Annotated in this window: 98 protein-coding genes, 3 tRNA genes and 1 other RNA gene (2 of these 102 cut by a window edge); 50 read left to right on the top strand and 52 right to left on the bottom strand. The window is 69.6% G+C overall.

Going from position 1 to position 115,343, the window contains the following annotated elements; translation table 11 throughout:
- Both FB384_RS03320 and FB384_RS03315 read left to right on the top strand, forming a co-directional pair.
- Positions 1 to 1,859, top strand: the 3' portion of a protein-coding gene (locus FB384_RS03320; protein ID WP_323985109.1) for an acetyl-CoA carboxylase family protein. Its footprint begins 1,372 nt before the window's first position; the window shows 1,859 of its 3,231 coding nt (coding positions 1,373-3,231); the start codon falls outside the window, past its left edge; the stop codon is at positions 1,857 to 1,859.
- Positions 1,860 to 1,898: 39 nt separating this feature from the next.
- Positions 1,899 to 3,680, top strand: a complete 1,782-nt coding sequence (locus FB384_RS03315; protein ID WP_183779037.1) for an AMP-binding protein — start codon at positions 1,899 to 1,901, stop codon at positions 3,678 to 3,680.
- A 140-nt stretch (positions 3,681 to 3,820) separates the two neighbouring features.
- Here FB384_RS03315 and glnA read toward each other — a convergent pair whose 3' ends face one another.
- The gene (gene glnA, locus FB384_RS03310) at positions 3,821 to 5,245 is read right to left on the bottom strand and encodes a type I glutamate--ammonia ligase (protein ID WP_183779035.1); all 1,425 of its coding nucleotides are present in this window, start codon (positions 5,243 to 5,245) and stop codon (positions 3,821 to 3,823) included.
- 182 nt (positions 5,246 to 5,427) lie between these two features.
- On the opposite strand from glnA, the gene FB384_RS03305 reads away from it, so the two are divergent.
- A complete protein-coding gene (locus FB384_RS03305) occupies positions 5,428 to 5,904 on the top strand; it encodes an RDD family protein (protein ID WP_183779033.1) in 477 nt (158 codons plus the stop codon).
- 176 nt (positions 5,905 to 6,080) lie between these two features.
- Here FB384_RS03305 and FB384_RS03300 read toward each other — a convergent pair whose 3' ends face one another.
- A complete protein-coding gene (locus FB384_RS03300; protein WP_183779031.1) occupies positions 6,081 to 6,809 on the bottom strand; it encodes a DUF4191 domain-containing protein in 729 nt (242 codons plus the stop codon).
- Between the two features lie 57 nt (positions 6,810 to 6,866).
- On the opposite strand from FB384_RS03300, the gene FB384_RS03295 reads away from it, so the two are divergent.
- From FB384_RS03295 to FB384_RS03275, 5 genes are all read left to right on the top strand, one after another.
- Positions 6,867 to 8,957, top strand: a complete 2,091-nt coding sequence (locus tag FB384_RS03295) for an ATP-dependent DNA helicase UvrD2 (protein WP_183779029.1) — start codon at positions 6,867 to 6,869, stop codon at positions 8,955 to 8,957.
- Positions 8,958 to 9,152: 195 nt separating this feature from the next.
- Positions 9,153 to 9,491, top strand: a complete 339-nt coding sequence (locus tag FB384_RS03290) for a hypothetical protein (RefSeq protein WP_183779027.1) — start codon at positions 9,153 to 9,155, stop codon at positions 9,489 to 9,491.
- Between the two features lie 114 nt (positions 9,492 to 9,605).
- Positions 9,606 to 9,965, top strand: a complete 360-nt coding sequence (locus FB384_RS03285) for a WhiB family transcriptional regulator (RefSeq protein WP_183779025.1) — start codon at positions 9,606 to 9,608, stop codon at positions 9,963 to 9,965.
- Between the two features lie 324 nt (positions 9,966 to 10,289).
- Positions 10,290 to 11,162: a class I SAM-dependent methyltransferase gene (locus FB384_RS03280; RefSeq protein ID WP_183779023.1), complete on the top strand. Its 873-nt coding sequence runs from the start codon at positions 10,290 to 10,292 to the stop codon at positions 11,160 to 11,162.
- A complete protein-coding gene (locus tag FB384_RS03275; protein ID WP_183785747.1) occupies positions 11,159 to 11,356 on the top strand; it encodes a hypothetical protein in 198 nt (65 codons plus the stop codon). Before FB384_RS03280 ends, FB384_RS03275 begins: the two co-directional genes overlap by 4 nt.
- Positions 11,357 to 11,360: 4 nt before the next feature.
- On the opposite strand, the gene FB384_RS03270 is transcribed toward FB384_RS03275, so the two are convergent.
- From FB384_RS03270 to FB384_RS03260, 3 genes are all read right to left on the bottom strand, one after another.
- Positions 11,361 to 12,287 carry a hypothetical protein gene (locus FB384_RS03270; RefSeq protein WP_183779021.1) on the bottom strand — a complete coding sequence of 309 codons (927 nt, stop codon included), beginning with the start codon at positions 12,285 to 12,287 and terminating at the stop codon, positions 11,361 to 11,363.
- A gap of 129 nt (positions 12,288 to 12,416) precedes the next feature.
- Positions 12,417 to 13,703 carry an ABC1 kinase family protein gene (locus FB384_RS03265; protein WP_183784888.1) on the bottom strand — a complete coding sequence of 429 codons (1,287 nt, stop codon included), beginning with the start codon at positions 13,701 to 13,703 and terminating at the stop codon, positions 12,417 to 12,419.
- Between the two features lie 234 nt (positions 13,704 to 13,937).
- Entirely contained in the window at positions 13,938 to 15,062 is a 1,125-nt protein-coding gene (locus tag FB384_RS03260) for a ThiF family adenylyltransferase (protein ID WP_183779019.1), read from the bottom strand.
- A gap of 408 nt (positions 15,063 to 15,470) precedes the next feature.
- On the opposite strand from FB384_RS03260, the gene FB384_RS03255 reads away from it, so the two are divergent.
- Positions 15,471 to 16,028 (top strand): M48 metallopeptidase family protein, encoded by a 558-nt coding sequence (locus FB384_RS03255; protein WP_183779017.1) that lies wholly within the window; start codon positions 15,471 to 15,473, stop codon positions 16,026 to 16,028.
- Between the two features lie 76 nt (positions 16,029 to 16,104).
- Here the strand turns inward: FB384_RS03255 and FB384_RS03250 are convergent, their stop codons facing one another.
- A complete protein-coding gene (locus tag FB384_RS03250; protein ID WP_183779015.1) occupies positions 16,105 to 17,643 on the bottom strand; it encodes a zinc-dependent metalloprotease in 1,539 nt (512 codons plus the stop codon).
- Positions 17,644 to 17,744: 101 nt separating this feature from the next.
- Here FB384_RS03250 and FB384_RS03245 point away from each other — a divergent pair, with 101 nt between their 5' ends.
- Positions 17,745 to 18,905, top strand: coding sequence for a YlbL family protein (locus FB384_RS03245; protein ID WP_258937238.1), 1,161 nt, complete (start codon positions 17,745 to 17,747; stop codon positions 18,903 to 18,905).
- A gap of 221 nt (positions 18,906 to 19,126) precedes the next feature.
- On the opposite strand, the gene FB384_RS03240 is transcribed toward FB384_RS03245, so the two are convergent.
- A complete protein-coding gene (locus FB384_RS03240) occupies positions 19,127 to 19,705 on the bottom strand; it encodes a PPA1309 family protein (protein WP_183784885.1) in 579 nt (192 codons plus the stop codon).
- Positions 19,706 to 19,982: 277 nt separating this feature from the next.
- Between FB384_RS03240 and FB384_RS03235 the strand changes: the two genes are divergently transcribed.
- The 9 genes from FB384_RS03235 to FB384_RS03195 all read left to right on the top strand — a co-directional run bounded on the left by FB384_RS03235 (position 19,983) and on the right by FB384_RS03195 (position 29,448).
- Positions 19,983 to 22,949, top strand: coding sequence for a UPF0182 family protein (locus FB384_RS03235; RefSeq protein ID WP_183779013.1), 2,967 nt, complete (start codon positions 19,983 to 19,985; stop codon positions 22,947 to 22,949).
- 73 nt (positions 22,950 to 23,022) lie between these two features.
- Positions 23,023 to 23,096, top strand: a tRNA-Met gene (locus FB384_RS03230).
- A 608-nt stretch (positions 23,097 to 23,704) separates the two neighbouring features.
- Positions 23,705 to 23,778, top strand: a tRNA-Met gene (locus FB384_RS03225).
- Between the two features lie 645 nt (positions 23,779 to 24,423).
- Positions 24,424 to 24,924, top strand: coding sequence for a PadR family transcriptional regulator (locus tag FB384_RS03220; RefSeq protein WP_183779011.1), 501 nt, complete (start codon positions 24,424 to 24,426; stop codon positions 24,922 to 24,924).
- A gap of 60 nt (positions 24,925 to 24,984) precedes the next feature.
- Positions 24,985 to 26,094: a peptide chain release factor 2 gene (gene prfB, locus FB384_RS03215; RefSeq protein WP_183779009.1), complete on the top strand. Its 1,110-nt coding sequence runs from the start codon at positions 24,985 to 24,987 to the stop codon at positions 26,092 to 26,094.
- Positions 26,095 to 26,194: 100 nt separating this feature from the next.
- On the top strand, positions 26,195 to 26,884 hold the full coding sequence (gene ftsE, locus FB384_RS03210; protein WP_183779007.1) for a cell division ATP-binding protein FtsE: 690 nt from the start codon (positions 26,195 to 26,197) through the stop codon (positions 26,882 to 26,884).
- A 128-nt stretch (positions 26,885 to 27,012) separates the two neighbouring features.
- Positions 27,013 to 27,912 carry a permease-like cell division protein FtsX gene (gene ftsX / locus FB384_RS03205; protein ID WP_183779005.1) on the top strand — a complete coding sequence of 300 codons (900 nt, stop codon included), beginning with the start codon at positions 27,013 to 27,015 and terminating at the stop codon, positions 27,910 to 27,912.
- A 142-nt stretch (positions 27,913 to 28,054) separates the two neighbouring features.
- Positions 28,055 to 28,555, top strand: a complete 501-nt coding sequence (gene smpB / locus FB384_RS03200; RefSeq protein ID WP_183779003.1) for an SsrA-binding protein SmpB — start codon at positions 28,055 to 28,057, stop codon at positions 28,553 to 28,555.
- Positions 28,552 to 29,448 carry an amidohydrolase family protein gene (locus FB384_RS03195; protein ID WP_183779001.1) on the top strand — a complete coding sequence of 299 codons (897 nt, stop codon included), beginning with the start codon at positions 28,552 to 28,554 and terminating at the stop codon, positions 29,446 to 29,448. The genes smpB and FB384_RS03195 overlap by 4 nt, the downstream gene beginning before the upstream one ends.
- Positions 29,449 to 29,802: 354 nt before the next feature.
- On the opposite strand, the gene FB384_RS03190 is transcribed toward FB384_RS03195, so the two are convergent.
- From FB384_RS03190 to FB384_RS03180, 3 genes are read right to left on the bottom strand one after another with little or no spacing between them, the layout of a single operon-like run.
- Positions 29,803 to 30,444, bottom strand: coding sequence for a response regulator (locus FB384_RS03190; RefSeq protein WP_183784883.1), 642 nt, complete (start codon positions 30,442 to 30,444; stop codon positions 29,803 to 29,805).
- Between the two features lie 23 nt (positions 30,445 to 30,467).
- Positions 30,468 to 31,589, bottom strand: coding sequence for a sensor histidine kinase (locus tag FB384_RS03185; protein ID WP_372497708.1), 1,122 nt, complete (start codon positions 31,587 to 31,589; stop codon positions 30,468 to 30,470).
- Positions 31,590 to 31,615: 26 nt separating this feature from the next.
- The gene (locus FB384_RS03180) at positions 31,616 to 32,317 is read right to left on the bottom strand and encodes a sensor domain-containing protein (RefSeq protein WP_183778997.1); all 702 of its coding nucleotides are present in this window, start codon (positions 32,315 to 32,317) and stop codon (positions 31,616 to 31,618) included.
- Between the two features lie 209 nt (positions 32,318 to 32,526).
- Here FB384_RS03180 and ssrA point away from each other — a divergent pair.
- Positions 32,527 to 32,900, top strand: a transfer-messenger RNA (tmRNA) gene (ssrA, locus tag FB384_RS03175).
- A gap of 660 nt (positions 32,901 to 33,560) precedes the next feature.
- Here ssrA and FB384_RS03170 read toward each other — a convergent pair.
- From FB384_RS03170 to FB384_RS03155, 4 genes are all read right to left on the bottom strand, one after another.
- The gene (locus FB384_RS03170; protein ID WP_183778995.1) at positions 33,561 to 34,856 is read right to left on the bottom strand and encodes a TRAP transporter large permease; all 1,296 of its coding nucleotides are present in this window, start codon (positions 34,854 to 34,856) and stop codon (positions 33,561 to 33,563) included.
- Complete coding sequence (locus FB384_RS03165; protein WP_183778993.1) at positions 34,856 to 35,431, bottom strand: TRAP transporter small permease; 576 nt, start codon at positions 35,429 to 35,431, stop codon at positions 34,856 to 34,858. The genes FB384_RS03170 and FB384_RS03165 overlap by 1 nt, the downstream gene beginning before the upstream one ends.
- A complete protein-coding gene (locus FB384_RS03160) occupies positions 35,421 to 36,500 on the bottom strand; it encodes a TRAP transporter substrate-binding protein (RefSeq protein ID WP_183778991.1) in 1,080 nt (359 codons plus the stop codon). Before FB384_RS03160 ends, FB384_RS03165 begins: the two co-directional genes overlap by 11 nt.
- 100 nt (positions 36,501 to 36,600) lie before the next feature.
- On the bottom strand, positions 36,601 to 37,326 hold the full coding sequence (locus tag FB384_RS03155; protein ID WP_183778990.1) for an IclR family transcriptional regulator: 726 nt from the start codon (positions 37,324 to 37,326) through the stop codon (positions 36,601 to 36,603).
- A 119-nt stretch (positions 37,327 to 37,445) separates the two neighbouring features.
- On the opposite strand from FB384_RS03155, the gene FB384_RS03150 reads away from it, so the two are divergent.
- On the top strand, positions 37,446 to 38,612 hold the full coding sequence (locus tag FB384_RS03150; RefSeq protein ID WP_183778987.1) for an acyl-CoA dehydrogenase family protein: 1,167 nt from the start codon (positions 37,446 to 37,448) through the stop codon (positions 38,610 to 38,612).
- 10 nt (positions 38,613 to 38,622) lie between these two features.
- Entirely contained in the window at positions 38,623 to 39,765 is a 1,143-nt protein-coding gene (locus tag FB384_RS03145; RefSeq protein WP_221212631.1) for a CaiB/BaiF CoA transferase family protein, read from the top strand.
- 384 nt (positions 39,766 to 40,149) lie between these two features.
- On the opposite strand, the gene FB384_RS03140 is transcribed toward FB384_RS03145, so the two are convergent.
- The gene (locus FB384_RS03140) at positions 40,150 to 41,121 is read right to left on the bottom strand and encodes a helix-turn-helix domain-containing protein (protein WP_183778982.1); all 972 of its coding nucleotides are present in this window, start codon (positions 41,119 to 41,121) and stop codon (positions 40,150 to 40,152) included.
- Between the two features lie 71 nt (positions 41,122 to 41,192).
- On the opposite strand from FB384_RS03140, the gene FB384_RS03135 reads away from it, so the two are divergent.
- The gene (locus FB384_RS03135) at positions 41,193 to 42,470 is read left to right on the top strand and encodes an MFS transporter (RefSeq protein ID WP_183778981.1); all 1,278 of its coding nucleotides are present in this window, start codon (positions 41,193 to 41,195) and stop codon (positions 42,468 to 42,470) included.
- Between the two features lie 153 nt (positions 42,471 to 42,623).
- On the opposite strand, the gene FB384_RS03130 is transcribed toward FB384_RS03135, so the two are convergent.
- Both FB384_RS03130 and FB384_RS03125 read right to left on the bottom strand, forming a co-directional pair.
- Positions 42,624 to 43,643, bottom strand: a complete 1,020-nt coding sequence (locus FB384_RS03130; RefSeq protein WP_323985108.1) for a nitronate monooxygenase — start codon at positions 43,641 to 43,643, stop codon at positions 42,624 to 42,626.
- A 687-nt stretch (positions 43,644 to 44,330) separates the two neighbouring features.
- A complete protein-coding gene (locus tag FB384_RS03125) occupies positions 44,331 to 45,215 on the bottom strand; it encodes a phosphatase PAP2 family protein (RefSeq protein ID WP_183778980.1) in 885 nt (294 codons plus the stop codon).
- A 127-nt stretch (positions 45,216 to 45,342) separates the two neighbouring features.
- Between FB384_RS03125 and FB384_RS03120 the strand changes: the two genes are divergently transcribed.
- Positions 45,343 to 45,939 (top strand): LURP-one-related/scramblase family protein, encoded by a 597-nt coding sequence (locus FB384_RS03120; RefSeq protein WP_258937247.1) that lies wholly within the window; start codon positions 45,343 to 45,345, stop codon positions 45,937 to 45,939.
- Between the two features lie 2 nt (positions 45,940 to 45,941).
- Here FB384_RS03120 and FB384_RS03115 read toward each other — a convergent pair whose 3' ends face one another.
- From FB384_RS03115 to FB384_RS03100, 4 genes are all read right to left on the bottom strand, one after another.
- On the bottom strand, positions 45,942 to 46,121 hold the full coding sequence (locus tag FB384_RS03115) for a hypothetical protein (protein ID WP_183778978.1): 180 nt from the start codon (positions 46,119 to 46,121) through the stop codon (positions 45,942 to 45,944).
- Between the two features lie 165 nt (positions 46,122 to 46,286).
- Complete coding sequence (locus tag FB384_RS03110) at positions 46,287 to 47,606, bottom strand: mannitol dehydrogenase family protein (RefSeq protein WP_183778976.1); 1,320 nt, start codon at positions 47,604 to 47,606, stop codon at positions 46,287 to 46,289.
- On the bottom strand, positions 47,606 to 49,135 hold the full coding sequence (gene uxaC, locus FB384_RS03105; RefSeq protein ID WP_183778974.1) for a glucuronate isomerase: 1,530 nt from the start codon (positions 49,133 to 49,135) through the stop codon (positions 47,606 to 47,608). Before uxaC ends, FB384_RS03110 begins: the two co-directional genes overlap by 1 nt.
- Positions 49,136 to 49,329: 194 nt before the next feature.
- A complete protein-coding gene (locus FB384_RS03100; protein ID WP_183778972.1) occupies positions 49,330 to 50,334 on the bottom strand; it encodes a LacI family DNA-binding transcriptional regulator in 1,005 nt (334 codons plus the stop codon).
- A gap of 169 nt (positions 50,335 to 50,503) precedes the next feature.
- On the opposite strand from FB384_RS03100, the gene manD reads away from it, so the two are divergent.
- From manD to FB384_RS03075, 5 genes are all read left to right on the top strand, one after another.
- Positions 50,504 to 51,751 carry a D-mannonate dehydratase ManD gene (gene manD / locus FB384_RS03095; protein ID WP_183778970.1) on the top strand — a complete coding sequence of 416 codons (1,248 nt, stop codon included), beginning with the start codon at positions 50,504 to 50,506 and terminating at the stop codon, positions 51,749 to 51,751.
- Between the two features lie 119 nt (positions 51,752 to 51,870).
- Positions 51,871 to 54,363, top strand: a complete 2,493-nt coding sequence (locus FB384_RS03090) for a glycoside hydrolase family 31 protein (protein WP_183784870.1) — start codon at positions 51,871 to 51,873, stop codon at positions 54,361 to 54,363.
- An 11-nt stretch (positions 54,364 to 54,374) separates the two neighbouring features.
- Positions 54,375 to 55,400, top strand: a complete 1,026-nt coding sequence (locus FB384_RS03085; protein WP_183778968.1) for a TRAP transporter substrate-binding protein — start codon at positions 54,375 to 54,377, stop codon at positions 55,398 to 55,400.
- 8 nt (positions 55,401 to 55,408) lie between these two features.
- Complete coding sequence (locus tag FB384_RS03080; RefSeq protein WP_183778966.1) at positions 55,409 to 55,921, top strand: TRAP transporter small permease; 513 nt, start codon at positions 55,409 to 55,411, stop codon at positions 55,919 to 55,921.
- Positions 55,921 to 57,225, top strand: a complete 1,305-nt coding sequence (locus tag FB384_RS03075; RefSeq protein WP_183778964.1) for a TRAP transporter large permease — start codon at positions 55,921 to 55,923, stop codon at positions 57,223 to 57,225. The genes FB384_RS03080 and FB384_RS03075 overlap by 1 nt, the downstream gene beginning before the upstream one ends.
- Positions 57,226 to 57,337: 112 nt before the next feature.
- On the opposite strand, the gene FB384_RS03070 is transcribed toward FB384_RS03075, so the two are convergent.
- Together FB384_RS03070 and FB384_RS03065 are read right to left on the bottom strand one after the other, a co-directional pair.
- Positions 57,338 to 59,287, bottom strand: a complete 1,950-nt coding sequence (locus FB384_RS03070) for an arabinofuranosyltransferase (protein WP_183778963.1) — start codon at positions 59,285 to 59,287, stop codon at positions 57,338 to 57,340.
- Positions 59,288 to 59,441: 154 nt separating this feature from the next.
- Complete coding sequence (locus tag FB384_RS03065) at positions 59,442 to 60,491, bottom strand: NAD(P)-dependent alcohol dehydrogenase (RefSeq protein ID WP_183778961.1); 1,050 nt, start codon at positions 60,489 to 60,491, stop codon at positions 59,442 to 59,444.
- Between the two features lie 105 nt (positions 60,492 to 60,596).
- On the opposite strand from FB384_RS03065, the gene FB384_RS03060 reads away from it, so the two are divergent.
- The 5 genes from FB384_RS03060 to FB384_RS03040 all read left to right on the top strand — a co-directional run bounded on the left by FB384_RS03060 (position 60,597) and on the right by FB384_RS03040 (position 65,869).
- Positions 60,597 to 61,199 carry a TetR/AcrR family transcriptional regulator gene (locus FB384_RS03060; protein ID WP_221212629.1) on the top strand — a complete coding sequence of 201 codons (603 nt, stop codon included), beginning with the start codon at positions 60,597 to 60,599 and terminating at the stop codon, positions 61,197 to 61,199.
- Positions 61,200 to 61,300: 101 nt separating this feature from the next.
- Positions 61,301 to 62,461: a 2,3-diaminopropionate biosynthesis protein SbnB gene (locus FB384_RS03055; protein WP_323985107.1), complete on the top strand. Its 1,161-nt coding sequence runs from the start codon at positions 61,301 to 61,303 to the stop codon at positions 62,459 to 62,461.
- A 272-nt stretch (positions 62,462 to 62,733) separates the two neighbouring features.
- Positions 62,734 to 64,674, top strand: coding sequence for an alkaline phosphatase (locus FB384_RS03050; protein ID WP_183778957.1), 1,941 nt, complete (start codon positions 62,734 to 62,736; stop codon positions 64,672 to 64,674).
- Positions 64,675 to 64,846: 172 nt separating this feature from the next.
- Complete coding sequence (locus FB384_RS03045; RefSeq protein WP_183778955.1) at positions 64,847 to 65,221, top strand: plasmid stabilization protein; 375 nt, start codon at positions 64,847 to 64,849, stop codon at positions 65,219 to 65,221.
- 9 nt (positions 65,222 to 65,230) lie between these two features.
- On the top strand, positions 65,231 to 65,869 hold the full coding sequence (locus FB384_RS03040) for a protein-L-isoaspartate(D-aspartate) O-methyltransferase (protein WP_323985106.1): 639 nt from the start codon (positions 65,231 to 65,233) through the stop codon (positions 65,867 to 65,869).
- A gap of 125 nt (positions 65,870 to 65,994) precedes the next feature.
- Here FB384_RS03040 and FB384_RS03035 read toward each other — a convergent pair whose 3' ends face one another.
- From FB384_RS03035 to FB384_RS03005, 7 genes are all read right to left on the bottom strand, one after another.
- Positions 65,995 to 66,894, bottom strand: coding sequence for a hypothetical protein (locus tag FB384_RS03035; protein WP_183778953.1), 900 nt, complete (start codon positions 66,892 to 66,894; stop codon positions 65,995 to 65,997).
- Positions 66,895 to 66,900: 6 nt separating this feature from the next.
- Positions 66,901 to 68,262 carry a hypothetical protein gene (locus FB384_RS03030; protein ID WP_183778951.1) on the bottom strand — a complete coding sequence of 454 codons (1,362 nt, stop codon included), beginning with the start codon at positions 68,260 to 68,262 and terminating at the stop codon, positions 66,901 to 66,903.
- Complete coding sequence (locus FB384_RS03025) at positions 68,255 to 68,542, bottom strand: DUF6403 family protein (RefSeq protein WP_183784864.1); 288 nt, start codon at positions 68,540 to 68,542, stop codon at positions 68,255 to 68,257. The genes FB384_RS03030 and FB384_RS03025 overlap by 8 nt, the downstream gene beginning before the upstream one ends.
- A 5-nt stretch (positions 68,543 to 68,547) precedes the next feature.
- Positions 68,548 to 68,874, bottom strand: coding sequence for a PIN domain-containing protein (locus tag FB384_RS03020; RefSeq protein ID WP_228725948.1), 327 nt, complete (start codon positions 68,872 to 68,874; stop codon positions 68,548 to 68,550).
- Positions 68,875 to 69,054: 180 nt separating this feature from the next.
- The gene (locus tag FB384_RS03015) at positions 69,055 to 70,596 is read right to left on the bottom strand and encodes a GMC family oxidoreductase (protein ID WP_183778949.1); all 1,542 of its coding nucleotides are present in this window, start codon (positions 70,594 to 70,596) and stop codon (positions 69,055 to 69,057) included.
- A gap of 17 nt (positions 70,597 to 70,613) precedes the next feature.
- Complete coding sequence (locus FB384_RS03010; RefSeq protein ID WP_183778947.1) at positions 70,614 to 72,203, bottom strand: APC family permease; 1,590 nt, start codon at positions 72,201 to 72,203, stop codon at positions 70,614 to 70,616.
- 117 nt (positions 72,204 to 72,320) lie between these two features.
- A complete protein-coding gene (locus FB384_RS03005; protein WP_183778945.1) occupies positions 72,321 to 73,814 on the bottom strand; it encodes an aldehyde dehydrogenase family protein in 1,494 nt (497 codons plus the stop codon).
- A 442-nt stretch (positions 73,815 to 74,256) separates the two neighbouring features.
- Between FB384_RS03005 and FB384_RS03000 the strand changes: the two genes are divergently transcribed.
- Together FB384_RS03000 and FB384_RS02995 are read left to right on the top strand one after the other, a co-directional pair.
- A complete protein-coding gene (locus FB384_RS03000) occupies positions 74,257 to 74,871 on the top strand; it encodes a TetR/AcrR family transcriptional regulator (RefSeq protein ID WP_407676059.1) in 615 nt (204 codons plus the stop codon).
- A gap of 162 nt (positions 74,872 to 75,033) precedes the next feature.
- Positions 75,034 to 75,456 (top strand): pyridoxamine 5'-phosphate oxidase family protein, encoded by a 423-nt coding sequence (locus tag FB384_RS02995; RefSeq protein ID WP_183778943.1) that lies wholly within the window; start codon positions 75,034 to 75,036, stop codon positions 75,454 to 75,456.
- 223 nt (positions 75,457 to 75,679) lie between these two features.
- Here FB384_RS02995 and FB384_RS02990 read toward each other — a convergent pair whose 3' ends face one another.
- Positions 75,680 to 76,237 carry a peroxiredoxin-like family protein gene (locus FB384_RS02990; RefSeq protein WP_221212628.1) on the bottom strand — a complete coding sequence of 186 codons (558 nt, stop codon included), beginning with the start codon at positions 76,235 to 76,237 and terminating at the stop codon, positions 75,680 to 75,682.
- A gap of 70 nt (positions 76,238 to 76,307) precedes the next feature.
- Positions 76,308 to 77,546 (bottom strand): MFS transporter, encoded by a 1,239-nt coding sequence (locus FB384_RS02985; RefSeq protein ID WP_183778941.1) that lies wholly within the window; start codon positions 77,544 to 77,546, stop codon positions 76,308 to 76,310.
- A gap of 62 nt (positions 77,547 to 77,608) precedes the next feature.
- Here FB384_RS02985 and FB384_RS02980 point away from each other — a divergent pair, with 62 nt between their 5' ends.
- On the top strand, positions 77,609 to 77,959 hold the full coding sequence (locus tag FB384_RS02980) for an ArsR/SmtB family transcription factor (protein WP_183778939.1): 351 nt from the start codon (positions 77,609 to 77,611) through the stop codon (positions 77,957 to 77,959).
- 20 nt (positions 77,960 to 77,979) lie between these two features.
- Here the strand turns inward: FB384_RS02980 and FB384_RS02975 are convergent, their stop codons facing one another.
- The 11 genes from FB384_RS02975 to FB384_RS02925 all read right to left on the bottom strand — a co-directional run bounded on the left by FB384_RS02975 (position 77,980) and on the right by FB384_RS02925 (position 92,704).
- Complete coding sequence (locus FB384_RS02975) at positions 77,980 to 79,455, bottom strand: class II 3-deoxy-7-phosphoheptulonate synthase (RefSeq protein WP_183778937.1); 1,476 nt, start codon at positions 79,453 to 79,455, stop codon at positions 77,980 to 77,982.
- A 55-nt stretch (positions 79,456 to 79,510) separates the two neighbouring features.
- The gene (locus tag FB384_RS02970; protein ID WP_183778935.1) at positions 79,511 to 80,545 is read right to left on the bottom strand and encodes an iron-sulfur cluster-binding domain-containing protein; all 1,035 of its coding nucleotides are present in this window, start codon (positions 80,543 to 80,545) and stop codon (positions 79,511 to 79,513) included.
- 49 nt (positions 80,546 to 80,594) lie between these two features.
- Positions 80,595 to 81,917 carry a cation:proton antiporter gene (locus FB384_RS02965; RefSeq protein ID WP_183778933.1) on the bottom strand — a complete coding sequence of 441 codons (1,323 nt, stop codon included), beginning with the start codon at positions 81,915 to 81,917 and terminating at the stop codon, positions 80,595 to 80,597.
- A complete protein-coding gene (locus FB384_RS02960) occupies positions 81,910 to 83,145 on the bottom strand; it encodes an FAD-dependent oxidoreductase (protein WP_183778931.1) in 1,236 nt (411 codons plus the stop codon). Before FB384_RS02960 ends, FB384_RS02965 begins: the two co-directional genes overlap by 8 nt.
- The gene (locus FB384_RS02955; protein ID WP_183778929.1) at positions 83,142 to 84,473 is read right to left on the bottom strand and encodes an NAD(P)/FAD-dependent oxidoreductase; all 1,332 of its coding nucleotides are present in this window, start codon (positions 84,471 to 84,473) and stop codon (positions 83,142 to 83,144) included. Before FB384_RS02955 ends, FB384_RS02960 begins: the two co-directional genes overlap by 4 nt.
- 29 nt (positions 84,474 to 84,502) lie before the next feature.
- Positions 84,503 to 85,909: an FAD-binding oxidoreductase gene (locus tag FB384_RS02950; RefSeq protein WP_183778927.1), complete on the bottom strand. Its 1,407-nt coding sequence runs from the start codon at positions 85,907 to 85,909 to the stop codon at positions 84,503 to 84,505.
- On the bottom strand, positions 85,824 to 86,759 hold the full coding sequence (locus tag FB384_RS02945) for a GNAT family N-acetyltransferase (protein WP_183778926.1): 936 nt from the start codon (positions 86,757 to 86,759) through the stop codon (positions 85,824 to 85,826). The genes FB384_RS02950 and FB384_RS02945 overlap by 86 nt, the downstream gene beginning before the upstream one ends.
- A gap of 649 nt (positions 86,760 to 87,408) precedes the next feature.
- Positions 87,409 to 88,425, bottom strand: coding sequence for a CNNM domain-containing protein (locus FB384_RS02940; protein ID WP_183778925.1), 1,017 nt, complete (start codon positions 88,423 to 88,425; stop codon positions 87,409 to 87,411).
- A complete protein-coding gene (locus tag FB384_RS02935) occupies positions 88,422 to 89,831 on the bottom strand; it encodes a hemolysin family protein (RefSeq protein WP_183778924.1) in 1,410 nt (469 codons plus the stop codon). The genes FB384_RS02940 and FB384_RS02935 overlap by 4 nt, the downstream gene beginning before the upstream one ends.
- A 420-nt stretch (positions 89,832 to 90,251) precedes the next feature.
- Entirely contained in the window at positions 90,252 to 91,589 is a 1,338-nt protein-coding gene (locus tag FB384_RS02930; protein ID WP_183778923.1) for an alkaline phosphatase PhoX, read from the bottom strand.
- Positions 91,590 to 91,849: 260 nt separating this feature from the next.
- The gene (locus FB384_RS02925; protein WP_228725947.1) at positions 91,850 to 92,704 is read right to left on the bottom strand and encodes an IclR family transcriptional regulator; all 855 of its coding nucleotides are present in this window, start codon (positions 92,702 to 92,704) and stop codon (positions 91,850 to 91,852) included.
- A 78-nt stretch (positions 92,705 to 92,782) separates the two neighbouring features.
- Between FB384_RS02925 and hutH the strand changes: the two genes are divergently transcribed.
- From hutH to hutI, 5 genes are all read left to right on the top strand, one after another.
- Positions 92,783 to 94,318, top strand: coding sequence for a histidine ammonia-lyase (gene hutH, locus FB384_RS02920; protein ID WP_183778922.1), 1,536 nt, complete (start codon positions 92,783 to 92,785; stop codon positions 94,316 to 94,318).
- Entirely contained in the window at positions 94,315 to 95,931 is a 1,617-nt protein-coding gene (locus tag FB384_RS02915) for a urocanate hydratase (RefSeq protein WP_183778921.1), read from the top strand. Before hutH ends, FB384_RS02915 begins: the two co-directional genes overlap by 4 nt.
- Positions 95,932 to 95,942: 11 nt before the next feature.
- Entirely contained in the window at positions 95,943 to 97,133 is a 1,191-nt protein-coding gene (locus FB384_RS02910; RefSeq protein ID WP_183784856.1) for an allantoate amidohydrolase, read from the top strand.
- A 68-nt stretch (positions 97,134 to 97,201) separates the two neighbouring features.
- Positions 97,202 to 98,500, top strand: a complete 1,299-nt coding sequence (locus FB384_RS02905) for a formimidoylglutamate deiminase (RefSeq protein WP_183784854.1) — start codon at positions 97,202 to 97,204, stop codon at positions 98,498 to 98,500.
- Positions 98,497 to 99,690 (top strand): imidazolonepropionase, encoded by a 1,194-nt coding sequence (hutI, locus tag FB384_RS02900; protein ID WP_183778920.1) that lies wholly within the window; start codon positions 98,497 to 98,499, stop codon positions 99,688 to 99,690. The genes FB384_RS02905 and hutI overlap by 4 nt, the downstream gene beginning before the upstream one ends.
- Before the next feature lie 245 nt (positions 99,691 to 99,935).
- Here hutI and FB384_RS02895 read toward each other — a convergent pair whose 3' ends face one another.
- Both FB384_RS02895 and FB384_RS02890 read right to left on the bottom strand, forming a co-directional pair.
- The gene (locus tag FB384_RS02895) at positions 99,936 to 100,715 is read right to left on the bottom strand and encodes a hypothetical protein (RefSeq protein ID WP_183778918.1); all 780 of its coding nucleotides are present in this window, start codon (positions 100,713 to 100,715) and stop codon (positions 99,936 to 99,938) included.
- Positions 100,712 to 100,936, bottom strand: coding sequence for a hypothetical protein (locus FB384_RS02890; protein WP_183778916.1), 225 nt, complete (start codon positions 100,934 to 100,936; stop codon positions 100,712 to 100,714). The genes FB384_RS02895 and FB384_RS02890 overlap by 4 nt, the downstream gene beginning before the upstream one ends.
- A 48-nt stretch (positions 100,937 to 100,984) precedes the next feature.
- On the opposite strand from FB384_RS02890, the gene FB384_RS02885 reads away from it, so the two are divergent.
- Entirely contained in the window at positions 100,985 to 101,698 is a 714-nt protein-coding gene (locus FB384_RS02885; protein ID WP_183778914.1) for a dienelactone hydrolase family protein, read from the top strand.
- Positions 101,699 to 101,878: 180 nt separating this feature from the next.
- On the top strand, positions 101,879 to 102,673 hold the full coding sequence (locus FB384_RS02880; RefSeq protein WP_183778913.1) for an ion transporter: 795 nt from the start codon (positions 101,879 to 101,881) through the stop codon (positions 102,671 to 102,673).
- Between the two features lie 103 nt (positions 102,674 to 102,776).
- On the opposite strand, the gene hrpB is transcribed toward FB384_RS02880, so the two are convergent.
- On the bottom strand, positions 102,777 to 105,248 hold the full coding sequence (hrpB, locus tag FB384_RS02875) for an ATP-dependent helicase HrpB (RefSeq protein WP_183778912.1): 2,472 nt from the start codon (positions 105,246 to 105,248) through the stop codon (positions 102,777 to 102,779).
- A gap of 74 nt (positions 105,249 to 105,322) precedes the next feature.
- Here hrpB and FB384_RS02870 point away from each other — a divergent pair, with 74 nt between their 5' ends.
- Positions 105,323 to 106,135 carry a DsbA family protein gene (locus FB384_RS02870; RefSeq protein ID WP_183778911.1) on the top strand — a complete coding sequence of 271 codons (813 nt, stop codon included), beginning with the start codon at positions 105,323 to 105,325 and terminating at the stop codon, positions 106,133 to 106,135.
- 86 nt (positions 106,136 to 106,221) lie between these two features.
- Here the strand turns inward: FB384_RS02870 and FB384_RS02865 are convergent, their stop codons facing one another.
- Complete coding sequence (locus FB384_RS02865) at positions 106,222 to 107,220, bottom strand: ABC transporter substrate-binding protein (RefSeq protein WP_183778910.1); 999 nt, start codon at positions 107,218 to 107,220, stop codon at positions 106,222 to 106,224.
- Positions 107,221 to 107,326: 106 nt separating this feature from the next.
- On the opposite strand from FB384_RS02865, the gene FB384_RS02860 reads away from it, so the two are divergent.
- From FB384_RS02860 to FB384_RS02845, 4 genes are all read left to right on the top strand, one after another.
- Positions 107,327 to 108,373, top strand: a complete 1,047-nt coding sequence (locus tag FB384_RS02860) for a FecCD family ABC transporter permease (protein ID WP_183778909.1) — start codon at positions 107,327 to 107,329, stop codon at positions 108,371 to 108,373.
- Positions 108,370 to 109,449, top strand: coding sequence for a FecCD family ABC transporter permease (locus FB384_RS02855; protein WP_183778908.1), 1,080 nt, complete (start codon positions 108,370 to 108,372; stop codon positions 109,447 to 109,449). The genes FB384_RS02860 and FB384_RS02855 overlap by 4 nt, the downstream gene beginning before the upstream one ends.
- Positions 109,446 to 110,249, top strand: coding sequence for an ABC transporter ATP-binding protein (locus FB384_RS02850; protein ID WP_183778907.1), 804 nt, complete (start codon positions 109,446 to 109,448; stop codon positions 110,247 to 110,249). Before FB384_RS02855 ends, FB384_RS02850 begins: the two co-directional genes overlap by 4 nt.
- Positions 110,250 to 110,359: 110 nt before the next feature.
- Positions 110,360 to 110,432, top strand: a tRNA-Ala gene (locus FB384_RS02845).
- A 209-nt stretch (positions 110,433 to 110,641) separates the two neighbouring features.
- On the opposite strand, the gene FB384_RS02840 is transcribed toward FB384_RS02845, so the two are convergent.
- The 3 genes from FB384_RS02840 to FB384_RS02830 form a co-directional block, all read right to left on the bottom strand.
- Positions 110,642 to 112,159 carry a multicopper oxidase family protein gene (locus tag FB384_RS02840; protein WP_183778905.1) on the bottom strand — a complete coding sequence of 506 codons (1,518 nt, stop codon included), beginning with the start codon at positions 112,157 to 112,159 and terminating at the stop codon, positions 110,642 to 110,644.
- Between the two features lie 127 nt (positions 112,160 to 112,286).
- On the bottom strand, positions 112,287 to 112,721 hold the full coding sequence (locus tag FB384_RS02835) for a hypothetical protein (RefSeq protein WP_183778903.1): 435 nt from the start codon (positions 112,719 to 112,721) through the stop codon (positions 112,287 to 112,289).
- Positions 112,714 to 113,922 carry an FAD-dependent oxidoreductase gene (locus FB384_RS02830; protein WP_183778901.1) on the bottom strand — a complete coding sequence of 403 codons (1,209 nt, stop codon included), beginning with the start codon at positions 113,920 to 113,922 and terminating at the stop codon, positions 112,714 to 112,716. Before FB384_RS02830 ends, FB384_RS02835 begins: the two co-directional genes overlap by 8 nt.
- A gap of 61 nt (positions 113,923 to 113,983) precedes the next feature.
- Here FB384_RS02830 and FB384_RS02825 point away from each other — a divergent pair, with 61 nt between their 5' ends.
- The gene (locus FB384_RS02825) at positions 113,984 to 114,472 is read left to right on the top strand and encodes a MarR family winged helix-turn-helix transcriptional regulator (RefSeq protein WP_183778899.1); all 489 of its coding nucleotides are present in this window, start codon (positions 113,984 to 113,986) and stop codon (positions 114,470 to 114,472) included.
- A gap of 138 nt (positions 114,473 to 114,610) precedes the next feature.
- Here the strand turns inward: FB384_RS02825 and FB384_RS02820 are convergent, their stop codons facing one another.
- Positions 114,611 to 115,162 (bottom strand): Chromate resistance protein ChrB, encoded by a 552-nt coding sequence (locus FB384_RS02820; protein ID WP_183778897.1) that lies wholly within the window; start codon positions 115,160 to 115,162, stop codon positions 114,611 to 114,613.
- Between the two features lie 87 nt (positions 115,163 to 115,249).
- Positions 115,250 to 115,343: the end of an MFS transporter gene (locus FB384_RS02815; RefSeq protein WP_183778895.1), read on the bottom strand. It continues 1,160 nt past the right edge of the window; 94 of the gene's 1,254 nt are visible here — the last part of the coding sequence; the start codon falls outside the window, past its right edge; its stop codon occupies positions 115,250 to 115,252.

Genomic DNA, 115,343 nt, shown 5'->3' with positions numbered 1-115,343 from the left:
CCACGGGCTTCTTCGATGAACACGCGTCCGAGTTCGCACCGGCCGAGGAGGAGTTCGCGATGCCGGCCGGGTGCGGCAGCGTCCTCGCCGAGTTCCCCGGCACTGTGGTGGACGTCCCGGTCGCTCCCGGCGACCACGTGCTCGCCGGTGCGCCGGTGGTGGTGCTGGAAGCGATGAAGATGGAGTACGTCGTCGCGGCACCGCTGGCCGGCGTGGTCGAGGCAGTGCTGGTCGGGACCGGTGACGTCGCCGCCGACGGCACGGAACTGGTGCGGCTGCAGCCCGACGAGGAGCAGAGCGGGGCGCGGGCCGACGAGGTGGCGATCGACCCCGACCACATCCGCCCCGACCTGGCCGAAGTGATCGACCGGCACCGGCTCGGGCTGGACGAGGCGCGTCCCGAGGCGGTCGCCAAGCGGCGGCGCAGCGGACACCGGACCGCCAGGGAGAACATCGCCGACCTGGTCGATGCGGACAGCTTCGTCGAGTACGGCGCACTCGCGGTCGCTGCACAGAGCCGTCGGCGCAGTCAGGAGGATCTGATCACCAACACCCCGGCGGACGGCATGGTCACCGGGGTGGCCCGCGTCAACGGTGGCCGTGCGGCGGTGCTGTCCTACGACTACACCGTGCTCGCCGGTACCCAGGGGATGCGCAACCACCGCAAGACGGATCGGCTGCTGGAACTCGCCGAACAGCAACGGCTCCCGGTGGTGCTGTTCGCCGAGGGCGGCGGCGGCCGGCCGGGCGACACCGACCACGGCGGCGCCGCCGGACTGGACGTCCCCACGTTCGCCACCATGGGGCGGCTCAACGGGGTCGTGCCCACGATCGGCATCGCCACCGGTCGCTGTTTCGCCGGCAACGCCGCCCTGCTCGGCTGCTGCGACGTCATCATCGCCACTCGCGACGCCACCATCGGCATGGGCGGGCCGGCGATGATCGAGGGCGGCGGGCTCGGCGTGTACCGCCCGGAAGAGGTCGGCCCGGCCGAGGTGCAGGCGCCCAACGGCGTGATCGACGTGCTGGTCGAGAACGAGGCCGAGGCGGTCGAGGTGGCGCGACGGTACCTGTCCTACTTCCAGGGCCCGGCCACCGACTGGGAGGCGGCCGATCAGCGGATGTTGCGCCACGTGATCGGTGAGAACCGGGTGCGGGTCTACGACGTACGCCGGGTGATCGATCTGGTGGCCGACACCGACTCGGTGCTGGAGCTGCGTCGCGACTTCGGCACCGGCATCATCACCGCACTGGTCCGCGTCGAGGGCCGCCCGATGGGGCTGATCGCCAACAACCCGGCGTACCTGGGCGGTGCGATCGACACCCCGGCCGCCGACAAGGCCGCCCGGTTCCTGCAGTTGTGCGAGGCGCACGGGCTGCCGGTGCTCTCGCTGTGCGACACCCCCGGTTTCATGGTCGGCCCTGACGTGGAGAAGACCGCCACGGTGCGCCACTTCAGCCGCCTGTTCGTCATCGGCGCCAAGTTGACGGTGCCACTGGTCACGGTGCTGCTGCGCAAGGCCTACGGGCTGGGTGCGCAGTCGATGGCAGGCGGCAGTTTCAAGGTGCCCGTGGCGACGCTGTCCTGGCCGACCGGAGAGCTGGGCGGTATGGGGCTCGAGGGTGCGGTGCGGCTGGGCTACCGCCGGGAACTGGAGGCGATCGAGGACCCGGCCGAACGGCAGCAGCGCTACGAGGAACTGGTGGCCGAGCAGTACCGGCACGGCAAGGCGATCAACGCGGCGATGGTGTTCGAGATCGACGACGTCATCGACCCGGCCGAAACGCGCGCCCGGGTGCTGGCCGCGATGCCCGCCGAGACGATCCCGTCCCGGCGCGACTTCGTGGACACCTGGTGACCCGGCTCTTCCCGACCCCGCCACCGAGAGGACGAACCGATGACCGCCGACACTCCTGCGACCGGCACCTCTGCGACCGGGACAGCAACCCCCGCCGAAGCGAATCCCGGGACCGAGACCGGCCGGGCACTCGAGGCCTACCTCGCCGGACTGCGCCCCCTTCAGGAGCGGCTCCGCCCCGCGGGAACCCCGCACCGGGTGCACTATCCGCTGGGTGAGCTCACCCTGCCCGAGTACGTCGACGAGTGGGCACGGCGGCGCCCGGAGACCACCGCCATCGCATTCGAGGGCACCCGGATCAGCTATGCCGACCTTGCCGAGCGGGTCGCCCGGATCGCCGGCTGGATGGAGTCGGTCGGCGTGACCGCAGGGGACCGGGTTGCGGTGTTCATGCCCAACGCGCCGCAGTTCGTGATCACCATGCTGGCCGCGTTGCGACTCGGTGCGGTGCACGTCCCGGTGAACCCGATGTTCCAGGCCACCGAGCTGAGCTACGAACTGGCCGACTCCGGCGCCACCGTGGTGGTCACCTTCGACGAGCTGTACCCACGGTTGGCCACCGCGCTCGAAACCGACGGCGTGAACGTGGCGCGGGTACTGGTCACGGGGCCGCGGGAACTGGCGAGCGAGGCGAGCCCGCCCACCGCGGTCGAGGGGGAAGTCACCCGGTGGGCGGAGGCGGTCGCCGCCGAGCCGGTTCCGGTGCGCTCCCACGACATCGATGCGCTCGCAGCTCTCAACTACACCGGCGGCACCACCGGGCTGCCGAAGGGATGCCAGCACACCCAGCGGCACATGATCTACACCGCCGCGTCCTCGGCCGGAGCCACCCGGGAGAGCTCCGAGACCGGATTCGTGGCGGTCTGCTACATCCCGATCTTCTGGATCGCGGGGGAGAACCTCGGCATCCTCAACCCGCTGGTGCTCGGCGGCACCGTGGTGCTGCTGTCACGGTGGAACGCCCGCACCGTGCTGGAGGCCATCGAGACCCACGGCGCCACCACCATGGTCGGCACCGTGGAGAACTACCTGGAGCTGCTGGATCAGCCCGACCTCGGCGAGCGGGACCTGTCCACGCTGCGGGATCCGATGGCGGTCTCGTTCGTACGCAAAATGACGCCCGAGGTCCGCGCCGCCTGGCAGGCCGCGGTCGGTGACCACTCGGTGCTGCGAGAGGGGGCGTACGGAATGACCGAGACCCACACCATGGACGTCACCCCGTTCGGTCTGGCCGCCGCCGACGCCGATCTGCGCGCCGAACCCGTGTTCTGCGGCATCCCGGTGCCGGGCACCGACGTCGCCGTGGTCGACTTCACCACCGGGATGCCGCTGCCACTGGGCGAGGCCGGCGAGATCCTGGTGCGCAGCCCGTCGGTGATGACCGGCTACTGGAACAAACCCGAAGCCACCGCGCGGCAGCTGGTCGGCGGTTGGCTGCACACCGGCGACAACGGCCGCATCGACGACCAGGGCTGCCTGCACTACCTGGGCCGGGACAAGGACATGATCAAGGTCAACGGGATGAGTGTGTTCCCGGCCGAGGTCGAGCTGCTGCTGTGCGGCCACCCGGGGGTTCGCACCGTCGCGGTCGTCGCGGCGGAGCACCCGGACACCGGGCAGACGCCGGTGGCGTTCGTCAATCCGAACCCCGAGGCCGACCTCGACCCCGACGAGCTGCGGACGTGGGCGCGTGACCAGATGGCCGGTTACAAGGTCCCGGTGGTGGAGGTCGTCGAGGATTTCCCGATGACCGCCACCGGCAAGATCAGGAAGGTGGAGCTCGCCGATCGGGCGCAGCAGATCGTCGACGCCCGTCGCTGAGCGATGGCCGGCGGGACGGGTGAATGGGCTCGGTGCGGCCGACAGCGAACGGCCCGTGACCGACGGAACACATCTCACGATGTTTCCGCTGGTCACGGGCCGTTTCTGTGGTGAAACCGGAGGTCAGAACCTCGCGCAGATCAGCAGTCGTAGTAGAGAGCGAACTCGTACGGGTGCGGACGCAGCCGCAGCGGGTCGATCTCTTCCTCGCGCTTGAAGGCGATCCACTTCTCGATCACGTCGGGGGTGAACACGCCACCCTCGAGCAGGTAGTCGTGGTCGGCCTCGAGGTTGTCGAGCACGGAGCCCAGGTCGGCCGGGACCTGCATGACGTTCTTGGCGTCTTCCGGCGGCAGCTCGTACAGGTCCTTGTCGATCGGCTCCGGCGGCTCGATCTTGTTCTTGATGCCGTCCAGGCCGGCCATCATCATCGCGGCGAACGCCAGGTACGGGTTACCGGACGAGTCGGGGCAGCGGAACTCGATGCGCTTGGCCTTCGCGTTGTTGCCCGTGATCGGGATACGAACACACGCGGAGCGGTTGCGCTGCGAGTACACCAGGCTGACCGGAGCCTCGTAACCCGGCACGAGCCGGTGGTACGAGTTCACGGTCGGGTTGGTGAACGCCAACAGGCTCGGCGCGTGCGCCAGGATGCCGCCGATGTAGTGACGGGCCGTGTCCGACAGGCCGGCGTAACCGGACTCGTCGTAGAACAGCGGCTGGCCGTCCTTCCACAGCGACTGGTGGCAGTGCATACCCGAACCGTTGTCGCCGAACAGCGGCTTCGGCATGAACGTGGCCGTCTTGCCGTTCTCGAACGCCGTGTTCTTCACGATGTACTTGAACAGCTGCAGGTCGTCGGCAGCGTGCAGCATCGTGTTGAACTTGTAGTTGATCTCGGCCTGACCGGCGGTGCCGACCTCGTGGTGGGCGCGCTCGAGCTCGAAGCCCGAACCCATCAGGTGCTGGGAGATCTCGTCACGCAGGTCGGCGTAGTGGTCGACCGGCGGCACGGGGAAGTAGCCGCCCTTGAACTTGGTCTTGTAACCCTTGTTGCCGCCCTCTTCCTTGCGGCCCGTGTTCCACCAGCCCTCGACGGAGTCGATCTCGTGGAACGTGGCGTTCTCGGACGAGTCGAAACGCACGTCGTCGAAGACGTAGAACTCGGCCTCCGAGCCGAAGAACACGGTGTCGGCCACACCCGACTCGGAGATGTACTGCTCGGCCTTGCGCGCGATGTTGCGCGGGTCACGGCTGTAGGGCTCGCGCGTGAACGGGTCGTGCACGAAGAAGTTCATCGACAGCGTCTTGGCCTGCCGGAACGGGTCGATCTTCGCGGTCGCCGGGTCCGGCAGCAGCAGCATGTCCGACTCGTGGATCGACTGGAAGCCCCGGACCGAGGAGCCGTCGAAGGCGAGACCCTCTTCGAACGCGTCCGCGTCGAAAGACTTGGCGGGGACGGTGAAGTGCTGCATGATCCCCGGAAGGTCGCAGAACCTCACATCGATGAATTGCACGTCCTCGTCAGCAATGAGACGCAGGACATCGTCTGCAGTAGTGGACACCCTCGGTGACTCCTTCTAGGTCGAGCTCGCGTGAGCATTGCTCTCTTCGGCCCAAGCTAAGAGGGCGTTGTTGCCCGACCGTCACCCGTATGTTTCACCGGGGTTAACGGATCGGCGAATATCGGATACTCCCACGTCAGGCCGCTCGAGGCACCGCCGAACCGGCGGCATACCCTGTTCGTGTGGCTCGATGGACCGGAGATTGGCTGGCGAATCTGTCCGCGGCGGCCGACCAGGACCCGCCGCGTTGGCCCGGCGAGCGGCTCGGCCTGCCAGCCGACGGCGTCGGCGCCGTCGCAGGCTCCGGCCGCCGGCTCCTCGGCCTGATCGCCGACCTGCTGCTGGCCTCGCTGCTCACTGCGCTGTTCCTCCGGCCCGACGTCGACGACATGGCCGTCATGGAGTCGTTCAACCTGTGGTCACTGGGCACCTGGGCCCTCATCACAGTCGTGTCCGCGGCATGGTTCAGCTTCACACCGGGCATGGGCCTGTGCGGCATCCGTGTCGGCAGGCTCGACGGCGGCGGCGTCCCCGGACTGTGGCGCGCGCTCGTGCGCTGCGTCCTGACATTCCTCATCATCCCCGCCGCGGTGCGCAACACCGATGCGCGCGGCTGGCACGACCGCCTCACCGGCACCGTCGTCGTCCGCATGCGGTGAGCGCGGCGCACTTCCCGCAGCACCCGTCCCGCAGCGCCTGTCCCGCAGCACCCGTCCACATAGCACCCGTCGACCCCGGGGCCCGTCATCGCGAAGCGGGGCCGGACGCGGCAGGGGCCGCCTCCCGTCGTGGGAGGCGGCCCCTGCCGCACCGATGAATCGCGTGCGCCTGCGGGTCAGCGGCGGCGGATGGTCCGCTGGACGTTGCGCATCTTGGCACCTTGCGGCGTCGGCCCCTTCGGCATTGCGGCGCCGCGGTTGCCCAGGGCGGAGAGCTTCGTCTCGAGGGCGTCGACCTGCGGTCCCTTGAGGTTGCGCGGCAGCTTCATCAGGTGGTTCTGCAGCTTGCGCAGCGGAACCTGCCCCTCCTCATCCCCGATGATCACCTCGTAGATCGGGGTTTCCCCGACGAGCCGGGCGATGCGCTTCTTCTCCTGCGACAGCAGGTTCTTGACCCGGTGCGGAGCGCCTTCGGCGACCAGGACCACGCCCGGCCCGCCCAGCACCCGGTGTACCGCGTCGAGCTGCGTGGTGGCCGCCACGGTCTGCGTCACGCGCCACTTGCCGCGCAGGTTGTCCAGCGCCCACGCGCCGGCACCCGGCTGCCCCTCGGCCTTCGCGAACACGTTCTTCTGCACGCGGCGACCGAACAGGATGATCGCGCCGAGTACGCCGAGCAGGATGCCGAGCGGCAGCAGCAGCCACTCGATGCCGATCCACATGCCGAGCAGGAAGACCAGCCCCGCGATGACCAGGAAGGTTCCGAGCATCCACGGGATGAGGGCCTTGTCCTCCTTGCGCTGCATATGGAACGCCTGGAAGATCTGGCCACGGCGCGCCTTGCTCGCCGCCCTCTTTTCCTTCTTGGCCTGCTTGGCAGCCTCTTTGTCCCGCTTCTCCGCCATAATGGCCAGGATACGGGCGTCCGGGCTGCCGATGTTCCGTCGGTCCCCTCTGCGAGGATGCGGGGCGTGGGAAGTGCGTCGTCGAACCGTCATCCGGAACTGCTCGAGGGCCTCGACCCCGAACAACGCGCGGCTGCATGCGCCCCGCGCGGGCCCGTGTGCGTGCTTGCGGGCGCGGGCACCGGCAAGACCCGCACCATCACTCACCGCATCGCGTACCTGGTGCGCTCCGGGCATGTTTCCGCAGGTCAGGTGCTCGCCGTCACGTTCACTTCGCGTGCGGCGGGAGAGCTGCGCACGCGCCTGCGCGGACTCGGCGTCGAGGCCGCCCAGGCCCGCACGTTCCACGCGGCGGCGCTGCGCCAGCTCCGCTATTTCTGGCCGCGCGTCGTCGGCGAACGCCAGTGGGACCTCATCGACGGCAACAAACTGCGTCTCGTCGGCCAGGCAGCCAACCGGCTGGGCCTGTCGACCGAGGTCGAGGTGCTGCGCGACCTCACGAGCGAGATCGAATGGGCGAAGGCGTCCCTCGTCAGCCCCGACGACTACCCGGCCGTGGTCGCCAGGCTGAAGCGGGACACTCCGGAACCGGCCGAGCGGATCGCCGAGCTGTACCGGGGATACGAGCAGACCAAGAACGAGGCCCAGCTGCTGGACTTCGACGACCTGTTGCTGCACACCACGGCCGCGCTCGAGGAGCACCGGGCCGTGGCCGACGAGTTCCGTGAGCGGTACCGGTGTTTCGTCGTCGACGAGTACCAGGACGTCACGCCGGCGCAGCAGCGACTGCTCGACGCGTGGCTCGGCGGCCGGGACGATCTGACCGTCGTCGGCGACGCCAACCAGACGATCTACTCGTTCGGCGGCGCCTCGCCACGCCCGCTGCTGGAGTTCACCCGGCGGTTCCCCGAGGCGACCGTGGTGCGTCTCGAGCGGGACTACCGGTCGACGCCGCAGGTGGTGTCGCTGGCCAACCGCGTCATCGGCGCCGCACGGGGCAGGCCCGCCGGGTCGCGGCTCGAGCTCGTCGGACAACGGCCCGAAGGGCCCGAGCCCCGCTTCGCCGAGTACGACGACGAACCCGCGGAGGCCTCGGCGGTCGCGGCGCGCATCCGCGGGCTGCTCGACGACGGGATCGCAGCCAGCGAGATCGCCGTGCTGTACCGCGTGAACGCCCAGTCGGAGGCGTACGAACAGGCGCTTTCCGAGGCTGGCGTGCCGTACCTGGTGCGGGGTGGCGAACGGTTCTTCCAGCGGCAGGAGATCCGGCAGGCGATCGCCGCGCTGCGCACCGCGGCGGCCGACGAGCCGCGCGGCGAGCTCGTCGCGCTGTGCCGACGGGTGCTTGCACGCGTCGGCCTGACCGAACAACCGCCTGCCGGGGGAGCGGCGCGGGAACGATGGGACGCGTTGCTGGCGCTCGTCGAAGTGGCCGAGGAGCTGGCGAGCACCGTCGAGGGTGCGAGCCTCGGCAGGCTCGTCACCGAACTCGAACAGCGCGCGGCCGCGCAGCACCCGCCGACCGTGGAAGGTGTCACCCTCGCCTCGTTGCATGCGGCGAAGGGGCTCGAATGGGACGCGGTGTTCCTCGTCGGCCTCGCCGACGGCACCGTGCCGATCCAGCGCGCCGACGGGGACGACGAGGCCGTTGAGGAGGAACGCAGGCTGTTCTACGTCGGCGTCACCCGCGCCCGCGAACACCTGTCGCTGAGCTGGGCGTTGTCCCGCCACCCCGACGGCAGGCGTAACCGCCGCCGCAGCAGGTTCCTGTACGGCCTCGTGCCGGAGGACCACCCGGCCGCGCGCGTGGCGAAATCGGGCCAGCAGACGAAGTTCGCCAACTCGTGCCGTATCTGTGCGCGGCCGCTGATCTCGACGATGGAGGTCAAACTCGGCCGGTGCACCAAATGCCCGGCCGACGTCGACGAGCACCTGCTGGGGCGGCTGAAGGAGTGGCGGACCGAACGTGCCAGGGAGCTGAACGTGCCCGCGTTCGTCGTGTTCACCGATTCGACCCTCGTGGCGATCGCCGAGCAGCGGCCAACCGACAGCAAGGCGCTCGTCGGGATCTCCGGCATCGGTGCGTCCAAGCTGCAGCAGTTCGGTGACGACGTGCTAGCCGTCGTGCGTGACGAGGCGAGCGGATAGCCCGATGCGGGCTCCCGGTGTGTCCGCGACTGCTGCCGTGCTGTCGCTGGTCACGGTGGTTTTCCGGGAAGAATGACGAACTTTTCGAAAAATCAGTTGCCCCGTCACGTGCGGGCGCAATAACCTGCAGTGACCAGGTCGAAGAGCGCGGCCGCCCCGGTGGCGGCCAGCCGGATACGAGAGGAGGTGCCCGCAATGGAGTTCATGACAGCGATCGACACTGCCGGCATCTCCGGAAACCGGTCGACCCTGCCCTGTGACGGGCAGTCCGTGCGTTCTCAGCTGTTCTGCGCGTCGGTCGATCGTGACCGCCGGCGTGCCGGCAAGTCCCTGGATCCGCGTGACATCGGTGCGTTCGACGTGCGTGGGGGTGCCTCGTCGCACGCTCCGGCCGACGGCGCGGCGCTCGCCGCTGCCGACCTCGGCAACCCGGTGCCGCGTCCGGAGCGTCGTCAGCAGCTTCCGATCCAGATCCAGGACAAGTCCCGGGTTCCGCCCGGCTCCTGCGAGAGGCGTCGTCTAGTGATCGGCTAGACAGGTTGGCTCTCGAAGGCCGCGGAACCCATCGGATCCGCGGCCTTCGTGCTGTTCGAGGGCTGTGTGGATCCGCCGACTCATCCGCACACACTCGTTACTGAAGGAGCCGCCATGCCAACGGCCACCGTCTCCGCGTCAGAGGAGACGTTCTCCGCCTTGTTGGCCGGGACCACCGGAGTCGCCGAACTGATCGACTCCGGTGAGTCCACCGATTTCGACCTTCCCTGTCGGACCGGCGACGCGGACCTGTGGTTCGCCGAGAAGCCGTCCGACCTGGAACGCGCCAAGACACTGTGTGGGGAGTGCCCGGTGCGCTCGGCCTGCCTGGAAGGCGCTCTCGCCCGCGGTGAGCCGTGGGGCGTTTGGGGAGGCGAGATCTTCGAACGCGGTGCCGTCGTGGCCCGCAAGCGGCCTCGTGGCCGCCCGCGGAAGCACCCGGTGCCCGAATCGCAGGAATGGAGCGCCGCATGACGAACCGACTGCACCGCGAGGCCGACGAGACGTACTTGCCGACGGCGACATCGCGACACCGCACATCCGACTACCCGAACACGGAGACACCTCCCATGTTGCTGCACGAAGAACTGACGAGAGACCGAATACGTGAACTGCGAAAACAGGCCGAGGGCGGGCGTGCCGAACGCCGGCACCGCGCGGCGCGACGGTGGCAGCGAGTAGCTCGCTGGGCGTCACGGCGTGCCGCGCACCTCGACCGGTAGGCCGAGCACGGTGGGGCGGCGACCGGGCGACGCGTCCGGTCGCCGCCCCACGGCCCGCCCGTGTTGAATGGGCGGAATGGCAGCACATACACACGACGACGTCGACTGGGCGGCCCGTCTGTCCGAGATGCGCAGACTCGACGAGCTCGAGAGCGCCGCCGTGGCTGACGTCGCCGACCGGCTCACGCGGAACCTCGATGCCGGAGCGACCGTGGTCGATGTCGGTTCCGGCGCGGGCGGGATGACGACGGCGCTCGCAGCCTCCCTACGCGTACGGGGTGGTGGCACCGTCGTCGCCGTCGACGCGGTCGACGAACTGCTCACCGCGGCGTGCCACGCCGCGCGCGAGTCGGGCGGTGACACCGTGACCGTCGACGAGGTCGTCGCCGACGCCGGAACGGAACCCCTCGCGGACCTCGTCGCGCCGGCCGACCTGGTGTGGGCCTCGGCCGTGGTGCACCACCTTCCGGACCAGCAGGCGGCCGTCGACCGACTGGCCGCCGCGCTCCGGCCGGGCGGCGTCCTGGCGATCGCCGAGGGCGGCCTGGGCATGCGCTGCCTGCCGTGGGATCTCGGCGTGGGCCGGCCAGGGCTCGAGCTGCGCCTGCTCGGTCACCGTGACGCCTGGTTCGAGGACATGCGCTCGTCGATGCCGGACGCCGTGCGGATGGGCTACGGCTGGACCACGGGTATCGCCCGTGCCGGGCTCACCGGCGTCACGTCCTTCACGTACCTCGTCGATCACCCCGCACCGGCAGGGGAGCAGGTACGTGAGTTCGTGCTCGACCACATCGGCGGTCTCGCCGAGAGGGCCGACGACCGGATGGACGCCGAGGACCGGGACGCCGTGACCCGACTGCTGGATCCGGCGGTGGGCGACTACCTCGGCCGCCGCGACGACATCTACCTGCTGAGCGCCCGCACGGTGTACCTCGGGACGAAGCCGTGACCGGTGAGGCCACGTACGACGAGTCGCCCGTGACGTGCGCGCTGTGCGGCGAGCGCGGTGGTAGCGAGGCGGCCGCCGCCGGAATGGGGTGGCTGCGGGAGTCCGACGCGGGCCGGACACGCTGGCTCTGCCCTCGCTGCGTTCGCGACCACGTCCGTGACATCGAGGGCAAGCTGCCCGCCGAGTACTGGTGACGTCTCATGCCGCCACCCTTGCCAGGCACTGGACGGCCGGTCTCCTGCGGTCGGCTGCCGTGCGGAAGGCTTTCGCCAGCTCGGTGAGCACTCCGCGCCGATCCGTGGTGAGCCGCTCGGGGTCGGTTCGCACGACGGTTACGCCCGCTGCGGCCAGCGCCAGGTGTCCGAGGTGGGGTTTGCCCGGCGGATGGAACTGCCAGCCCATGCCAACCTCGTCCCACCACGCGTCGACGGTGCCGATGTACCTACCGCGCCGGTCGTAGACCGTGACGTCCCAGCGCGGTGGCGGCAGCGGTCCGTCGCGGAGCACGGCGCGTGCCCATCCGTGCACGTAGGTGTCGCGGTCACGGTCGATCGCGCGCAGTTCCGATCGCACCGCAGCGGAACCGCGTTGGCTGCCTGCATCGAGTTCGGCCCGCAGTTCGGCAGCGGTCGTGAGGCCGTAGTAGATGGGCAGGGACAAGAGGTCGCGTAACCGGCCGGGGTCGGGCTCCCGGCGTGCCGCGTCGAGCGCGGCCCTGGCTGCTGGCGCGAAGGGGATGCCGTCGACGACGACGGGTTCGGGTGGCCGGGCCGTGCGTTCCACCATCGCGAACGTCGGCGAGAGCATGCGGCGTCCCTTCGGTACCAGGATGTGCACGGCAGGCGATCTCGGCAGTGCCACGCCGTGAGCGTCGAGCGCGTCGCCGCCGGTCACCATGCACTCGCCGCCCACGTAGCGCGCGAGGGCGCGAACCAGCTGTCTTCGGGTCGGCTCACCTGCGCCGAGCAGGACGATCCCCGGCAGTAGGCGGCGCCACGGCCCGCCCGGGCGGCATCGGCGCGCGATGGTGCCCTCGGACATGCCGTGGGCGCGTAGTTCTGCGGTGGTCAGGACATTGTCGTGTGCGGCGGGTGTCAGCTGCGCCGCGTCGGCCAGAGCAGTCATGGCTCGAGCCTGCCGATCGCGGAATCCGACGGGGAGGGTTCGGCGAAAATGTGGACAAGTCGGTCCGGCGAATGGCGAATTTCTGCCGTTCCGGCGAAAACTGTGGATAACTCGCCGGCCGGGAACCGGTCAGTCGGAGAATCCCGGCTGCCACTGCTGCACGATCGACCGCAACGGCAGCTCCGCATCGAGCTGACACAGAATGCCGATGGCGCCCGCCGTCACCCGGTGGATCATCAGCCAGTGCGGCGGCAGGTTGAGCGATCGCCCGGTACGGAAGTCCTGGCCGCGCAGATCGCCCATGCGCAGCGCCTGGTCCTGGGCCCATCGGCGGGAGAAATGGAACCGGTCCTCGGCGAGCGGGGCCACGATCGGATGGAGGTATGCGTAGACGTCGTCGGGATCGATCTCGGTGTCGGGCCGCACGAATCCCTCGGCGCGCAGCGCGGCGTAGAGCTCTTCGGACCGTCCTTCGAGAGCGAGCCGCATGATCCTGCCCATGGCGGGCGGGGCGCCGTAGGGCAGGCGGGCGACCGCCCCGAAGTCGATGACGCACACCCGGCCGTCCTCGCGCAGCATGAAGTTGCCGGGGTGAGGGTCGGAATGCAGCAGCTGCGCACGAGCAGGCGACGAGTAGTGGAACTCCGCCAGCAACCGGCCGGCCTCGTCCCGCTGCTCCCGGGTGCCGGTGCGGATGATCTCCGAGTAGGACGTACCCGTGACCCATTCGCTGACGACCACCTTGGGGGAACTCGCCACGATCCGCGGGACGTGGACCTGCTGGTCCCCGGCGAACGCCTTCGAGAAGGCCCGCTGGTTGTCGGCCTCCCTCCGGTAGTCGAGTTCTTCGTCCATCCGGTCCGCCAGCTCGGCGAGCAGCGGCTTGACGTCGGTGCCCGGTACGAGGCTCTGGAACAGGCGGCTGAAGCGCTGCAGCTGGCGCAGATCGCCGCGCAGGGCGTCGTCTGCGCCCGGGTACTGCACCTTGACGGCGACCTCCCGGCCGTCGTGCCAGACGCCGTGGTGCACCTGGCCGATGCTGGCCGCCGCCGTCGGTTCGTCGTCGAACTCGGCGAACCGCTGTCGCCAGGTGCGCCCCAGCTGTTCGGTCAGCACACGGTGGGTCTGCTTCGCGGGCATCGGCGGGGCGGCGGCCTGCAGCCGGGTGAGCGCATCGCGGTACGGCTCGGCCAGCTCGTCGGGCACGGCCGCCTCGAACACGCTCAACGCCTGGCCGAACTTCATGGCGCCGCCCTTGAGCGTCCCCAGCACCTCGAACAGCTGCTCGGCGGCTTTCGCCGACAGGCCCGCGTTGACCTCGTCGGCGCTCTGACCGGTGAGCCTGCGGCCCCAGCCCCCGACCGCGCGGCCGGCCATGCCCAGCGGAAGGCTGGCCAGTCTTGCGGTGCGGGCCATGGTCCTGCGGGGAAGCGCGACGTCCGTGTCGCCGTGATCCGCGCTCGACGCGTCCGCCGCGGAGTCGACGGCCTCCGCTGCATCCGCCGTAGCGGTCTCGTCGGACCTGTCCTGGGCCTCGCGGTGTTCGGTCACGTCCGCGATTCTGCCTTGTCGATCAACGCTGTGGGGAGCGGTTGGGTACCGGTGCACGGACGTCGTGGTCGGGCCCGCCGGACGTGGGCCCGACGACTTCTACGGTGCGGCGGCGTCGCCGTCCGGACCTGCGCTCTGCTGCCGTGCGACAGCCTGCCCCACGGAGGCGGCTCCGCACGGGCACGACGGGTGCGGAGCCGCCTCGGACGTGGTGGTCGTTCCGGCGAACGCGTCGACCTCGATGGTGCCGTTCCAGGTCGGCGGTACCGACTCCTCGGGATCGAGGATGCGCAGAATCTGCCCGCCCGCCATCCCCGCCGTGGCCGTCACGCTGCACAGGTCGGTCCGGGGCAGCCGTCCAGCCAGCTGACTCGCGACCCGCGGCCACGACGGGTCCCGCGCGGTGTGGGCGAGATCCGCGCAGCGCAGACAGCTGCTCCGGCCCGGATGGACCAGCGGCCCGACGAGACCGTTGCCGTCCCGGACCCGCACCAGCAGATGCGGTTGCCGCTCCACCATCAGCTCGTTGACGATTTCGGGGGCGGGGACGACCGTGTCGGTCAGCACGACCAGGTCCGGACGTTGTTTGCCCCGCACCTTGCCGGTCTTGGTGGCCGAGTTGGTCCGTTTGACCAGGTTCGTGATGGCCTGCCTGCGCGGGGTGCCGATGTCGGCGTCGACGAACCCGGTGCCGAGGTCCTCCGGGCCGACGCGCCCGTCGGCATGGGCGTCGATGTGTCCGATGCCTGCCGTCGCCAGCGTGCGAGCCAGTCCCGCCGCGAGCCTGCCGCCGCCCTGCAGCAGCACCGTGCTCTGTGCCCACCGTGCGGCGGCGCTGCGGCGTGGCCGGGAGCGAGTCAGGGTCCAGAGCGCGGGCTCGTCGGTGCGCAGGGATCGTGCGTGTGCGGGCGCGTCGGACTCTTCGATGAGGCCGCGTTCGGCGAGCCCTTCGAGTACGAGCCGCAGGTCGTCGGCGGCTTTCTCGGCCTCCTCGTCGGACGTGCACTGCGAACGGGCGAGCTGCATGAGCGTGCCTGTGCTGCGGCTCCCGTCGAGGCCCCGCACCAGGTCCATCAGCATCGGCGACAGCGTGTCGAGTACGACGGCGTGCCGCCGTTCCAGGCCGATCTGCAGTTCCCCTTCGCCGCGTTCCAGTACGTCCAGCCCCGGCACGATCCGCGGCCGCTCCGGTAATGCCCCGGTTTCGGTGAGTGTTCGCGTCATGTTCACAGGGTGACGGGATTCGCGGTCGTCGTGGGACACCCGATCAGGGTTATCCACAGGTGAACGTGAATGTGGACAACTGTGCGCTGTGATGTTTGAGCCATCCCGAATGTCGGCGGTGCGCCTTACCGTGTACGAGTGGCCGATGCACGGGTTCCCTCATTACGGAGTCAACGCGGGCGGGCGCAGAACACGGCGCAGAACTCACCGTCGCGCGACACACAACCGAAAGGTGGACAACCCCGACGTAACCGACGAAAAGACGGAAATGGTGCGCAGGAGAGCGACCCCCAGGCGGGCGCGGACGACCGGCGCGGGCAGGACCGGCAGCGCAGCCGCCGTGGTCAGGGCGGCGAGCGTGGTCAAGGCGGGCGGGGCGACCAGGACGAACAGAACGACCGGCCGCCGGTGACAGAGGAGAAGGTCGAGGTCAGGCGCAGTGCGCGGCGCCGCCGTACGGTCACCGCCTATCGGGACGGCGACACGACGGTCGTTCTCATCCCGGCGACGATGACCAAGGCCGAGGAACGGCACTGGGTCGCCGAGATGCAGAAGAAGCTGCGGCGCACCGAGAACAAGAGGGCCTCGCCGGCGAGTGCGTCCGACGAGGCGTTGTTGTTGCGGTGCACCGAACTGTCGGCGCGCTACCTCGACGGCGCGGCCCAGCCCGCCAGCGTGCGCTGGGTCCCGCCGATGCGTACGCGCTGGGCGTCGTGCACTCCGATGAACCGCACGATCCGGGTCAGTGAGCGGCTCCGTGAGGTGCCGTCCTGGGTGCTCGATTACGTCCTGGTGCACGAGCTGGCCCACCTGCGGGTCGCCGACCACAACGACGAATTCTGGGCGCTGGTGCATCGCTATCCGAAGGCCGAGCGCGCCATCGGATACCTCGAGGGCCTGTCGGCGGCGGCGAATCTCGGCATCAGCGGGGACGCCGACGACACCGACCCGAACCCCGAGGAGTGACGAGCGCACATCGCCCGCGCCGGGTCACGTGTCTGAGCAGGCACGGCCCTGCGCGGGCGATGTGTCGAACGAGAGGTCAGCCGTTCCCGTCGGAGGGGCGGTCCGGATCGTTCCCGTCGCCGGAACCACGCTCGCCGGAACCACGCTCGCCGGTTCCACTGTCGTGCGGCGCCGAATTCCCACCGGCGGTGTCGTCCGTGGCGGCATCGTCGGCACCGACGTTCCCGGCATCGGAGTCGGCCGGTGCGCTGCCGGATGCGGCCTCAGCGGCTTCGGCTTCGGCGCGCTCGGTCTTCTCGAGCTCGGCGATCGGGTCGACGTCCGCACCGATGACGGTGCCGCCGAGCCGGTCGGCGAAGTCCGTCGGCTCGTCGAGGTCGTCGGTCGTGGGCATGAGGTCCGGGTGCGACCAGAGGTGGTCCCGCTGTTCGGTGCCGTGACGGTCGCCGACCATCTGCCACAGCGTTGCGGCCGCGCGCATCCGCCGGGGCCGCAGTTCGAGCCCGACGAGCGTGGCGAACGTCTGCTCGGCGGGCCCGCCGCTGGCACGTCGCCTGCGCAGTGTTTCGCGCAGCGCATCCGCACCGGGCAGGCGGTTGCCGACGGCATCGGCGACCACGACGTCGACCCAGCCCTCGACGAGGGCGAGCAGGGTCTCCAGGCGGGTCAGTGCCGCCTTCTGTTCCGGAGTCGTCTGCGGTTCGAACAGCCCCGAGGACATGGCCTGCTCGATGCTCTGCGGGTCGGTCGGGTCGATCTGGCCCGCCAGCTGCTCGAGGCCCGACACGTCCACGGAGATGCCGCGAGCGAACTCTTCGACGGTCGCCAGCAGCCGCTGCCGCAGCCACGGCACGTGTGCGAACAGCCTCTGGTGGGCGGCCTCGCGCGCCGCGAGGAACACGAGCACTTCGCTGGCCGGACGCTCGAGCCCCTCGGTGAACTTCTCGACGTTGGCCGGCAGCAGCGCCGATGTGGCCTCCGGGCCCAGGGGCAGGCCCACGTCGGACGACGTCAGTACCTCGGCGCCGAGGTCGCCGAGTGCGTTCCCGAGCTGCGAGCCGAACGCCATGCCGCCCATCTGGCCCAACATCGACATCAGCGGTCCCGCCGCCTGCTTCGCCTCCGCGGGGAGCGCCTCGGTCCAGGCCGACGACACCTGTTCGGCGACCGGGTCGCACAGTCGCTGCCACGTCGGCAGTGTCTTCTCGATCCAGTCCTTCGCGGTCCACGCGACGGTCTGCGTCGCGCCCGCGGGCAGGATCGTCGCCTCGTCGAGCCACAGTTCGGCCAGGTGAGAGGCATCGCGTACCGCGGTGTCGCCCTGCTGCGCGTCACCGGTCGCGGATGCGAATCCCATCCCGGGCTTCGCGTCCCCGTCGTCGGAGGTCGACGCGAGGCGCTGCAGCGCGATCTGCTTGGCCAGGTCGTAGTTCACCGGACCGGAGGAGCTGCCTGCCTGGCTGAACATCTGACCGAGCTGGCTGAGCATCTGCCCCAGCTGCTGGAACGGGTCGCCACCCTGACCGCCGGAGCCGGACGAGTTGTTGCCAGGGCCGGACGAGCTGTTGTCGGGGTCGGGCAGACCGAAGCCGAACCCGAAGGGTGGGTTGCTCATACCCTCCACCGTACGCGGCCCGAGGGCGCCGCGACCCGCCGATCGGCATGGTGAATCGGACCTTCGCTCTGAGCTGACAACGGCCGCCGTACGCTGTGCCCGTGAGCGAGTCCGGCGACATGAAATCCGCGTCAGGAGCCACGGGGCGCGACACGGCCGAGGAGCGCGTGGCGGCATCGCGCACCGGGGCGGACGACTCCGAGACCGAGCAGCGGCGACCGCGCCGGCGCCCCACGCGCCGCACCTGGACCATCGTGTTCAGCGCCGTCCTCGTGGTCGCCTTCGTGCTGGTCGGGTCTTTCGTCAAGGTGCCGTACGTGGCGCTGGGGCCCGGGCCGACCTACGACACCCTCGGTGACGTCGACGGCGATCACGTCGTGTCGATCGACGGCGAGCGCAGTTACGACACCGAAGGTCAGCTGCGGATGACCACCGTGTCGCTCAACGACGACGTCACCCTCTTTGGCGCGCTGGGCCTGTGGATCAGCGGGCGGTACGCCGTCGCGCCGCGGGAGGAGTACTTCCGGCCGGGGCAGACCGACGAGGAGGTGCGGGAGGAGAACGTCGCACAGTTCCGCAGCTCGCAGAGCAACGCCGAGGTCGCCGCACTGCGGACGCTGGGTTACCCGGTGAAGGTCGTCGCTGACCAGGTCGTGTCCGACAGTCCTGCCGCGCGCGTGCTCGAGCCCGGCGACCAGTTGGTGTCGGTGAACGACAAGCGCATCTCGGGGCAGCGGGACGTGACGGCCGCGCTCAAGAACACCCGCGCCGGACAGCAGATCGACCTGACCTACCGGCGGGGGGAACAGCAGCCCCGCACGGTGCAGATCGAGCTGGCGCGGCACCCGGAAGGCGGACAGCAGGGCTTCGTCGGCGTCCAGCCCGCGGACCGGGCGGACGTACCGTTCACGGTGGACATCTCACTCGAGGACGTGGGCGGCCCCTCGGCGGGGGCGATGTTCGCGCTGGCGATCGTCGAACGCATGGAGCAGGAGAACCTCGTCGACGGCAGGCACGTGGCCGGTACCGGCGAGATCGACTCGCAGGGCAACGTCGGCGCGATCGGCGGGATCTCGTTCAAGGTCGTGGCGGCCAAGGAGGACGGTGCGACGACGTTCCTGGTGCCGGAGCGCAACTGTGCCGAGGCGGCGTCGGCCGCCCCGGAGGGGCTCCAACTCGTCCGGGTCGGCACGCTCGACGACGCGATCAGCGCGCTGCGCAACCTCAAGGCCGGCAAACCCGTCCCGACCTGCCAAGGCTGACCCCATGACCGGCTGACCCTGTGACCGGCTGCCCCCGTGTCGGCACGCCCCATGACCGGCCACTCCGTGATCGGCCCACTCCGTGTCGGCACCCTCGGCGGGTGTCTTCCATTCGAAGGCGGTCCACCGGCAGCCACGGTTCAGGGTCGAGCCGCGGCTCGAGGGCGCAGTACCTCAGGGCGCAGTACCTCAGGGGAGGAGCGTCGCAGGGGAGGAGCGCCTCAGGGGAGGAGCGTCGCGCGGAGGGCTTCGACCAGGTTCGGAGCGAGCTCGGGATGCTCGACGATCTCCTCGCCCGGTGCGGAGTCGTCCTCGGCTTGCGGGTGGCCACCGCGCAGGCGCATGACGCACGCGGCGGGCCCGTCGCGCAGGACGGCGGCCACGAGCCTGGCCTCGGTGCGCCGCGGATGACCAGCAGCTGCGTGCTTGAGGCGTTCGACGTCGGTGGCCGAGACACCGGCCGATTCGTCGACGTCGGGCAGCTCGTCCTCGGCGTCGGGCGGCAGCACGATGATCTCCTGGGCGAGTGCGCAGCCCCGGACGAGTTCCGGCCACGCGATCGTCGCGAGCGCCTCGGCGAGGTCGTCGTTAGGCAGTGAGTCCTGGGCGACCGGGGTGAGCTCGGCGTCCGGATCGAGCGAATCGGCGAGCTCGGGCTGTTGGGAGAGCAGCTCGGCGGTGGGGACGAGTGCGAACAGCTGCGGCGGCTGCTGCCATCCGCCCTCGGCGACGAACTCCTCGACCTCGCGCGCGATGGCGCCCACCGTGGCCGCCGCCGAGGCCGCCTCCTGGTCCACCAGGTCTTCGAGGAACCAGGCGTCGTCCTCGACGTCCTCGCTGGTCTCAGCCGGTGCCGCGGTCTCCGCGGACCCGGTGGAACCCGTGCCGCCGTCCTCGGTCGCGGGGTGGGGCGCGCCTTCGCTGTCGGTCATGGTGACCATCGTGGCAGCAACTCGCAGGCGCCCGGTTTAGGGGCATTCCGGGAACTCGGGCCCTGGTCCGTAGAGTTAGACATACAGGGAGCCCGTCACCGGCGCCCCCTGGACCACGCCAGTTACGACCCCAGGAGTGTGCGCTGTGGCCACTCGGCCCCCCGTCGGCCTCCCCAAGTTGTCCAAGCGGGCCCGGATCCTGCTGACAATCGCGGCCGTCCTCGTCCTGCTCTTGCTGCTCGGTGCGCGGTTCTTGAACGCGTATGTCGACTGGCTGTGGTTCGGCGAGGTGGATGCGCGCGGCGTGTTCACCACAGTCTTGCTGACGCGGTTGATCTTGTTCGTGGCCACCGGGCTGCTGGTGGGCGGTGCACTCGCGGTCAGCCTGTGGATCGCTTATCGCACGCGGCCGGTGTTCGTGCCGGTCAGCGGCGAGGACGACCCGCTGGCGCGGTACCGCTCGATCGTCGCCAGCAGGGTGAAACTTTTCGGCATCGGTATTCCGGTCCTCGCCGGGCTCGTCGCGGGCGTGTCCGGGCAGGCCAACTGGGAGACCGTTCAGATGTACCTGAACGGTGGTGAGTTCGGGCGCCAGGATCCGCAGTTCGGCAACGACATCGGGTTCTACGTCTTCGACCTGCCGTTCCTGGGCTGGGTGCTGGGCTGGCTGTTCGTCGCCACCGTCGTGGCGTTCGTCGGCGGGCTGCTCGCGCACTACCTGTTCGGCGGCATCCGGCTCGCGGGCCGCGGCGGTTCGGTCGCAGCGCCCGCCCGGGTGCACCTGCTGATCCTGGTCGGGCTGTTCGTGCTGCTCAAGGCGGTCGAGTACTTCCTCGACCGCTACAACCTGCTGCTGTCGGACCGCAACGAACTGTTCACCGGTGCCACCTACACCGACCTGAACGCGGTGTTGCCCGCGAAGCTGATCCTGCTGTGCATCTGCGTGTTCTGCGCGATCGCGTTCTTCGTCGGCGCGTTCCTGCGCAACATCCAGCTGCCCGCCATCGCACTGGTGCTGTTGCTGCTGTCCGGGCTGATCGTCGGCGTGGCGTGGCCCGCGATCCTCGAGCAGTTCTCCGTGCGCCCGAACGCCAACGAGCGTGAGGCCCAGTCGATCCAGCGCAACATGGAGGCGACGCGGCACGCCTACGGCATCGACAACGTCACCTACGACGACTACAGCGGCCAGTCGGAGGTCGACGCCAGCCAGATCCGCAATGACAAGGGCACTATCCCGAACATTCGGCTGCTCGACCCGAACGTGCTCTCGCCGACGTTCACCCAGCGGGTCGGCCGGGAGAACTTCTACGGCTTCCCCGAGAAGCTCGACATCGACCGCTACACCGTGAACGGCGAGGAGCAGGCCTACCTCGTCGCGGCGAAGGAGATGAACACCGAGGGCCTGGCCGCGAACCAGCAGACCTGGATCAACCGCCACCTCGTCTACACGCACGGCAACGGCTTCGTCGCCGCGCCCGCCAACCAGATCGACCGTGCACTCGAGGGTGCCGACAGCGACGGTGGTTACCCGATCGCCGGGACCAGCGACACGCAGAACCCGACGGGCGCAGGCATGGAGGTCAAGGAGCCGCGCATCTACTTCGGCGAGCTGGCCACGGACTACGCCATCGTCGGCGGTCAGCAGGAGTCCGCGCCCGGTGAGTACGACACGGCACAGGACCGCACCTACCTGTACGACGGTGAGGGCGGCGTGCCGATCGACAACTGGTTCAACCGGGCCGTGTTCGCGATGCAGTACGGCGAGCGCAACATCCTGTTCTCCGGAGCCATCGGCGAAAGCTCCAAGATCATGTACAACCGTGACCCGCGGGACCGCGTCGAGAAGATCGCCCCGTGGCTCACCGCCGACGGCGACCCGTACCCCGCCGTGATCGACGGCCGGGTCAAGTGGATCGTCGACGGCTACACCACGCTCGACAACTTCCCGTACTCGCAGCGCACCTCGCTGGGCGAGGCGACGTCGGACTCCCTGTCCGGTGTGGCGCAACAGCGCGACAGCGAGATCAACTACGTCCGGAACTCGGTGAAGGCCACGGTCGATGCCTTCGACGGCAGCGTGGACCTCTACCAGATGGACAAGCAGGACCCGGTCCTGAAGGCCTGGATGAAGACCTTCCCCGGGGTCGTCCAGCCGGAGTCGCAGATCTCCGACGAACTGCGGCAGCATTTCCGGTACCCGGAGGACATCTTCAAACTCCAGCGTGAGCTGATCACGCAGTACCACGTGGAGAACGCACAGGAGTTCTACGCGACCCAGACGTTCTGGAACGTGCCGCAGGATCCCACGACCGAGGGTGGGCTCGACCCGAACTCGGACGCGGCCAAACAGCCCGCGTACTACACGTACTCGCAGTCGCCGTGGCAGGACGAACCGAACTTCCAGCTGACGAGCGCGCTCACTCAGTTGCGACGGCAGTATCTGGCCGCGTGGATGTCGGTCTCGTCCGACCCCGGCAGCTACGGGAACATTCGTGTGCTCCGATTGCCGACCTCCGGTGAACGGCAGATCGAAGGCCCGGTCCAGGTGCAGAACGCCTTCCAGTCGCACCCCGAGTTCACGCAGGACCGCACCCTGCTGGGCAACCAGAGTGTCGACCTGATCTACGGCAACCTGCTCACTCTGCCGGTCGCGGACGGGTTCCTGTACATCGAACCCATCTACGTCCAGCAGCGGAACTCGCAGAGCTACCCGCAGCTGGCCCGAGTCATCGTGTCGTTCGGCGGCAAGATCGGCTTCGACTCCACCCTCAAGGGTGCGCTCGACCAGGTCTTCGGCGAAGGCAGCGGCGACGCCGCCACCGGGCCCGAGTCCGGTGATGCGGCCGGCCAGGACGGCTCCGGCAACAACGGAGACAACCAGCAGGGTGACAACCAGCAGGGCGACAACTCCGGTGGCGACAACTCCGGCGGCCAGAACGACGGTGGCGGCGGCAACGGCGAGCTGAACCAGGTCGTCCAGGACATCCAGGACGCGCTCGAGAAGCTCCGCGCGGCCCAGGAAGAAGGCGACTTCCAGGCACAGGGCCAGGCGCTGTCCGAACTGGATGAAGCCACCCGTCGCTACGAGGAGCTCCAGGGCTCCGGCGGCTGACCGGAGGCGACAGCCGAGTGGCACCCGCCTTACGGACCGGCAAAGCCAGGGCGTAAGGTGGGTGCCACAACGACGCGGGGTGGAGCAGTTCGGTAGCTCGCTGGGCTCATAACCCAGAGGTCGCAGGTTCAAATCCTGTCCCCGCTACAGAGATCGAAAGACCCCTGTCTACGGAGTGCGTAGGCAGGGGTCTTTCGTTGTTGGTCTTTTGTTGTTGTCTCCTGTTTCGCTATTGCGGTGGGGCGCAGTCCCCACATGCGGCCCGGCGGGCTCCGCTACCGGATCCCCGGCAATCTGTCGGTCGCTTCTCCTGGTCCGCGAGGTACGGGGGCGTCCCGGCGATGGGCAGCGGTGCGCGGGAAGAAGCGCTGAATGACGCTCAGGCGGCGCCTCCGCCCATGGTGGGCCCCGGAGTCTTGTGCGGGTCCGTACGAATGTGGGCGGGACACTCAGCGCCGCCACAGGTCCACCGCGATGTGCGCCGCCACAGGCGAACGCGTTCCGCCACCGCAACCGCCGCGCCCTCGTCCCGGCGCCGTAGTTTCGGTGCTCTCGTCTCGACGCCCTGGTTTCGGTGCCCTCTTCTTGGCGCCCTGGTTTCGGTGCCAGGGCTGCCTCGGTGACTGTCCCGCGGACGCGGCACGGATGTGGGCGGGAAACCGCAGCGCACGCGGCCCGATGGAACGCGAAGGGTGTGGATGCACCCCCGTGCGGAGACGATCATGGCGGCATGTAGAGTGGTTAACACACAACGACGCGGGGTGGAGCAGTTCGGTAGCTCGCTGGGCTCATAACCCAGAGGTCGCAGGTTCAAATCCTGTCCCCGCTACAGAGATCGAAAGACCCCTGTCTACGGAGTGCGTAGGCAGGGGTCTTTCGTTGTTGGTCTTTTGTTGTTGTCTCCTGTTTCGCTATTGCGGTGGGGCGCAGTCCCCACATCCGGTCCGGCGGGCTACGCCACCGGATCCCTCGGCAGGTGCGGCATCGCTTCGCATCGGCGGCGGCCCGGCGTGTGCGTGGAGTTCTCTGGGTGCCGCGGCGTTGCTCGCTGGTGCTCACTCGGCTCCGGAGGGCTTGGCCCGGACACACATGGTGACGTCCACCACGCCTCGTGGCGGTTGCCGGTCCCGCCGGAAGGGGAGACGTACACCTCAGACGCGGGGTTCACCAGGGTTCGGTACGCAACGCGATGGTCTTAATACGCAACGTGTTGGCACGGACAGTGAAGTGCGTCGGCTGGGTGGGTGGTGTCCTGCCCTGGACCGGGTAGAGATACGAGGGACACGGTCGACCGCGGCGCGACGCCCTGTCATCGGGCGAACACTATCCGCCATCTCGGGGACGACGGATTGCGCCGTACGGGCCCCATTCCCGGTGTTCTCCATCTGGTGCTTGTGGACTGTCAGTAGCTCCATTGTGGACCTGGACCCGGGCCACAGTGGACAGAAAGCGCCGAACGTGGCACTGTGGGGACGTGTCCGATTTGAACGCAACAGCCGCAGCACTGCTTGGCCTGCTTCACGACGGCCCCGCGACCGGTGGTGAACTCGTCGCCGGAGCCGAGGAACGCTTCGGGGCGTTCTTCAGCGTCACTCGGAGCCAGGTCTACCGCGAACTCCCCGCGCTGAACGAAGCCGGTTACGTCCGTCTGGGCAAGCAGGGCCCGCGCTCCAGCCAGCAGTACGTGATCACCGCGGCGGGCAAGAAGGCCTTCAAGGCCTGGGTCGCCGCCGACTCCGCACCCGACCACCTGCGGTCGCCGCTCATTCTGCGCCTGGTGCACGCCAGGGTGCTGACGGCCAAGCAGCGCCAGAACCTGTTCGACACTGCCAAGGCCGTCTACACCGAGCAGGCCGACGTCGCCAAGGCCGCATCGAAGGCCGCCGAGGACCCGGTGACCAAGGCCGTCGCCGACTTCGACCTGGCGCACGCCAAGGCCGCTCTGAAGCTCCTCGACACGATCGCGGCGAACTGATCACGCGGCGTCGCGCGGCCGCCTCAAGCGGCCGCGCGATTTGCCGTAACCTTGTCATTCGTGAGTGCTGAGTTCGAAGACGTCGTCAAGGACCTCGATGGCAAGCTGACGCAGGTCGAGTCCGTCATGGATATCGAAGCGCTGCGCCAGGAGGTCGCCTCCCTCGAGGAGGAGGCGGCCCGTCCGGACCTGTGGGACGACCCCGCGGCCGCGCAGAAGGTGACCAGCCAGCTGTCGCACAAGCAGGCCGACCTGCGACGCGTCGGCGAACTGCGGCAGCGGCTCGACGACCTGAGCGTGCTGCACGAGCTCGCCCAAGCCGAGGGCGACCCTGCGAGCAAGAACGAGGCCGAGGCCGAGCTCACATCGCTCACCGAAGCGATCGACACGCTCGAGGTGCGCACACTCCTGTCCGGCGAGTACGACCCGCGCAGTGCCGTGGTCAACATCCGCGCCGAGGCCGGTGGCGTCGACGCAGCCGACTTCGCCGAGATGCTCATGCGCATGTATCTGCGGTGGGCCGAGCGGCACAACTACGCGACCGAGGTCTACGACATCTCCTACGCCGAGGAGGCGGGCATCAAGTCCGCCACGTTCAAGGTCGGCGCCTCGTACGCCTACGGCACGCTGTCGGTCGAGCAGGGCACTCACCGCCTCGTCCGCATCTCGCCGTTCGACAACCAGAGCCGCCGGCAGACGTCGTTCGCCCACGTCGAGGTGCTACCCGAGGTCGAGGAGGTCGACCACGTCGAGATCTCGGAGAAGGACCTGCGCATCGACGTCTACCGCTCGTCCGGTCCCGGCGGGCAGAGCGTGAACACCACCGACTCGGCTGTGCGCATCACGCACCAGCCCACCGGCATCGTCGTGTCCTGCCAGAACGAGAAGTCGCAGTTGCAGAACAAGCTCGCCGCGATGAAGGTCCTCCAGGCCAAGCTGCTCCAGCGCAAGAAGGAGGAGGAGCAGGCCGAGATGGATGCGCTCAAGGACGGCGGCTCCAGCTGGGGCAACCAGATGCGCTCGTACGTGCTGCACCCGTACCAGATGGTCAAGGACCTGCGCACCGAACACGAGTCCGGCAACCCGTCGGCCGTGCTCGAGGGCGACATCGACGCGTTCCTCGACGCCGGCATCCGGTGGCGTAAGCAACAGGAGACCGACGCCGCCTAGTCCCGACCAGGGCGCGGCGGGTCCTCGGACCCCGCCCGTCCCGCCCGTCGACGCCCGGGCAACCAGGCCTTAACGGAGCACACGGGTAGGATGCCCAATCGTGATCCAGCTCGAATCCGTATCCAAGGCCTACAAGACCTCGACGCGTCCGGCTCTGGACGACGTCACGGTCGACGTGGACAAGGGTGAGTTCGTCTTCCTCATCGGCCCGTCCGGGTCGGGGAAGTCGACGTTCCTGCGCCTGCTGTTGCGTGAGGAAGTGCCCAGCAAGGGCCGGGTGTCGGTGTCGAACTTCGACGTCGCCAAGATGCCCCGGCGCAAGGTCCCCCGCTTGCGCCAGACCATCGGCTGCGTCTTCCAGGACTTCCGTCTGCTGAACAACAAGACGGTGTCCGAGAACGTCGCGTTCGCTCTCGAGGTCATCGGCAAGCCGAAGCACACCATCACCAAGGTCGTACCCGAGGTGCTGGAGCTGGTCGGCCTCGACGGCAAGGCCGATCGCATGCCGCACGAGCTCTCCGGTGGTGAGCAGCAGCGGGTCGCGATGGCGAGGGCGTTCGTCAACCGGCCGCTCGTGCTGCTCGCCGACGAGCCGACGGGCAACCTCGACCCCGACACCAGTCAGGACATCATGTTGCTGCTGGAGCGGATCAACCGCACCGGCACGACCGTCCTGATGGCCACGCACGACCACTCGATCGTCGACTCCATGCGCCGCCGCGTCGTGGAACTGGACCACGGCAAGGTCATCCGCGATGACCGGCGAGGCGTGTACGGCGTCGGTCGCTGATTCCCCCGCAGCGACCCGCCTGCCGAGGCGTCTCGGCCCGCTCGCCACGCCGAGTGGATGCCGCCGGTCCGGCCACCGGATACTCCCCGCCCCGTACCCGACCCCCGACCCAAGGAACCGTGCCTTAGATGCGCGCCAGCTTCGTCTTCAGCGAGGTCGTCACCGGCTTGCGCCGGAACGTCACGATGACCATCGCCATGATCCTGACCACCGCGATCTCACTCGGGATGTTCGGTGGTGGTCTGCTGCTCGTCCGCACGATCGACAAGATGCAGGCCAGCTACCTCGACGACGTCGAGGTCACGGTCTATCTCACGCAGGACATCAGCGCGAACGACCAGAACTGCACGGCCGAGCCCTGCTCGTCGATCCGCTCGTCGCTCGAGAACAACCAGGCCGTCGAATCCGTCGTGTTCGAGGACCGCGACGAGGCCTACGAACGCTTCCAGCGGATCTTCGAGGGCCAGCCCGAGCTGGTCGAGCTCGCCCGTCCCGAATCACTGCCCGCCTCCCTGCACGTCAAGTTGTTCGACCCCGAACGCAGCGAAGTGATAGTGCAGGAGTTCAGCAACCAGCCGGGTGTGGCGAACGTCGACGACCAGAACAAGTTCCTCGACCGCTTCTTCGACCTGCTGAATTCGGGCCGGGACGGCACGTTCATCGTCGCGGCGATCGCCGCGCTGGCCGCGGTGCTGCTGATCGCGAACACCATTCAGGTGTCGGCGTACACGCGGCGCACCGAGGTCGGCATCATGCGGCTCGTCGGCGCGACCCGCTGGTACACCCAGCTACCGTTCCTGCTGGAAGCGGTCGTCGCCGGTGTCATCGGTGCGGTCCTCGGTGTCGTCGGACTGGTCGGGGTCAAATACATCGCGCTGGACCAGATCTTCGAAGCCACGGGCGGTGCGATCCCCAAGATCGAGATCGTGGACATCCTGTTCCCCGTCGCGCCCGTGCTGCTCGGCGTGTCGATCCTGATCTCCGCCATCACCGGTTACGTCACCCTGCGCGCATACGTCCGTACCTAGGGACGTGACGGTCGGGACCTGCGTCGGGGCTGCCCCGCGGCGGCGGTCGTTCGCTCGGGCGGTCGCAGCGGCGGCTCACCACCGGTGGTGGTTGCGTAATAGTCGTTGGGACACCCAGGTCGAGGGCGGATAGAGTCGAGTCATGGTCAAGGAAGTCGGACGCAAGGTGATCGCGTCGAACCGTCGTGCCCGTCACGACTATTCGATCCTCGACACCTACGAGGCCGGTATCGCCCTTGCCGGCACCGAGGTGAAGAGCCTCCGTGCCGGCAAGGCGTCGCTGAGCGAGGCGTTCGCAACCGTCGACGACGGCGAGGTCTTCCTGCGCAACGTGCACATTCCGGAGTACGCCCAGGGCACGTGGACCAACCACATGCCGCGGCGAACCCGGAAACTGCTGCTGCACCGTAGGGAGATCCAGAAGCTGATCGGGAAGACGAAGGAGAGCGGCGTGAGCCTCGTGCCGCTGTCGCTCTACTTCAAGGACGGCAAGGTCAAGGTCGAGCTCGCGCTGGCGCGCGGCAAGAAGGCGCACGACAAGCGTCAGGACATCGCCAAACGCGACGCGCAGCGCGAGATCTCCAAGGCAATGGGCCGGGCGCTCAAGGGCAAGCACAAGCAACAGCGCGCGGGACGCCGTTGACCGGCCCCGGCGCCGACGAGGACGTCGCAGCCTGGGCTCGGGGGCTCGGGCTCGACGGTCTCGTCGACATCCATGTCCACTTCCTGCCCGAACGCGTGCTCGCGAAGGTGTGGGCGTACTTCGACGGCGCGGAGCAGCACTACGGCATGCCGTGGCCGGTGCACTACCGGTTGCCGGAGGCCGAGCGGCTGGCGGCGCTGCGGGCGGTGGGGGTGCGGACGTTCGCACCGCTGGTGTATCCGCACAAGCCGGGCATGGCCGAGTGGCTGAACGGCTGGGCCCGGGAGTTCGCCGCCCGGGAACCGGACGCCGTGCCGACGGCGACGTTCTTCCCGGAGCCCGAGGCGGCCCGCTACGTCGAGGACGCGTTGCGCGCGGGGGTGCGCTGCGTCAAGGTCCACGTGCAGGTCGGAGCGTTCGACCCGCGCGACGACCGGCTCGACGCGGTGTGGGGCATGCTCGCCGATGCCGGAGTTCCCGCGGTGGTGCACTGCGGGCACGGGCCGTTACGAGGGGAGCACACCGGCCTCGACGTGTTCGCCCGCGTCCTCGAACGGCATCCCGGCCTGGTCACCGTGCTGGCGCACGCCGGTATGCCCGAGTACGACGCGGCACTGCGCCTGGTGCAGCGGTTCCCGCGGGTGTATCTCGACACGACGATGGTCGGCGTGCCGTTCACGGAGAGTTTCATGCCCCTGCCCGGCGACTGGCCCGCCCGCCTGGCAGGCATCGCCGACCGCGTGGTCCTCGGCACCGATTTCCCGAACATTCCCTACGACTACGCCACGCAGTTGCGTGCGATCGCCGAATGGGCCGAGGCCGACGACAGGTTGGGCGAGCCGTTCCTGCGCGCGGTCCTTCACGACACGCCGGCCAAACTCCTCGACGTGTGATCCGCTGCCGGCGTCTCCCGTGACACCGGCCGGGTGGGAGAGCGCCGGACGGACGTGGACGAGTGGGCGAGTGCGAACGCACCGACCACGAGTGCCGCCCACAGTTCGGGGCCGTTGCCGAAGCCGCGGGCCGCCAGACGAACCCGGCGTTGGCATAGCCGACCAGCGGGACGTCGGCGAACCGGGCGATGTCGACGACTGCCGCGGCGAGTGCCGGCGCGGGCACCACCGCGAACCCGAACCGGCGGTGCGCGGCCGCCATCAGGGGAGTGGCCACGACCGCGAGTAGCGCGCTGATACGTGGTCGTGTTCGATGCCCCGAAGGTGCCCTTCGGGCAGGCTGGGCCTACCGCATCAGCGTTCGAGGTAGGTCAGCACCGCGCGGACCCGTCGGTGCTCCTCGACGCTGTTGTCCAGGCCGAGCTTCGCGAAGATGTTGCCGATGTGTTTCTCGACCGCGCCGTGCGAGACCACCATGCGAGCGGCGATCGCGGAGTTGGACAGGCCCTGGGCCATCAGTTCGAGCACGTCGCCTTCGCGGCCGGTCAGCGAGTCGAGGGGATTGTTGCGTCCGCGCGCCATGACCTGCGAGATCACCTCGGGGTCGATCGCCGTGCCGCCCGCGGCGACGCGGCGTACGGCTTCGAGGAAGTCGGTGACGTCGGAGACGCGTTCCTTCAGCAGGTAGCCGACGCCGCCCGCGCCGCCGGAGAGCAGCTCGATCGCGTAGGTCTCCTCGACGTACTGCGACAGCACGAGCACGGGCAGGCCGGTCCGGATCTCCCGTGCCTGCAGTGCGGCCCGCAGGCCCTCGTCGGTGAACGTCGGCGGCATCCGCACGTCGACGATCGCCAGGTCGGGTTCGTGCTCGGTGACCGAAGTCAGCAGCTCCTCGCCGGAGCCGACCGCTGCCACCGTCTCGATGCCGTCGTCGGCCAGTAGCCGCTGCACACCGGCACGCAGCAGTACGGCGTCCTCCGCGATGACCACGCGCACGTCCAGACCCCCAGAGAGTTCGTTCACCAGCTGCACGGTAGTTCGGCGCGAACGACCGTCGGGCCACCGGCGGGGCTCACGACCGACACCACACCGTCGATCGTGGCTGCGCGGTCGGCGAGCCCTGCGAGTCCGCCGCCGGGGCGGATCTCCGCACCTCCGTGGCCGTCGTCGGTGACCTCGGCGATCACCGTATCGCCGTCGCGCCGGACGTCGACGCGGATGTCGGAGGCGTCGGCGTACTTGGCGGCGTTGGTGAGTGTCTCGCCGACGACGAAGTAGGTCGTGCTCTCCACCGCCGCGGGTGGACGCTGGTCGATGTCGACCGACACCGAGACCGGCACCGGTGACTTCGCCGCGAGTGCCGACAGCGCCGCGTCGAGTCCGCGGTCGCCCAGCACCGCCGGGTAGATGCCGCGCGCCAGGTCCCGGAGTTCCGACACGGCGAGTTTCGCGTCGGTATGTGCCTCGTCGAGGAGTTTCTGCAGTTCCGCGGTGTCGGGTTCGGTGCCGCCGATCTTGGCTTTGGCGCGGCCGACCGTCATGGCCACCGACACGAGGCGCTGCTGCGCGCCGTCGTGCAGGTCGCGTTCGATGCGCCTGCGTTCGTTTTCCGCGGCGTCGACCCCGCGTGCGCGCGATGCCTGCAGGCGGGTCGCCTTCGCTTCGAGCCGTTCCGCCCGCGGTGGGCCGAGCAGCGTCAGGGCGAGTTTGCCGTGCAGCCAGCCCACGCCGGGGGCGACCGTCAGCGCCAGCGGCACGATGATGGCCGACACGACGCCGAGCACGAATTCGACGATCGCGAGCGGTGTCGTGATCAGCAGGTAGGCGAGGTCACGCCAGGTCGTGGCGTCCGTCAGCTGCGCGAACCAGTTGCGGACGGGTCCGTCGCCGCGGTTGCGGATCGCATCCGGCAGCGGGGTGCGCAGCCACCGGCGCAGCGAACGCCGTTCGAAGTCGGCGAAGCGGTGGGTCAACGTCGTCGCCAGCATCAGCAGCGGGATGCCCACCCAGACGATGGTCGTCGCGATCCCGGCTACCAGCAGGACCAGCAGCACGACGAACTCGACGATGCGTACCGGCAGCGTCAGCAACTGGTACGCGATCGTCCGCCACGTGCCCGGCCACGGCTGGTCCTCGTGCATCATCGGTTCCCCTCCACCCGGCGTGCTCATCCTGCCACCGGGCGTGCCGCAGCGGGGTCCGCCGTGGTTGCGGCGCCGTCAGCGGCGGAACCGGCCGATTCCTCGGCCTCGCGCATCCGCCGTGCCGTCGGGCCCAGCAGTGCTCGCGCCAGCAGTGCGTGGCCGGCGCCCAGCCGCCGCGTAACGGCTACCGACACCCACGCCAGGAGCGCGCCCAGGGCCATCCACGGCAACGCCGTCGGCACGGAGTCGACCGTGATCCAGCGCAGGTCGTGCGACGGGAACGCGTACAGCCCCTCGGGAAGGAAGCGGTAGTACACCGGCAGCGCGATCATCGCCAGCGACACCGACCAGAACACGACGACCAGCGCGAACTCCGCTATGCCCACCGGAAGCAGCAGGATCAGGTAGACGACGTCGCGCCAGGTCTGCGCGTCGCGGGCGCGGGCCAGCCATCGGCTCCGCACCGGGCCCTGCGGCAGCGGGCGGTACGGCCGCGGCACCGCGCTGGTCAGCATGCCGCGCACGCGCGCCCGTTCGAGGTCGGCCAGTCCACGGGTGCCCGCGAGCAGCAGCATCAGGACCGGAATGCCCACCCACACGAGTGCCGTCGGTGCGCCCACGCTCGCCGTCGTCACCACGAACACGAACCCGACGATCCCCAGCGGGAGGCTGAGCAGCAAGAATGGCAGCGCACCGCCCAGTCGGGGAAGCTGTGTCCGCTCCATGACCGGTCTCTCTTCCTCTTCGCGTCGAGGGGGCGCCCTCGTTGACGACCTCAGTCTCTCCGGGAAGGGGATGCGGCCACCATGGAGCACACGGGTCGATGCACGGTGGGGACAGCCCCACCGTCGGCGCGGGCACCGGCCGGGGAATTATCTGCTTGCCACGGGCGTTATGCTGGTCGGAAGCGAGTGATCCACACCGATCCCGTCAAGGGGGTGAACGGTTTCGACTCTGGACGTTGATCCAGCGGGAAGCGTGCCGGTGCAGGCAACGACCACCGAAAGCGTCGTCGCAACTAAATATAAGCGCCAAGACTAATAGTCAGCGCGACTTCGCCCTCGCCGCCTGAGCGAGTGCGAGTCTGTCGGCCCGGGTAAGCCTTCGACCCGGTTTGCCGGCATCAGCTAGAAGGCTCACCTCCGGCCCCGGCCACGGGGACCGGTAGGGACACCAACAGTGGCTGGGCCCGTCACACCGGCTAGTTCGCGTGACCGGTGGGGTCGAGCAGAGGCACAGCGAACTGCGCACGGAGAAGCCCTGGAGAGGCGGCAGAGGACCCGGGTTCGATTCCCGGCACCTCCACAGATGAAAGGCTCGTGCTCGTGGAGAGCACGAGCCTTTTCTGTGTCGTCGATTGAATCTGGGGGCCGAGCCCGCAGCCCCCACGGTGCGTGCTCCCGCAGACCCGGCATGGTCACGACGGGAGCGGACCGGCGTCGGCTCGGGGGTGTCATGACGTCGCCCCGAGTGTCACTCGATGGCCGGTGAGTGCTCGCGGAGAGCGCTCGCCGGTTTCTCGTTCCGGGGGTTGATTGCGGGGGCCGACCCCCGGAACCCCATCGTGGTGGGTTTCGTGTTGCGGGCCCGTTCCTGCACCAGCTACGCGTGGGAGCCCGTGTCGGCCTACGGCGCGGCCTTGTCGTTGCGCCGCCCGCGCCGGGCCGAGTCCCGGTACCCCCACGGTGCGGGCTCCTGCCGCGATCCGGGGTGGTGGTCGGGTTGTACTGGGACCAATCCGCTTGATCTGTCGCGGTACTGGCGTGGTGTGCCTCCCACATTGAACGTTACGTCTGCTGGATGACGTGGAGCTGCCTGAACGGCTCCTGAAGGCCGTGGCCGGTGGCCTCCTCACCCGCGATGTGGATGTTGTAGAAGATCGCCTGGTTGAGCAGGCGTCGTTGTTCGTTGCACCGCCGGTACAGCTCCTTCGCAGCGTTCGAGTAGCTTCAGGTTTCACCAGCGCGGCTACTCCGTCGAGGCCATGGTCTCCGGTAGCCACAACACGATCTCCGGCAACGCGATCAGCAGCGCGGCCACGGCGACGACCGCGAGCACGAACGGCAACGCGCCCCAGAAGACCTCCGCCGTGGGGCGGCGTGCCGTGCGAGCCACCACGAAGACGTTCAGTCCCAGCGGTGGACTCACGAGCCCGATCTCGGCGAGCAGCACGATCAACACGCCGAACCAGATGGGGTCGTAGCCGAGCTCGGTGACCAACGGGAGCACCACGGGAACGGTGAGTGCCAGAATCGCGATCTGGTCGAGGAAGAACCCGAGGATCACGTAGCACAGGAACAGGATGATCACGACGACGATCGGCGCGACGTCGAGCGAGGCCACCCAACTCACCACCGTCGGCGTCACCCGCGTCGAGGTGATGAAGTAGCCGAGGATGTGGGCACCGAGAATGATCATAAGGATCATCACGCTGGAACTGATGGTCTCGGTGACGGCGTGTTTGATCGTGGCCCAGTTCGCCCGTTTCCTGGCGGCCAGTAGCGCGAAACCGCCAACCGCACCCAGTGCGGCAGCTTCGGTCGGCGTCGCGACTCCGAAGTAGACGGTTCCGGTGACGAGCGCGAACAGCAGCAGGACCGGGCCCGCCGATCGGAGGTTGCGCAGCTTGTCGGCCCAGGCGTGCCGCTGGCCCGCGGGTGCGGACGACGGATTGATCTTGATGAGCACGACCAACGTCGCGACGAGCGCCAGCGTGACCAGCGCGCCGGGCAGGAAGCCGGCGACGAGGACCTGTCCGACGCTCTCCTCCGCGATGACCGCGTAGAACACCAGGATGATGCTGGGCGGTACGAGCGCGGCCAGCGTGCCGACGACCGCGACGAGGCCGGTGGAGATCCTGGGGCTGTAGCCCGAGTCGATCATCTTCGTGGTCGAGGTGTGTGCGAGCGTAGCCGCGGCGGCGGTGCTCGAGCCGGAGACCGCAGCGAACATCGCCCCCGCCCCGGCCGCCGCGATACCCGCTCCACCACGGATCCGGCCGACCCATACCTGCGTGGCGCGGAAGAGGTCGTCCATGACACCGCTGGCCACGACGAACTGTGCCATGAGGATGAACAAGGGGATGGGCGACAGCGAGTACGACGACACCGCGGCCGCGGGCGCCGACTGCAGCACGCCCAGCACGTCGGAGAGTCCACCGTGGACGAACAGCCCGAACGCGCCCGCTATGGCGATGGCGAAGCCGACCGGAACCCTGATGAGCAGCAGGGTCAGCATCACCACGATCACGATGAGCACGGACATCAGGCGTTCCCCTCCGTCTCGTCCCCGGCGCCGCGCCGGTGCCCGGTGAACACGTCCCAGAGCAGTCGCACGGTCAGCAGCGCGGCCCCTATCGGCACGAGCACGTGCCACGTCCACGTCGGGATGCTGAGCTCGGCCCCGCCGGGCGGCGGGATGTCGTGGGCACGCCAGGCGTGGCCGGTCGACAGCATTCCTGCCCAGAGCAACAGCACGGAGAACCCGAGCATCAGCACGCGCGCCACCAGTGTCATCGCGGTCTGCACCTTCGCGGGGCACCGTTGGTAGACGGCGTCGATAGTGACGTGCGCACCCGCCCGCACCGTGTAGGCCAGCGCGAGGAAGAAGAAGCCGGGAAGCAGGTAGTCCTGGATGAAGCTGAAGCTCCAGCCCAGTGGTGCTCCGACGAAGTAGCGCATGCCGGTCTCGAACACCATCAGCAGCGTCATCGCCATCAGCACGGAGCCCGCCAGGACGAGCCCCGCGCGTTCGATCGCCGAAACGGCGCGCAGAACGACGGGTGCGCGCCGTGCCGCGCCGGAAGGCGATTCGGGCCGGGTATTCGTGTCAGTCGTCATGGCTGTCTCGTTCCGCTCGGCGGAGCTCGTCCTTGAGTTCACGCAGCGCGGCCTTGCCGGACCGGTCGATCTCGGCCATGTCCGCCGCCCAGCGCCGGTGGATCGGCGCGGTCGCCTTGTCCCAGGCATCCCGCTCGGAGCCGGAGATGCGATGCAGTTTCACTCCGGCGTCGCGCATCGTCTGCCTGCCCTCGGCATTGCCCTCCTGCAACGCGGTGCACAGGCTTCGCGTGGCCTGCTCGCCCGCGCGCCGGAGTACGTCGCGCAGGTCCGGTGGTAGCTCGTCCCACACGCTGTCGCTGATGCTGTAGGTCATGGTGAAGCTGCCCAGCCGGGCGCCCACCGTGGCGTTGCCGGTGACCTCCTCGAGGTGATATGGCTCGGCGCTGACCGGGCCGAGCACGGTCCCGTCGACCGTGCCGCGTGAGATCGCCTCGTACATGTCGGTGGCAGGCATGCCGACCGGTGCGGCGCCGAACCCCTCGACCGCGCGGTCGATCGTGCCGCCCGACGAACGCAGTTGCAGGCCGCGCAGATCGGAGGGAACCCGCACGGCGCGCGAACCCGTGAGTACCTCGTAGTCGGGGATCATGCCGACCACGAGCGGGCGCAGGCCCTTGGGTTCGAAGTCCTCGCGGTAGAGCAGCCCGTCCTCGGACATCAGGTGTGCCACCGCCAGCGAACCGGTGCACGAGTCCTCGACGAGCCCGGGCAGGTCGGCGACGCCGGAGAGTGGAAGCTCGGCGGGCACGTACGCGGGCGCGACCGAGGCCAGGTCCACGACACCCGACCGGATCAGCGACGGGAGGTCGGCCGCGTCGCCCATCTGCTCGGCGGGGAAGTAGTCGAACCGGATCCTGCCACCGGATAGCTCGGACGCCTTGTCCATGAGCACGCTGGCGCCTGCGTCGGCGAACGGGTGGCCGTCCGGGTAGGAGTCGGCGACCGTCAGCGTGTAGACGCCGCCTGACTCGACGCTCGGGGCAGGCGGGGCACAAGCGCTTGCCAGGACGAGTATCCCGAGCGATGCCGCCAGTTTTCGGACGCACCGGTGAGGTGACTGCCGCATTGCATCACCGTTTCTAAATACGAATGGCTATGCTGATATGCCACCGTATGGAGTGATGTGGCGCACTGTCAACGGCAATCGGCCGCCGAATGCGGCCCGGTCAGGAGAGGCGCGCGGCCACCGCGCGAGTGGCCTCGACCAGTGCTTCGGCGATCTCCGGCAGGCGCTCCGCAATGCGGGTCGTCGGCCCGGCGACCGCGATCGCGGCGAGTGTGCGGCCGTGTACGACGACCGGCCTTGCCGTGGCACTGACGTCGGGTAGCGTCTCGCCGCGGTTGATCGCGACACCCTCGGTGCGAACGCGTTCGAGCTCCGTGCGCGCCTCGTCGAGCCTTGCCGGATCGACGATGATCGAGTTCAGGTAGGCGTCGCGTTTGCGTGGCGACCGTGCGGCAAGCAGTACTTTGCCCGCGCTCGGCGGAAACAGGGGCCGGCGGTGCCGCAACGGTGCCGAGTAACGGATCAGCTGCCGCGACTCGGCGGCGGCGATGTAGACGACCGAGTCGCCGACGCCGGTGCCGAGCATGGCCGTCTCATCGAAGGCGTCACGCAGTTCCTCGAGGGTCGGGCGTGCGGCGTCGGCGAGGTTGGGACGCTCGGCGGTGAGCAGGTTGCCCAGTGCGGGTCCGAGGTGGAACCCGCCGTCGTCCTCGACGAGGTAGCCGGTCGATACCAGGCCCTTCACGAGGCCGAAAACCGACGACTTCGGCGCGTCCAAAGCGGACGCCAGTGTGCCAAGCCGGATCCCGGGTTGCTCCGCGGCCAGTTCGAGGATGGCAGTCACCCTGCTGACCGTGCGGTGGGATTTCGCGGCCGATTCGGTCATGTCCACTCCCGTGCGTTCGTATGTACGAACGGTACCCATCGAGTTCGCGGTTGACAGCGTGGGGTTGCGCTACATATGTTCAGATATAAGAATCAGAAGTCCTATATAGGGATGAGTTCGTGCATTTCGAGCTGACTGACGACCAGCGCCGCCTGCGCGAGGCCGCACGCGACCTCGCCGCCGCGTTCACCGACGAGTACTGGGCCGATTGCGATGTGAACGGCGAGTTCCCGTGGGAGTTCTACCGAGCCTTCGCCGACGGGGGCTGGCTCGGCATCGCCATCCCCGAGGCCTACGGCGGCGGAGGGCTCGGCCTGCTCGAGGCGTCGCTGCTGATGGAGGAGATCGCCGCGTCCGGGGCGGGGATGAACGGGTGCAGCACGATGCACCTTTCCATCTTCGGACTCAACACGATCGTCAAACACGGCAGCGCACGACTGCGCGAGGAGATACTGCCGCGCGCCGCCGACGGCAGCCTGCACGTGTGCTTCGGCGTCACCGAACCCGATGCGGGGACCGACACCACCCGCATCGGCACGTTCGCCCGTAGAGACGGTGACGACTACGTGATCAGCGGCCGCAAGGTCTGGATCACCAAGGCCGGTCAATCGCAGAAGATGGTGCTGATAGCCAGGACCACACCGCGCGCCGACGTCGTCAAACCGACCGACGGCATGTCACTGTTCCTGATCGACATCGATTCCGACGCCGTCGAGCTGAAGCCGATCCCGAAGCTCGGGCGCAACGCCGTCGCGTCGTACGAGGTCTTCATCGACAATCTGCGTGTACCGGCGTCGGCACGGGTCGGCGAGGAGGGCAAGGGCTTCGCCTACTTGCTCGACGGGTTGAACCCCGAGCGGATCCTGCTGGCCCACGAGGCACTCGGCATCGGCAGGGCCTCGCTGGCCCGCGCGGTGCGCTACGCGAACGAACGCGTCGTCTTCGACCGTCCCATCGGCCGCAACCAGGGTGTCGCGTTTCCATTGGCCGAGGCCGTGACCAGACTCGACGCGGCCGAGCTGATGGCACGCAACGCCGCGTGGCGCTACGACAACGGGCTTTCGTGCGGGCGGGAGGCGAACATGGCGAAGTACCTGTGCGCCGACGCCGGGTTCGCCGCCGCTGACCAGGCGATCCAGACGCACGGCGGCATGGGGTACGCGCGCGAGTACCACGTGGAGCGGTACTTCCGGGAGTCCCGCATCCTCCGGCTTGCCCCGGTCAGCCAGGAGATGGTGCTCAATTATGTTTCCACGAAGGTTCTCGGCCTACCGAAGTCCTATTGAGGGGAGATCGATGCCGACCTCCGACGGAGCCCTCGCTGGGGTCAGGGTTGTCGACCTGTCGCGGGTGCTTGCCGGGCCGTTGTGCACGCAGATGCTGGCCGATCACGGCGCTGAGGTGATCAAGGTGGAGCCACCTGCCGGCGACGAGACCCGCGGGTGGGGGCCGCCGTTCCTGGGCGACGGCACCAGCGCCTACTTCAACGGGCTCAACCGCAACAAGCGCAACATCGTGCTGGACCTTGGTGCGCCCGAGGGTCAGGCGACCCTGGGGCGGCTGCTCGAGGATGCGGACGTACTGGTCGAGAACTTCAAGGCCGGGACACTCGCCAAGTGGGGCTTCGACGACGGCCACCTGCGCCGTGTCTACCCACGTCTCGTCCACAGCAGGATCACCGGGTTCGGCGTGGACGGGCCGCGCGGCTCGGCTCCCGGATACGACGCCATCCTCCAGGCCTATGCGGGGCTCATGAGCATCAACGGTGAGGCCGACGGCCCCGCGCTCCGTATCGGAGTGCCCATTGTGGACATGGTGACCGGCATGCTGTCGTTCTCGGGGATCATGCTCGCGCTCCACGAGCGGCACCGTTCGGGTCGGGGTCAGCTGGTCGACAACACGTTGCTCGACACCGCGGTGACCCTGCTGCACCCGCACTCCGCAACGTGGCTGGCGAACGGGCAGGTGCCGGAACGCACCGGCTCCGCGCATCCCACGATCGCTCCCTACGACACGTTCGCCACGTGCGACGGGCCACTGTTCCTCGGGGTCGGCAACGACCGCCAGTTCCGAGACCTCATGGACGTACTCGGCAAGCCGGAGCTCGCGGACGACCCGCGGTTCGTCACCAACCCCGACCGCGTGATCAACAGGGCGGAGCTGGGCGCCATCGTCGGGGCCCTGCTGGCCGAGCACGAGCGCGAGGCCCTCGGCGCGCGACTGCTGGAACGCGGCGTGCCGTCGTCACCGGTGCACGACGTCGGCGAGACACTCACTGACCCGCAGGTGCTCCATCGCGACATGGTCGTGTCCGACGGCGATTACCGCGGCATTGGTATCCCGATCAAGCTCACGCGCACGCCGGGCAGTGTCCGCACACCGCCGAGGCCGATGGGTGCCGACACAGCCGACGTGCTGCGCGAACTGGACGGCTCGTGAACGCCTACCCGCGTCGTCAGCGAACCGGATGTGTACCCCGTGCTCGCCGGTGTCCCACACACGGTTGAGCCGGTGCAGGTGCACATCGCAGCGCGATGGGCTGATCACTCCTCCTTGCGGGGTCCGTCACCCGCGCCAGCCTCCATGACCTCGGCACGCAGCATCGAGCAGGGCCAGGTGAGGCGGGCCAGGTGCGGCCGGTGGTGGTGCGGTGCCCCGGTTGTCGAGTACGCGGGCGACGGCCTTGGACCCGGCCGGTCTCGGGTGCAGAGGCGGCAGATCAACCGCACGATCGCTGCTTCGGTCTCGTGCGGTGCGAGATGGTGGGTCTCGGACCAGCGACTGGGCCGGGTTCATCGCCGGCCCGAGGTTCGTAGGCCGGCTTCAGTCTGCTGGGCGTGCCTCGGGCCTGCCGCGTCCGGATTGGAACGTGCGGCGGTAGGCGTCCGGAGAGGTGCCGACCCGCCGGTTGAAATGTCGGCGGAGCGTGGCTGCCGTGCCGAGCCCCACCTGCGCTGCGATGTCGTCCACGCTGTCGTGGACCGTTTCCAGCAATTCTTGGGCACGCCGGATGCGTTGCGTCAGCAGCCATTGCAACGGACTCGTACCGGTGACGGCGAGGAACTGGCGGCTGAGCTGGCGTGGGCTCAGGCCCGCCTCACGGGCGAGGTCGGTGACGGTCAGCGGTTGGTCCACGCGCTCGATCGCCCAATCCAGCAGGCCGTTGAGGCTGTGACCGTTGCCGGAGGACAACGGTGTGGTGACGAACTGTGCCTGCCCACCGTCACGATGGGGCGGTACGACCAGTCGTCTGGCCGCGCTGTTGGCCGCTGCGGCGCCGTAGTCCGTGCGGACCATGTGCAGGCACACGTCGATTCCGGCCGCTTGTCCAGCCGAGGTGAGCACATCGCCGTCGTCGACGTAGAGCACGTCGGCATCGACGTCGATCCCCGGGTACTGCTGCGCAAGTGCCTCGGCGTACGACCAGTGCGTGGTGGCACGTCGCCCGTCGAGCAGTCCCGCGGCGGCGAGCACGAAGGCGCCCGTGCATATCGACGCCACTCGGGCGCCGCGTTCGTGTGCGGTCCGCACGGCGTGCACCAACTCGGGCGGCGGAGTCACGACGGCGTCATCGCAGGCAGGGACGATCACGGTGTTCGCAGCTGCCAGTTCGGTGAGCCCGCGTGGGCTGTCCACACGGAACCAGGCGCCGACCCGGGCACCCGGTGTGGAACACACGGTCAGGTCGTACCAGCTGTATGCGGCCTCCGGTCTGGGAGAGCCGAAGATCGCGCAGGGGATCGAGAGCTCGAACAAGGACATGTTGTCGGTGATTCCGAGCGCGACAGTCCTCATGTCTTGAATTGTACGTATGTTGTCGTTTCAGACACTCGTCGTCCTCGCGGCTGTGGCCGAGCATGATCGTCATGACGAGACGAGCACCGAGCGCGGACACGTCGCACCACACGAGCGACCAGCACGCCGGCTCCCGAAGCAACGATTGGCTGCCCATCGGCCTCGGCGTGGCCGCCGTCGGCTGGGGTGCGAATCAGTTCGCACCGTTGCTGCTGATGTACCGGTCGGAATTGGCGGTGTCGGCAGCGACCGTCCAGGCTGCGTACGGCGTCTACGCGCTCGGCCTGGTTCCGGGACTGTTGCTGGGCGGCCCGTTGTCCGACCGCCACGGCCGTCGACGGGTGATGGTCACTGCGTTGATCACATCGATGGCCGGGAGTCTGCTGCTGATCGTCGGTGGACAGGCGCTGGTGGGGTTGTTCGCGGGGAGATTGGTTGCCGGAGTGGCCAGTGGTGCGGCGTTCAGCGCGGGTATCGCCTGGATCAAGGAACTGTCCGCGGGCACGGCTTCGGATCCCGGCCCCGGCGCTCGGCGCGCGACGGTGGCGATGACGGCGGGTTTCGCCGGAGGCCCACTCGTCGCGGGGCTCGTGGCACAGGTTGCCCCGGTTCCGACCGCTTCTGCCTACGTGCCCCATATCGCGCTGATCATCGTTGCCATTCCGTTCACGGTGCGCGCGACGGAGACCCGCACACCGAACCCGGACGTCGCGCTGTGGAGTCCGCTGCGACTCCCCGCGAGGTCGGCACGGCGCTTCCGCAGGGTCGCATTGCCGCTCGCGCCGTGGGTGTTCGGCGCCTCCTCGATCGGGCTTGCCTACTTGCCCGGATCGGCCGCCGACCGCATGGGGAATGCGGTGCTGCTGTTCAGCGCCATGGTGACCGCGGCGACGATGATCTCCGGCATTCTCGTACAGCCGCTGGCCCGCAGGGTCCAGCACCCGACCAAGCCGAGCTCGATCACGACAGCGTTGGCAATCGTGGTGGCCGGCCTGCTGCTGGGGGCGCTGTCGGGTGCCCACCCGTTGCTCGTCGGCGGATCAGCTCTGGTGCTCGGCGCTGGGTACGGCTGCTGCCTCGTAGCCGGTTTGACGGAGGTTCACCGGTTGGCTGGATCGCACAACCTGGCCAGCCTGACCGCGGTGTTCCAAGCGGTTGCCTATACCGGCTTCTGCGTCCCCTATCTGCTGGCCGTCTTCGAGTCCGCGCTGTCCCCGGCGGTGCTGCTCTGTGTCACCGCGGTCCTCGCCGGGTTCACGCTGGCCTGGACCGTGCGTGAAGCGGTGCGGAACCCGCCGGACGACCCCGCGTCCGGCGTGCCGGCCGACGGTGCGCGGAAACGTGTTTGACGCGGCTCGCAGGGCTGCCGACCGGCACTTCGCGGTTCCTGCGCCGTCACACTGTCTCTTCCGGCGGGGACGTCGTCTCCGTCTGTCGCTTCCGCGTCCGGTCCCGGCCGCGTCGCGCTCGTAGACGCCGCAGGCCCCGAACCCGACTCGCGGTCAGCTCTCACCAGCCAGGCGGGCCAGGGTGTCGGCGACCGGCTCCTCCCGAGCGTCGCGGTGTCCGGTTCCTGCCCAGAGATGGATCAGCCCGGTGTCGCTGGCGCTGGAGGCGGCCTTACGCAGCGGGCTGGTGAGGTGGTGCACGGCGGGATAGGCGCAGGGGGCGATCGGCTCGTACCGATCCGTGAAGCGGTTCCGCAGCGCCCGTGCGGGGCGCCCGGTGAAGGCGCGGGTGACGACGGTCGCGTCGAAGTCGGGATCGACCAGTGCGGCCTTGTGCGGCGCGGACGTTCCGCTCTCATGGGTACGCAGCAGCGAGGTGCCGACGGTGACCGCCTCGGCGCCGGCGCCGACCGCGGCGGCGACGTCGGCGGGCCGGCTGATTCCTCCTGCGCCGATCAGCGGAAGGCGGGTGTCGGCACGAACGTCCCGGAGCAGGCGCGGCAACGGAACCTCGGGTGGCGTCCGCGTCGGGGTGAACGTGCCGGAATGGCCGCCTGCGGCCGAGGACTGGACGATGAGGGCGTCCACCCCGGCCTCCTCGGCGAGTCGTGCCTCGGGCGCCGAAGTCACGGTCTGCACCACCATGCTCCCGGCCGCGCGCAAGGCGGCGACGACGTCGCCGTGTGGCAGGCCGAAGGTCAGCGACACGACCGGTACCGGATCGGCGAGCAACAGGTCGATCTTGGCCGCCCAGTGGTCGTCGTCCTCGACGGGAGTGTCCGGAAGGTGCACGCCGTAGCGGTCGGCCTCGGACAGGAGCGTGTCACGATACGCGCGATAGTCCTCTTCGGACGCCGGAACGGGATTGGGTGCGAAGAGGTTGACGCCGAACGGCACTCCGTCACCGCGGACGGCGGCGATCTGCTCGGCCAGCGCCGCCGGTGTCTTGTAGCCGCCTGCGAGGAATCCCATCGATCCCGCATGCCCGGCTGCGGCGACGAGGTTCGGCGCGGTCGGGCCGCCCGCCATGGGGGCGGCGAGGACGGGAAGGCTGATGCCGAGGTCGGTGAGCACGAAACTGTCCTTTCGGGAGCGGCGGCCGGCGGGTAGATCAGGCCGTGGTGAGCGGTCGGGGAGGCGGACTCGGATCGCGGCCGCGGCGCCGACGCTAGGTGGCCCTGCCTGTGTTGTGAAATGCGTGTCGAGCCGGTTATATGCCGCTCGGGCATAGATGCTGGTGAGGCTCCGGTCGTGGCGCCGTAGCACTACCGAGCAGGTCCGGGCCCGAACGGGAACCGCGGCCGGGTGCAGGGACGGCACCGTTCGGCTCGACGCCAGCGGGACGCTTCCGGAGCCGCGGGTTCGTCGGGCCGGTCGGATCGGCCGGGGTGCACTCCTGGTCCTCGGTGGTCACCACGGGCCGGTTGACGGCGACGGTTCCTGGTCGTCTACGGAAAGACATGCCCCTCGAACGAATCGTGGCGACGGGCGAGACCGAGAACGCCGAGACCGAGGACGCGGAGACCGAGGACGCGGAGACCGAGGACGCGGAGACCGAGGACGCGGAGGCGGATTCCGCCGAGTCGGCGGAATCCGAGAACGACGCCGGCTCGTCCTCCGAGACCGGCGGCTACAGCGAGGGCTTCGGTAGTGAGATCGACGGCGCCGGGATGCGACCGCGGGCGAGCTCGGTGCCGCCTTCCCCGTCGCCTGCGGCAACGGTCATGCCGCAGGCCGAGGTCGGCGCAGTGAGAGCGCCGGCTACGGGATCTCCTGTCTCCGCCAGGTCGCGAGGAACGCCAGCGCCGCGGCGACGGAGCCGAACGAGGCGAGCGAGTGCGCCGACAGGTAGACGACCCACGCGTTCTCCTGCACGGTCGCGTCGAGGCCCTCCCGGGCCAGCGGCACGGCGATCAGGAACACGCCCATGCCCAGCAGCAGCACCCCGAACAGGGCGGTGCACGCCACGAGCACCACGCGCGGGATCCGCCGGGGGCCGTCGTGGCGGCGCACCGCGCCGCGCCGGACGAGCCACCACGACACGAGGCAGGCCACGGCCAGTGCGATCGCATCGGCGGCGAGAGTGTCGGAGAGCCGGTGCCATTTGGCGGTGACGGTGTAGGCGCCGATTCCCACGGCCCACGACAGCACCAGGAACAGCGCCACCCCGCGCCACCGGTAGGGCACGACGATCAGCACGGCGAACAGCACCGTCATCGCGATCGTGGTGTGACCGCTCGGCAGGCTGTTGTCGACGTACGGACCCGTCACCTCGACCAGCTCCGGACGCGGCAGGATGTAGCGCTTCAGGGCCTGCGTGACGACCTGTCCCGCCACGATCACGCCCACCCCCGCGATCGCCAGGTCGAGGCGGCGGCGCAGCAGGCCGATCAATGCCACGACGGCAACGGCGGCGGCCAGCGAGTACATCGTGATCTCGTCGAGGGCGTTGTCTGCGGCCGCCTGTTCCTGCGCACCGACTTCGTCGGCACCGCGCAGGGCCGCGTTCTCCAACGTCTGCCCGAGCGCGGTCTGTACCGCGGCCACGTAGACGCCGACGGCCACGATCGCGCTCACCGCGGCGACGATCGGCCAGCGTCGCCACGGCGTCCCGGCCGGATCCGCACGCGTCTCGCTGTCGTTCATCGCAGGATTAGAGCACACGGCGTAGTGTTGCTCGGCCGATCGGCGTTGTTCCGTCGTCGCGGGTCGGTGCGGCCGTGCGGTCACCGAATGCGCGGCCACGCTGGCACAGCCGTGCCATACTCGCCGCGTGACTGCACCCATGCACCTGCCGAAGTTCTTCGTCCGCCAGCGGATCACCATGATGGTCAATCGCTACGAGATCCGCGGCGTCGGCCAGGACGGCGGCGAAGGTGAGCTGATCGCGTTCGCGCAGCAGAAGCGGATGAAGCTGCGCGAGGAGATCATTTTCTACTCGGACGAGACGCGCAGCCGCCAGGTGTTCTCGTTCAAGGCCAGGCAGAAACTCGACGTGCACGCCGAACACGACGTGTACGACGAGCACGGACGGGCGCTCGGCGGGTTCAACAAGGAGTTCGGCAAGAGCCTGCTGCGTTCGACGTGGCAGCTGTACGGTCCGGGCTACTCCGCGAAGGGTCAGGAGCGCAGCAAGTTCATCGCCGTTCTCCGCCGGATCTGGACGGTGATCCCGTACCTCGGCGATGTCTGGGTGCCGTTCCTGTTCCACTTCGACTTCGCCGACAACGAGACCGGACAGCCGGTGATGACCAGTCAGAAGGGTGTCGCGATCCGCGACAAGTACACCGTCACCGTGCCCGACCCCCGCATCGACTTCCGGGTGGCCGCCAGCATGGCCGTCGCACTGGACGCGCTGCAGTCACGGTGATGTCAGTGCGGGTGCTCGCCGAGCAGGCCGCCGGCGACCAGGTTCGCCAGGTCGCCGGCGGTGCGCGCCTGGCTGTCGGTGGTCACCGGCTGAGGTCTGCCGAGCCGGTGCGCGAGCGGTAGTTGCTTCAACCACTTCGCCGGTCCGCCTGCGGAGCAGAGGCTGTACTCGCGCCTGCGCAACGCCGATCATGCCCGGCGAATCTGGAGTGTTTCCGAGGAACTGGCGGACGTCCGGTTCCCGGCTGTGCACCAGGTGTGAGGCACGGCGTTCCGCGCGACCTCACGGGTTCCGGCCGGCGTCACGGGTTCCAGTGACCTCACGGGTTGCAGTGGGAATCACGGGTTTCAGCGGACAGAGTGGTGCAGGTGATCGACGTAGTCGTCGACGGCGGAGACCAACTCGCGGTCGTCGGCCAGGTCGGTGTCGATGGCCGACAGGACCCGCCGGGCACCGTCATCGGCCCGGGCCAGGGCGACGAGTTCGTCGGCGCGCGGGTCGGCGACCTCCCGGTCCCGCAGGTGGATCAGCCACCCGGCCAGTGCCGCGATCGCCGGTTCCGGCAGCCGCTGCCGCGACCGTTCGGCGCGCAGCACCGGCAGGATCCGAGCGGGGATTTTCTGCGAGCCACCCACGGCGATGTGCAGCAGATGATGGCGGATGCCGCGGGAGGAGAATCGCCGCAGCAGCCGCTCCCGGTAGTCGACCAGGTCCTCGGCGGGCAGCGACGCGTGCCGTGCCGCGGTGTCCCACCACGATTCGGTCAGTGCGGCCAGTACGGGATGCCGCACGGCCTCGTCGACGGTGGCGCAGCCCAGCGCGGGGCCGGTGTAGGCCAGCAGCGTGTGCGCACCGTTGAGGAACCACAGTTTCCGCTGTTCGTACGCGGCCAGGTCGCCGACGAACCGGGCTCCCGCGTTCTCCCACGCGGGCCTGCCGGCGGGGAACTCCCCGGCCAGCAACCACTCGCTGAACGGCTCGGTCACCACGGGGGCGTGGTCGTCGAACCCGGTCAGCCGCGCCGCTGTGACGGCGTCGTCCGCTGTGGTGGCGGGGGTGATGCGGTCGACGACGGTGTCGACGAACGACACGTGGTCCTCGAGCCAGCAGCGGAAACCGGAGTCCTCGCCCTCGGCGGCGTTGCGCACCGCGTCCCGCAGTACGCTCCCGTTGCCGGGCAGGTTGTCGCAGGGGACGAGCGCGATCGGGGCGCCGCCCGCACGGTGACGGCCACGCAGCCCGGCAAGCACCCGGCCGATCGCACTCCCGTCATCGTTGCCGGCGGCCCGGTAGCCGGCCTCGGTGATCGTCAGCGTCAGCAGTGCGACGTCGGGCGAGGCCAGGTCGGCGAGCCACCGGTCGGTGTCGCCGCCGGGGTGGGCACGGCTGATCGAATCGACGATCCGGGTCTGGGGCTCCCCGTCGCCGCGCACCTGCAGCGTGTACAGCCCGTCCTGCTCGGTGAGCCTGCGCGGCAGCTCGGCGTTGCGGAACGTGTACGCCGCGACACCCCAGTCCGGGTCGGCCATCGTGTACACGGCCTGATGGGCCCGGTGGAAGGCGCCCAGTCCCAGGTGGACGGCGCGGACCGGGGCCGGCGGGCGCGCACCGGCGGAGGCGCGCGTGAGCCGGGGCGTCGGCGTCGAAACCGGGTTCGGCGTCGGCATCAGAGTCGGAACGCGGCGCGGGGCTGGCGGTCGTGGAGGTCGTGTATCACCTGCGCGGCGTCGTCCTCACCGATCAGATGCTCGGCGACCAGACCGGACAGGTGGGCGGCGTCGACCCGGCGGGCGGTGTCGTGGCGGGCCGGGATGGAGCAGAACCCGCGGGTGTCGTCGATGAACCCGGCGTTGCGGTAGAACCCGGCCGTCTCGGTGACCGCGTCGCGGAACCGGTGCATCGCGCGGGGAGCGTCGAGGAACCACCACGGCGCGCCGAGATACACCGAAGGGTAGAACCCGGCCAGCGGTGCGAGTTCGCGGGAGAAGACGGTCTCGTCGAGGGTGAACACGACCGTCTGGAACCGAGGGTTCGTGCCGAACCGCTCCAGCATCGGCTGCAGCGCCCGCGTGAACTCGGCCTGGAGCGGGATGTCGTGGCCGGTGTCGGGCCCGAAGCGGCGCAACGTCTCCGGGTGGTGGTTACGCCTGCTGCCGGTGTGCAGCGCCATGACCATGCCGTCCTCACTGGACATCCGCGCCATCTCGCCGAGCAGCTGCTGGGACAGCAACCGGGCGTCGTCGTCGCTCCCGGTGCCGGAGCGGACGCGGTGGAACAGCCGCTGCGCCTCGTCGGCGTCGAGGAACGCCGTACGGGCGTCGGGTGCGCTGTGATCGGTGGCCGTGGCGCCGTGGGCGCGGAAGTACTCCCTGCGATTCTCGAGTGCCCGGACGAGGCCGTCGTAGTCGCCGGTGTCGACGCCGCTCGCGGCGGCGAGAGCATCGAGCGCTGCCGGCCAGTCCGGTTTGGTCGCATCGAGGTAGCGGTCGGGGCGGAAGGTGGGCACCACGCGGCCGGACCACGTCGGATCCTCGGCCAGGGCGCGGTGGTGGGCCAGGTCGTCGGCCGGATCGTCGGTGGTGGCCAGCGCTTCGATGGCGAACGCGTCGTACAGCGCACGCGGCCGGAACTCGGGCAGGCTCAGCCGCTCGGTGAGCTCGTCGAAGAGCTCATCGGCAGTCTCGGCCGAGGGCTGCACCGTCACCCCGAGCACGTCGTGCAGCTGCGCCTCCAGCCACTGCCGTGACGCGGTGCCCAGGAACAGCTGCCAGTGTTCGCAGAAGGCCCGCCACACCTCGCGCGGTGCGGCCTGCTCGGCTCCGTCGCGGTCGCGCAGGCCGACCTGGTTCATGGTCACGCCGTGGGCGTGCAGCAGCCGCGTCACGTAGTGGTCCGGGGTGACCAGCAGCGACGCCGGGTCGGTGAACGCCTCGTTCTCGGCGAGCAGGCGGGCCTCGATGTGGCCGTGCGGGCTGATCACCGGCAGGTCGCGGACGCGCTCGTAGAGCCGTCGTGCGATGGCGCGCTGCGCGGGCTCCGGCGGCAGCAGCCGGTCCGGATGTGGAGCCAGCGGCGTCCGCCCACCGCGTGAGACGTCGCGTGGCGCGGTCGCCGAGCCCAGATTCCGGGGCGCGTGGCCGGACCGGGGTGCCGGACCTGATTCGGATGCGGAAGTGTCTGCCGTGCCGCCGTGCATGCGGGCAGCCTCGCCGCCGCGCGCAGCACATGCAACTTGTTGCCGTCAGTTGTCATCGTGAGCTCACGCCGTCACGGGCGCCGTGTCACCGGGCCGCATGTCAGCGAGTGGCGTCGGTGCCGTGTCCGCGATGGCGCGTGTCGTCGAGTGGCGCCGTGTCCTCGAGTGGCGCCGTGTCCTCGAGTGGCGCCGTGTCACCGGGCCGTGTCGTCGGCCGGCGGGGGAGCGGTGGACCCACGGGTCACGAGGTGTGCGTCGAACTGCGTCGACTCCGGCTTGGTGTGGTGGGCGAGCTGTGCGTGCAGGACGTCCACGGCAGCTCTGCCGAGCCGTTCGGTCGGCCCGGAGATCGTGGTCAGTGCGGGCACGGTGAGGTCGGCGCCGAAGATGTCGTCGCATCCGACGAGGCTGAAATCCGTGGGCACGTTGACCCCGGCGGCCTGCAGCCGTTGCAGGGTGCCGATCGCGATCATGTCGTTGTAGGCGATCGCTGCAGTGGCGCGGTGCAGCATCAGCGCGTCGGCGGCTTCGTGACCGCCCTGCCGGTTCGGCGGGTGGGGCCCGAGGAACGCCGCGTCCAGGCCGAGCGTGGCCGACTCCTCGCGCAGTGCCTGCCAGCGCGCACCGTTGATCCACGAGTTGCGCGGACCGGACAGGTACGCGATGCGGCGATGACCGATGGCGGCCAGGTGGCGGACGGCTTTGCGCATGCCGCCCGCGGTGTCGACGACGAGGCTGGGGATGCCGTCGATCTCGCGGTTGACGATCGCGAGCGGGCGGTGCTGGGCGAGCTGTCGGATGACGTCGTCGGACAGTCGCGAAGTGGCCAGGATCGCGCCGCTGGTGGTCGCCAGCAGTTGCCGCAGGTTGCTGACCTCGACCCGGGGTGACTCGTCGCTGTCGGTCAGGGCGAGCGTGTAGTCGCCCGCCAGTGCCTGGGCCTGGGCGGCCTTGATCAGCGGTGCGTAGTACGGGTTGGCGATGTCGGTGACGACCAGCGTCATCGTCCGCGCCCGTCCTGGCGCCTCCGCGCGGGCGAGGGGGCGCGGCACGTAGCCGATCTCGTCGGCGGCGGCCTGCACCTTCTCGCGGGTGGCGGGGTTGACCCGACTGGGGTGGGAGAAGGTGCGGGACACGGTCGACGCCGCGACCCCGCAGTGCCGGGCCACGTCGTAGATCGTCGGCCTGGGCGCGGTCACTGCTGGTACCTCCGCGACGGTCGAGCCTGGCGGCAACAAATGGCAACTGATTGTCAGTCTACGGGGTCGCTCTTACGTTGAACCGATCGCGAGCCCCCGGTCACGCTCGCCGGCCGTGTGCGCACGGCGGGCCCGGCGGCCACTCGTCGTATGGAGTCAAGGAGGACCAGTGCTCATCGAGCGCGCGGATGTCATCGTCACCAGCCCTGGGCGCAACTTCGTCACGCTCAAGATCACCACGGATGACGGGGTGGTCGGCTACGGCGACGGCACGCTGAACGGCCGGGAACTGGCCGTGGCCGCCTATCTCACCGACCACGTCGTGCCGCTGCTGGCCGGGCGCGACGCGCACGCCATCGAGGACACCTGGCAGTACCTGTATCGGGGCGCGTACTGGCGGCGCGGCCCGGTGACGATGGCAGCCATCGCCGCCGTGGACACCGCGCTGTGGGACATCAAGGCCAAGGTCGCCGGGCTGCCGCTGTACCAGCTGCTCGGCGGGGCCAGCCGGGAGCGGTGCCTGGTCTACGGGCACGCCAGCGGCAAGGACATCCCCGAGCTGTTCGACTCGATCCGCAAGCACCTCGACGAGGGATTCCGCGCGATCCGCATCCAGACCGGAGTGCCGGGCCTGGACTCGGTGTACGGCGTCGCCTCCAGTGCGGCCGCCTCGGTCGGCGGTGCCGGCAGCGACAGCCGGTACGACTACGAGCCGGCCCGCCGCTCGGCGCTGCCCGCCGAGGAGACCTGGGACACCCGCGCCTATCTGCGGCACGTGCCGTCGGTGTTCGAGGCGGTCCGCGGCGAGTTCGGCGAGGACATCGCGCTGCTGCACGACGCGCACCACCGGCTGACCCCGATCCAGGCCGCCAAGCTCGGCAAGTCGCTGGAGCCCTACGACCTGTTCTGGCTCGAGGACGTCACACCCGCCGAGAATCAGGAGGCGCTGCGCTGGGTGCGCCACCACACCACGACGCCGCTGGCGATCGGCGAGGTGTTCAACTCCGTCTGGGACTACCAGCACCTGATCCGCGAGCAGCTCATCGACTACGTGCGCTCACCGGTCACGCACGCGGGCGGTATCACGAGCGTGCGCCGGATCATGGACTACGCGGCGATGTACCAGGTCAAGTCCGGTATGCACGGCCCGACGGATGTCTCGCCGGTCGGACTGGCCGCCGCGGTGCACCTCGGCCTGGCACTGCACAACTTCGGCATCCAGGAGTACATGGTCCACAGTGAACAGACCAGGGAGGTCTTCGGTCCGACGTACGAGTTCGCCGGCGGCGGTCTGCGGCCCGGTGAGGAGCCCGGCCTCGGTATCCACGTCGACGAGGAGCTGGCCGCGCAGTACCCGTACGAGCGGGCGTACCTGCCGGTGAACCGGCTCAGGGACGGAACCGTTCATGATTGGTGAGTCGCGCCCGCACCCCGTCGTTTCCGCGTCGGAACAGGTGCAGGCGTCGTCTCCCGGACAGTAAGCAATTCGTCGGATCGAGAGAAGTTCCCGTGCGTGTCACATCACGAGTCGAGCGAGTGCAGCGGGCCGATGACCAGGTCAGGATCCACACCGACGGTGTCGAGATCCGGCTCGTCATCGTGGCCGACGGCATTCTGCGTATTCGCGCCGGTTTCGACGGCGACTTCGCCGAGGAGTCGTACACGCTCACGACGACGGCGTGGCCGGACCGGCTCGACGAGTTCTTCGGTGCCGAGCGCACCCGGGTGAGTCCGTCGTCGTTCGAGCTCGACGACCTCGGCGACCTCGTCCGGATGACCGGCGGGAACCTGCGGGTGGACATCGAGAAGGAACCGTTCCGGATCCGCGTCCACGACCACGAGGGCACGTTGCTGCATTCCGATGTCGTCGGCCTGGGGTATCTGGCCGACGGGAACGGCCGCCGCAGCCACACGAGCGAGATCTCCGCGGGCGACGCGTTCTACGGTTTCGGTGAGACCACGGGCCCGTTGAACAAGGCGCAGAAGCTCATCACGATGAGCCCGAAGGACGCGCTCGGTTACGACCCGCGCGAAACCGACCCGCTGTACAAGCACATCCCGTTCTATCTCAAGCTGAACCGGGAGAACCGGAAAGCGGTCGGGTACTTCTACCACAACACCCACGACTGCGAGTTCGATCTCGGCAGGCAGCGGAGCAATTACTGGCCCCCGCACAGCCGTTACCGTGCCGACGGCGGCGACATCGACCTCTTCCTGATCGCCGGCCCCGGCATGCGGGACGTGGTGCGGCGCTACACGATGCTGACCGGCAGGCCGCCGTTGCTGCCCAAGTACGCGCTGGGCTACCTGGCCTCGTCGATGTACTACTCCGAAGTGGACTCCGACAGCGACACGGCGATCACCGATTTCATCGACGTCGCCAGGGAAGAGGGCATTCCCGTCGACGGCTTCCAGCTCTCGTCCGGCTACACCACCCAGGACACCGAGGCCGGGCCGAAGCGGTGTGTCTTCACGTGGAACGAGCGCCGGTTCCCCGACCCGGAGGGCTTCTTCGCCGCGATGGCCGAGCGCGGCATCACGGTGTCGCCGAACGTCAAGCCCGCTGTCCTCGACGTCCACCCCGACCTTGAGCAGTTCCGAGGCGAGGACGTCTTCGTCGCCCGCAGCGCCGATGCGGCCGCGGCCCACGGCGAGGGGCCGGCGGTCGGCGCCTGGTGGGGCGGGCCCGGTCGGTTCGTCGACTTCACCAAGCCCGCCGCACGGGAGGCGTGGCGGCGATGGCTCACCGAGGCGGTGCTCGCCAAGGGCACCACGTCGGTGTGGAACGACAACTGCGAGTACGACGGCATCGTCGACACCGATTCCCGGGTGGACTTCGAGGGCGCAGGCGCGACGATCGGCAGGCTGCGCAGCGTCATGTCGAACCTCATGTGCCACGTGACCCGCGACGCCGTGGCCGAGACGGCTCCGGACGCCCGCCCCTACATCGTGTGCCGTTCCGGTCACGCCGGCATCCAGCGCTACGCCCAGAGCTGGGCGGGCGACAACTCCACCTCGTGGGAGTCGTTGCGGCACAACGTCGCCACGATCCTCGGGATGGGCCTGTCCGGCTTCCCCCACCACGGCTGTGACATCGGCGGGTTCCACGGGCCCGCGCCGGACCCGGAGCTGTTGGTTCGCTGGGTGCAGCACGGCGCGTTCCAGCCGCGGTTCTCGATCCACTCGGTCAACTCCGACAACACGGTGACCGAGCCGTGGATGTACCCCGACCACACGCACTACGTCCGGGACGCCATCCGGCTGCGTTACCGGTTGCTGCCGTACCTGTACTCGCTCACGGCACGGGCGGCGGACACAGCTGAGCCGATCATGGAGCCACTGGTCAGCGCCTTTCAGCACGATCCGGACGTCGACGAGGTCTTCGAGGACTTCATGCTCGGCGACTCGCTGCTCGTCGCGAACGTGCTCGAGCAAGGAGCCCGCACGCGCACCGTGCGCCTGCCCGCGGGAGAGACGTTCTACGACTTCTGGACCCGCGAGCGCCACGAGGGTGGCGGGGTCGTGACGAAGCCGGTGGACCTCGGCTCGATCCCGTTGCTGCTGCGCGGCGGCGGTATCGTGCCGCTCGCGGAGAACCGGGTGGACAGTCTCACCCGCGACGAGGTGACGGACCTGCGGCTGATCTGCGTCCCTGACCGGGACGGCCGCTTCACGCTCTACGAGGACGACGGTCTCACCCGGGCTCACGAACACGGCGAGTTCCGCGAGACGCAGGTCCGCATGAGCGCAGGGGAGCGGGTGCAGCTTCAGCTGTCCCGGCGCGGCGAGTACCGCAGCTCCGTCCAGCGGCTGCTGTTCGACGTCGTTCGGCCCGGGCAGTGTCCGCACCGGGTCGACCTCGACGGCCAGCGCCTCCCGCAGTACCTGCATCGTGGCCGGTTCGATGCCGCCGACGCGGGCTGGCACTACGACATCGGACTCGGATCGGTGTTGATCAAGACCCCCGACCCCGGCGGTGATCTCACCGTCGACATCTCGTTCGAGCCCGTCGACATGATCGGCATGTGAGGAAGGCACGCATGAGGAACCGACTGATCAGCGGCATTGTCGCCCTGATCCTCGTCGCGGCCGTGGGCGCGTGCGCGCCCGCGTCGGGTGCGCGGACGAGTGCCGAGGCGACACCGGAGAACCCGCTGGTGCTGACCCTGGCTAACAACCTCGGCGACGACCACGTCACCTCCCAGGCGCTCGACTCGTTCGCGGAGGACGTCGAGCGGCGCAGTGGCGGCCGGATCGTGGTGAAGATCTACGGCAACGGCCAGCTGGGCGACGAACCGGACGTGCTCGGTCAGCTCCACGAGGGCATCGTCGACATGACGCGTGTCAGCGCGCCGGGGCTGGCGACCTACGACCCCGGATATCACACCTTCGGCCTGCCCTACATCTTCAACTCCGAGCGGGAGTTCTACGAGGTGATGGACTCCCCGGAGATGGCGGATCACTTCCGCTCGACCGCCGACAAGGGATTCCTCGGCCTCACGTACTACAGCTCGGGCGCGCGCTCGTTCTACACGCGGGGCACGCCGGTGCGGAAGCCGGAGGATCTGCGGGGGCTGAAGACCCGAGTGCAGGACATGCGGTCCCAGACAGACTTCGTCGGCGCGCTGGGAGCGGCACCGGTCGTGATGGCCTTCGGCGACACCTACACCTCGCTGCAGACCGGCCTGATCGACGGTGCCGAGAGCAACGAGACGGTGCTGACGGAGAGCGCGCACGGCGAGGTGTCCAAGGTCTTCTCGATGACCGAGCACACCTGGATCCCGGACATCCTCGTGATCGGCACGGAGACGTGGGACCGGCTCGACGCGGCCGACGAGAAACTGCTCACCGAGGCCGCCCGCGCCTCGACCGAGCGGCAGAAGGTCGCCTGGGCGGAGAGCATCGAGCAGTCGATCGTCGACGCGAAGGAGATGGGCGTCCGGTTCGTCGACGACGTCGACACCGAGGCCTTCCGCAAGGCCACCCGGCCGGTCGTCGGCCGGTACGCCGAGGAGTATCCCGAGGTCGCGCAGCTCCTCTCCGTCATCGAGTCGGGAAGGAACTGAGGTTCGGTATGACTACACGCGATCGCCTGAACCGAGTGCGGCGGGTGCTCGGCGGCGTTCTCGCCGCCTTCGCAGGCGCCCTGCTCGTCATCATGACCCTGCTGGTGCTGTACCAGGTGTTCACCCGCTACGTGCTGGGAACGCCCGCGGCCTTCACCGAGGAGCTCGTGCGCTACGCGCTCATCTGGACCTCGCTGATCAGCGCCGCGTACGCCTTCCTGCATCGCAAGCACATGTCGCTGCTGTTCCTACGGGACAAGTTCACACCGTCGGTGCGGCGCGCGCTGATCATCGGCACGGACGTCCTCGTGTTGGTGTTCGCCGTCGTCGTGCTGGTGGTCGGCGGCACCATGCTGGCGCTGAGCGCGGCCACGAACTATTCGGCGCTGCTGGGGATCTCCCGCGGACTGGTCTACACGATCGGGCCCGTCGCCGGTGCCGCGATCGTGTTCGCGCAGGTGCTCAACATCTGGGAGGACCTCACCGGTGAGGTCTCGATCGAGACGGAGAGGACAGACTGATGGGCGCTCTGACCGCCGCCGCCATCCTGTTCGGCGCCTTCTTCATCCTGCTGTTCTCCGGCGTGCCGATCTCGATCTCGCTCGGCGTCGCCTCGTTCGTGACCGCACTGATGTTCCTGCCGTGGGACGACGCCACCTACATCGTCGGCCAGCAGATGAACGTCGGCATCGAGAGCTTCTCGTTGCTGGCCGTCCCGCTGTTCATCTTCGCGGGCAACATCATGAACACCGGCGGCATCGCCCGCAGGCTCGTCGACCTCGCACTCGTGGCGGTGGGCCGGGTGCCCGGTGCGCTCGCGCACACCAACGTGCTGGCCAACACGCTGTTCGGTTCGCTGTCCGGTTCGGCCGTCGCGTCGGCCGCAGCGGTGGGCAGCACGCTGCACGACCGGCAGAAGGAAGCGGGCTACGACCCGGCGTTCGGGGCCGCGGTGAACGTCGCATCGGCCCCGACCGGGCTGCTCATCCCGCCGACGACGGCCGCGATCGTCTACTCGACCGTCGCGGGCGGGGTGTCCGTGTCGGCGCTGTTCATGGCCGGGTACGTACCGGGCATCCTCATGGGTCTCGTGATCATGGCGATCGCGTACGTGTTCACGCGGCGGAAGGGATACCCGAAACTCGGCCGCGTCGGGATGGCGGAGGCCGCGCGGGTGCTGCTCCGGGCGGTGCCGGGACTACTGCTGATCGTGGTCGTGGTGGGCGGCATCGTGTTCGGTGTCTTCACCGCGACGGAGGGTGCGGGCATCGCGGTGCTGTACACCATGGTGCTGGCGCTGGCGTACCGCAGCATGTCGTGGCGGGACTTCAAGGACGTCGTGACGCGCACGGTCACCGCGACCGGCATCGTCATGTTCCTCATCGCCGCGTCCGCGGGCATGTCCTGGGTGATGGCCTACACCGGTATCCCGGGTGCGATCACGGACACGCTGCTGGCGGTCGCGGACTCGAAGACGGTCATCCTGCTGCTGATGCTCCTCGTGCTGCTGGTGGTCGGCACGTTCATGGACATCACGCCGGCGATCCTCATCTTCACGCCCATCCTGCTGCCGATCTCCGAGGAACTCGGCATGGACCCGGTCCACTTCGGCATGGTGCTCATCCTCGCGATGTGCATCGGCACCATGACGCCACCGGTGGGGTCGGTCCTGTTCGTCGGGACCGGCGTGAGCGGGGTGTCGATCGAGCAGGTCGTGCCGAAGCTGCTGCCGTACTTCGCCGGGCTCATCCTGGTGCTGTTGGCCGTCACGTTCGTTCCCGCGCTGTCGCTCGGGCTGCCGGGCGTGATGGGGCTGCTCGAGTGACGCCACTGCTCCGGTGACGCCACTGCTCCGGTGACGGCGCTGCTCCGGTGACGGCGCTGCTCGAGTGACGGCGCTGCTCGAGTGACGGCGCTGCTCGAGTGACGGCGCAGCCTCACGGGGTCCGAACGGCGAGCACGAAGCCTCCGGGGAGGTCGTCCACGACGTCGAACGCGTCGCCGCGGAAGGACGCGGGATCGAAGGTGATGCGGTTGTCGAAGTGCCAGCCGCCCTCGTCCTTCCGCAGCACGAACACGTCGATGACGCCGAACCGGGTGTTTGCCGACGCGGCCGCGAACCGCCGCGGATCGTCGATGGCGGCGAGCTCGTCGAGTTCGGCGGACCGTTCGGTGTACCGCATGAGGCTGTTCGCCGAGTAGTGCCCGCGCTGCAGATAGCCCCACCAGAGCTCGTAGGCGTAGAGCCGCATGTCGGTCGACAGCGACATCGGCCTCGCGTCGGCACCCAGTCGCGCTTCGACCTCGGCGGCGATGCGGTCCGCGGGCAGCTGCGGTGCCACCAGGTCGGACGGGATGAAGTCGGAACGCCGGCCGTCGGGCCCCGGCTCCATGTGGGCGCGCAGTGCGGGGTTCGGCTCGACGTCGGAATGCGGCACGTACGGTTCGGCGTCGGCGAAGCCCTTGGGGTTGCCAGGGGTCCACTTGTCCCAGGCCAGAAGTCCAGACGACACCAGCAGCACCGCCAGTGCCGCGATGCCCACACTGCGCGGCGGGGTGAGCCGGAGCTTGGCTGCCACGGGTTTCGCGGCGCGCACGAGCGTGAGTACGCCCGCCGTCACCAGCACCATGGTCACCATGCGCGGTGTCTTCACGAGGAACCCGGTGTGTCCGTTGTTCACCAGCTGGGTCATGTACACGGCCCAGTACAGGTAGATGCCGCCGACCAGCAGCAGCATGGGTTGTGCCCACCATTCCCGGGTGAGGTACCAGCACACGCCGAACAGCCCCGCGAGGGCGAGCAGTCCGATCGGGGTGACCTCCAGGAACGGCAGGGGCACCGGGTCCTCGCCGATCACGGCGTTCGGGTAGGTGTCGGCGACGACGTTGCGTGTCCGGGTGAGGTACGCCCATGCCAGCGGGACGACGTACCAGGAGGAGACGACGACCGCGGTGACCAGCACACCGAGAAGGTGACGCAGGTACGGTCCCCGGTTCGGCCGCAGCAACCGCGCGGCGATGATCGCCAGCCCGCCGATCACCCCGAACATCAGATAGCCGGTGTAGGCGCAGACGAACAGCCCCCCGATGACGCCGGCGGGCAGCCAGTGCAGGCCGCCCCGGTTGCGCGGCAGGCCCGTGAAGGTGGCCAGCGCCCACGGCACGAACACGGCGAGGGTGAGGATCTCGTAGCTCTTGTGACCGTGCATGAACACGACCGGGGTGACCGCGGCCATGGCCAGGGCCGCGGGTGAGCTCGTGAGGCGGCGCCACAGCAGGAAGGCCACCAGCGCCGAGGCGGAGATGAACAGCACCTCCATGTCCCCGACCAGGGTCCAGGTGGGCCTGCCGAGCAGTTCGGAGGCCCGCGCGACCAGCCACGGGTACAGCACCGGGTATTCCGAGGGCAGCCCCGGCAGGAACGCGTCGGTGCTGCCCCACGTGGTGGTCAGCCGGTTCGCCAGCGCGGACATCCGGATGGTGTCCCAGTTGTGCAGCTCGTTGTGGCCGAACGGCGTCCCGTGCAGCGCGTTCATGAGCACCAGGCCGATCCAGCCCGCGTACAGTCCCGCGACCGCACCCGCGAGCCGGTCGGAGGCGAAGCGCGCTGCGAGGGCGATCGCGACGACGGCGATCACCGCTCCGACGGCGACCGGGGCGACCGCGCCGCGAAGGGTGAGCGGGTTGAGGTCGGCGAGGTCGATCAGCAGCCACGACAGCGCCATGGCGGCGACGTAGCACGTCACGGCGGTCGTGGCGGGGCCGATGCCGCGCGTCAGCCGCCGCAGCGGGCCGGCGCCGGTCGTCGTCTCCGCAGGGGCCTGCGCTTCGAGCTCGCTGTCGTCCACGTCCTCGTTCACGTCGGCTCCCGGCCCGGTGGTACTCACGCCGGGCACCCTATAGCCGCCCGGTGCCCGGCCGGGCGGGTGATGTGCGGCACGGGCCGTCGTCGTCCGTTGTGGACGCGGCCGGGGCGGTTCGCCCCGATTTCGCCGGCACCCGGAGGTCCGGTGGTGGACCTTCGGGTGCCGGTGGGTGCGATCAGGCGCCGATCGTGGCGGTGTCGATCACGAAGCGGTAGCGCACGTCGCTGGCCGCCACGCGTTCGTAGGCGGTGTTGACGTCCGCCGCCGAGATCGTCTCGATGTCGGAGCCGATGCCGTGCTCGGCGCAGAAGTTCAACATCTCCTGGGTTTCCGCGATGCCGCCGATCATCGAACCCGCCAGTGCCTTGTTGCCCGCGATCAGCGAGAACGCGTTGTAGGACAACGGCTCACCGGGCGCGCCGACGTTGACCATCGCGCCGCCGACCCGCAGCAGGCCGAGGTAGGCGTCGACGGGGATCTGCGCCGACACGGTGTTGAGGATCAGGTCGAACCGGCCGCGCAGGATGTCGAAGGTCGTCTCGTCGGCGGTGGCGTAGTACTCGGTCGCGCCGAGTCGCTTGCCGTCCTCCTGCTTCTTCAGGCTCTGGCTCAGCACCGTCACCTCGGCACCCATCGCGGCCGCCAGCTTCACGGCCATGTGGCCGAGGCCGCCGAGGCCCACGACCGCGACCTTCTTGCCGGGACCTGCGCCCCACTGGCGCAGCGGCGAGTAGGTGGTGATGCCCGCGCAGAGCAGCGGAGCGGCGACATCGAGACCGATGCCGTCCGGGATGCCGCACACGAAGGCGTCCCTGACCACGACCTGCTTGCTGTAGCCGCCGTAGGTGTTCTCGCCGTCGAAGCCGACGCCGTTGTAGGTCTGGACGTTGCCCTTGACGCAGAACTGCTCGGTGTCGGCGCGGCAGTACTCGCACTCGCCGCACGAGTCCACCATGCAGCCGACGCCGACCCGGTCGCCGACCCGGTAGTCGGTCACGGCGGATCCCACCGCGGCGACCGTGCCCGCGATCTCGTGCCCCGGCACCATCGGGAAGATCGCTTCGCCCCATTCGCCACGTGCCTGGTGGATGTCGCTGTGGCAGATGCCTGCGTAGGCGATGTCGATCAGGACGTCGTCGGGGCGCAGGTCACGCCGCTGGATCGTCGTCTGCTCGAGCGGTGCGCCCGGGCCCGGTGCAGCGATGGCGTGCGTCGTTGTGCTCATCAGAACTCCTGCGATAATCGATCACGTGCCCTGTTGTAAGAGGCCTCTTACACAACGACGTGAGAGGGCTCTTACATATTCCGACCGAGAGATGTGATCCAGGCCATGGGCGACCGGTATCGCCGCGGCGAGCTGCGCGACGAACTCGTGCGGGTCGCGCTCGACCTGATCGCCGAGCAGGGGTTCGGCGGGTTCTCGGTGGCCGAGGTGGCTCGGCGGGCACAGGTCAGTCCCGGCGCCCCGTACCGGCACTTTCCCGAGCGGGAGAGTCTGCTCGCCGCCGTCGCCACGGCCGTCGCGAGCCAGCTCGCGGACCGGGTCGCCGCGGCCGCCGAGGGCGTGTCGGATCCGGCGGACGCGCTCTCCGCGGCGGCGGGCGCCTATACCGAGTACGTCATCGAACGACGTGCGGGGATGAACGTCATCTACGCCGATCGGCTGCAGGCTCGCGAATACCCGGAACTGAGTGACCAGACCCGGCGCCTGACGGACCAGTTCCTCATGCTGTGCCTGGCGGTGTCGGATCGGCCCGAGAGTGCGCTCGAGCTCATGGAGCAGCTGTTCACCCAGGCGCACGGCTACGGCATGTTCTGGCTCGACGGGGTGTTCTCGAAACACGGCTACGCACCCGAGCTGGTGGTGCGCAAATCCGTCGCCGCCGCCCGGCTCGCCATCGAGGGACACCGGCAGCAGTCCGGCGGTCACTGAGTCCCGGCGCCGGTTCGGTCTCGCCTCCTCGCAGTGGCCCGCCGGAGTCAGGGCAGGATGACTGCCGGCCGCATCCCGACCGACGAGAAGGAGGACCGCACGTGTCCGAACAGCCGCTCACGCAGACCGCACCCGCGCCGCCCGAAGGGTTGCGCGTCATTGGTGCCGGGGACGTGATCGCGACGATCGAGGGGAACCGTGAAGGCGCGCTTGAGGCCGTCCGCGACGCCTACCTGGCGCACGCCGACGGCGCGAGCGCCAATCCGCACTCCAGCTTCCTGCGGTTCCCCGACCGGCCGCGGGACCGGATCATCGCGCTGCCCGCGTTCCTCGACGCCGGCTCCGGCCGAGGCGACTCCGACGAGCCTGGCTCCAGCGGGGCCGACTCCGGAGGGCCTGACTCCTCCGGGCCTGACTCCTCCGGGCCTGACTCCGGCGGGTCTGCCTCCTCCGGCGGCGGGGCCGGCCCGCGATCCGGCATCAAGTGGATCGCCAGTTACCCGGGCAACGTCGCCCACGGCTTTCCCCGGGCATCGGCGGTGATGGTGCTCAACGACTACGACACCGGCTACCCGTACGCCCTGCTGGAGGCGTCGCTCATCTCCGCGACGCGCACGGCGGCGTCCGCGGTGCTGGGTGCGCAGGAACTGCTCGGCCAGCGGCGGGTGGGCAGGGTCGGATTCGTCGGCACGGGGTTGATCAGCGACCACGTGCGGATGTTCCTGCGTGATCTGTCCTGGGACGTCGGCGAGTTCGCGCTGTACGACATCGACCGCCGCAACGCCGAGGCGTTCGCGGTGACACTGGCCGCCGACGGGCCGGCCGCACCGGTGACCGTCGTCGACGACGTCGCCGATGCGTTCGCCGGTGCGGACCTCGTCGTCGTCGCCACTGTGGCAGGGACGCCACACCTGGCCGATCCCGCACTGCTGGCCGACGCTCCGGTCGTGCTGCACCTCTCGCTGCGCGATTTCGCGCCCGAGCTCGTGCTCGCCGCCACGAACGTCACCGACGACGTCGACCACGCCGTGCGCGAACAGACGTCGCTGCACCTCGCCGAGCAGCAGGTCGGACACCGGGAGTTCGTCCACGGCACGATCGCCGACGTCGTGCGCGGCGGTCTGTCACGGGAGGCGGGGAAGGCGACGATCTTCTCGCCGTTCGGTCTGGGGGTGCTGGACGTCGCGGTCGGCGGCTGGGTTCACGACGAGGTCGCCGCTCGCGGCGGCGGACACGTAGTGGGGGACTTCTTCGCCCTGTGACCCCGGTGTTCCTGTGACCCCGGTGTTCGGGGGTGTTCCGGGTCAAGGCGCGGGCCGCGTTCCCACCCACCGCGGCCTGCGTCAACATCCTTTCTGAATGAAACAAAGGTTCGTATATGGCATTTGTGTCGTATCGATAGTTTTTGCGCTTTCGTACCCCGTCGCGTCACTTTTCATTCAGTGGATCGAGGAAGTCGGCGTCTGGAGTGGGAGACGAACCCATTCCAGGCCGTGGCCGACCGATGCCACGACAGGCGCGAAGGACGAGACATATGACCAAGAAGGACGGACAGGGCGGCATGAGCCGGCGAACACTGCTGCAGGCGGCCGGTGGCGGGGGCGCCGCCGCGGCGGCGATCGTCGGTCTGGGTGCGCAGCCCGCCGCGGCGCAGCCCGCCGCTGTCCAGGCCGGCGCGGTCGCGAGTCGCACCCCGGTGGGCCCGCTGAAGGCCGCCGACCCACACGCGCTGACCCAGCGCACGCGCCCGCGCCGGAGGGGCAAGCCCGACACCGCCGAGATCACCGTCCTGCCGATCCACCGGGCCAAGTTCCTCGCGGGTGCCAAGTTCGACCTCCGGGTCGAGGCTGTGGGTGTCGACCCGGAGACGGCACGCATCGACATCCGCGTAAAGGGGCCGAACGGCCCGGCGGAGGTCCTCGTCGGTGAACCGGAGCGGACCAGTTCCGCCGACGACAGCCTCGAGATCACCTACCGTGGTCTGCACTATCCCGAACCCGGTGACTACACCGTCGAGGCGAAGGTGCGGTCGGGGAACCGGACGTCGAAGGACGAGGTCGGCCACGAGGTCGTCCTGGCCGAGGCTCCGGCCGCGAGGGCCAGAAACGTGATCTTCTTCCTCGGCGACGGTATGGGCCAGCCCGCGGTGACGGCGGCCCGGATCCTGTCGAAGGGCCTGACCGAAGGCAAGTACCACGGTCTGCTCGAAATGGACCGTATGGATTACCGCGGGCTGGTGACGACGTCCGGAATGGACGCACTGGCGACCGACTCCGCGAACTCGATGTCGGCGTACATGTGCGGGCACAAGTCGTCGGTGAACGCGATGGGCGTCTACGAGAGCAGTGAGCCCGACCCCAACAAGCACCCGCGGGTCGAGACGATGGCGGAACTGCTGAAACGCGTCCGTGACATGAAGATCGGCGTCGTGACCACCGCGGAGATCCAGGACGCCACGCCCGCCGCGGTGTTCGCGCACACGCGCCGCCGGTCCGAGTACCAGGAGATCATGGACCAGTCGCTGCGCGAGGCGCAGCAGCCGACGGTGCTGCTGGGCGGCGGTCTGGCTTCCCTGCTGCCGCAGTCGCACGAGAACTCGGAACGCGACGACGACCGCGACCTCGTGAAGGAGTTCGCCGACCAGGGCTTCACGCACGTCAGCACGAGCGCCGAACTGACGCGCGCGGTCCGGGGCAAGGCGCCGGAGAAGCTGCTCGGCACGTTCCACCACGAGAACATGAACGTCTACCTCGACCGCAAGCACGACAAGAAGCCCGAGGTGCTCGGCGAGTGGGACGACCAGCCCACACTGATGGAGATGACCGAGTCCGCGCTCGCGGTGCTCGAGGATTCCGAGGACGGTTTCTTCCTGATGGTGGAGGGCGCCTCGATCGACAAGATGGAGCACCCGCTCGACGGCCCGCGTGCCGTGTACGACGCGATCGAGCTCGATCAGGCCGTCGGAGTCGCCAAGAAGTGGGCCGAGGGGCGCGACGACACGCTCATCGTGGTGACCGCCGACCACAACCACTCGATGAGCATCGTCGGCACCCACGACCGCCGCGACGCGGAGGGCCGAGACGGGAACGGTGTCTACGGCGACGCCGACTACCCGACCTACTCGGACGAGGACGGCGACGGGTTCCCCGACGACCCGAATCCCGACGTGCAGCTGTTCTTCGGCTGGTCCAACCATCCCGACCACACCGACGACTTCCAGCACAATCACACTTTCGCCGAGCCGGCGCTGACCGACGAGGACAGCGGGAAGGCCGTCGACAACCCGGATCGTGACCCCGGCGGGGAGCTGCAGGTCGGCAACCTGCCGGGTGAGGAGACGAACTGCGTGCACACCGTCGAGGACGTCAGCGTGTGCGCCTCAGGCCCGGGAGCGGCCCGCTTCAACGGCGTGCTGGACAACACCGAGATCTTCTTCGCCGTGATCGACGCGCTCGGAGTCGACGCGCGCAGCTGAGGCTCCCTCGCTCGGGGCCGTGGCCGGGTGCGGCCACGGCCCCGACGGGCGGTTCCGCCGACCGGGCCGCCGAGCGGTGACACCGCGCGCTGGCGAGGGGTGATTCGACCCTGGAGTCGCAGGGTAGGCCACGGGTGACGCGACACGCATCGGCGAAGGGAATGGTGAGTCCATGCCACGCCAGACGCCTCGGCGGCAGCAACGGAATCCGCGAGAGCAGGAGTGGAGCGCGAAGGCCGAGCGCCAGTACGAACACATCGAAGCCTCCCAGGAGAGTCGCGGGGTCGGACGGGAACGTGCGGAGGAGATCGCGGCCCGCACGGTCAACAAGCAACGCGCGCGCAGCGGGGAGGCCGACGAGCGGAGCGCAACCTCGACCGAGGACATCTCCGCGCCGCGACGTGGTGGTCTGCGGTCCGGAAACCGCTCCGGACCTGGCGGCCGTACCAAGGCACAGTTGTACGCCGACGCCAAACGACACGGCATCCGTGGCCGCTCGAAGATGACCAAGGCACAGCTCGAACAGCGGCTCGCGCGGACACGCTGAGGAGTCGACGTGGCCACGTCGAGTTGCCCCGGAACGAGCACGAAACAGCAACGTGAGGCCATGGTCGCGCGGGTGCGGCGTTCCGGGATCACGGATGCGCGGGTGCTAGATGCCATGGCCGTGGTTCCCCGCGAGCGGTTCGTGCACCCGGACCACGCGGGCGAAGCCTACGACGAGCACCCGCTGCCGATCGGCGCGGGCCAGACGATCTCGGCGCCGCACATGGTGGCCCGGATGGCGGCAGCGCTGGACCTCGATCCCGACGACGAGGTGCTGGAAGTGGGCGCGGGAACGGGATACGCCGCGGCCGTGTTGTCGCTGTGTGCCGGGCGGGTCGTGGCCATCGAGCGGGAATCGACGCTGGCCGCTCGCGCGCGCGAGCTGCTCGCCGAACTCGGGCGCGACAACGTCGAGGTCCGCAACGCCGACGGCACTCGCGGTGCCCCTGACCGGGCCCCGTTCGATGCCGTCTCCGTGGCGGCCATGGCAGCCGACATCCCTCGTGCGTTGCTCGACCAGCTCGCCCCCGGTGGCAGGCTGGTCTGCCCGGTGGGAACCGGGGGCGCCGGGCAGCTCGTCCGGGTGCGCGACGGGCGGCGGGAGCGCCTCATGCCCGTCGCATTCGTGCCGCTGACCAGCGACCAGTGATCAGCGACCAGTGACGCACCCGGCGTGCCCCGACGGCCGAGGCCTGCGCCCCGACGGCCGAGAGGCGTAGTCCTGCGCGAACTTGCCCGGCCGCCGGCTCCTCGGATCCCGCGTGCCGGACACGATCACGTCGCGCGCACGCTGCGAGCCTCGTCCTCCAGCCGGGTGGCCTTCCGGTGCAGTCCGCGTGCCCGTTCGACGAGGGGATCGAGATCGTCGGCGCCCGCTGCCGCGACCTCGCGGGTGAGCGCGACGTACTCGTCGATCAGGCGGCGATAGCGGGTGACGAAGTTCCGCTGCGGCGTCGCCGATCCACGGGCCGCACGTGCGTAGGCCTTGTCCAGGTCGATGATCGTCCGGGAAACGGCCCCGGTCTCGGCGTTGAGCACGCTGCGGGCGTCGTCGCCGGATTCGGCCTCGATCCGGCGGCCCGCCGCCCGCTTGCCGATCGCGCGCGCGACCGCGTAAGCCACCGCCGAGCCCACCGCGACGGCAGCAAGCAACGCGCCGGCCAGCAGGTAGCGAGGCAGGGGCGGATCGATCGTCCGTGGGCCGTCGGGCACGTTCCCGGCTCGGACGAGCTGGTCGAAGTTGACGACCATGACCTTCAACGTCTCGACGGGCCGGTCGACGAACATGCCGGTGCCGCGGGTGATGACCGTCTCGGCGACCATGGCCTGGCCGATGTCGTCGGTGTCGTGGTGGCTGCACCCGTAGGTCGACCAATCGCCGCCGTCCCTGGTCATGGCGACGAACAGGGTGCCGTCGGCGGCGCCGGCCACGTCGTCGCACACCTCGCTCGCGTCGTCGCCGGGGGAGAGGAACCCGACGGTGAGCTTGCGGTTGCCGATCACCTGCGCCGCCGCGTCCCGGTCGAAGTCGTAGTCCTCCGCGGCGTAGACCGACGAGCCGCGGAGTTTGCTCGCGACGGGGCCGTCGAAGAGCCCGCCGGTGATCGCCGCCCAGGCCGCGAACGCGACGGCGACGAGCACGGCCAGTGCGAACGGCTTCTTGAACACGGTCATCGCCGATCACACTCCCCAGCCTGCGGTGTAGTGCCGCGGCTCGTAGTCACTGCGCCCGATCAGCTGCGCCGTCTCGGCCAGCTCGTGCTCGGCCTTGTCGAGGAGCTCGTGGGCGGCCCGCCTGCCCGCGGCGGATCCTTCCTGTTCCCTCGCCGCGTCGAGATGGGAGATCGCGCGAGTCAGCGACGGATTGCTCGCGTCGGTGGTCAGGCCGGACACCTCGACCGACAACGCCGACAGTGCGGCCAACCGCACCGTCGGCGGCCTGCCGTGCGACGGCCGGCGGCGCAGCGCGGTCACCGACAGGATGATGACACCGAGTACGCACCCGGCGAACACGAACGGCAGCGCGGGCAGCGTGACCTTCAGCGGGTCGAACGGCTGGTACGGCAACGGGCGGTCGAACAGACCCGCGTACCGGATGTCGGTCACCTTGTTCAACCACGCGTACAGGACGTTGTCCTGCGGATAGTCGAAGCGGCTGAGCCGGGCGCCCAGCATGCCGTAGACGCCGGCGGTGGCCACCTCGTAGAACTGGTCGCGGTGGGCGCCGGCGTAGTCGACATAGTTTCCGTACAGCACCACGACCGGGGTGTCGGGGAACCGTTCGGCCAGGGCCGGCGCGTAGTCGGGGATGGGCCGGTCCCGGGCCTGCTGCGGTAGCGCGACGATCATCGGCTCGGTGTCGGGGAAGGCGTTTCCCACGTTGTCGGGCACCCTCGACAGGGTCGCCCCGTCAGCCACGTGCAGCCGGTAGCGTTCGAGGTCGGCCTCCACGGCGTCGAGCTCGGCCGGGCTCGGCTCGCGCCAGGTCGGGCCCGGGGGTGATGGAGGATCGTCGCCGTCCCGCATACCGGTGATCACTGCGGCGAGCAGCCCGGTGACGTCGTTGGCGGCGAACTGCCGTTGGAAACCGTCGAGGTCGTCGGGCTCAGCCGTGTAAGGCCCACCTCTGACGTTCGTGCCGACGGCCGTGACCAGCTCGAACGGGGCGTCGGCCATGGCGGGGTCCTCGGCGACCGCGCTGACCCGCTCACGTTCCTGCTTGTCCAGACCGGGAGGGGCAAGCAGCAGCCGGACGCCCGTGGTGCCGACGTGCTCGCGCAGCCACTGCCGGTCCCACGTCGCGGTCGCTCCCGGCAGGCGCACCACCGGCTCGGCCTGCACCTGCCGAGCCATCTCCTCGGTGGTGGGCACGGTGTGGTCGCTCAGTTCGCCGGCGTCGCCCTCCTTGTAGTCCACCGACGGCGATCCGCCGTAGCTGACGTCGATGTCGCCCTGCCGCTGCTGGAAGAGGAAGACGACCGCGACCAGGATCGCGACGCCCGCGAGTGCCCAGCGGGCGATGCCGAGGATGCGGTCAGCCATCGCGCGCCTCCCGCCACAGCGTGTCGGCGCGTTCGGCCAGTTCGGTCGCGGTCCGTGCGGCGTCCGGTCCACCGCCGAGCGCCTCGGCCTCGGCCAGCAGCCGCCGCGCCTCGGGAACGTCGGTGGCGCAGGCGTCGCGGCTCACCGTGGCGGTGGCGATCGCCGCCTTCGCCGTCGCCCAGGCCGCGCGTTTCCGTTCCGCGTGTGCGCGCAGCCGCGGCAGGTAGGCGCTCACCACGCCGGCGCCGATCAGCACGATGCCGCCGACGAGCCAGATCATCCAGGTCACCGCAGGAGTATTGCGGATACGCCGCGGCTGCCGGGCCGATAGCTGACATCTCGGGCGCAGGTCACACCCCGCGCCTGGTCACGGGGTCCCGTCGGTTGCACCGCGATGGGCTCGACGAGGGAAGCGAGGCCGGTGAAGTCGGCCGGGTTGCGCGTCACGAGTGGCCGGCCGTGTGCACCGGCGATGGACGCGATCTGCAGGTCGGCGAGCCGCCTGCGGGGCCTGCGCCCCTCGGCGCGGACACGGGCGTAGAGCTGGGCGTAGAAGCGCGCGGGCTCGGCCTCGGCGTCGAACGGCACCGGCGCGAAGCTGCTGCCAGGCACGCTCGCCGGGCACCGCCTGCTGCATCCGAGGCCCCTCCCGGATCGCCGGCCGGGAGGGGCCTCGGATGCGGGCCGTGCCCGCGTCGCGCTCGGGGTTCGCGACGCGGGCAGGCTCGGCCGCGGCCGGGTACCGGGGGAACGCACCCGGACGCGGCGAGACGGTGCCGACGATGCCCGTGGTCAGGCGTTGTCGGCCTTGAGCATGTCGGAGCACTTCTCGCCGATGGCCATCGTGGTGATGTTCGGGTTCACCGCCACGAGGAACGGCATGGCCGAGGCGTCCGCCACGCGCAGCCCGTGCACGCCCTTCACCCGCAGCCGCTCGTCCAGCGGCTTGTCGGCCTCGGCGCCCATCGGGACGGACGCCGCGGGGTGGTAGACCGTGTTGTGGGTGCGCCGGATGTAGTCGGCGATCTCGTCGTCGGTCCGCACGTCCGGCCCCGGGAAGAGCTCGGTGCCCGCCCAGTCGCGCATCGCCGGCTGCTCGGCGATCCGGCGCGCCAGCTTGATGCCCTCGGTCATCACGCGCATGTCGTGCGGATGCGTGAAGTACTTCGGGTCGACGGCCGGCTTGTCGCGGAAGTCGCGGCTGCGCAGCCGCACCGTGCCGCTCGACCGTGCCCGCGTGACGTTCGGCGTCAGGCAGAACGCGTTCTCCGACGTCGGGTAGCCCTGCCGCACGGTGTGCATGTCGAACGGCACCGAGCCGTAGTGGAACATCAGATCCGGCCGGTCGAGGCCATCCTCGGTCCGGGTGAAGATGCCGATCTCCCACCACTGCGTCGAGTCCGAGACCATCGGCTGCTTGGCGTCCCAGCTGATGACGCCCTCGGGGTGGTCCTGCAGCGTGGAGCCGACGCCGGGGGAATCCACGAGCACGTCGACGCCGAACTCCCGCAGGTGCTCCGCCGGTCCGATGCCCGAGAGCATGAGCAGCTTCGGGGTGTCGATCGCACCCGTCGACAGCACGACCTCGCGACGGGCGGTGACGGTGCGCGTGTGGATCTGGTCCTCGTCGAGGTACTGCACGCCCGTGGCGCGGGTGCCGTCGAAGGTGACCTTCTTGGCCCACGCACCGGTGCGGATCTGCAGGTTCGGCCGGTCCATGACCGGGTGCAGGTACGACACCGACGACGAGGAACGCGTCCCGTCCTCGCGGGCGTTGATCTGGAACCAGTTCGCGCCGTGGGTCACCGTCGTGCCGGAGTTGAACTCCGTCGTGGGGATGCCCTGCTGCTCGCACGCTTCCAGCAGTGCCACGCCGCACGGGTCGTTCGGCGGGACGCTGCGGATGGTCACCGGACCGCTGCGGCCGTGGTGCTCACCGGGGCCGTCGTTGGTCTCCAGCCGCCGGTACAGCGGGAAGACGTCCTTCGCGCCCCAGCCGGGAAGGCCCATCGACTCCCACTCGTCGAGGTCCTCGGCGGGCGCCCAGAACGCGATGCACGAGTTGTGCGACGAGCAGCCGCCCAGTACGCGGGCGCGGGCGTGCCGCATGAACGAGTTACCCGATTCCTGTGGCTCGATGAGGTAGTCCCAGTCGTAGCCGGATTCGAGCAGCGCCATCCAGCGCTTGAGTTCGAGGATGTTGCGGTCATCCACATCGGACGGACCGGCTTCGAGCAGGCACACCGTGACGTCGGGGTCCTCGGACAACCGGGACGCGACCGCCGCGCCTGCGCTGCCGCCGCCCACCACGACGTAGTCGAACTGATCTGTCATGGGAATTCCCTCCCGGTTCAGGCGAGGCTCGAGGCTTCGCGGTCGGCCGTCGTGGCGGTCGTGTCGTCGTCGGATCCCGGCGCCGCGGAGTCCGATTCGGACTCCGCGGGAGCGGCGTGGTCGGCCAGTACACCGACCTTGTGCCGCTGGACGAACCAGTAGTACGCGAATCCGCCCACGGCCGCGATTCCGACGAACAACACGGCGCTGTACTGCAGGTACCAGTGGTACGGCGGTTCGGCGTTGTACACCTCGGCGCGCGGCCACGCGAGGTTCACCGTCATGCCCAGGCCCCAGACGACGGCCAGGACGTTGATCGGAAGGCCGAGCTTGCCGAGGCTGAACCTGCCCTCCTCCTTCGTCGGCTTCCACTTCCCGCGCAGCCGCGCGACCAGCATCGGGATCGTGACCAGCAGGTACGAGATGTAGATGAGGATGATCGCCAGCGACGTCACCGCGGTGAAGATCTGCGGCTGGCCGATGTTCACCAGCAGCAGCACCACGGCGAGCACGCCGATGAACACGGCGGGCAGCACCGGCGTCTGGAACCGCGGGCTGACGCGGGCGAGTCGCTTGCCGCCGGGCAGCGCGTTGTCGCGCGCCATCGCGAACATGATGCGGATCGCGGCGGTGTGCACCGCCAGCACGCACACGGTGATCGCGACGAAGATGCCCAGCAGGAACAGCCTGCCGACCAACGGGCCGAGCGCGTCACTGAGCACGAACTGCAGTCCGGAGACACCCAGCTCGGGAGCGTTGACGTCGCGGATGGCCATCATGCCGAACAACAGGATCAGACCGCCGAGCAGGAACGAGGCGACCAGTGCTCGCAGGATCGCCTTCGGCGCATTGCGGTGCGGGTCGATCGACTCCTCGCCGAGCGAGGCCGCGGTGTCGAAGCCGTACATGACGTACGACGAGGCGATACCGGCGACGAGGAACGCCGTCAGGTAGCTGCCACCGTGTGCGGCCTCGGTGCCGGCCGTCTCGAACACGACGGTCGGCGGATTCACCACGACCAGCGCCAGCGCGACGATCAGGGCGACCGCGGCGACCAGTTCGATGAACACGCCCGTGCTGTTGATCCGAGCCATGAGCCGCACGCCGTAGGCGTTGACGAGCGTGGTGAACAGGATCAGCAGCATGGCCAGCACGATGCCGTTGACGGCCGCGTCCGTGGCGTTGCTGCCGTCGCCGATGAATTGGAAGCCCTTCCAGATCTGCGGGAGCGTGTTCTGGTAGGCCAGCGCGGTGGCCGAGATCGACACGATCGACGCCAGCAGCATCATCCAGCCTGCGAGCCAGCCGACGTGGCGCCCGCCGAGCTTTTTCGCCCAGTTGTAGACCGAACCTGCGATGGGATAGCGCGAGGCCAGCTCGGCGAAACTCAACGCCACCAGCAACTGTCCGACGAACACGATCGGCCAGGACCACCAGTAGGCGGGACCGCCGAGGCCGAGTCCGAAATAGGACAGTTGGAAGGTGCCGGTGAGCACCGAGATGTAGCTGATCCCGGCGGCGAACGTATGGAATCCGCCGAGGCTGCGTTTCAGTTTGTTGGTGTAGCCGAACTCGCCGAGTCCGGCGTCGTGGTTGGGCGCACTCATGCCCCGAACTCCTTTCCCGGATTCTGTGCCCGCCGGTGTGCGGGCACAGCTGTCCCGGGTGGTTGTTTCCTGCGTAGTGCGAAATGCGCGGAGATCGTTCCGCGCCGTGATGCCGGCTTATTCGCCGGAGAACCATTGCTGCGGGCCGGGCCGCAGATTCTGGTAGACGTGCTTGGCTTCCTGGTATTCGCCGAGGCCGCCGCGGCCGAGTTCCCGGCCGATGCCGGACTGCTTGAACCCGCCCCACTCGGCCTGCGGCAGGTACGGGTGGAAGTCGTTGATCCAGACGGTGCCGTGGCGCAGCCGGTTCGCCACGCGCTGGGCCTTGGCCGGGTCGCCGGTGAACACGGCGCCGGCGAGGCCGTAGTGCGTGTCGTTGGCGATCCGCACGGCGTCGTCCTCGTCGGTGAATCGTTCGACGGTCAGCACCGGGCCGAACGACTCCTCGGTGACGGCGTACGAGCCCTGCTCGACCTCGTCGAGGACGGTCGGCAGGTAGAAGTGGCCTGCCGCGTAGCGCTCACCGTCGGGTCGGGCGCCGCCGGTGCGCAGCACGGCGCCCTCGGCGATCGACTTCGCGACGTAGTCCTCGACCTTGTGCAGGTGGCCTTCCGAGATGAGCGGGCCGGTCTCGGCGTCGTCGTCGAACGGACCCCCGAGGCGGATCCGCTCTGCCCTGCGCACGATCTCGTCGACCAGCGCATCGTGCAGTTCGTCCTGCACGATCAGGCGCGCACCGGCGGAACACACCTGGCCGGAGTGCAGGAAGATCGCGGTGAGTGCGAAGTCGACGGCCGTGTCGAAGTCGGCGTCGGCGAACACGACGTTCGGGTTCTTGCCGCCGAGTTCGAGCGCGACCTTCTTCACCGTCGGCGCCGCCAGCGCGGAGATCGTGCGGCCGGTGTGGAGCCCGCCCGTGAACGAGACGAGGTCGACGTCCGGGTGCTCGGCCAGCACACTGCCGACCTCCGCGCCCGCGCCCAGCACCAGGTTGCCCACGCCCGCCGGCAGTCCGGCCTCGTCGAGCGCGCGCATCAGCAGGATCGCCGTGCTCGGCGTGAGCTCGCTGGGCTTGAGCACGAACGTGTCACCAGCCGCGATCGCGGGCGCCACCTTCCATGCGACCTGCAGCAGCGGGAAGTTCCACGGCGTGATCATGCCGCACACGCCGACGGGCTCGTACTGCACGCGGCTGATCGCATCGGGGCTGCCGGTGTCGACGACACGTCCGGCATCGTTGCCGGCGAGCTTGCCGAAGTAGCGGAAGCAGGCGGCGATGTCGTCCATGTCGAATTCGCTCTCGACGAGCCGTTTTCCGGTGTCGAGCGATTCCGCGCGGGCGAACTCGGCCTTGTCGCGGACCAGGATGTCGGCGACGCGCAGCAGCAGGTCACCGCGGTCCCACGCCGAGCTCGACGCCCAGGTGCCCTCGTCGAACGCCCTGCGCGCGGCGGCGACGGCCTGCTGGGCGTCGGCTCGCTCCGCTTCGGCGACGGTGGTGACCAGCGTGCCGTCGGCGGGGGAGTGGATCTGTCTCGTCTGTCCGCCCGCGGCGGTTCGCCATTCGCCGTCGATGAACAGCGTGGCGGCCGAATTGTCGGCGTGCGGCATGATCGTCTCGCCCTTTTCTCGTTCGTCGGCGTGTTCGTGTCGGTTTCGGCTCGCTGCTGCGTGCGGCCGTTTCGCGTTCGTCGTCGCGTTTCGCCGGTGGCCTTATCGGCCGCCGGATTCCGGCTGCGGCACCGTTTCCGCGGACATGTTTCCGCGTCGATTCCGGGCGTCGAAATGGGTTCGACGGTGCGGGCGGTGCCGGCGCGGAGTCGTTTCCCGTAACGGGTTCTTCCGTGTCGGTGTGGCGCCGGTGAAGGACACTAACACCGACCTGTACATCTGTACACCAATGGCGTCGAGACTTCTGTGAACTCGACGAGAAATGCGCCGCCGAGCAGTGCATTCGCGAAACCGGTGATCTGCGCCGCACCGCGCTGCCCGCCCGGCATGGCAAGGTGAAAGCCTCGACCACGAGACGTCAGCTGTGAAGGACCCCGAGGCTGTGACTACCCCCGACGCGACCACCTCCGATGTGGCCGCATCCGCCGCGAAACAGGCCCGGTCGAACGGTGCGCGTGCGGCCGGGCAGCGCGACCCGGACCGCAGGCAGCGCATCGCCCGGGCCGCCATCGAGGTGGTCGCCGAGGTCGGCGTCGAGAAGCTGACGCACCGGCGGGTCGCCGCGGCCGCGGGCGTGCCACTCGGGTCGACCACCTACTACTTCAAGACGCTCGACGACCTGCTGGCCAGTGCGCTTCGGCAGGCAGCGGACGACGACGTCGAGCATCTGCGCACGTGGGCGGCGGGGCTGGACGCGGGAGGCGAGCTCGCCGAGGCGCTCGCCGAGCTCGTCCTGCACTACCTCGGCCCGGCGCGGGCGCAGACGGTCGTCGAACACCAGCTCTACATCGCGGCCCTGCATCGGCCCGCGTTGCAGCACGTCAGCCAGGAATGGGACACCGCGCTCGCCGACCTGTTCGCCGGCTACACCGACGCCGAGACCGGCCGCGCACTGTCGGTGCTGTTCTGCGGCTGGCAGCTCCAGGGCATCGTGCGTGAACAACTGCCCGAACGTCGCGAGGTCGAGGCCTCGTTCCGCAGATTGCTCGCCGGCTGACGCGCTCGGCCGAGGAGTCCGAGCCGTGGCCGAGTGCGGTCGACTGGGCCGCCGCGGTCGGCCCGGGCTTCGCGGTCGATCCGGGCTTCGCGGCCGGCTCGGGTCGTCCGTCCGCGGCAGCGCACCCGGCGGATGTCGGTGCCCGGCGTTAGCGTCGCGGACATGGCGCTCACAGTGGAAGAACGTGAACAGTTCCTGGCCGAGCCGCACATCGGTGCGCTGTCCGTGGTCGAGTCGACCGAACGGGCGCCGCTGAACGTGCCGATCTGGTATCAGTACACGCCCGGCGGCACCCTGTGGGTCCGCACCGGTGCCGACTCGCGCAAGACGCGCGCGATCCGCGCAGCCGGCCGGTTCAGTCTCATGGTCCAGCGGGTCGAGCCGACGATCCGGTACGTCAGCGTCGAAGGCCCCGCGGAGTTCTCGGAGGACAGCCACGACCTGTCGGTCGAGATGGCCGTCCGTTACCTGGCCGCGGAACAGGCCGAGGAGTTCCTCGAGTACGAGCGCAAGTACCTCGGTGAACACATCGTGATCACCATGCGGCCGCAGCACTGGCTGTCCGCAGACATGGGCTCGCTCTGACCCTCCCTGTTCCGGCGGCAGCTACATGGTCAGGCGGAGTTCGTCCGTCTCGGGAATCTCCAGCGCCTCGTAGCGCCGGCTGTGCGTGCCGCCGGACGTCGCCCACCGCTCCGTGCCGGTCCAGGCCGGGATCGACAGCCGTGCCAGGACCGAGGGCCGCGGTAGGACCGGCGGTGACGCGGGGCCGGCGCCGAGAAGCGGCGCCGGCCCCACCGGGTGTTGCTCAGCTGTCGCCGCGCGCGGGGTAGTCGTTGCTGGTGACGAAGTCGATGCCGCCGAGCAGTTCGGCCAGCTGCGGCCTGCCGAACGGCATGGAGGTGAGCGAGGCGTAGTAGATCCGGTGTTCGCCGTCGACGAGGAAGGTCGCGGGTTCGGGGAACACCTCGGGTTCGTTGTCGCCTGCCGCCGTGGACACGAACAGTCCCCATTCCCGCATCGTCTCGAGCGGGAGGTTGTAGCCGAGCGGCAACTCGGACAGGTTCCAGTCGTCGCGGATGCGCTCGGCGCGCTCCTGGTTCTCGGCGCTGATCCCGATGGGTTCGACGCCCAGTCGGGCCAGCTCGTCGGCGCTGTCGCGGATGGCGGCGAGCTGGTTGCGGCACACCGGGCAGTGCAGGCCACGGTAGAACACGATCATCGTGAACGCGGCGGGCTGCTGCTCGGACAGGCTCCACCGGCCGCCGCCGACGAGGTCGACGGTGAGCTCGGGTGCCATGCTGCGTGGCCGGGGCGGAGCGGCGAGGGTGATGCTCGGTGCGCTGTCGGCCGGAGTGGCGGTCATGGATTCGCTCCTTGTCTGGTGAGGCTCGTACCGATGCGGCGCGGCCTTCGGTGGTTCGGCCCGTCGTGGTTCACGAGGCCGCGTTCGTCGAGACCGGTGTCTCGGTGTCCTCGGTCGTGTCGGCGGCCGGGGCCGGGCGGACCAGGGCGCAGGCGACGCCGATGGCCAGCCAGACGGTGCCGACGAGCGGGATGGCGGCGGGGCCGTAGTTGTCGACCAGGTAGCCGCCGAGTGCGGCACCGAGTGCGCTGCCGCCGTAGAGGCCACTAATGCCCAGCGACATGGCGAGCATCGGCTGGTCGTCGGCGACGCTCATGATGCCGGCCTGGATGACCGGGCTCAGCGCCCACGCGAAAACCGACCACACGGCGACGAACAGGAACAACGTCAGGCCGAAACCGGCGCCGGAGGCGAGATAGGCCGCCAGCGCCCCCAGGGCCAGGCAGTGGCCGCCGAGCACGATCAGCCGTGCCGGCCGCGGGGACAGCCGGTCGCTGAGTGCGCCGCCGAAGAACACGGCCACGACGCCGACCAGGCCGACGACCAGCAGTGCCACCGTGACGTCGCTTGCGGTGGCGTCGAGCTGCTCGGTGAAGATCGTGCCGAGGTAGCTGTAGAACATCAGGCCGCCCGCACCGGACAGGAACATCGCCGCGACCAGGGCGAGCACCCGTGGGTTGCGGACCGGAGCGAGCCGCGCGGCGATGCCGGTGACGGGGCCGCCGGGCACCGACGGCGCGAGTGCGGCGCTGAGCGCGGCCACCAGTGCGCCGATGACGGCGATCAGTGCGAAGGTCGCGCGCCACGACAGGACGTCACCGAGGAACGCGCCGAACGGCACGCCGGTGAACAGCGCCACGGTCAGACCGGCTGTGACGACCGCGAGGTACCGGCCGCTCTTGCCTTCCGGTGCTCCCATACCGGCGATCACCATGCAGGTCGGGGAGACGGCGGCGGCCGCGAGTCCGGCCACGACCCGGAGGATCAGGGTGAGCACGAAATCGTCGCTGATCGCGACGGCGGCGTTGGCAACGGCGAAGATCACCAGCGACCAGGTCAGTACCGCCTTCTTGTCGAGCCGGTCGGTGAGGAACGCCAGGATCGGCGCTCCCGCGGCGAAGGCGATCGCGAAGGCCGTCACCAGCAGACCGGCGGTTCCCGGCGTGACCCCGAGATCACGGGCCACGTCCGGCAGGATCCCCGAGATCACGAACTCGTCGGTGCCCAGGGCAAGCATTCCGACGAACAAGCACAGGAGCCAGACCGGGTAACCGGCAACGCTGAGCGTCGAGGTGCGGTGGCTCGACATGGTTCCTCATTTCTATCTTCGACGAACATCGAACAATCGGGGTTCATAGTATGATCGACCGCATGGCCGCCGCAACACACCCCGCGATGGAGGACCTCGACCTGCCGACGGTGATGCACGCCCTCGCCGATCCCATCCGCCTGGGCCTGGTGAGGCTGCTGAGCGACGGCGAGGAACGGGCATGGGGCGACCTGGACGCGCCGGTCGCCAACTCGACGCTGAGTCACCACCTCAAGGTCCTGCGGTCCGCGGGCATCACCCGCACCCGCGAAGAGGGAAAGCGGTGCTTCGTACGGCTACGCAGCGACGATTTCGAAGGCCGGTTCCCCGGCCTGCTCGACACGACACTCGCGTTGGCGGCCGAAGCAGGCACGGGCGTCGCCGACGTCCGGCTGCACAGCGCGGCGGCGTAGCACCCGCGGGCACCGCGTGCTCATCCGCGCAGCATCTCCGCCACCAGGAACGCCAGTTCCAGCGACTGCTGAGTGTTGAGCCGGGGGTCGCAGGCCGTCTGGTACCGGCCGGCAAGGTCGACGTCGGAGATGTCCTGGGCTCCGCCGAGGCATTCGGTGACGTCCTCACCTGTCAGCTCGACGTGGATGCCACCGGGGTGGCTGCCCAGTGCGCGGTGCACCTCGAAGAATCCCTGCACCTCGTCGACGACGTGATCGAAGTGGCGGGTCTTGTATCCGGTTCCGGACGAGTACGTGTTGCCGTGCATCGGGTCGCACTGCCAGACAACCTGATGTCCCGACGCTTCGACCTTCTCGACGATCGGAGGCAGCACGTCTCGGATCCGGTCGCTTCCCATCCGGGTGATCAGGGTCAGCCTGCCCGGCTCGCGTCGCGGATCGAGCCGCGTGGCGTACTCGACCGCTTCTTCAGGTCTGGCATCCGGACCGAGCTTCACGCCGATCGGGTTGTGGAGCAGTTCGGCGACCGCGATGTGGGCCTCGTCGAGCTGGCGGGTGCGTTCACCGATCCACAGGAAATGTGACGAGAGGCCGTACAGCCGCGGCTCGTCCCGCTCGGTCTCGTGCAGGCGCAGCAGTGCTCGCTCGTAGTCCAGCAGCAGCGCTTCGTGGCTCGCGAAGATCTCGGTCGAGTGCAGGGAACCGTCGTCGACCCCGCAGGCCGACATGAACCGGAGCGCACGCTCGATCTCCGTGGCCAGTGCCTCGTATCTCGCGCCCGCCGGCGAGGTGCGGACGAAGTCCTTGTTCCAGTCGTGCACCCGTCCTAGGCCGGCCATGCCTTCGCCGGTCATCGTGCGGACGAGGTTCATCGCGGCGGCCGCGTTGGCGTACGCCCTGATCATTCGTCCGGGGTCGGGCACGCGGAGAACCGGATCGGCCACCGCCGAGTTCACGATGTCGCCGCGATACACCGGCAAGCCCTCGGTGTCGGTCGACTTCGACCGGGGCTTGGCGTACTGGCCCGCGATCCGGCCGACCTTCACGACCGGCAGGCTCGCACCGTAGGTCAACACGACGGCCATCTGCAGCAGCGTCCGTACATTCGCTTCGATGTGCGCTTCGGTGTTCGACTCGAACGTTTCGGCACAGTCGCCGCCCTGCAACAGGAACGCCTTGCCTGCGGCGACATCGGCGAGCTGCCGCCGCAACCGGTCCACTTCGGCAGGCACCGTGAGCGGCGGGACATTCTCCAGGACCGAACGCGCGTGGCGGGTGAGCTCGGGATCGGGCCACTCGGGCTGCTGCGCCGCGGGGAGCTCGAGTGCTTCGTCGAGCCGGGCTCGCAGCCACGCGGGCAGCCGGGGCAGCCCCGGCAGGGTGTCCAGCGGCACGTCGACGGTCCACCACCGGCCCGGCGAGGCGTCCGTCGAGGAGACCGTGGGTGTGGCAGGGGCAGTGGTGCCGGTTCGGTCGTTTTCGGAGGGCGGTGTCATGACGGCCTTTCCTCGCCGGAACAGGGGGCGATGACGACGGGCATACGGTCGGTGGTCACGAGAACGCGACGGTGACGTCGGAGTCGTGCGGAATCAGCTGACAGGCCAGGGCGTAACCGCATGCGATGTCCTCGTCGTCGAGCACGTTGTTGCGGCGCATGCTTGCGTTGCCGGCCACGATCCGGCACTCGCACGTCAGGCATTCGCCTTGCCGGCATGAACTGGGAGCGACGATGCCCGCGGCATCGAGCGCCTCGATGAGGGGCGTGTCGGCAGGCCACGGGATCACGGTTTCCGCGCCATCCAGCCGTACGCGTGCGGTCGATGCCCGGCGGTCGGTGCCGCTCGCCCCTGCAACACCGGAACCCTCGCCTCCGGCCACTGGGGAGGGGCCGAACGACTCGGTGCGAATGGCGTCCGCCGGCCGGCCCAGTGTGGTGAGCGTGTCCACGACCAGTCGCGTGTAGCCGTCCGGGCCGCACACGTACGACACGGGGTTCGGCTCGTGTTCGGTCACGGAACGGATCGTCGAGGCGTTCAGGCGCCCCCGTTCGTCGCTGGCGTGGACCTCGACCGCGAGTCGACCGGGGTAGGCACGTTCGAGCAGGCGGATGTCCTCGAGGAACGGCGCATCGTCGTGGTCGCGGACCGTGTAGTGCAGCAGTGCGGGACGGTCCGTGCTCGCCAGGGCGAACTTGCACAGCGAGATGATCGGGGTGATCCCCACGCCTGCGGCGAACAGGTGCACGACCCGGTCCGACGGGTCGAGGGTGAACGCACCGGCGGGTGGATAGGTGTGCAGCACCGTTCCGACGGCGGCATCCTCGTAGAGCCAGTTGGAGCCGACGCCGCCTGCGGCGCGTTTCACCGTGACGGCGAGTCGCCGGTCGGTGACCGGACAGCTCGAGATGGAGTAGGTGCGCGTGATCGGCGCCTGGCCGTCGACCGGAAGTTTCAGGGTCAGAAACTGGCCGGCTGCGTGCGAGAGACGGACATCGGCCGTTGTCGGTTCGAGAGTGAAGGTCTTCACGTCGGCGCTTTCGTCGACGACTCCGGTGATACGTACCGGGATCAGTGGCTCGGTTCTCATCGTCGCTCCCTTGTTCGGTGTGTCCACACGCACCGGTCGCCGGGCGGAGTCATCCGGTCGCGGCGGCCTGGAGGAATCGGCGGTCCGGGTCGGCGGGCGAGTGCCGGGCCGCCCATCGGTCGCGTGCGTCCTGTTCGCGGGTCGGTGTGAAGTGGAGTCGGTAGAACGGCATCGCCACGGCCGTCGTCAGCACGGCGATGAGCACGAGGATGGAGAACAACCTCTCTTCGAGTACGCCGATGGCGAGGCCGATGTTGATGAAGATGAGGATCATCAGGCCGCGTGCGTTCATGAGTCCGCCCATCGCGACCGACTCGCCCCATCCCCAGCGGAACGCTCGCAACACCCCTAGCGAGGCGATCGCCTTGGAGACGAAGGCCGCCGCGAAGACCACGCCGAGGGCGGCGAGATAGTCGGCGTTCAACGCACCGGTCAGATCCGTGTTCAGTCCGGAGAAGGCGAAGAACACCGGCAGGAACAGGCAGCGCACCGCCTGCAACAGCCGCGCGTTGAGCAGAGCCGAGAACCCGCGCACCCGTGGCAGGGCGACGCCGCAGATGAACCCGCCGAACACGGAGTAGATCCCGATGTAATCGGTGAACCACGCCGCAGCGAGCACAAGTCCGAGCAGTGCGACCAGCAGGCGGTCGTCGACGTGCCCCTCCCGGACGGCGCGTGTCATCGGCTTTCTGAAGATTCTCGGCAGAATCAGGAAGGCGGCGACGGCGAACCCGGCGGCCGGGACGATGGTCTTCCACGAATCCAGGACGTTCCCGTGCACGGCGAGCGCACCGACGACGGCGAGCACGCACCAGGCCAGTGCGTCGTCGATGGCGGCGGCACGGGTGGCCACTCCACCGAAATCGGTGTGGACCATGCCGCGTTCCTGCAGCACCCTGGCGAGCATGGGGAACGCGGTGACCGCCAGCGCTCCGCCGACGAACAGCACGAACAGCGGGAGACTCACGCCCTCCGGTCGGAAGTCGGCCTCCAGATAGAGCGCGGCTGCGCCGCCCGCGAGCAACGGGCACAGCAGCCCGGCCGCGGCGAGGACGACCGGGAGCACGGCCTCCCTGCGCGAAGCGGGATGGTGTTCGTGCTCCAACCCCACGAGGAACATGTAGAGGCTCAGCCCCACCATGGCGATCACGTACAGGGTGGGTTTCGTGGCCTCGGAGAACACGTATCCGCTGAAACCGGGGGCGAATGCGCCGAGGGCGGTCGGCCCGAGCAGGATCCCGGACACCATTTCGCCTACGACGGCGGGCTGTCCCACCTTCACGGCGATTCGTCCGCACACCTGAGCGGCGACGACGATGACGAGCAGCGCCGCCGTCACGGCCAGCAGCGTTTGCATGTTCCCGTCATGCATGGCGGATCAGCTCCTTCAGCGGCTCGATGTAGCGGTCGAGACCGGGTTGGCCCGTCGTCAGTGACTCGTGCAACGGGTCCAGCCACCCGTCGGCGGGTGGCTCGCCCGCGGCGAGTGCGTCGAAGAAGTCGTCCTGGCGCTCCTGCAGGGCGGTGATGTAGGGCAACCGGAACCGCTGGAGGTTCTCGACCTCGGCAGCGGACCCGGTGCGCAGCAGCGTGTGCACCGGGTCCACGAGGGCGGCGGCGTTCTGCACCGCGAGATTGAAGCCCTGCCCGCCGAGATTGTGCATCGCGTGGGCCGCATCCCCGAGCAACAACAGATCGTCGCGGTACCAGGTTCCGCAGCGCACCGTGCTGGAGCGCAGGCTCGTGGTCAGCAGAGGCTCCACGTCGTCCGGCAGGCCGAGACCCACGGCCTCGGCCCGGCGTCGTGCCTGCGGGCGCAGTCGTACGGCCGCGGGGTCCGGGGCCGTGCCGTCGGGTTGCATGTCGAACAGGAGCGGGTTCGGGCCGACACCGTTGTCCACGATCGTCGTGGCGTCGTGATCGCCGACGACCATGCTGATCGCCGGCGGTCCCTGCCGCCGCACCGGCACCGCCACGACGTCGACACGCCCGGGGAACAGCCGGCGTGTCACGCCGAAATCGACGCCCTGGCGCAGTGGTGAGTCGCGGCCGTCCGCCGCGACGAGCAGGCGGGTACGTACCCGCTGCGGCCCGTCAGCTCCGGCGGTCAGCAGGGTCCACTCGTCGTCCTGGCGAACGGCCTCGGACAGGTCGACCCCGTAGTGGCAGGCGGCATTGGGGGTTGCGGCCAGCACCGGGAACACGGCGTCCGCCAGCGTGTCGAGGCCGATGTTGTACGGGGTGTGGACCTGCCCGTCGGTGGTGCGCCGCCGCGTGTCGAACCGCCCGACCCGCCGCCGGTGCCGGAACTCCTCGAGGTACTCGATCCGGCCGGCAGCGTCGTCCGGGACGGCCGTCATCCCGGCTCGCCGGAGCACGACCTGCGTCGCGGGATGCACCAGCACGCCCTGCCGATTCCGCGCCGTGCGCGGGGCACGTTCGAGCACCATGACGTCCAGGTCCGGTGCGGCCCGGGCGACGCCCGCCGCGAGCACGAGCGACGGAACGCCGCCGCCCACGATCACCATGTCGGCACGGACCGTGTCGGCGTGATCGGCTTCGTCCCACCGAGGGTCTGCGGTCGTGTTCGCCGCCGTCATGCCGTGCCCACCTCGACGGGCGTCCCGGTGCGCTCGGCGCGTTCGAGCTCGGGATACGCGGGGCAGCCGTAGTGCACCTCGAACGGCTCGAACAGGTCCCAGCGCGGCACCGACCGGAGCTCGGACGCGAACGTGTTCGCCTGTCCCCAGAAATCGCCGCCCAGCAGCAGCGACACCGATTTGTCGTCCACGGTGTCCGGCAGTTCCGACTTCAGTCGGCCGAAGTCGAACTCGTACTCGTAGAAGCCCTGAACCAGGCGGAAATAGGTGTCGTATCCGGTCTTGTACAGGCTCGTGAAGCGGCCTGCCGACTCGTCGGCGGTACTCGAACCGTCCAGAATGGCCGCGGCCTCGACGCTGGCCTGCATGCCGGTGGTCATGGCGAGGTAGACACCGCCGGAGAAGATCGGGTCGACGAATGCGGCGGCGTCGCCGACCTGGAACCAGCGGTTCCCGACGACCTGGTCCGCGTAGTAGCAGAAGTCGGACTCCTGCCGGGCCGGTCCCTGCGGCCGCGCCGTTCCCAGCCGTTCCACGATGCGGGGGATACGCGAGATGTGTGTGGACAGCAGCTGCTCGCGGTCGCCGGCAGCGCGGAGGGTCGGTTTGCGCATGACCGACCCGACGCTGAGTGTGCCCTCGGAGTTCGGGATCGCCCACACCCATCCTTCGGCGTGGTTCCCGATCTGGACGTCCCCGCGCCACCCGGGGTTGAACTCCTCCCTGACACCCGTGTAGTGCCGGTAGAGCGCCACCATCTTCAACCGTTCCACCGGTTTGCGCAGGCCCAGCTTGGTCGAGATCAGGCCGGTGCGGCCGCTGGCGTCGATCAGCACCGACGCGCGTACCTGCCTCGCAGCGCCGTCGGGACCGGTGTAGTGCACGACGTGGGGCGCGTCGTGGTCCGACGCTGCGGCGAGGTCGATGTCATCGACCTCGGCCTGCAGCCGGACGGTGGCCCCTGCCTCGACAGCCGAGTCGAGGAGGAACTGGTCGAAGCGGGAACGCTCGACCTGGAACGTCGTGTGGAATCGGCCCGGTCCCTGGTCGGTGAAGCACACGCGATGGAACCGTCCCCCGGTGTCGCTGAACTCGGCGCCGCTCTTGACCGGGTGGCCCTGCATGCGCATCGGCTCGAGAAGACCGAGCTGGTTGAGCAGCCCGCTCATGTACGGCAACAGCGACTCCCCGATGTGGAATCGCGGGAACGGGTCCCTGTCCATGATCAGCACGCGAAGGCCTGCCAGGGCGGCCTGCCGGGCCGCGGTCGACCCCGCTGGGCCGGCGCCGATCACGACGACGTCGTAGTCCGCAGAGTTCTGGATCATCTTCGTCTCCTGCTCGAAGGTCGGGGTGGTCAGGACAAGTACCGGGACGGCCCGAACAGGCCGGTGGGGTCGAGCGCGTCCTTGAGCCGGGCGGCGACGACGGCGTTGAGGTCGGTACCCGGGGCGACGTCGCTCCGGTGGTGCGCGGTGTCGAGTCGGTACGGCGGGTAGCCGGCGTCGACGAGTGCGCGCTGGATCTCGTCCGATGCCCGGTGGGCGGCCTCCGTCGCGTTCGCCGAAGCACGGTCGAATCGGATGGCGATGACGAGGTCGACCACGTCGTGGCCGAGGACGTTGACGGTGGTGCCGACCTCGACACCGTGTCGGGTGCCGGCCTCGCGCACGATGCCGCGGGCGTTGCCCAGGTCGGCGGCGGTGAAGGGAACGAACGGCAGCACGAAGATCCAGCCCCGGCCGGCCGCATCCGCTTCGTGAGTGGACCGTCCCAGTGAGGCCCGCACGATGCTTTCGCTCTTGGACACGTCACCCCGGTACAGTCGGGCGACGGCACCTGCGAGCGGATCGTCGGCGAACTCGTCCTCCGGCAGCACCCGGGCACCGATCGATGCGAGCCTGCCCGCGAGGTCGGCACGTTTGGCCGAGACGACGTCCGCGCTGCCGTCGAGGCAGATGTGCCCGGTCACGGTGGCGTTTCCGCCGTAGATGTCGGAGGAATCGGCGTCGTAGACCTTGATCACGGCGTCGCTCAGCCGATCGCGCACGGCACCACGCAGTACCTCGATCAGCGCGTCGTAGCTATCGTCGGCCGCGGTGAAGGTCAGCACGCTGGTCTCCTCCGGGGTCGGCAGCAGCCGGACGACGGCGGCGGTCGCGATACCGAGCGTCGACTGCGGGAACACCTGAACCGACGACGGGCCGAGGCCGTACTTGTTGGGTGCCAGCCCGGAACCCGGTGGCCACCAGCCGACGGTGCCGACGTCGGCGGCTGCGGTCACGATCTCGAGTCCGAGGAGGTCCTCGGTCCGCTGGTGCCGGAGGCCGACACCGCGGTCCATCGTGTTCCCCAGCACGGACGTTTCCGGTGAGGACGCGGTGCAGTTGAGGAACCGCCCCGATCCTGTCAGCGCGTCGCAGAGTTGCGCCTGCGTCACTCCTGCTTCGACGATCGCGTAGCCGCGTTCGACGTCGATCGTCCTGACAGTGTCCAAAGCAGACAGATCAACGAGGTGCTGGCCGGGAATCGGGCCCGATGCGGAACCCAGGCCCCAGTTGAAACCGCTGCTCACCGCCCGGAACCCACCGGCGCCGCTGCAGCCCTCGCGCACCAGGGACACCAGCTCGTCCACCGAGTCCGGGCGATGGATTCGGTCGGGCTCGGCCGCGGGAAGCTCACTGACGTTGCGGCTGTTGGGCGCCGCGGCCCTTGTCGCGGTGATGCGTCCACTCGTGTCGGAGTGCGACGTAGCTGAGTTCATCGGAGTAGCTCCCGTCGAGATTGCTCAGTCGTCCTTTCCGGACGGATTCGCAGTGGTAGGAGGAGCGCTCGGCGACCGCAGCGGATCGGCGGTTGGCCGGCTTCACGCCGAGTTCGATCCGCTGGACCGGGGCAGCGGTGAAGGCCCATCGCGTGAAGCCCCGTACGGCGCGGGTGGAGACTCCCTTGCCGCGGTGGGCAGGCATGGTCACGTACCCCACGTCGAGAACTCCCGGTGGGACGACGCGGCGCACCGACAACTTCGCGAGCGGGGGACCTGCGGGCGATGCGCGGGCGATCAGGAACGAGGCCGGACCGACTCGCCATCGGTAGTAGGCCGAGCCCAGCAGCTCGATCAGTGCCTGCCGGTCCAGTGGTTCGGTGAGGGCATGCAGCCGCGCCCCGGGATCCTGCTCACAGGCGAGCAGGTCCGCCAGGTCGTCGGGGTGCGGATGGGTCAGTACGATCCCGTCGGCGTCGATGCCGTCCGGTGGAATGCGGGGAAGCCACTCGCATGCGGTGGCGGGGACGGCGAAATCGCGGGTCAGCACCACGGGCGCATCCGGCTCGGTGCGCTGCGCGAATGTGACCGGGTCGAGCACGAAACCGTGCTGTGCCAGCACATCGATCACCGCATGATCAGCGGCCCCGGCCTCGGCGTGGACCCGGCTTCGCTCGGTTCGCCAGTCGTTGATCGCGGCGGGCAGGTCGTCGAGTGTGAGGCCCGGCCACGATCCTGTCGTGGATTCGATCCGGATCGTCGTCGTGGAATCGTTCGTGGGGCTGAGAGAATTGTTTTCGGCATGACTGTGAGTGCGCGCGTCGAAACGCGCGCCGATGTACTGCTTCATTGCCTCCACCGACTGTGGGAAATTGAAGAATGAACTGTCGAGTGTGCGAGGTTGTCAGCGACCCCCAGTTGTCGCGATCAATCGACATCGCCTGATCGAGCGACCTCAGGTTGCCCCATTCTCGGGTGGCCGTCAAGAGGTTGTTCGAGATTCGTAGATCATCGAACACGCTGTGGTTGCGGCACTCTCGGGCTTACGTGCAGGTAGTGGTGACCACATGTTTCCGGTTCGACCACCGCGGCGGCCGGTGACGATAACTGTATCGATCACTGCGATTCGCCTCACATTAACGCCCGGTTGGAAATGTTTCGAGTCGCACGTGAGGTGCCATTATCAGACTGCGCATTATTCGTGAATAATTCGACTCGGAATCCCCGGATCGGCGCAAGGAAGGTTGTGTACACACAAAATCTCGCGGGCGAGATTTCCTCGGGCTGGGCGGGCTGTCGGACGCCTGCAGATGCTGCGGGGCGCCGAGAGAGCCGCTCGCCGTCAGCGGCGCTCTCGGCGGCGTCCCGGGCGAAGGCGGCGGCATCCGGCCAGGCCGTCGCCTGGGATGACGCAGTCGGACAGCGGCCCCACTCGGATCGCCAACGTCCGCCTGCCGGCCGTGCCGTGGCGGTCCGACCGCCGGGCGCTGCGACTCGGGTCAGGAGCTGTGGGCGTCCGCAGTGGTGGACTCGCCGGGAAGTACCCGGCCCAGGATGTCGGCGATCGTGACCACGACCGGACCGTCGGTGGTGTGGACCACAGCGAGGTGTTGCGAGGTCTCCCGCATCCGGGCCAGTGCCGTGTAGAGCGGCGTGTCCGGTGGAAGATCGAGAACACGGTATGCCACCTGTGTGACCGGTGTGTCGTCGGCGAGCAGCAGCGTGTCACGAACGTGGACGACCGAGCGCGGATCACGCTCGCCCACGAGGATGCGCCGGTGGCCGGATTCGCGGGCTGCGTTGCGGACGTCGAGGGCCGTGGCATGCGCGGGCACCGTGACCGGGGATCCGGATGCGATGTCGCGCACCGTGACGCGCTGCAGGTCCAGGGCACCGGACAGTTGGGTCGACGACAGGCCGTCGAGGGTTCCCGTCTCGGCGGAGTGCTTCACGAGTTGCCGCAGCCCCTCGGGGTTCTGCCCTGTCGCGACCTCGTCGGCGGGAGTGACGCCGGTCAGCCGCACCAGCCGGTTGGCCGCGGTGTTGATGGTCAGCAGCAGCGGGCGCGTCGTTGCCACCAGCACGCGGGCGGGCAGCGCGAGCATCGTCGCGGAACGCTCCGGGTGTGCGATCGCCCAGGACTTCGGTGCCATCTCGCCGACCACCAGGTGCAGGAACGTCATGACGAGGAGCGCGAACGTGAACGCCGCCGCGTCGGCGGCCCAATAGGGCGCACCGAGCGTTTCGATCAGCGGAGTGAGCCAGTGGTGCACGGCGGGTTTGGCGACCGCGCCGAGTGCCAGGGTGGCGCCGGTGATGCCGAGCTGGCAGCCGGCCAGCAGCAGGGTCAGTTCGCGGGAGCTGCGCAGTGCGGCTCGCGCCGAACGGCTCGTCGTGGCGGCTTCCTCGAGGCGATGGCGTTTCGCCCCGAGCGTGGCGAACTCGACCGCCACGAAGAAGGCGCTGGCGACGATGATCAGCACCGTCACGGCGACCACGATCCAGGGGTTGCTCATCGCGCCTCCTCCCGGTCGGATCCGCCGGGCCCGCCGTCCTCACCGGTTGCCGCCTCGGCCTGCTGGAGCGTGAGGCGGAGCCGCGACGGCACGTGGCGGTCGACGTCGAGTACGTCCACGCGCAGCACCGGAGGTGCTGGCGGTTCCGGTTCTGCCAGTTCGGCCCCCGACTGCGGCAGATCGATCAGCACGGTCGTTCCGGTGGCGGGGAGCGCGCCGTGGGCGGCGATCGTCAGGCCGGCGACCGTTTCCACGTCTCCCGAAGGCAGGTCGTGCTCAACAGCACGCTCCACCTCGTCGACGTGCACGTCACCGTTGACCAACCAGGTGCCGTCGTCCTGGACCGTCACGGGCGGTGGTTCCGGCGCGTCGTGTTCGTCCTGCAGTTCGCCGACGAGTTCCTCGGCCAGATCCTCGATCGTGAGGATGCCGGCGAACCCGCCGTACTCGTCGAGGACACACGCCAGTTCGTTGCGGGTCACGGTCAGCCGGGCGTAGGCATCCGGCAGCGACATGGTGGTCGGCACCAGCAACGGAGGGCGGCACAGCTCCGACACCGGCGCCTCGTCGTCGGCCGGCCGGGTCAACACGGCCGCCAACTCGGCCACACCCAGGACTTCGTCGGCTGCCACGTCGAGCACTGGGTAGCGCGTGTGGCCGTGCGCCATGAGTTCCCGCACTCGGGAGATCGGCGTGTCGGCCGTGACGACGTCGACGCGCGCCCGGGGGTTCATCGCGTGTTCGACGTCCTGGTCGGGGAAGTCCAGTACACGGTCGAGCAGCACCGACAGCTCGGTGGGCAGGTCACCGGTGGCGCGCGAGTCGGCCACGATGTGTTCGAGATCGCGCGCGGTGGCCGAATGCTCGACGTCGTGGACCGGTTCGATACGCAGCAGTCGCAGCAGCGCGTTCGACGCGGCGTCGAAGATCCAGATGAGCCAGCCGAACAGCGTCAGGTACAGCGTCGTCGAACCGGCGAGCCACAGCGCGATGCGTTCCGGTGCGGCGATCGCCAGGTTCTTCGGGAACAGCTCACCGATGAGCATCTGCACCAGCGTCGAGAGCACCAGCGTGGCCACGGTGCCGACGGCGATGCCGACCGAGGTGGGAACGCCGACACCACCCAGCGCAGTACCCAGTGCGTTGCCGACCAGGGGTTCGGCGACGTAACCGACCAGCAGGCCCGTCACGGTGATGCCGAGCTGCGCGCCGGACAGCATGAACGACGTGCGGCGCGTGATCGCCAGCGCCCGCTGGGCCGCGCGGTTCCCGGATTCGGCCAGGGCGGCCAGCCGGGAGCGGTCGACGGCCATGTAGGCGAACTCCTGCGCCACGAAATAGCCGTTCGCCGCGATCACGGCCAGGATGATGACGACTCCGAGCAGGAGGCTGAGGGCCCAGATCATGTGCGGCACCTCGCGGTGCTCTCGCTCACGGTCCGGGTGCCGGTACTACAACTGTCGTCCATCGCCCTTCCTGGCAGGCTGCCTACGTGACCATCCCGTTCGGTGCGTTCCCCGGAACGCGCTGCTCGATTCGGCTCGCGGAGTCGCTGCGCCGACGGCCGGTCACCTCGCGGAGCCGATCGAACCGAACGGGATGGCCCGATGCTACCGGAAAGTACGGTTCCCTGCCCCCGTCGGCGATCCGGTTGGCCGCTCGCCGACGGGGGCAACGTCGTCAGGACCGGCCACAGCGCCCCGTGCCGCCTGCTCCGGCAAGAGCACGGGGCGCCGCCGGGTTCGTCAGAGCGCGCCGCGCTGCCGGCTTGTTCAGAGCGTGGCGCGCTGCCGGCTTGTTCAGAGCGCTCCGCGCTGCCGGCTTGTTTAGAGCGCTCCGCGCTCCCATGGCCCGGTGACGGCGTAGGTGATGCCAGGGGACTGGACGTTGAAGAACAGGATCTTCCCGTCCGGGGAGAACGTCGCACCGGCGAGCTCGCTGGTGTTCGACGAGTTGAGCTCCGCGAGGTCGAAGATCTCGCCCCGGTTCGTCACACCGCGCAGCAGATCCTTCCCGCTGCCGTCCTCGCACAGCACCAGCCCGCCCGTGTTCGGCGAGACGCAGATGTTGTCCGGGCTCTCGAGCAGGTCCGGGTTCGTCGACTCGTACACCAGCACGAGCTGACCGCCCGAGTCGCCACGCGCCCGGTACTCCCACACCTGACCGATGCCCGCGTCGCCGCCGTTGGTCGAGACCAGGTAGATCGACCCGCCGCCGAACCAGGCACCCTCGAGGCGCGCGAACACGGCGGCGCCCTTGTCCCAGCCCTGCCGCGCCACGGCGAGGCTGTCGTCGCTGTCCGGGTCCGGGTCGTCGATGTCGACCCACTCCACCGGCAGCGTCCGGTTCGGCTTCTGGCCGAGCCGCGTGTCGAACCCGGGCTTGTCCTTGATCGCCAGCATCTGCAGCTTGCCGCCGGCGGCAAGCTCGCCCGGCTTGTTCGGCACGAACCGGTAGAACCCGGCACTGCCGCGGTCCTCGGTCTGGTACACGATGCCCGTCGCCTCGTCGATCGCGACGGCCTCGTGCGTGAACCGGCCCATCTCCTTGTACGGCACCGGATCCACGGGGCCGTCCGCACCGGCGGGAACCTCGAAGACATACCCGTGCGGGGTGTCGACGTCGAGGCCGGTGAACGTCTCCTCGCACGAGAGCCACGAACCCCACGGCGTCGGGCCGCCCGCACAGTTGCGGATCGTGCCCGTGAGGCTCGGGAACGTGTCGACGAGCTCCATCTTCTCCGGATCGAACACCATCGTGGTGGTACCGCCCGCGGCGGCCGGGTCGTACGACGGCGAGGCGAACGCCGCGCCCTCGCTCTGTTCGTGGTTGCGCACCAGGCGGATGCGCCCGTCCTCGTCGGCGAACGCGGCCATGCCGTCGTGCATGCCCGGCGTGGGCCTGCCGTCGCTCATCGGCGTTCCCGTGTGTCCGAACGCGACATACGAGAAACCGGCAGGCAGCAGCAGCTCGCCCCCGGGTGCCGGCTCGAGCGGGCCGTACCCGCCGTTGTCTTCGGCCTGTCGCGGACCGCGGCCGGACTTGGCCGACGCGGTCGTGGCGCCCATCATACCGAGCAGCGCGGAGGTGGCGCCGACGGCGGCTCCGCTGCGGAGGAAACCGCGGCGGGACAGGTTGGAGGGAGTGGTGGGTCGTTCGACCATTACTGGCGCTCCTTCGAAGTCCGGGAAGGTCGAATTCACCCCACACGTCCGACATGTCCCGCTGCGCAGGTTGCGATGAACGACCTTTGAACGCCTGCCGATCGGCGAGTGCGCCGAGCAACGGGCGTTGCTCCGAACAGTGCAGCGGCAACCGCCGTTCGGGCCGATCCGTCCGTTCCGGCGTGGGAACCGGAACCTGTGCCGGTCGCGGAACCGACGCGCCCGGAGCCGCCCGCGGGCGACTCGCACGGCGCGTCCGCTCACGTGGCGGGAGGCAGCCCGCCGACGCGGGTGGTGAGTTCGCCCGCGGCGCGGCGGACCCGGCCGGCGAGGTCCGGCCAGGTCTCGCCGCATTCGATGTCGGCCGCTTTTTCGGACCGATCGTTCTCGTCGGTGCACCGGTGCCGGAAGGTCAGGCTGATCGCCGCCAGCGGGCGGCCGCCGTGGTCGAAGGCCGGGTACGCGACGGAGGCGAACTCGGCGGTCACGTGGCCGTCCTCGACCGCCCAGCCGAGCCGCTCATGGGCGGCGAGCGTCGCCCGCAGCTCGGCCAGGCTCCGCGGACCCCGGCCGGTGCGGCGCACGAACGCCGATGCCGCCGGGAACAGCGCTCTGACCTGGGGCTTCGGTAGGTGCATGAGCATCGCCCTACCCGAGGCCGTCAGGTGGGCGGGCAGTCGGACGCCCACGTCGGTGACGACCGTCTGCGGCTGCGGAGGGCGTTCCTTGATGAGGTAGACCAGCTCGCGCCCGTGCAGTACGCCCAGGTGTGCCGTGTGCCCGGTCTCGTCGACCAGTCGCCGCAGGATCGGCCCCGCGAGCCGTTCGAGTGGATCGTGCCGCAGGTAGGAAGAGCCCAGCTCGAACGCGGCGATCCCGAGCGCGTACCGCCGTTCGGCGGGCAGATGGACCACGAATCCGGCGGCCTGCAGTTCGGTGAGCAGGTGGTACGTCGACGACCGGGGTACGCCTGCCTCGCGCGCCAGCGTCGCCGCCGACACCGGACCCGGGTGCCGCGCCAGCACACCGAGCAATGCGAGCCCGCGCCGCAGCGCAGGCACGTTTCCCTGGGCGGCGTACTCGCTCTGCCCAAACGGCTTGTCCTGCGCCATCATGCCTCCTGTCTGAGATTCGAGACAGAAATCGTACCGCCGACACTGATGGGCAGGCCCTTCCCGCGGTGCAATGAGGGCATGCCGAACGAGCCGAACGAGGTAGTGATCGGATCCGCCCCGCTGAGCCGCGCGGACGTCGTCGCCGTCGCCCGCGCCGGTGCCGGGGTGACGGTCGACACCGTGGCGAGGAAGAACGTCGCCACCGCCCGCGCGCACGTCGACGCCCTGGCCGACGCGACGACGCCGTCGTACGGCGTGTCGACCGGCTTCGGCGCGCTGGCCGTGCGCAGTATCCCGCCGGAGCGCAGGGCCGACCTGCAGCGCTCGCTGATCCGCTCGCACGCCGCCGGTGCCGGACCGGCCGTCGAGACCGAGGTGGTGCGCGCGCTCATGCTGCTGCGGCTGCGCACCCTGACCACCGGCCACACCGGGGTGCGGACCTCGACCGTCGACACCCTTGCCGCGCTGATCAACGCGCGCATCACCCCGGTCGTGCCCGAGTACGGTTCGCTCGGCTGTTCCGGCGACCTCGCTCCGCTGTCCGCGGTCGCGCTCGCGTTGATGGGGGAGGGCGAGGTCGTCACGGCCGACGGCGCTGTCCGGCCCGCCGCGGACGCGCTCCGCGACGCCGGGATCACCCCGGTCACGCTGGCGGAGAAGGAGGGGCTCGCGCTCACCAACGGCACCGACGGCATGCTCGGCATGCTCGCGCTGGCTACCCGCGACCTCGCCGGGCTGCTCGACGTCGCGGACGTGACCGCGGCGATGAGCGTCGAGGCGCAGCTCGGCACCGACCGCGTGTTCGCCGACGACCTGCAGGCGCTGCGCCCGCACCCGGGGCAGGCCGTCTCGGCTCGGCGGATGAGGGAGGCGCTCGCCGATTCCGAGATCGTCGCCAGCCATCGCGGCCCCGACTGCACCCGGGTGCAGGACGCCTACTCACTCCGGTGCGCACCGCAGGTACACGGCGCCGCGCGGGACACGCTCGCCCACGCCGAGGCGGTCGCCGACCGCGAACTGGTCTCCGCCGTGGACAACCCGGTCGTGCTCGCCGACGGGCGTGTGGAGTCCAACGGCAACTTCCACGGCGCGCCGCTCGGGTACGTGCTCGACTTCCTCGCGATCCCGGTCGCGGACGTCGCGTCGATCGCCGAACGCCGCACCGACCGGATGCTGGACGTCGCCCGTTCGCACGGCCTGCCCGCGTTCCTCGCCGACGACCCGGGCGTCGACTCCGGCCACATGATCGCCCAGTACACCCAGGCCGGCATCGTCAGCGAGCTCAAGCGGCTGGCCACGCCGTCGTCGGTCGACTCCATCCCGAGCAGCGCGATGCAGGAGGACCACGTGTCGATGGGCTGGTCGGCGGCGCGCAAGCTCCGCCGCGGCATCGACGGCCTGCGCACCGTACTGGCCGTCGAGCTGCTCACCGCCGCGCGAGCGCTCGACCTGCGCGCGCCGCTGGAGCCCGCTCCGGTGACGGGCGCGGTTCGCGACCTGTTGCGCACCCGCGTCGGCGGCCCCGGCCCCGACCGTCACCTCGCCCCCGAGATCGCCGCGGCAGAGGAGCTGATCGCTTCCGGTGCCGTGCAGAACTGTGTGGAGGAAGCATGAGCCTGACCACCAAGAACTGGCAGACCGAGGCCGCGCTGCGGATGCTGCGCAACAACCTCGACCCCGAGGTCGCCGAGCGGCCCGAGGACCTCGTCGTCTACGGCGGCACCGGCAAGGCCGCCCGCAACCAGGCCAGCTACGACGCCATCGTCCGCACGTTGTCCACCGTGGCCGACGACGAGACGCTGCTCGTGCAGTCCGGCAAACCCGTCGGCGTGCTCCGCACGCACGAGTGGGCGCCGCGCGTGCTCATCGCCAACTCCAACCTCGTCGGCGATTGGGCGAACTGGCCGGAGTTCCGCAGGCTGGAGAACCTGGGCCTGACGATGTACGGCCAGATGACCGCCGGGTCGTGGATCTACATCGGCACCCAGGGAATCCTGCAGGGCACGTACGAGACGTTCGCGGCCGTGGCGGAGAAGCGCTTCGGCGGCACGCTCGCCGGCACGCTGACCGTCACCGCGGGTCTCGGCGGCATGGGCGGCGCGCAACCGCTTGCGGTGACGATGAACGACGGTGTGGCTCTGGTGATCGAATGCGATCCGCACCGCGCGCAGCGCCGGCTCGCAACCGACTACCTCGACGAGCTGGCCACCGACCTGGACGACGCGATCGCCCGCGTGACGGCGGCCAGGTCCGACCGGCGTGCGCTGTCGGTCGGCGTGATCGGCAACGCCGCCGAGATCCTGCCCGAGCTGCTGCGCCGGGACGTCGACGTCGACATCGTTACCGACCAGACGTCCGCGCACGACCCGCTCTCCTATCTGCCGTCCGGTGTGGACGTCGGGGACTGGCACGACTACGCCGCCGCCAAGCCCGACGAGTTCACCGACCGGGCGCGGGAGTCGATGGCCGAACACGTGAAGGCGATGGTCGGGTTCATGGACCGCGGCGCCGAGGTGTTCGACTACGGCAACTCGCTGCGCAGTGAGGCCCAGACCGCCGGCTACGAGCGGGCGTTCGACTTCCCCGGCTTCGTGCCCGCCTACATCCGCCCGCTGTTCTGCGAGGGCAAGGGCCCGTTCCGGTGGGCGGCGCTGTCCGGCGACCCTGCCGACATCGCGGCCACCGACCGGGCGGTGCTGGAGCTGTTCCCCGAGAACGAGTCCCTCGCACGCTGGATCCGCATGGCGGGCGAGCGGGTGTCGTTCCAGGGCCTGCCCGCGCGGATCTGCTGGCTCGGCCACGGCGAGCGGCACCTCGCGGGCCTGCGGTTCAACGAGATGGTCGCCAACGGGGAGCTCTCGGCGCCGGTCGTCATCGGCCGCGACCACCTCGACTCGGGCAGCGTCGCCTCGCCGTACCGGGAGACCGAGTCCATGATGGACGGTTCCGACGCGATCGCGGACTGGCCGCTGCTCAACGCGCTCATCAACACCGCGTCGGGCGCGACCTGGGTGTCCATCCACCACGGCGGCGGCGTCGGCATGGGCCGGTCGATCCACGCGGGCCAGGTCACGGTCGCCGACGGGACGGAGCTGGCCGCGCAGAAGCTCGAACGGGTGCTCAGCAACGACCCGGCCATGGGCGTGCTGCGGCACGTCGACGCCGGGTACGACCGCGCGGCCGAGGCTGCCGTCAGCGGTGACCTGACCGTCCCGATGCGGGAGTGACGATGGCGGACGTGACCGCGAGCGGACTGCTCGCCGACATCGCCGACGTCGGACGCGATCGCACGCGCGGCGGATACTCCCGGCACGTGTTCGACACCGCCGAGCTCGACCTGCGCGAGTGGTTCGCCGGTGAGGCGCGGCGTCGCGGACTCGACCTCGAACAGGACCGCAACGGCAACCTGTGGGCGTGGTGGGGAGGCCCCGGCCCGGACGCCGTCGTCACCGGCAGTCACCTCGACTCGGTGCCCGGTGGCGGCGCGTTCGACGGGCCACTCGGTGTGGTGAGCGCACTGTCGGCAGTGGACATCATGCGCGAACGAGGCGTGACTCCGGCGAAACCACTGGCCGTCGTCGTGTTCGGCGAGGAGGAAGGAGGCCGGTTCGGCGTGCCATGCCTGGGATCGCGGCTGTCGACCGGATCGCTGCCCGCGGAGAAGGCGCTGCGGTTGCGTGATCCCGACGGTGTCACGTTCGCCGACGCCGCGCGGCGCAGCGGCCTCGACCCGGAGCGCATCGGCGCCGACCCCGAGCTCGTCGGCCGCATCGGCCGCTTCGTCGAACTGCACGTCGAACAGGGTCGCGGGCTGGTCGACCTCGGCGGGCCTGTCGCCGTCGGCAGCACCGTGATCGCCCACGGCCGGTGGCGGCTGACGTTCGCGGGCCAGGGCAACCACGCCGGCGCGACGCCGATGGACGACCGCAGGGATCCGATGCTGCCCGCCGCGGAGACCGTCGCCGCCGTGCGCCGTATCGCCGCGTCCGCCCCCGCCACGCGCGCCACGGTTGGCAGGCTCGCGCCGAACCCCGGTGGCACCAACGTCATCGCCTCCACCGTGGACGTCTGGCTCGACGCGCGAGGTCCGGACGTGCCGTCCGTCGTGCGCGACGTCGAGGCCGCGGCGCGGGCCGCCGCGGAGGCGGAGGGCTGCACCGTCGAGCTGCGCGAGGAATCGTGGAGCGACGAGGTGGTGTTCGACCCGGCGCTGCGTGACGAGCTATCGGCCGAGCTCGGCGACGTACCCGCACTGCCCACCGGCGCGGGGCACGACGCGGCGGTGCTGTCGGCGCACGTACCCGCGGCGATGCTGTACGTGCGGAACCCGACCGGCGTCAGCCACGCGCCCGAGGAGTTCGCCGAGGCCTCCGATGTGGACGCCGGCGCCGAGGCGCTGGCCACCGTGCTGGCGAGGCTGTCCCGGTGAGCGGCCAGGCGAGCCCGGCGGGCGAGGTGCCGATGAGCGCTGAGCAGGCGGGCGGGACCGCAGGTGCGGTGACCGAGTACTGGTGCGAGTACGCCTGGCTGCCGGGCGGGGTGGCCGAGAGCGTGGGCGTCGAAGTGTCGGGCGGGGTGATCGTCGCGGTCGAACCCGGGCGGCCACCGCGTGGCCGGACGCTGCCGGGGCTGACCGTGCCCGGCATGGCCAACGCGCATTCGCATGCCTTCCACCGCGCGCTACGCGGGCGCACGCACGGTGACCGCGGCACGTTCTGGACGTGGCGCGAGCTGATGTACCGGCTGGCGGAGCGGCTCGACCCGGACTCGTACTACCGCCTCGCCAGGGCCGTCTACGCGGAGATGACGCTCGCCGGCTACACCAGTGTCGGCGAGTTCCACTACCTGCACCACGGTCCCGATGGGCAACGCTACGACGATCCGAACGCGATGAGCGCCGCACTCGTCGCGGCGGCGGCCGACGCCGGCATCCGGATCTGCCTGCTCGACACCTGCTACCTGGCAGGCGGACCCGACACGCCGCTCGAGGGCGTCCAGCTGCGGTTCGGTGACGGCGACGCCGACGGCTGGGCGTCCAGGGCCGGCGCGTTCCGGCCGGAGGGCGACCACGTCGTCGTCGGTGCGGCGGCGCACTCGGTACGTGCCGTGCCCGCGCCGGAGCTGTCGACCGTGGCCGAGTGGGCCGGCGACAGGCCGCTGCACGTCCACCTGTCCGAGCAGCGCGCCGAGAACGACGACTGCCTGCGGGTGCACGGCGTGACACCGACGGCGCTGTTGGCACGCCACGGCGTGTTGGGGGAGCGCACCACCGCCGTCCACGCGACGCACCTCACCGACGACGACATGTCGACATTGGGTGCGTCGCGGACGCGCGCGTGCTTCTGCCCGACGACCGAACGCGACCTCGGCGACGGCATCGGGCCCGCCTCGGCCCTGGCGGCCGCCGGGGTGCGGCTGTGCCTCGGCAGCGACAGTCACGCCGTCGTCGACGCCTTCGAAGAGACACGCGCCCTCGAACTGAACGAACGCCTGGCCGCGGAGGCACGCGGCAGGTTCGCCGTCACCGAGCTGCTCGCCGCGGCGACAGACCACGGTGCGATCGGCTTCGACGACGTCGGCCGGATCGAACGGGGCGGGCAGGCCGACCTCGTGACCGTGCGCCTCGACTCGGTCCGCACCGCGGGCGCGGCACCCGACGGCGTGCCGCTCGCCGCGACCGGTGCCGACGTCACCGACGTGCTCGTCGCAGGCCGGACCGTGGTACGTGACGGGGTGCACACTCGTATCGAACGTCCCGCCACCGACCTGGCGGCCGAGATCGGAAAGCTCCTATGACCCCGAACGCACACGCCGCAGCCGCATCCCCGACGTCCACTGTGGTCACGGGGATCGGAGAGTTGACGACGAACGACCCCGGACTGGGCATCCTGCACGACGCCGCGGTCGTCCTCGAGGCCGACCGCGTCGCCTGGGTGGGCGAGTCCGCCGCCGCGCCCAGTGCCGACGCGGCCGTCGACGTCGGCGGCCGCGCCGTGCTGCCCGGCTGGGTGGACAGCCACACGCACCTCGTGTTCGCGGGCGACCGCACCGCCGAGTTCGAGGCCCGGATGGCGGGCGAGCCGTACCAGGCAGGCGGGATCGCCACCACCGTTGCGCGCACCCGCGCTGCAGGTGACGACGCCCTTGAGGCGAACCTGGTGGCCCACCTCGACGAGGCCGCACGCCAGGGAACCACGTGCCTGGAGACGAAGACCGGTTACGGCTTGACGATCGCCGACGAGACCCGGTCAGCCCGCATCGCCGCCCGGCACGCCGACGAGGTGACCTACCTCGGCGCCCACCTCGTGCCGCAGGGAGCGGACGCGGAGTCCTATGTGGATCTCGTCTGCGGCGACATGCTCGACGCCGTCGCCCCGTACGCCGGCTGGGCGGACGTCTTCTGCGAGGACGGCGCGTTCGACGAGACGCAGTCCGAGCGCATCGTGGCAGCGGCAGCTGCGCGTGGCCTCGGCGTCCGGGTGCACGGCAACCAGCTCGGCGAGGGCCCCGGTGTGCAGCTGGCGGTGCGGGGCGGCGCGGCGAGTGTCGACCACTGCACGTATCTGACCGACGAGGACGTCGAGGCGCTCGCCTCGTCCGCCACCGTCGCGACCCTGCTGCCGGCGTGCGACCTGTCCACCCGCCAGCCGCTCGCACCGGCGCGGAGACTGTGGGACGCCGGTGCGACCGTCGCGCTCGCCAGCAACGCGAACCCGGGCAGCTCGTACACGACGTCGATGGCGTTCTGCGTCGCGACCGCCGTGCTGCAGATGGGCCTTTCCGTGCGCGAGGCCGTGTGGGCGGCGACCGCGGGCGGCGCGCGGGCCCTGCACCGCGACACGGGTGACGGGGCCGTCGGGGTGGTGCGCGCCGGTGCGCGCGCCGACCTGCACGTGCTCGACGCCCCGTCGGCCACCCACCTCGCCTACCGTCCCGGCGTCCCGCTCACCTGGGCAGTCTGGCGGTGCGGCGAACGCGTGCGCTGACGCCCGCGTGTCCTGCTCCCGCCCGTCGCCCGGCCACCGCCCTCAAGGACGCGCTGGCGCGCGACTGTCTCCTCGCGCGTGTTCTGCACTCAGCACCGCGTGTTCTGCGTCCGCCCGTCTCCCGGCCACCACCACCCCGAGGGCGGGCGGCCGCTCCCCGCACGTGTTCTGCACCCGGGCAACCCCGACGGCGCGCCGGTCCGCGACTGCCTCTCCGTGAGCCGGGCCGCCAGGTCAGCAGGCCGTCACGTCAGCAGGGACTCGACGCCGAGTTCCGCGGCGCGTTCGCGGGCGCGGGCGCTCAGGTCCGGGTCCTCGCCGACGCCCGCGGCCACGAGCCGTTCCCGCAGGTCGTCGTCGAGGTGGGCGAGCAGGTCGAACAGGGCGTGCCACAGGTCGTACTCGTCGGCCGCGTGGGCGTAGGCGGCGCACCGTTCGGCCGGCTGTCGTTCGACCAGCGCGCTCAGCGACGACTTGTCGTCGACGACGAACGCGACCTCGAGGACCTGGCGTTCGTTCAGCTCGGCCAGGCCCGCCTCGGCGATCTCGGCAGGCACGCCGCCGACGAACCGGCCGAGGGTGATCCAGTCCTCCCGTCTGCGGAGTTCCCTGCTGACGGCGGCGACCGTGTCCGGCGGCAGTCCGGAGATGATGTGGCCGGCCCTGCGCGGGTCGAGCTCCGCCGCGACGTCGGCCAGGAACGGTGCGGGCAACTTCAGCGCGATCGCCACGCCGCGGTCGCCGTCGAGCAGCCCGGCAAGGCGCGCGCTGAGCAGTGGTCCGAATGCCTTCTGCGCCAGCGTCACCAGCACCGGAACCGGGATGATCCCGCTGGCCGACACGAGCTTGCGCAGCACCGACTGGTGCGCGCTGTGCAGGGTTTCGGTCGCCTGGTCTCGCAGCGTGCGGATGTCGGCCGCCGGGACGTCCTGCAGGAACTCCAGGTGCTGCTCGGAAACGCCGAGCACCCGTGCGAGCTTGACGATCTCGGCGCGCGCGGCGAGCCGGTCGAGAGCTTCGGTCACAGTCCCACCGCCTTGCGCACGGCCGGCCGGATGAAGAACGGGATGTGCGACAGCGCGCTGTCGGCGGATTCCTGCAACGCCGCGGCCTGTCGTCGCCGTGCCTGCCGCAGTGCGTCGGCGAGCACCTGTTTGTGCTCGTCGGGCAGGGCGTCGATGCCGGCGGGCAAGCCGTCGAAATGGGGCCCGTCGAGCTGTTCGGCGAGCGTGCGGTCCGTGGCCATCGGTCCCCTCCGTGGGAGGCAGTGCAGGTGAGAGATAGTTTCGCACCTATGGCACACGAGATCGACACGTCGACGATCGGTGTCGGCGGCCTGGGCGGGTATCTGGCACGGCCCGCGGAGCCGACGGGCGCGGGCATGCTGCTGCTGCCGATGATCACGGGCATCGGACAGCGTGTCCGCGAGTTCGCGGGTGAGCTCGCCGAGGCCGGTGTGACGACACTGAGCTGGGATCCGTTCGACGGCGTGAGCATGGACGAGCACGACCGCGACACCATGGTCGAGCTGATGAACGGCCTCGACGACGAGACGTGCCTGGCCGAGATGCGGCGGCTGCTGGATCACATGTTCGGTGAGCTCGGACTGGAGAAGGTGGGCGTGATCGGCTACTGCCTCGGCGGGCGGTTCGCGCTGCTGCTGGGTGCGCGGGACGAGCGGCTGGCGAACGTCGTGGCCTACCACCCGACGGTGCCCGCCACGCCCGCGGACAACCACACGGTGGACCCGTTCGAGCAGACCCCGCGGATCACCGCGCCGGTCATGATGCTCTACCCCGGGCAGGACACGATCGTGCCCCACGAGGCGTTCTTCCGGCTGCAGGACGGTCTGCAGTCGCGCAGCGGTGCCGCCAGCATCGTGCACCTGTATCCCGAGGCCCACCACGGCTTCAGCGACACCCGTAGTCACAGTGCCGAGGTCAACGAGGCCGCCTACGCCGTGTCACAACCCCAGGTGCTGTCGTTCATCCGGGCCACGGCCACCTGATCGTGAGGGCGCAGCCACGCACAGGCGTATCGATGAGGGGCCCCGGCGGGTTGGAGCCCCGAAGGGCACCTTTGGGGCTCCAGCGCCCCTAGGGTGCCTTTCGGGGCATCACCGCCGACTGCGGAGGTGATGGCCGCGTTGCACGCCTGTGAGTGATCACGGGTGGCACAATGTGCGGCCATGACCACCGGAACGCCGCAGGCCGGGCGCCGGCCGAGCCTCGTCGACCTGGCGATGCTCGTCCTCGCCGTCGGCTCCGTGGCGCTGCTGTGCTACCTGCTGTTCGCCGACGTCTCCGCCGAGACGACGCACACGATCTTCATCATCGACACCGCCATCTGCGGCGTGTTCCTCGTCGAGTTCCTGTGGCGCTGGCACAAGGCAAGCTGGGACAAGATGTTCCCGGTCCGCGGGTGGTACGAGATCCTCGGCATGATCCCGATCGCCCACCCGGCGCTGCGTGGTTTCCGGCTGCTGCGCATCGTCGTGGTGGTCGTGCGGCTGGCGCGCACCGCCGATCGCGCCTTCGGGGAACGGTTCACGCAGAAGCTCGTCGAGCGGTATTCGACGACGATCGTGCAGTCCATCAAGAAGCCCATCACCGTCGTCGTGCTCGACGAGGTGGTGAAGGTCCTCGAGACCGGCAACTATCCGGAGAACCTCGCGCGGTCCCTGGCTCAGAACCAGGACATGCTGCGCGAGATCGTCACCGAGAAGCTCAGGAACGACCCGCAGGCGGGCCGGTTCTCGCGACTGCCGTTCCACGACGAGGTCGTCCACTCGGTGACCGACACGGTGATCCGCATCGTGCTGGAGGTGCTCGCCGACGAGCGGATCGACCACTTCTTCGCCGAGGTCGTGCGGGAGAACCGGCAGCAGATCCGCGAAGCCGTCACGCTCGGACTGCACGAGAAGGACGATCCCGAGCTCGCCGAGCAGTTGCCGGCCCGGCCGGAGCGGTCGCTCTACAGCTGAGAACGTCCGCCGCGGGTGTCGACGGTCCTGCCACGGCGGAGCCGGTCCTGCCGCTGCGGGAGCCGGCCGCGTGGCCGGTGAGCGTCCGAACGGGCCGGCGCGGTCACGTCCTGCGTTTCGTCCCGCGGGTCGGGGTGGCGGTGCGCGGGTCGTCGGGCCACGGGTGTTTCGGGTACCGGCCGCGCAGTTCGGCGCGCACCGAGGCGTAGCCGGAGTCCCAGAACGAGTCCACATCGGACGTCACGGCGGCGGGTCTGCCCGCGGGGGAGAGCAGGTGCAGCACGACGGGCACCGTCCCGCCGGCGATCCGCGGCGTGGCGCGCCAGCCGAAGGTCTCCTGGAGTTTCACCGCGAGCACGGGGTCGTCACCGGAGTAGTCCACGCGGACGCTGGAGCCGGACGGCACGTCGATGCGTTCCGGGGCGAGTTCGTCGAGCTTGCGTGCTTCCTGCCACGGCACCAGTCTGCGCAGTGCCGACGCCGTGTCGATGCGGGCCAGATCGGCTCTGCTGCGCGCGGCCGACAGCTCCGGTTCGAGCCATTCGTCGGCGCGGGCCAGCAGGGCGTCGTCGCCGACGTCCGGCCACGGTTCGCCCAGTCGAGCGTGCAGGAAGGCCAGCCGCTGCCGGAGGCGTACGGCACCGTCGGACCACGTCAGCACGCCGAGCTCCTCGTCGCGCAGTCCGTCGAGCAGGGCCTCCCGGACGCGCCGCGGGTCGGGGTCGGACAACCGGTGTTCGGCGAGGGTGATGGCGCCGAGCGCCCGCACCGATCGGGCCACCACGTCCCCGCCCGTCCACGTGACCTCGTCGGACTCGGTCAGCAGCGTGGCCGCGATGCGGGTGGCCAGCTGCTCGTCGGCCCGCGCCGCCAGCCGCACGACGCCGTGGGGCCGGCCGGGTTCCCGGGTGGCGTCGGCGACGGCCAGCCATTCCGCATCGGCCAGGCCGCTGCCGGACGGCAGTTCCACCGCGGTGCCGCCCGCCATGAGATACACCTGCGACGACGCGTCCCGTCTGCGGGCGAGCCGTTCCGGGTAGGCGAGCGCCACGACCGCGGCGGCATCCTCCGCCGCGCTCCGTCCCGGTCCGTTCCGTCCCGAACGCCCGGCCGACCCCGCCAATCCGGCCAGGCGGCGTGCTTCGCGGTGCAGCCTGGAGGCTTCGGTCGAGCGGGACCGTCGCAGCTCCCGGAGTGCCTCCTCGACGTCGACGGCACTCCCAGTCCCGGAGTCGAGCAGCGCCACGACCTCGGCGGCCACGTCGGCGCCCGTCTCGTCGGCACCGTCAAGCAGCGCCCGCGCGAGCCGCGGATGCAGGCCGACGTCGGCGAGCCGGGCGCCACGTGCCGTCACGGTGCCGTCGGCGGCGATCGCCCCGAGGGTGCGCAGCAGCTCGGCGCCGGCGGTCAGCGCGCCTTCCGGCGGCGGGTCCCACCACGACAGCCCGCGTCCGTCGGGTGTGGACCAGCACGCCAGCTCCAGCGCAAGGCGCGCCAGCTCGGCGGTGCGGATCTCGGGCTCGGGGTAGGCGGGCAGACTCGACGTCTCGTACTCGGGCCAGCAGCGATACGCCACGCCCGGCGCCTGCCTGCCGGCGCGGCCCGCCCGCTGCTGCGCGATCGCCCTGGGGGAACGCACGGTGACGAGCCCGGAAAGCCCGCGGCGGTGGTCGACCCGCGGTACCCGCGACAATCCGGAGTCGACGACGGCGCGCACCCCGGGCACGGTGAGGCTCGATTCGGCGACCGCGGTGGCCAGCACGACGCGCCGCCGTGGTCCCTCGGTCAGCGCGGCATCCTGGCGGGCGGCCGAGAGCCTGCCGTGCAGCGGCAGGACGTCGACGCCGGGCAGGTCGAGCGTCCGCGTGACCCGGCCGATCTCCGCCGCGCCGGGCAGGAACGCCAGCACGTCCCCGTCGGTCTCGGCCAGTGCCGTGGTGATCATCCGGGCGACGCAGGCGTCGAGACGTTCGCCGCGTACGGGAGGCGAGTACCGCACGTCCACGGGGTGGGTCCGCGCGTCGGCTGTGATCACGGAGCAGTCGCCGAGCAGCGCGGCGAGCCGGTCCGAGGCGACGGTCGCCGACGTCGCCAGCAGGCGCAGCTCGTCGCGCAGGCCCGCGCGCACGTCGAGCAGCAGCGCGAGCAACAGGTCCGCGTCGAGGTGGCGTTCGTGACACTCGTCGAGCATCACCGCGGCGACGCCGGGCAGCTCCGGATCGCGCTGCACCCGCCGTACCAGCAGCCCCGTCGTGACCACCTCGATGCGCGTGCGCGCCGACGTCCTGCGGTCGCCGCGCACCGCGTACCCGACGGTCTCGCCGACCGGTTCGTCCAGCAGCGCGGCCATCCGGTTCGCGGCCGCCCGCGCGGCCAGCCGGCGGGGCTCGGCGACGACGATGCGCCCCGCCGTTCCCTGCTCGTCGAACGCCTGCGCCAGCGCGAGCGGTATCAGCGTCGTCTTGCCCGTGCCGGGCGGTGCGACGAGCACCGCCGCGCCGTCGGCCGCCAGCGCGGTGCAGACGTCGCCCGCGACCGCTCCGGCAGGCAGTTCCGGCAGCTCCGGCACCTGCATGCACGCCTCCCTGGACAGGGGTTTTACCCGGTTTACGTAGCCTAGAAGGGGACGAAACGCGAGGAAGGACCCCAGTGGGCGGAGCGGAACGCAACGCGCGTAAGCGGCGGCAGCAACAACAGCAGCAGCAGGGCAAGAACGTCGTGGCCCAGGCGCGAGGCACGGCAGGCATGGGCGGCAAGCGGGTCGGCCTGATCGTCGGCGTCGTCGTGGTGGTCATCGCCGTGGTCGTCGGCGGTGTGCTGTGGACGAACGCGTCGAAGAACGAGACCCAGGGACAGACGATTCCGGTGGCGCAGCCCGCCGAGTCGCAGTACCCGGAGAAGCGGGACGGCGTCGTTGTCGAGACCGGCAACCCGGACGCGCCCGCGACGATCGACGTCTACGCCGACTTCCTCTGCCCGGCCTGCGGATCGTTCTACGAACGGTTCGGTGAGCAGATCCAGCAGAAGGTCAACGACGGTTCGCTGCTGGTGCGGACGCACCCGGTACCGATGCTCGTCGAGGCGTCGGACCCGCCCGGGTACTCGCTTGACGCGGCGAACGCCTCGTTGTTGGCCGCGGACGAGGGTGAGTTTACGGCCTTCCACGACAGCCTGTTCCAGAACCAGCCCGCCGAGGGCGGCCGCGGTTACGGTGACGACCAGCTCATCCGGCTGGGCAGGGACCTCGGCATCGCCAGTGACGCGTTCGTCAAGGGCGTCCGGAACGGTAAGTACGACGACGAGTTGACGTCGGAGTTCAACAAGACCGCCAGCAACCCGGACCTCATGCAGGAAGGCCCGCAGGGCAAGGGCTTCAGCACGCCGACCGTCACGCACAAGGGGAAGATCGTGGAGCTGGACGACAACTGGCTGGACCGGATCACCTCGGCGGGCGACAGCTGACGTGCCCGCCGGCGCGCCGCACGCGCGGCGCGCCGGCGAGCGGAGCCGGGGCGGGCGAGTGAACCTGCCCACCCCGGCTCGCCGGATCAGCCGCGGGCCGGGTCGACGCCGTACTGCTCGGCGATGTCGTCGAGCATGGCGTGCGCGCCCTGCAGGCTCACCGAGACGTACCAGGTTTCGTCGTCGACGTCGGTGAGCTCGCCGGAGAGGCGGTCCCACAGCGGGTTCGACTCGAACTTCTCGCGCGGATCCGCGGCCTGCTGCGTGGGATCGGCGTAGGAGGAGACGAACACGCGGTCGGCGTCGAGCTTGCCGATGTCCTCCTGGCTGACGTCGACGTTGATCTCGTCCTTCGTGTCCGGTTGTCCTTCGGGGCGCTCGAGACCGACGTCACGCATGACGATCGCGGGGAAGGAGTCGCTCGCGTACAGGCGCACGGTCTGCTCGCCCTCGATGAACCGCACGAGCGAGTAGGTGGGCGTCTTGCCCTCCTTCTTCTTGATCGCCTCGCCGATCGCCTTGGCCCGCTGCTCGTAGGCGCTGATCTTCTGTTCGGCCAGCTCCTCCTTGCCGAGGGCTTCGGCCAGCAGGCGGATGTTCTCCTTCCACGTGGCGCCGGTCGACTCGCTGAACACGGTCGGGGCCACATTGGACAGCTTCGAGTGGATCTGTTCGTGGCGGATCTTCGCCGACACGATCAGGTCCGGCGCGATGTCGTACAGCGCCTCGACGTCGGGGGAGTCGAGCTCACCGATCTGCTTGCCGCCTTCCAGGTAGCGGCTGTCGTCGCCGAGGTACTCGGGCACGCCGTCCGACGACGGGTACTGCGTGTAGGCCACGACCTCGGTTTCGAGTGCGGCGGCCGCATCGGCGAAGCTCGAGTCCAGTGCCGCGACGGTCTGCGGCTCACTCTCGATGGTGGTCTCGCCCATGGCGTCGGAAACGGTGCGGGGGAACCCTGACTGCCCCTGGCCGTTCGACGGTGTGCTTTCCTCCGACGCGCACGCGGTCAGGCCCAGGCATGCCGCGAGTCCGAGGGTCGCGGCCGTGACGGCCGTGCGCCGTCGATGAGACAAGAGCATCATTGCCCACCTTTCTGTTTCGGTTAGGCTTCCCTAACGAGCTTCGAGACCATAAACGAGCGTCGCCCCGTGCGGAAGGGGCAGCGCGACGATTTCAGGAGCGGACGAGATGAACGCCACGCTCGCGGCGGAGCCGGCCCCGGCAGGCCGGCGTGCGCTGCATCGGCGGCGCACCCGGCGACTGCTGAGCCTGGCCGCCCTGGCAGGGGCGCTGGTCGTCGCCGCAGCGGCGAGCCTGGCCTACGGCGCTCACCCGGTGCCACTGGATGCGGTGTGGCAGGCGCTGGTCGCGCCCGCCGGTGGTGAGGACGACATCATCGTGCGGTCGCTGCGCGTGCCACGCACGGTCCTCGGCATCCTCGCCGGACTCGCGCTCGGTGCGGGCGGCGCGCTGATGCAGGGCCACACCCGCAATCCGCTCGCCGACCCCGGGCTGCTCGGGGTCAACCAGGGCGCGGCGCTCGGCGTCGTCACCGCCGTGGTCGTGTTCGACGTCACGGCGCTCGGCGGCTACATCTGGTTCGGCTTCGCCGGCGCGCTGATCGCCGCGGTGCTGGTGTTCGTGCTCGGCACCGTACGCGGCGGTGCGACGCCGGTCACACTCGCGCTCGCGGGTGCCGCCGTCAGCGCCCTGCTGTACGGGCTGATCTCGGCCATCGTCCTCAGCGACCGCCAAGGCATGGACACCTACCGGTTCTGGCACGTGGGGTCGATCGCGGGCCGGGAGCTGGCCGTGGCGGGGCAGCTGGCCCCGTTCCTGATCGCGGGCTTCGTGCTGGCGCTGGCGAACACACCCGGGTTGAACAGTCTGGCGCTGGGCGAGGACGTGTCGACCGCGCTCGGCCGCCACGTGGGCCGCACCCGGCTGCTCGGTATCGCCGCGATCACGCTGCTCGTCGGTGCCGCGGTGTCGGCGTGCGGGCCGATCGCGTTCGTGGGGCTGCTCGTACCGCACATGGCGCGGGTGGTCACCGGTCCCGACTACCGGTGGCTCGTGCCGTGCGCGGCGCTGCTCGGTGCCGTGCTGGTGCTCCTCGCCGACGTGCTCGGCCGGCTCGTCGCGGGTGACACGCTGGAGGTCGGCATCCTGCTGGCCGCGGTCGGCGCGCCCGGTTTCATCTATCTGGTCCGGCGGCGGGGGCTGAGCAAAATATGAGTGCGGTTCGGGACATCGAGTCCGTTCCAGGGCGCAAGCAGGTGCGCCTCGGCCGGCTGGCGTGGTCGCTGCGGCCGCGGTCGGCACTCGTTCCTGCGGTGTGCCTGGTGCTGCTCGTGCTGGTGGCGGCGTTGAACATCGGGCGCGGCAGTTCGGACATCGCGGTGTTCGACGTGCTGCGCACCCTCGCGGGCGGCGGCGACCACGCCGAGACGGGCATCATCTTCGACCTGCGGCTGCCCCGCACCCTGGCGGGTGTGCTCGTCGGCGCGGCGTTCGGATTGGCAGGGGCGCTGTTCCAGACCGTGGCGCGGAACCCACTGGCCAGCCCGGACATTCTCGGCATCACATGGGGCGCCGGTGTCGGGGCGGTGTCGGTGATCGTGATCGGCGGTTCGGCCGGGCAGGTGAGCGGTGTCGTCGCCGAACTCGGCGTGCCGCTGGCGGGACTGGCAGGTGGCCTGGTCGCGGGACTGTTGCTGTACGCGCTCGCGTGGCGGCGGGGGCTGGACAGCTACCGGATGGTGCTGGTCGGGATCGGGCTGGCCGCGATCGGCCACAACGTCGTGTACTGGCTGCTGACCGTGGGTGACGTCGACGACGCCACGCGCGCGACGACGTGGATCGTCGGCAACCTGGCCGGCGTCGGTTGGGAGTCGATCGGGCCGCTGGCGCTGGCGCTGGTGCTGCTGGTCCCGGTGACGATCGCCGGTGTGCACACCCTCGGTGGCCTGCAGTTCGGCGACGACACGGCACGTGGCCTCGGCATCCGGGTCGACCGGACGCGCGCCGTGGTGCTGCTGCTGGCCGTGGCACTTGCCGCCGTGGCGACCGCCGTGGCCGGCCCGATCACGTTCGTCGCACTGGCGACGCCGCAGATCGCGCTGCGGCTCGTCCGCAGCCCCCAGCCGCCGATCGTCGGCTCGATGGTCCTGGGGGCACTGTTGACCGTGGGTGCCGACCTCGCCGTGCGGACCGTGACCCCCGGCCTGCCGGTCGGTGTGCTCACGGCGATTCTCGGTGCGCCGTATCTGATCTTCCTGTTCCTGCGAACGCGCAAGGAGGCCCGCGCGTGACCCGACCCCGACTGCAGGCCGAGCACGTCCGGCTCGGCTACGACGAGCGGATCGTCGTCGACGGACTCGACTTCGACGTCGCCGACGAATCCGTCACCGTGATCATCGGGCCCAACGGCTGCGGCAAGTCGACACTGCTGCGCGGCATGGGACGGTTGCTGCGCCCACGCGGCGGATCGGTCCTGCTCGACGGCAAGCGCATCGACAAGCTCCCGACCAGGGACGTGGCCAGGACCGTCGGGGTGCTGCCGCAGACCCCGAGCGCCCCGGCGGGACTCACCGTCGGAGATCTCGTGGCCAGGGGCAGGCAGCCGCACCAGCACTGGTACCGGCAGTGGTCGGCCGGCGACGAGGAGGCCGTCGCGTACGCACTGTCGGTCACCGGGATGAGTTCGTTCGCCGAGCGGCCCGTCGACGAACTCTCCGGCGGCCAGCGGCAGCGGGCGTGGATCTCGATGACGCTCGCGCAGCAGACGTCGCTGCTGCTGCTCGACGAGCCCATCACCTACCTCGACCTGGCCCACCAGGTGGATGTGCTCGACCTCGTGTATCGCCTGCACACCGAACGCGGCACGACGGTGGTGATGGTGCTCCACGACCTCAACCTCGCGGCCCGCTACGCCGACACGCTCGTCGCCATGCACGACGGCCGGATCGTGTCGCAGGGCAAACCGGGCGAGGTGCTCACCGAGGAGCTGCTCTCCGACGTTTTCGGCCTCGACGCGAAGGTGGTGTCCGACCCGGTCGCCGGCACCCCGCTCGTGCTCCCGATCAGCGCCCACCTGCGCGACGAGGTCTGACGGACGGCCGCGACTCGGCGCGGACCCGTACGGGACCCCCTGTGTGGAGGCCTTGGGGCGATGGGGTACATTATTTCGCACAGGCAGCGGTGAGAGCCGCGAACACATACGGGGCTATGGCGCAGTTGGTAGCGCGTCTCACTGGCAGTGAGAAGGTCAGGGGTTCGAATCCCCTTAGCTCCACCCTCAGCACAAGACCCGAGCCCTTGCCAACGATCCCCTTGGCAAGGGCTCGGGCATTTTCGCCGTTCTGGCTCCAGTTGAGAGCGTTGGCGTTCGTTCTCCGTCGTCTCGCGCGCGGCTGGGATGATCCGTCGTGGAGACAGTGGGGTTGTCTGCGCCTCCGCGCGAATGCTCTGAGCGGTGGCTCGGCGCACCTGCGCCGTTCATGGTCAGTGGTCGTGGTCGCCGTCCACAGCGCCTGGTTCCTGGCCTCGTTCGACGACGACGAACTGTCCCATCATGCCTTCGTCCTCGTGCCACAGCAGGTGGCAGTGGTACATGTACGGCACGTCCGGGTCAGTGTACTCGGTGAAGCGCATGATCAGGCGGAACCGGACGTCGGGCGGCAGGTAGACGGTGTCCTTCCAGCCCGACAGTTCCGGTGAGGGGTCCCGGCCGTCGATATCGAGGATCTGGAACTGGACGTCGTGGACGTGGAAGTTGTGGGGCTGCCCGTGGCCGTTCCAGACCTCCCAGACCTCTGTGGTGTCGATGGTGACGACGTCGTCGATGCGGTTCATGTCCATCGACTCGCCGTTGATCCGGTTGTTGCGCAGTTCGAACTCGCGGGTCTCGGCGGCGGTGGATTCGTCGAGAGGCTCGATGGTCGCGAGTCGTGCGGGAACGGGAGCCGAGGGCAGGAGTTGTCCGCCTGCTTGGAGCAGCAGGATGTCGAGGGTGTCGGTGGCACCGGTGCTGCGACTGCGGCCCTCCGACAGGCCGAGGTCTTGGGGGTAGGAACGCAAGGTCGTGGTGTCGTTCGGGGTCATCTCGACGATGATCTCGGCACGTTCGCCCGGGGTGAGCAGCATTCGGGTCAGCGCGACAGGTTCGCGCAGTAGGCCGCCGTCGCTGGCGATCATGGAGAACTCGCGGTCGTCGGAGAACCCGAAGGAGTAGCTCCGAGCGGTGGAGGCGTTGAGTACCCGGAGTCTGGTGCGTCGGGCGGTGATGTCGAGGACGGGGCCGGCGGTGCCGTTGACCAGGATGGTGTCGCCGATCATGCCGTTGTCGCGACGGGACGTCTCCACGAGTCGGCCGTGCTCGTCGAAGGTCTTGTCCTGGACGATGACCGGGATGTCGTCGACGCCGTACTCGCGCAGCAGATCGAGCCTGGCCTCGTGCTCGTCGTCGATGATGAACAAGCCGCCCATCCCACGATAGACATGGCGTTCGGTCTGGCCGTGGGGGTGCGGGTGGTACCAGAGAGTGGCGGCGGGCTGGTTGATCCGCCAGGACGGCGACCAGACGTCGCCGGGCTCGATCATCTGGTGCGGGCCGCCGTCGGCGGCAGCGGGAAGATGCATGCCGTGCCAGTGAAGGGTGGTGGCCTCGTCGAGTTCGTTGGTGACGTTGATCTGGACCTGCGCTCCACGTTTGGCACGCAACGTCGGCCCGAGCAATGGTCCGTTGATCCCCCAGGTGTCGGCTTCGCCGCCGGGCACGACGGCGGATCGCCCGGCTTGTGCCGTCAGGTCGAAGACCGTGGTCCCGTCCTGACGGGTCGACTCGGCCAGCGGCGGGATGTGAAGCCGGTTGCGGAAGTCGACCTGACCGACCGTGTCGATCGAGTCGCGCGAGTCGAAGATGCTGCAACCGGTCAGGGTGACGGCCGCGCCGGCGCCGACCCCCAACGCGGTGAGCCTCAGGAATGCCCGGCGGTCGAATCCTGCTCGGAAGTCGTTCATAGGTCGGCCTTCCTACGGCCATGCCTGCACGGCTGGTGCGGGTGGTGGACTTGGGTCGCATCCCTCGGTTCACGGGTGCTCGTTCGTGCGCGAAGCTGATCAGCCCGCGGAAGGGGAGGACGGCCGGTCACGAGACCGTCCGCCGTTGCGGACCGGACGCGACCGTGCGGCGCCTTCGCACGAGAGTCAGGCCGAAGAGGACGAACGAGCCGAGAACGATGCCGACGCCGAGCGGGATGTGGACGACGAGGATGTCGGCGTATCCCATGCCGAGCTGGAAGGTCTCGGCGGCGAAGAGGAGGACGACGAGTGCGGGTGCCCATGGCGTTCCCCGTCCCGGGCGCCACCACAGGACGCTCACGGGGATCAGGATCATCGAGATGGTGAGGATGATCGATCCGTTGACGCCGTGCCAATCGAAGGCGTTGCCGTCGCCGTCGAGACTCCAGCCGGCCAGGAAGGGCTGAATGCACACCAGGATCAGATGGACGAGCGCGCCGGTGAGGAACAGCGCGTGGTCGATCCTGACCAGTCGTGCGGTGAAGGCCGATTGCTCAGGCATTCTCCGCTCCCGGGGTGATGGTCGTCGGGGGTTCCGGTTGTGTGGGAACGCGGTAGCGGTACTGCTCCTTGGTGGACTTGGCGCCCATGCGCAGAAACATGGCGAGTGTGAGGTCGCGGAAGAGGTTGCCGGCGGTGGAGGAGATCTTGCGGTCACCGATCCGGCGCCCGAAGCGCACGATCTTCTCCGCACGCTCCTTCCGTTCCCGGACGAAGCAGGTGAATGCTGCGTCTGCGCCCCGTTCGTCTCGCAGGTAGGCAGCGAGCGTGACGGCGTCCTCGATCGCCAGGCTCGCGCCCTGTCCGCTGGAGGGACTCACCGCATGCGCGGCGTCACCGATCAGGCACACGGTGGCGGTGTTCCACGCGTCAAGCTCCGGCATGTCGTAGACGGGCCAGGCACCGAGCGACCCATGAGCTGCCGCCAGCACCGCGCGTACTGGTTCCGGGTCTCGTGCGTGGAGCCGGCGGATCGTGGCCATCCATGCGTCCTGGTCAAGCTCGTCCAGTTCCGAGCGGCCGGGCGTGTCTTCGCGCGGCACGTTGGTGAACCAGTACGCCATGGCGTTCTTGACGGCGTAGCCGAAGAACGCCTGATGGCCGAAGTGCATCTGCTGCCGGTCGCTGTCGGGCAGATCGACCTTCGCCCAGCCGCCACAGTCCACGACGCCGGTGTACGACGGGGCCGGCGCGTCCGACCAGATGAGCCGACGAACGGTCGACCAGATCCCATCCGCGCCGATCACGACGTCGGCGTCCACCGTACGGCCGTCGTCGAGGACTCCGCGCCACCCTTCGGGCAACGGGCGCAGCGCGACCAGCCGTGCATCGAACAGAAACTCTGCACCGGACTCCCGTGCCCGAGAGGCCAGCGCCGCATGCAGCCGGGCTCGTCGCACGACAACGCTGCGTGCGCCGTACACTCGGAGATCACCTTCGCCGGCCAGTTCTGCGATACGGCGCCCACGGGCGTTGTGGAAGTCCAGCCCCGTCAGCTCGAAGCCACCGGAAGCCTCCGGCACATCACCGAGGCCGATCGCGCGCAGCGCATTGATCCCGTTGGGCGCCAACGTCAAGAACGCGCCCCCGGTGTCGTCGAGGTCGGAACGCACCTCGATGACGCTGGCGTCGAGACCGGCGTTGCGCAGCGCGTACCCAAGTGTCGATCCGGCGATACCGCCTCCGACAATAAGAATCTTCATGGAGTTCCCGAATCGATGAGATAGTTCGTTCGTCCGAACGATTGAAAGGTAGCATGGTGCCATGAGCCGGTCAACCGAGGAGGACCCTGCTCGGGCGGAGGCGCTTCGAGCGGTGGCCGACGCTGGTCGTCACCAGAGCACGGCGATGATCCTTTTCCACACGAACCTGTCCCGACGCGTCGGTCTCGGTACGACCGAGGAGAAGGTGCTGGAGCTCGTGCGCAGGCACGGCCACCCATCGGTGGGTGAACTCGCCGAGCACACCGGGATGGCCAAGAACTCCATCAGCGATGTGCTGGACCGTCTGGAGTCCAAGGGCTACATCACTCGTGAGCCGCATCCCAGCGATGGACGCAAGGTCGCGATCGTCGCCACGGAGGAGGGTGCCGCAAGGATCGGCCAGCTCTTCGTCGGCTTGATGACTCGCCTCGGCCAGCTCCAAGCCGAGTACACGACGAAGGACCTGGCCCTGATCGCGGAGTATCAACGTCGAGCCGCGGAGATCCAAGCGGACGAGGCACGTGCTTTGGCGGCGGAAGAGCCTGACTGAGCCGGGTCGTTCTGTGCGGCAGGGCGATCTCACCGGTGAGCGCGCCGACCAGAGCTGTTGGCGAGCGCGTCGGCTCGGGAGCCGTGGCTCGTCCCCAGCGGCGCCCGCGGTGCGGCGCTCCGGGCTGGCGTTCTGTGCTTATGGGCCGTCCTCGGCGAGATAGACCTTGTTGGCGAAGACGTCGAGCGCCGCGACGCAGTCCTGCAAGGCCGTCTCGGCCTCGGCCCTGCGGCCGGCGCCCAGCGAGTCCCGGAGCCGGACCTTGTCGAACCAGCCCCGGAGCTTGGCGAGGTCCTCATCGTTTTCTTCCAACTCCGCGTAGGTGAACTTCTCGGCCGTCGTCTCCTTCTCGATCTCGGCCAGGAAGCCGCGACAACGGTCGACGATCTCCTCGTACTCCTCGTCCCGCGCGGCGTTGTAGGTCGCGACGACGTCAGGATTGCCGGCCAGCACGTCACAGCGCATCAGCTGCGCAGAGCCGCCCAGCTCCTCGATGTGCTTGCGCAACGAACGCAGCGACCGTTCGTGAGTGGGCGACTCGGGCAGCACGGCCACCGAGTTCTGCAGGTAGACCGCGCCGGTGCTCTTCAGCTTCCGCCACACGCTCGCGCGCAACCGCGTGGGTTCACGGGGAACTCGGTAGACGAGCAGCAGCCACCCCTGGCCCGTCTCGTGATCGGCGAAGTCCATGGTCACACCCTCCAGGGTCCACCACGTGGCTGAGCACGTCCCGAAAGACGGGATCCGCCGGCGCAGGCGTCGGTCCTCACCTGTGTCCTACAAGGATCGGTCGTGTGGCCGGGCCACACGAGCGTGACGGGGCGGCTTGACCGCGCACGCCGCCGCGGCCACCAGCACGGGCAGTACGAAC

Source organism: Prauserella sediminis (assembly GCF_014195435.1).
Classification (GTDB): domain Bacteria; phylum Actinomycetota; class Actinomycetes; order Mycobacteriales; family Pseudonocardiaceae; genus Prauserella; species Prauserella salsuginis.
This window is presented reverse-complemented; position numbering and strand designations above follow the sequence as displayed.

Excerpts from the sequence above, each read along its gene's own strand:
- FB384_RS03260 (WP_183779019.1), bottom strand. The coding sequence starts at position 15,062 with ATGACGCGAACACTCACCGAAACCGGGGCATTACCGGAGCGGCCGCGG.
- FB384_RS03250 (WP_183779015.1), bottom strand. The coding sequence starts at position 17,643 with ATGAGCAACCCACCCTTCGGGTTCGGCTTCGGTCTGCCCGACCCCGAC.
- FB384_RS02965 (WP_183778933.1), bottom strand. The coding sequence starts at position 81,917 with ATGCATGACGGGAACATGCAAACGCTGCTGGCCGTGACGGCGGCGCTG.
- FB384_RS02865 (WP_183778910.1), bottom strand. The coding sequence starts at position 107,220 with ATGATGCTCTTGTCTCATCGACGGCGCACGGCCGTCACGGCCGCGACC.
- FB384_RS03140 (WP_183778982.1), bottom strand. The coding sequence starts at position 41,121 with ATGAGGACTGTCGCGCTCGGAATCACCGACAACATGTCCTTGTTCGAG.
- FB384_RS03300 (WP_183779031.1), bottom strand. The coding sequence starts at position 6,809 with ATGGCGGAGAAGCGGGACAAAGAGGCTGCCAAGCAGGCCAAGAAGGAA.
- FB384_RS03080 (WP_183778966.1), top strand. The coding sequence starts at position 55,409 with ATGACTACACGCGATCGCCTGAACCGAGTGCGGCGGGTGCTCGGCGGC.
- FB384_RS03295 (WP_183779029.1), top strand. The coding sequence starts at position 6,867 with ATGCGGGGCGTGGGAAGTGCGTCGTCGAACCGTCATCCGGAACTGCTC.
- FB384_RS02835 (WP_183778903.1), bottom strand. The coding sequence starts at position 112,721 with ATGCCTGAGCAATCGGCCTTCACCGCACGACTGGTCAGGATCGACCAC.
- FB384_RS03285 (WP_183779025.1), top strand. The coding sequence starts at position 9,606 with ATGCCAACGGCCACCGTCTCCGCGTCAGAGGAGACGTTCTCCGCCTTG.
- FB384_RS03060 (WP_221212629.1), top strand. The coding sequence starts at position 60,597 with ATGGGCGACCGGTATCGCCGCGGCGAGCTGCGCGACGAACTCGTGCGG.
- FB384_RS03085 (WP_183778968.1), top strand. The coding sequence starts at position 54,375 with ATGAGGAACCGACTGATCAGCGGCATTGTCGCCCTGATCCTCGTCGCG.
- FB384_RS02930 (WP_183778923.1), bottom strand. The coding sequence starts at position 91,589 with ATGGTCGAACGACCCACCACTCCCTCCAACCTGTCCCGCCGCGGTTTC.
- FB384_RS02825 (WP_183778899.1), top strand. The coding sequence starts at position 113,984 with ATGAGCCGGTCAACCGAGGAGGACCCTGCTCGGGCGGAGGCGCTTCGA.
- FB384_RS02995 (WP_183778943.1), top strand. The coding sequence starts at position 75,034 with ATGGCGCTCACAGTGGAAGAACGTGAACAGTTCCTGGCCGAGCCGCAC.
- FB384_RS03010 (WP_183778947.1), bottom strand. The coding sequence starts at position 72,203 with ATGAGTGCGCCCAACCACGACGCCGGACTCGGCGAGTTCGGCTACACC.
- FB384_RS03165 (WP_183778993.1), bottom strand. The coding sequence starts at position 35,431 with ATGACGACTGACACGAATACCCGGCCCGAATCGCCTTCCGGCGCGGCA.
- FB384_RS03075 (WP_183778964.1), top strand. The coding sequence starts at position 55,921 with ATGGGCGCTCTGACCGCCGCCGCCATCCTGTTCGGCGCCTTCTTCATC.
- FB384_RS02880 (WP_183778913.1), top strand. The coding sequence starts at position 101,879 with ATGACCACCGGAACGCCGCAGGCCGGGCGCCGGCCGAGCCTCGTCGAC.
- FB384_RS03110 (WP_183778976.1), bottom strand. The coding sequence starts at position 47,606 with ATGCCGACGCCGAACCCGGTTTCGACGCCGACGCCCCGGCTCACGCGC.
- FB384_RS02970 (WP_183778935.1), bottom strand. The coding sequence starts at position 80,545 with ATGAGAACCGAGCCACTGATCCCGGTACGTATCACCGGAGTCGTCGAC.
- hutH (WP_183778922.1), top strand. The coding sequence starts at position 92,783 with ATGCCGAACGAGCCGAACGAGGTAGTGATCGGATCCGCCCCGCTGAGC.
- hutI (WP_183778920.1), top strand. The coding sequence starts at position 98,497 with ATGACCCCGAACGCACACGCCGCAGCCGCATCCCCGACGTCCACTGTG.
- FB384_RS02855 (WP_183778908.1), top strand. The coding sequence starts at position 108,370 with ATGAGTGCGGTTCGGGACATCGAGTCCGTTCCAGGGCGCAAGCAGGTG.
- FB384_RS02940 (WP_183778925.1), bottom strand. The coding sequence starts at position 88,425 with ATGAGCAACCCCTGGATCGTGGTCGCCGTGACGGTGCTGATCATCGTC.
- FB384_RS02925 (WP_228725947.1), bottom strand. The coding sequence starts at position 92,704 with ATGATGGCGCAGGACAAGCCGTTTGGGCAGAGCGAGTACGCCGCCCAG.
- FB384_RS03270 (WP_183779021.1), bottom strand. The coding sequence starts at position 12,287 with ATGACTGCTCTGGCCGACGCGGCGCAGCTGACACCCGCCGCACACGAC.
- FB384_RS02985 (WP_183778941.1), bottom strand. The coding sequence starts at position 77,546 with ATGTCGAGCCACCGCACCTCGACGCTCAGCGTTGCCGGTTACCCGGTC.
- FB384_RS03065 (WP_183778961.1), bottom strand. The coding sequence starts at position 60,491 with ATGAGCACAACGACGCACGCCATCGCTGCACCGGGCCCGGGCGCACCG.
- FB384_RS03160 (WP_183778991.1), bottom strand. The coding sequence starts at position 36,500 with ATGCGGCAGTCACCTCACCGGTGCGTCCGAAAACTGGCGGCATCGCTC.
- FB384_RS03015 (WP_183778949.1), bottom strand. The coding sequence starts at position 70,596 with ATGACAGATCAGTTCGACTACGTCGTGGTGGGCGGCGGCAGCGCAGGC.
- FB384_RS03050 (WP_183778957.1), top strand. The coding sequence starts at position 62,734 with ATGACCAAGAAGGACGGACAGGGCGGCATGAGCCGGCGAACACTGCTG.
- FB384_RS02980 (WP_183778939.1), top strand. The coding sequence starts at position 77,609 with ATGGCCGCCGCAACACACCCCGCGATGGAGGACCTCGACCTGCCGACG.
- hrpB (WP_183778912.1), bottom strand. The coding sequence starts at position 105,248 with ATGCAGGTGCCGGAGCTGCCGGAACTGCCTGCCGGAGCGGTCGCGGGC.
- FB384_RS03145 (WP_221212631.1), top strand. The coding sequence starts at position 38,623 with ATGCCGACCTCCGACGGAGCCCTCGCTGGGGTCAGGGTTGTCGACCTG.
- smpB (WP_183779003.1), top strand. The coding sequence starts at position 28,055 with ATGGTCAAGGAAGTCGGACGCAAGGTGATCGCGTCGAACCGTCGTGCC.
- FB384_RS02885 (WP_183778914.1), top strand. The coding sequence starts at position 100,985 with ATGGCACACGAGATCGACACGTCGACGATCGGTGTCGGCGGCCTGGGC.
- FB384_RS02955 (WP_183778929.1), bottom strand. The coding sequence starts at position 84,473 with ATGATCCAGAACTCTGCGGACTACGACGTCGTCGTGATCGGCGCCGGC.
- FB384_RS03125 (WP_183778980.1), bottom strand. The coding sequence starts at position 45,215 with ATGAACGACAGCGAGACGCGTGCGGATCCGGCCGGGACGCCGTGGCGA.
- FB384_RS03155 (WP_183778990.1), bottom strand. The coding sequence starts at position 37,326 with ATGACCGAATCGGCCGCGAAATCCCACCGCACGGTCAGCAGGGTGACT.
- FB384_RS02975 (WP_183778937.1), bottom strand. The coding sequence starts at position 79,455 with ATGACACCGCCCTCCGAAAACGACCGAACCGGCACCACTGCCCCTGCC.
- FB384_RS02935 (WP_183778924.1), bottom strand. The coding sequence starts at position 89,831 with ATGATCTGGGCCCTCAGCCTCCTGCTCGGAGTCGTCATCATCCTGGCC.
- FB384_RS03135 (WP_183778981.1), top strand. The coding sequence starts at position 41,193 with ATGACGAGACGAGCACCGAGCGCGGACACGTCGCACCACACGAGCGAC.
- FB384_RS03035 (WP_183778953.1), bottom strand. The coding sequence starts at position 66,894 with ATGACCGTGTTCAAGAAGCCGTTCGCACTGGCCGTGCTCGTCGCCGTC.
- FB384_RS03185 (WP_372497708.1), bottom strand. The coding sequence starts at position 31,589 with ATGCACGAGGACCAGCCGTGGCCGGGCACGTGGCGGACGATCGCGTAC.
- FB384_RS02840 (WP_183778905.1), bottom strand. The coding sequence starts at position 112,159 with ATGAACGACTTCCGAGCAGGATTCGACCGCCGGGCATTCCTGAGGCTC.
- FB384_RS03045 (WP_183778955.1), top strand. The coding sequence starts at position 64,847 with ATGCCACGCCAGACGCCTCGGCGGCAGCAACGGAATCCGCGAGAGCAG.
- ftsX (WP_183779005.1), top strand. The coding sequence starts at position 27,013 with ATGCGCGCCAGCTTCGTCTTCAGCGAGGTCGTCACCGGCTTGCGCCGG.
- FB384_RS02915 (WP_183778921.1), top strand. The coding sequence starts at position 94,315 with ATGAGCCTGACCACCAAGAACTGGCAGACCGAGGCCGCGCTGCGGATG.
- uxaC (WP_183778974.1), bottom strand. The coding sequence starts at position 49,135 with ATGCACGGCGGCACGGCAGACACTTCCGCATCCGAATCAGGTCCGGCA.
- FB384_RS03030 (WP_183778951.1), bottom strand. The coding sequence starts at position 68,262 with ATGGCTGACCGCATCCTCGGCATCGCCCGCTGGGCACTCGCGGGCGTC.
- FB384_RS02990 (WP_221212628.1), bottom strand. The coding sequence starts at position 76,237 with ATGACCGCCACTCCGGCCGACAGCGCACCGAGCATCACCCTCGCCGCT.
- FB384_RS02820 (WP_183778897.1), bottom strand. The coding sequence starts at position 115,162 with ATGGACTTCGCCGATCACGAGACGGGCCAGGGGTGGCTGCTGCTCGTC.
- FB384_RS03180 (WP_183778997.1), bottom strand. The coding sequence starts at position 32,317 with ATGGAGCGGACACAGCTTCCCCGACTGGGCGGTGCGCTGCCATTCTTG.
- FB384_RS03290 (WP_183779027.1), top strand. The coding sequence starts at position 9,153 with ATGGAGTTCATGACAGCGATCGACACTGCCGGCATCTCCGGAAACCGG.
- FB384_RS03005 (WP_183778945.1), bottom strand. The coding sequence starts at position 73,814 with ATGCCGCACGCCGACAATTCGGCCGCCACGCTGTTCATCGACGGCGAA.
- FB384_RS02890 (WP_183778916.1), bottom strand. The coding sequence starts at position 100,936 with ATGGCCACGGACCGCACGCTCGCCGAACAGCTCGACGGGCCCCATTTC.
- FB384_RS02960 (WP_183778931.1), bottom strand. The coding sequence starts at position 83,145 with ATGACGGCGGCGAACACGACCGCAGACCCTCGGTGGGACGAAGCCGAT.
- FB384_RS03315 (WP_183779037.1), top strand. The coding sequence starts at position 1,899 with ATGACCGCCGACACTCCTGCGACCGGCACCTCTGCGACCGGGACAGCA.
- FB384_RS03280 (WP_183779023.1), top strand. The coding sequence starts at position 10,290 with ATGGCAGCACATACACACGACGACGTCGACTGGGCGGCCCGTCTGTCC.
- FB384_RS03170 (WP_183778995.1), bottom strand. The coding sequence starts at position 34,856 with ATGTCCGTGCTCATCGTGATCGTGGTGATGCTGACCCTGCTGCTCATC.
- FB384_RS02860 (WP_183778909.1), top strand. The coding sequence starts at position 107,327 with ATGAACGCCACGCTCGCGGCGGAGCCGGCCCCGGCAGGCCGGCGTGCG.
- FB384_RS02830 (WP_183778901.1), bottom strand. The coding sequence starts at position 113,922 with ATGAAGATTCTTATTGTCGGAGGCGGTATCGCCGGATCGACACTTGGG.
- FB384_RS02950 (WP_183778927.1), bottom strand. The coding sequence starts at position 85,909 with ATGAACTCAGCTACGTCGCACTCCGACACGAGTGGACGCATCACCGCG.
- FB384_RS02945 (WP_183778926.1), bottom strand. The coding sequence starts at position 86,759 with ATGAAGCAGTACATCGGCGCGCGTTTCGACGCGCGCACTCACAGTCAT.
- FB384_RS03265 (WP_183784888.1), bottom strand. The coding sequence starts at position 13,703 with ATGGCCCGCACCGCAAGACTGGCCAGCCTTCCGCTGGGCATGGCCGGC.
- FB384_RS03025 (WP_183784864.1), bottom strand. The coding sequence starts at position 68,542 with ATGATCTGGCTCGTCGGCGGCATCGTGCTGATCGGCGCCGGCGTGGTG.